120 protein-coding genes, 1 tRNA gene and 2 pseudogenes (1 of these 123 running past the window's edge) are annotated in these 112,013 nt (G+C 65.8%); 48 read left to right on the top strand and 75 right to left on the bottom strand.

Annotation, left to right across the window (positions count from 1 at the left end):
* The 3 genes in view from A5752_RS11865 to A5752_RS11855 are tightly spaced (at most 1 nt apart) and all read right to left on the bottom strand, a layout consistent with a single transcriptional unit that may run on beyond the window.
* On the bottom strand, positions 1-1,090 hold the start of the coding sequence (locus A5752_RS11865; protein ID WP_067085314.1) for a multicopper oxidase domain-containing protein. 1,490 nt of this gene lie to the left of the window's left edge; only the first 1,090 of its 2,580 coding nucleotides appear in the window; the start codon lies at positions 1,088-1,090; the stop codon falls past the left edge of the window.
* On the bottom strand, positions 1,087-2,175 hold the full coding sequence (locus tag A5752_RS11860; RefSeq protein WP_067085312.1) for a DUF8744 domain-containing protein: 1,089 nt from the start codon (positions 2,173-2,175) through the stop codon (positions 1,087-1,089). Before A5752_RS11860 ends, A5752_RS11865 begins: the two co-directional genes overlap by 4 nt.
* A gap of 1 nt (position 2,176) precedes the next feature.
* On the bottom strand, positions 2,177-2,881 hold the full coding sequence (locus A5752_RS11855) for a helix-turn-helix transcriptional regulator (protein ID WP_067085310.1): 705 nt from the start codon (positions 2,879-2,881) through the stop codon (positions 2,177-2,179).
* Positions 2,882-2,940: 59 nt separating this feature from the next.
* On the opposite strand from A5752_RS11855, the gene A5752_RS11850 reads away from it, so the two are divergent.
* Together A5752_RS11850 and A5752_RS11845 are read left to right on the top strand one after the other, a co-directional pair.
* The gene (locus A5752_RS11850; protein ID WP_067085308.1) at positions 2,941-3,708 is read left to right on the top strand and encodes a DUF2249 domain-containing protein; all 768 of its coding nucleotides are present in this window, start codon (positions 2,941-2,943) and stop codon (positions 3,706-3,708) included.
* 29 nt (positions 3,709-3,737) lie between these two features.
* Positions 3,738-4,808, top strand: a complete 1,071-nt coding sequence (locus tag A5752_RS11845; protein WP_067085306.1) for a phosphotransferase family protein — start codon at positions 3,738-3,740, stop codon at positions 4,806-4,808.
* Here the strand turns inward: A5752_RS11845 and A5752_RS11840 are convergent.
* Genes A5752_RS11840 through dprE2 form a run of 4 tightly spaced genes read right to left on the bottom strand, consistent with a single transcriptional unit; the run spans position 4,792 to position 8,290 of the window.
* Positions 4,792-5,517 (bottom strand): cobalt-precorrin-6A reductase, encoded by a 726-nt coding sequence (locus tag A5752_RS11840; RefSeq protein WP_067085304.1) that lies wholly within the window; start codon positions 5,515-5,517, stop codon positions 4,792-4,794. The two genes, A5752_RS11845 and A5752_RS11840, sit on opposite strands and share 17 nt — an antisense overlap.
* Positions 5,517-6,272 (bottom strand): precorrin-4 C(11)-methyltransferase, encoded by a 756-nt coding sequence (gene cobM / locus A5752_RS11835; protein WP_067085302.1) that lies wholly within the window; start codon positions 6,270-6,272, stop codon positions 5,517-5,519. The genes A5752_RS11840 and cobM overlap by 1 nt, the downstream gene beginning before the upstream one ends.
* Positions 6,269-7,471: a precorrin-6y C5,15-methyltransferase (decarboxylating) subunit CbiE gene (gene cbiE / locus A5752_RS11830; RefSeq protein ID WP_082963846.1), complete on the bottom strand. Its 1,203-nt coding sequence runs from the start codon at positions 7,469-7,471 to the stop codon at positions 6,269-6,271. Before cbiE ends, cobM begins: the two co-directional genes overlap by 4 nt.
* A 60-nt stretch (positions 7,472-7,531) precedes the next feature.
* A complete protein-coding gene (dprE2, locus tag A5752_RS11825) occupies positions 7,532-8,290 on the bottom strand; it encodes a decaprenylphospho-beta-D-erythro-pentofuranosid-2-ulose 2-reductase (RefSeq protein WP_067085300.1) in 759 nt (252 codons plus the stop codon).
* A gap of 35 nt (positions 8,291-8,325) precedes the next feature.
* Between dprE2 and A5752_RS11820 the strand changes: the two genes are divergently transcribed.
* On the top strand, positions 8,326-8,751 hold the full coding sequence (locus A5752_RS11820) for a F420-dependent biliverdin reductase (protein WP_067085298.1): 426 nt from the start codon (positions 8,326-8,328) through the stop codon (positions 8,749-8,751).
* Positions 8,752-8,758: 7 nt separating this feature from the next.
* Here A5752_RS11820 and A5752_RS11815 read toward each other — a convergent pair whose 3' ends face one another.
* Positions 8,759-9,901, bottom strand: coding sequence for a M24 family metallopeptidase (locus tag A5752_RS11815; RefSeq protein ID WP_067085296.1), 1,143 nt, complete (start codon positions 9,899-9,901; stop codon positions 8,759-8,761).
* 69 nt (positions 9,902-9,970) lie between these two features.
* On the opposite strand from A5752_RS11815, the gene A5752_RS11810 reads away from it, so the two are divergent.
* Positions 9,971-10,927, top strand: a complete 957-nt coding sequence (locus A5752_RS11810) for a 5'-3' exonuclease (protein WP_067085436.1) — start codon at positions 9,971-9,973, stop codon at positions 10,925-10,927.
* Between the two features lie 10 nt (positions 10,928-10,937).
* Here A5752_RS11810 and A5752_RS11805 read toward each other — a convergent pair whose 3' ends face one another.
* The 8 genes from A5752_RS11805 to pafA form a co-directional block, all read right to left on the bottom strand.
* Complete coding sequence (locus A5752_RS11805) at positions 10,938-11,732, bottom strand: DUF4333 domain-containing protein (protein WP_067085294.1); 795 nt, start codon at positions 11,730-11,732, stop codon at positions 10,938-10,940.
* A gap of 60 nt (positions 11,733-11,792) precedes the next feature.
* Entirely contained in the window at positions 11,793-14,555 is a 2,763-nt protein-coding gene (locus tag A5752_RS11800; RefSeq protein WP_502686720.1) for a DEAD/DEAH box helicase, read from the bottom strand.
* Positions 14,545-15,495 carry a twin-arginine translocase subunit TatC gene (tatC, locus tag A5752_RS11795; RefSeq protein WP_067085290.1) on the bottom strand — a complete coding sequence of 317 codons (951 nt, stop codon included), beginning with the start codon at positions 15,493-15,495 and terminating at the stop codon, positions 14,545-14,547. Before tatC ends, A5752_RS11800 begins: the two co-directional genes overlap by 11 nt.
* A 51-nt stretch (positions 15,496-15,546) precedes the next feature.
* Positions 15,547-15,810, bottom strand: coding sequence for a Sec-independent protein translocase subunit TatA (gene tatA, locus A5752_RS11790; protein WP_067085288.1), 264 nt, complete (start codon positions 15,808-15,810; stop codon positions 15,547-15,549).
* Between the two features lie 35 nt (positions 15,811-15,845).
* On the bottom strand, positions 15,846-16,805 hold the full coding sequence (locus A5752_RS11785; protein ID WP_067085286.1) for a helix-turn-helix transcriptional regulator: 960 nt from the start codon (positions 16,803-16,805) through the stop codon (positions 15,846-15,848).
* Positions 16,802-17,797 carry a helix-turn-helix transcriptional regulator gene (locus A5752_RS11780; RefSeq protein ID WP_067085284.1) on the bottom strand — a complete coding sequence of 332 codons (996 nt, stop codon included), beginning with the start codon at positions 17,795-17,797 and terminating at the stop codon, positions 16,802-16,804. The genes A5752_RS11785 and A5752_RS11780 overlap by 4 nt, the downstream gene beginning before the upstream one ends.
* A gap of 86 nt (positions 17,798-17,883) precedes the next feature.
* Positions 17,884-18,771, bottom strand: a complete 888-nt coding sequence (locus A5752_RS11775) for a type IV toxin-antitoxin system AbiEi family antitoxin (protein ID WP_067085282.1) — start codon at positions 18,769-18,771, stop codon at positions 17,884-17,886.
* Positions 18,772-18,891: 120 nt separating this feature from the next.
* Positions 18,892-20,250, bottom strand: coding sequence for a Pup--protein ligase (gene pafA, locus A5752_RS11770; protein WP_156613781.1), 1,359 nt, complete (start codon positions 20,248-20,250; stop codon positions 18,892-18,894).
* Positions 20,251-20,404: 154 nt separating this feature from the next.
* On the opposite strand from pafA, the gene A5752_RS11765 reads away from it, so the two are divergent.
* Genes A5752_RS11765 through A5752_RS11755 form a run of 3 tightly spaced genes read left to right on the top strand, consistent with a single transcriptional unit; the run spans position 20,405 to position 23,156 of the window.
* A complete protein-coding gene (locus A5752_RS11765; protein WP_067085278.1) occupies positions 20,405-20,680 on the top strand; it encodes a DUF7162 family protein in 276 nt (91 codons plus the stop codon).
* Positions 20,677-22,248 carry an alpha/beta hydrolase gene (locus A5752_RS11760; RefSeq protein WP_067085276.1) on the top strand — a complete coding sequence of 524 codons (1,572 nt, stop codon included), beginning with the start codon at positions 20,677-20,679 and terminating at the stop codon, positions 22,246-22,248. Before A5752_RS11765 ends, A5752_RS11760 begins: the two co-directional genes overlap by 4 nt.
* A 20-nt stretch (positions 22,249-22,268) precedes the next feature.
* Positions 22,269-23,156, top strand: a complete 888-nt coding sequence (locus tag A5752_RS11755) for an alpha/beta fold hydrolase (RefSeq protein ID WP_067085275.1) — start codon at positions 22,269-22,271, stop codon at positions 23,154-23,156.
* Here the strand turns inward: A5752_RS11755 and prcA are convergent, their stop codons facing one another.
* The 4 genes from prcA to dop all read right to left on the bottom strand — a co-directional run bounded on the left by prcA (position 23,157) and on the right by dop (position 26,583).
* Complete coding sequence (gene prcA, locus A5752_RS11750) at positions 23,157-23,900, bottom strand: proteasome subunit alpha (RefSeq protein WP_067085273.1); 744 nt, start codon at positions 23,898-23,900, stop codon at positions 23,157-23,159.
* Positions 23,897-24,802: a proteasome subunit beta gene (gene prcB / locus A5752_RS11745; protein WP_067085271.1), complete on the bottom strand. Its 906-nt coding sequence runs from the start codon at positions 24,800-24,802 to the stop codon at positions 23,897-23,899. The genes prcA and prcB overlap by 4 nt, the downstream gene beginning before the upstream one ends.
* The gene (locus A5752_RS11740) at positions 24,799-24,993 is read right to left on the bottom strand and encodes a ubiquitin-like protein Pup (RefSeq protein WP_003887572.1); all 195 of its coding nucleotides are present in this window, start codon (positions 24,991-24,993) and stop codon (positions 24,799-24,801) included. The genes prcB and A5752_RS11740 overlap by 4 nt, the downstream gene beginning before the upstream one ends.
* Positions 24,994-25,086: 93 nt before the next feature.
* Positions 25,087-26,583 (bottom strand): pup deamidase/depupylase, encoded by a 1,497-nt coding sequence (gene dop / locus A5752_RS11735; protein ID WP_067085269.1) that lies wholly within the window; start codon positions 26,581-26,583, stop codon positions 25,087-25,089.
* Between the two features lie 40 nt (positions 26,584-26,623).
* Here dop and A5752_RS11730 point away from each other — a divergent pair, with 40 nt between their 5' ends.
* Positions 26,624-27,793 carry a hypothetical protein gene (locus tag A5752_RS11730; RefSeq protein WP_067085267.1) on the top strand — a complete coding sequence of 390 codons (1,170 nt, stop codon included), beginning with the start codon at positions 26,624-26,626 and terminating at the stop codon, positions 27,791-27,793.
* A 105-nt stretch (positions 27,794-27,898) separates the two neighbouring features.
* On the opposite strand, the gene A5752_RS11725 is transcribed toward A5752_RS11730, so the two are convergent.
* Together A5752_RS11725 and arc are read right to left on the bottom strand one after the other, a co-directional pair.
* Entirely contained in the window at positions 27,899-28,525 is a 627-nt protein-coding gene (locus tag A5752_RS11725; RefSeq protein ID WP_067085265.1) for a hypothetical protein, read from the bottom strand.
* A gap of 12 nt (positions 28,526-28,537) precedes the next feature.
* Positions 28,538-30,376, bottom strand: coding sequence for a proteasome ATPase (arc, locus tag A5752_RS11720; RefSeq protein ID WP_067085263.1), 1,839 nt, complete (start codon positions 30,374-30,376; stop codon positions 28,538-28,540).
* 145 nt (positions 30,377-30,521) lie between these two features.
* Here arc and A5752_RS11715 point away from each other — a divergent pair, with 145 nt between their 5' ends.
* From A5752_RS11715 to A5752_RS11705, 3 genes are read left to right on the top strand one after another with little or no spacing between them, the layout of a single operon-like run.
* Positions 30,522-31,013 (top strand): MTB12 family secreted protein, encoded by a 492-nt coding sequence (locus tag A5752_RS11715; protein ID WP_067085261.1) that lies wholly within the window; start codon positions 30,522-30,524, stop codon positions 31,011-31,013.
* A 7-nt stretch (positions 31,014-31,020) separates the two neighbouring features.
* Positions 31,021-31,566, top strand: coding sequence for a lipoprotein LppK (gene lppK, locus A5752_RS11710; RefSeq protein WP_067085259.1), 546 nt, complete (start codon positions 31,021-31,023; stop codon positions 31,564-31,566).
* A 7-nt stretch (positions 31,567-31,573) separates the two neighbouring features.
* Complete coding sequence (locus tag A5752_RS11705) at positions 31,574-31,870, top strand: DUF503 domain-containing protein (RefSeq protein ID WP_067085258.1); 297 nt, start codon at positions 31,574-31,576, stop codon at positions 31,868-31,870.
* Positions 31,871-31,880: 10 nt separating this feature from the next.
* Here the strand turns inward: A5752_RS11705 and A5752_RS11700 are convergent, their stop codons facing one another.
* The gene (locus A5752_RS11700) at positions 31,881-32,714 is read right to left on the bottom strand and encodes a tRNA (adenine-N1)-methyltransferase (protein WP_067085256.1); all 834 of its coding nucleotides are present in this window, start codon (positions 32,712-32,714) and stop codon (positions 31,881-31,883) included.
* A 74-nt stretch (positions 32,715-32,788) separates the two neighbouring features.
* On the opposite strand from A5752_RS11700, the gene A5752_RS11695 reads away from it, so the two are divergent.
* The 3 genes from A5752_RS11695 (at position 32,789) to A5752_RS11685 (ending at position 35,137) form a co-directional block, all read left to right on the top strand.
* Positions 32,789-33,676, top strand: coding sequence for a RecB family exonuclease (locus A5752_RS11695; protein WP_067085254.1), 888 nt, complete (start codon positions 32,789-32,791; stop codon positions 33,674-33,676).
* Positions 33,677-33,743: 67 nt separating this feature from the next.
* A complete protein-coding gene (locus A5752_RS11690) occupies positions 33,744-34,541 on the top strand; it encodes a thioesterase family protein (RefSeq protein ID WP_067085252.1) in 798 nt (265 codons plus the stop codon).
* A gap of 92 nt (positions 34,542-34,633) precedes the next feature.
* Positions 34,634-35,137, top strand: a complete 504-nt coding sequence (locus tag A5752_RS11685; RefSeq protein WP_156613789.1) for a DinB family protein — start codon at positions 34,634-34,636, stop codon at positions 35,135-35,137.
* Between the two features lie 13 nt (positions 35,138-35,150).
* Here the strand turns inward: A5752_RS11685 and A5752_RS11680 are convergent, their stop codons facing one another.
* On the bottom strand, positions 35,151-36,662 hold the full coding sequence (locus A5752_RS11680) for an HNH endonuclease signature motif containing protein (protein WP_067085250.1): 1,512 nt from the start codon (positions 36,660-36,662) through the stop codon (positions 35,151-35,153).
* A 158-nt stretch (positions 36,663-36,820) separates the two neighbouring features.
* Between A5752_RS11680 and A5752_RS11675 the strand changes: the two genes are divergently transcribed.
* From A5752_RS11675 to A5752_RS11660, 4 genes are read left to right on the top strand one after another with little or no spacing between them, the layout of a single operon-like run.
* Positions 36,821-37,105, top strand: a complete 285-nt coding sequence (locus tag A5752_RS11675) for a YiaA/YiaB family inner membrane protein (protein WP_067085248.1) — start codon at positions 36,821-36,823, stop codon at positions 37,103-37,105.
* Positions 37,106-37,151: 46 nt separating this feature from the next.
* A complete protein-coding gene (locus A5752_RS11670; RefSeq protein ID WP_067085246.1) occupies positions 37,152-37,472 on the top strand; it encodes an ArsR/SmtB family transcription factor in 321 nt (106 codons plus the stop codon).
* Entirely contained in the window at positions 37,465-37,965 is a 501-nt protein-coding gene (locus A5752_RS11665) for an SRPBCC family protein (protein WP_067085244.1), read from the top strand. The genes A5752_RS11670 and A5752_RS11665 overlap by 8 nt, the downstream gene beginning before the upstream one ends.
* 1 nt (position 37,966) lies before the next feature.
* The gene (locus A5752_RS11660) at positions 37,967-38,599 is read left to right on the top strand and encodes a flavodoxin family protein (RefSeq protein WP_067085241.1); all 633 of its coding nucleotides are present in this window, start codon (positions 37,967-37,969) and stop codon (positions 38,597-38,599) included.
* On the opposite strand, the gene A5752_RS11655 is transcribed toward A5752_RS11660, so the two are convergent.
* From A5752_RS11655 to metH, 8 genes are all read right to left on the bottom strand, one after another.
* Positions 38,565-39,935: an FAD-containing oxidoreductase gene (locus A5752_RS11655; protein WP_197500596.1), complete on the bottom strand. Its 1,371-nt coding sequence runs from the start codon at positions 39,933-39,935 to the stop codon at positions 38,565-38,567. The two genes, A5752_RS11660 and A5752_RS11655, sit on opposite strands and share 35 nt — an antisense overlap.
* A 25-nt stretch (positions 39,936-39,960) precedes the next feature.
* Complete coding sequence (locus A5752_RS11650) at positions 39,961-40,443, bottom strand: DUF4126 family protein (RefSeq protein WP_067085237.1); 483 nt, start codon at positions 40,441-40,443, stop codon at positions 39,961-39,963.
* Positions 40,444-40,510: 67 nt separating this feature from the next.
* Complete coding sequence (gene hisG / locus A5752_RS11645) at positions 40,511-41,362, bottom strand: ATP phosphoribosyltransferase (RefSeq protein WP_067085235.1); 852 nt, start codon at positions 41,360-41,362, stop codon at positions 40,511-40,513.
* Positions 41,363-41,644: a phosphoribosyl-ATP diphosphatase gene (locus A5752_RS11640; RefSeq protein WP_067085432.1), complete on the bottom strand. Its 282-nt coding sequence runs from the start codon at positions 41,642-41,644 to the stop codon at positions 41,363-41,365.
* A 39-nt stretch (positions 41,645-41,683) separates the two neighbouring features.
* Entirely contained in the window at positions 41,684-43,219 is a 1,536-nt protein-coding gene (locus tag A5752_RS11635) for an FAD-binding protein (RefSeq protein WP_067085233.1), read from the bottom strand.
* Positions 43,216-44,673, bottom strand: coding sequence for a sugar porter family MFS transporter (locus A5752_RS11630; protein ID WP_067085231.1), 1,458 nt, complete (start codon positions 44,671-44,673; stop codon positions 43,216-43,218). The genes A5752_RS11635 and A5752_RS11630 overlap by 4 nt, the downstream gene beginning before the upstream one ends.
* Before the next feature lie 57 nt (positions 44,674-44,730).
* Positions 44,731-45,414 carry an HAD family hydrolase gene (locus tag A5752_RS11625; protein WP_067085229.1) on the bottom strand — a complete coding sequence of 228 codons (684 nt, stop codon included), beginning with the start codon at positions 45,412-45,414 and terminating at the stop codon, positions 44,731-44,733.
* Between the two features lie 7 nt (positions 45,415-45,421).
* On the bottom strand, positions 45,422-49,171 hold the full coding sequence (gene metH, locus A5752_RS11620) for a methionine synthase (RefSeq protein ID WP_067085227.1): 3,750 nt from the start codon (positions 49,169-49,171) through the stop codon (positions 45,422-45,424).
* A 135-nt stretch (positions 49,172-49,306) separates the two neighbouring features.
* Between metH and A5752_RS27485 the strand changes: the two genes are divergently transcribed.
* Both A5752_RS27485 and A5752_RS11615 read left to right on the top strand, forming a co-directional pair.
* Complete coding sequence (locus tag A5752_RS27485; RefSeq protein ID WP_156613779.1) at positions 49,307-49,447, top strand: hypothetical protein; 141 nt, start codon at positions 49,307-49,309, stop codon at positions 49,445-49,447.
* Positions 49,448-49,682: 235 nt separating this feature from the next.
* On the top strand, positions 49,683-50,573 hold the full coding sequence (locus tag A5752_RS11615; protein ID WP_067085225.1) for a PAC2 family protein: 891 nt from the start codon (positions 49,683-49,685) through the stop codon (positions 50,571-50,573).
* Between the two features lie 17 nt (positions 50,574-50,590).
* Here A5752_RS11615 and A5752_RS11610 read toward each other — a convergent pair whose 3' ends face one another.
* The 8 genes from A5752_RS11610 to A5752_RS11575 all read right to left on the bottom strand — a co-directional run bounded on the left by A5752_RS11610 (position 50,591) and on the right by A5752_RS11575 (position 57,014).
* Positions 50,591-51,469 carry an SDR family oxidoreductase gene (locus tag A5752_RS11610; protein ID WP_067085223.1) on the bottom strand — a complete coding sequence of 293 codons (879 nt, stop codon included), beginning with the start codon at positions 51,467-51,469 and terminating at the stop codon, positions 50,591-50,593.
* Positions 51,470-51,518: 49 nt separating this feature from the next.
* On the bottom strand, positions 51,519-52,757 hold the full coding sequence (mshC, locus tag A5752_RS11605) for a cysteine--1-D-myo-inosityl 2-amino-2-deoxy-alpha-D-glucopyranoside ligase (RefSeq protein WP_067085221.1): 1,239 nt from the start codon (positions 52,755-52,757) through the stop codon (positions 51,519-51,521).
* 58 nt (positions 52,758-52,815) lie between these two features.
* Positions 52,816-53,595, bottom strand: coding sequence for a 3'(2'),5'-bisphosphate nucleotidase CysQ (locus A5752_RS11600; protein WP_067085219.1), 780 nt, complete (start codon positions 53,593-53,595; stop codon positions 52,816-52,818).
* Positions 53,596-53,643: 48 nt separating this feature from the next.
* Complete coding sequence (locus tag A5752_RS11595; RefSeq protein ID WP_067085217.1) at positions 53,644-54,480, bottom strand: SCO1664 family protein; 837 nt, start codon at positions 54,478-54,480, stop codon at positions 53,644-53,646.
* Positions 54,464-55,051, bottom strand: coding sequence for a DUF3090 domain-containing protein (locus tag A5752_RS11590; RefSeq protein ID WP_067085215.1), 588 nt, complete (start codon positions 55,049-55,051; stop codon positions 54,464-54,466). The genes A5752_RS11595 and A5752_RS11590 overlap by 17 nt, the downstream gene beginning before the upstream one ends.
* Before the next feature lie 63 nt (positions 55,052-55,114).
* Positions 55,115-55,831 carry a histidine phosphatase family protein gene (locus A5752_RS11585; RefSeq protein ID WP_067085213.1) on the bottom strand — a complete coding sequence of 239 codons (717 nt, stop codon included), beginning with the start codon at positions 55,829-55,831 and terminating at the stop codon, positions 55,115-55,117.
* Positions 55,828-56,658 carry an undecaprenyl-diphosphate phosphatase gene (locus A5752_RS11580; RefSeq protein WP_067085430.1) on the bottom strand — a complete coding sequence of 277 codons (831 nt, stop codon included), beginning with the start codon at positions 56,656-56,658 and terminating at the stop codon, positions 55,828-55,830. Before A5752_RS11580 ends, A5752_RS11585 begins: the two co-directional genes overlap by 4 nt.
* Before the next feature lie 44 nt (positions 56,659-56,702).
* Positions 56,703-57,014: a hypothetical protein gene (locus A5752_RS11575; protein WP_067085212.1), complete on the bottom strand. Its 312-nt coding sequence runs from the start codon at positions 57,012-57,014 to the stop codon at positions 56,703-56,705.
* Between the two features lie 171 nt (positions 57,015-57,185).
* Between A5752_RS11575 and A5752_RS11570 the strand changes: the two genes are divergently transcribed.
* Genes A5752_RS11570 through A5752_RS11560 form a run of 3 tightly spaced genes read left to right on the top strand, consistent with a single transcriptional unit; the run spans position 57,186 to position 59,525 of the window.
* Entirely contained in the window at positions 57,186-58,193 is a 1,008-nt protein-coding gene (locus A5752_RS11570; RefSeq protein ID WP_502686719.1) for a YncE family protein, read from the top strand.
* Complete coding sequence (locus A5752_RS11565; RefSeq protein ID WP_067085208.1) at positions 58,190-58,459, top strand: DUF5703 family protein; 270 nt, start codon at positions 58,190-58,192, stop codon at positions 58,457-58,459. Before A5752_RS11570 ends, A5752_RS11565 begins: the two co-directional genes overlap by 4 nt.
* A gap of 7 nt (positions 58,460-58,466) precedes the next feature.
* A complete protein-coding gene (locus A5752_RS11560) occupies positions 58,467-59,525 on the top strand; it encodes a quinone-dependent dihydroorotate dehydrogenase (RefSeq protein WP_197500599.1) in 1,059 nt (352 codons plus the stop codon).
* On the opposite strand, the gene A5752_RS28175 is transcribed toward A5752_RS11560, so the two are convergent.
* The 3 genes from A5752_RS28175 to A5752_RS11550 all read right to left on the bottom strand — a co-directional run bounded on the left by A5752_RS28175 (position 59,522) and on the right by A5752_RS11550 (position 61,647).
* Positions 59,522-59,650, bottom strand: a complete 129-nt coding sequence (locus A5752_RS28175) for a hypothetical protein (RefSeq protein ID WP_286144517.1) — start codon at positions 59,648-59,650, stop codon at positions 59,522-59,524. The genes A5752_RS11560 and A5752_RS28175 overlap by 4 nt on opposite strands.
* Positions 59,651-59,753: 103 nt before the next feature.
* Positions 59,754-60,284: a YbhB/YbcL family Raf kinase inhibitor-like protein gene (locus A5752_RS11555; RefSeq protein WP_067085205.1), complete on the bottom strand. Its 531-nt coding sequence runs from the start codon at positions 60,282-60,284 to the stop codon at positions 59,754-59,756.
* A 19-nt stretch (positions 60,285-60,303) separates the two neighbouring features.
* On the bottom strand, positions 60,304-61,647 hold the full coding sequence (locus tag A5752_RS11550) for a M20/M25/M40 family metallo-hydrolase (protein WP_067085203.1): 1,344 nt from the start codon (positions 61,645-61,647) through the stop codon (positions 60,304-60,306).
* Positions 61,648-61,719: 72 nt separating this feature from the next.
* Between A5752_RS11550 and A5752_RS11545 the strand changes: the two genes are divergently transcribed.
* A tRNA-Leu gene (locus tag A5752_RS11545) sits at positions 61,720-61,805 on the top strand.
* A 26-nt stretch (positions 61,806-61,831) separates the two neighbouring features.
* On the opposite strand, the gene A5752_RS11540 is transcribed toward A5752_RS11545, so the two are convergent.
* Both A5752_RS11540 and A5752_RS11535 read right to left on the bottom strand, forming a co-directional pair.
* Complete coding sequence (locus tag A5752_RS11540; protein ID WP_067085201.1) at positions 61,832-62,980, bottom strand: site-specific integrase; 1,149 nt, start codon at positions 62,978-62,980, stop codon at positions 61,832-61,834.
* On the bottom strand, positions 62,967-63,494 hold the full coding sequence (locus A5752_RS11535) for a hypothetical protein (protein ID WP_067085199.1): 528 nt from the start codon (positions 63,492-63,494) through the stop codon (positions 62,967-62,969). Before A5752_RS11535 ends, A5752_RS11540 begins: the two co-directional genes overlap by 14 nt.
* 126 nt (positions 63,495-63,620) lie before the next feature.
* Between A5752_RS11535 and A5752_RS11530 the strand changes: the two genes are divergently transcribed.
* The 7 genes from A5752_RS11530 to A5752_RS11505 all read left to right on the top strand — a co-directional run bounded on the left by A5752_RS11530 (position 63,621) and on the right by A5752_RS11505 (position 66,767).
* Positions 63,621-63,836, top strand: coding sequence for a helix-turn-helix transcriptional regulator (locus A5752_RS11530; protein WP_082963844.1), 216 nt, complete (start codon positions 63,621-63,623; stop codon positions 63,834-63,836).
* A gap of 104 nt (positions 63,837-63,940) precedes the next feature.
* Entirely contained in the window at positions 63,941-64,141 is a 201-nt protein-coding gene (locus A5752_RS11525; protein WP_067085198.1) for a hypothetical protein, read from the top strand.
* Positions 64,138-64,410: a hypothetical protein gene (locus A5752_RS11520; protein ID WP_067085196.1), complete on the top strand. Its 273-nt coding sequence runs from the start codon at positions 64,138-64,140 to the stop codon at positions 64,408-64,410. The genes A5752_RS11525 and A5752_RS11520 overlap by 4 nt, the downstream gene beginning before the upstream one ends.
* Complete coding sequence (locus A5752_RS11515) at positions 64,407-65,798, top strand: hypothetical protein (RefSeq protein ID WP_156613777.1); 1,392 nt, start codon at positions 64,407-64,409, stop codon at positions 65,796-65,798. The genes A5752_RS11520 and A5752_RS11515 overlap by 4 nt, the downstream gene beginning before the upstream one ends.
* On the top strand, positions 65,795-66,001 hold the full coding sequence (locus tag A5752_RS27480; protein WP_156613775.1) for a hypothetical protein: 207 nt from the start codon (positions 65,795-65,797) through the stop codon (positions 65,999-66,001). The genes A5752_RS11515 and A5752_RS27480 overlap by 4 nt, the downstream gene beginning before the upstream one ends.
* Entirely contained in the window at positions 65,998-66,279 is a 282-nt protein-coding gene (locus tag A5752_RS11510; protein ID WP_067085192.1) for a hypothetical protein, read from the top strand. The genes A5752_RS27480 and A5752_RS11510 overlap by 4 nt, the downstream gene beginning before the upstream one ends.
* Positions 66,276-66,767, top strand: a complete 492-nt coding sequence (locus A5752_RS11505; RefSeq protein WP_067085191.1) for an HNH endonuclease signature motif containing protein — start codon at positions 66,276-66,278, stop codon at positions 66,765-66,767. The genes A5752_RS11510 and A5752_RS11505 overlap by 4 nt, the downstream gene beginning before the upstream one ends.
* A gap of 2 nt (positions 66,768-66,769) precedes the next feature.
* On the opposite strand, the gene A5752_RS11500 is transcribed toward A5752_RS11505, so the two are convergent.
* Positions 66,770-67,003, bottom strand: coding sequence for a hypothetical protein (locus tag A5752_RS11500; RefSeq protein ID WP_067085189.1), 234 nt, complete (start codon positions 67,001-67,003; stop codon positions 66,770-66,772).
* Positions 67,004-67,017: 14 nt separating this feature from the next.
* On the opposite strand from A5752_RS11500, the gene A5752_RS11495 reads away from it, so the two are divergent.
* Genes A5752_RS11495 through A5752_RS11465 form a run of 7 tightly spaced genes read left to right on the top strand, consistent with a single transcriptional unit; the run spans position 67,018 to position 72,421 of the window.
* Positions 67,018-68,481 carry a terminase large subunit domain-containing protein gene (locus tag A5752_RS11495; RefSeq protein WP_067085188.1) on the top strand — a complete coding sequence of 488 codons (1,464 nt, stop codon included), beginning with the start codon at positions 67,018-67,020 and terminating at the stop codon, positions 68,479-68,481.
* Positions 68,478-69,800, top strand: a complete 1,323-nt coding sequence (locus tag A5752_RS11490) for a phage portal protein (protein WP_067085186.1) — start codon at positions 68,478-68,480, stop codon at positions 69,798-69,800. The genes A5752_RS11495 and A5752_RS11490 overlap by 4 nt, the downstream gene beginning before the upstream one ends.
* Entirely contained in the window at positions 69,800-70,387 is a 588-nt protein-coding gene (locus tag A5752_RS11485; RefSeq protein ID WP_067085184.1) for a putative phage head morphogenesis protein, read from the top strand. Before A5752_RS11490 ends, A5752_RS11485 begins: the two co-directional genes overlap by 1 nt.
* Complete coding sequence (locus A5752_RS11480) at positions 70,371-70,802, top strand: hypothetical protein (protein WP_067085183.1); 432 nt, start codon at positions 70,371-70,373, stop codon at positions 70,800-70,802. The genes A5752_RS11485 and A5752_RS11480 overlap by 17 nt, the downstream gene beginning before the upstream one ends.
* A 43-nt stretch (positions 70,803-70,845) precedes the next feature.
* Positions 70,846-71,739: a phage major capsid protein gene (locus tag A5752_RS11475; protein ID WP_353612397.1), complete on the top strand. Its 894-nt coding sequence runs from the start codon at positions 70,846-70,848 to the stop codon at positions 71,737-71,739.
* A gap of 2 nt (positions 71,740-71,741) precedes the next feature.
* Positions 71,742-72,053 (top strand): hypothetical protein, encoded by a 312-nt coding sequence (locus tag A5752_RS11470; protein WP_067085179.1) that lies wholly within the window; start codon positions 71,742-71,744, stop codon positions 72,051-72,053.
* Entirely contained in the window at positions 72,050-72,421 is a 372-nt protein-coding gene (locus A5752_RS11465) for a hypothetical protein (protein WP_067085177.1), read from the top strand. The genes A5752_RS11470 and A5752_RS11465 overlap by 4 nt, the downstream gene beginning before the upstream one ends.
* 213 nt (positions 72,422-72,634) lie before the next feature.
* Here the strand turns inward: A5752_RS11465 and A5752_RS11460 are convergent, their stop codons facing one another.
* From A5752_RS11460 to A5752_RS11445, 4 genes are all read right to left on the bottom strand, one after another.
* Entirely contained in the window at positions 72,635-74,281 is a 1,647-nt protein-coding gene (locus A5752_RS11460) for a recombinase family protein (protein ID WP_012394803.1), read from the bottom strand.
* 186 nt (positions 74,282-74,467) lie between these two features.
* Entirely contained in the window at positions 74,468-75,973 is a 1,506-nt protein-coding gene (locus tag A5752_RS11455; protein WP_012394804.1) for a replication initiator, read from the bottom strand.
* Positions 75,970-77,403 carry an FtsK/SpoIIIE domain-containing protein gene (locus tag A5752_RS11450; protein ID WP_012394805.1) on the bottom strand — a complete coding sequence of 478 codons (1,434 nt, stop codon included), beginning with the start codon at positions 77,401-77,403 and terminating at the stop codon, positions 75,970-75,972. Before A5752_RS11450 ends, A5752_RS11455 begins: the two co-directional genes overlap by 4 nt.
* Before the next feature lie 89 nt (positions 77,404-77,492).
* Positions 77,493-77,837 (bottom strand): SCO3933 family regulatory protein, encoded by a 345-nt coding sequence (locus A5752_RS11445; RefSeq protein WP_011893911.1) that lies wholly within the window; start codon positions 77,835-77,837, stop codon positions 77,493-77,495.
* A gap of 239 nt (positions 77,838-78,076) precedes the next feature.
* Here A5752_RS11445 and A5752_RS11440 point away from each other — a divergent pair, with 239 nt between their 5' ends.
* Both A5752_RS11440 and A5752_RS11435 read left to right on the top strand, forming a co-directional pair.
* Positions 78,077-78,895: a hypothetical protein gene (locus tag A5752_RS11440; protein WP_012394806.1), complete on the top strand. Its 819-nt coding sequence runs from the start codon at positions 78,077-78,079 to the stop codon at positions 78,893-78,895.
* A 5-nt stretch (positions 78,896-78,900) separates the two neighbouring features.
* Positions 78,901-79,368 carry an NUDIX hydrolase gene (locus A5752_RS11435; RefSeq protein ID WP_012394807.1) on the top strand — a complete coding sequence of 156 codons (468 nt, stop codon included), beginning with the start codon at positions 78,901-78,903 and terminating at the stop codon, positions 79,366-79,368.
* A gap of 10 nt (positions 79,369-79,378) precedes the next feature.
* On the opposite strand, the gene A5752_RS11430 is transcribed toward A5752_RS11435, so the two are convergent.
* Positions 79,379-79,915, bottom strand: coding sequence for an HD domain-containing protein (locus A5752_RS11430; RefSeq protein ID WP_012394808.1), 537 nt, complete (start codon positions 79,913-79,915; stop codon positions 79,379-79,381).
* A 356-nt stretch (positions 79,916-80,271) separates the two neighbouring features.
* Here A5752_RS11430 and A5752_RS27990 point away from each other — a divergent pair, with 356 nt between their 5' ends.
* Positions 80,272-80,751: a transposase gene (locus A5752_RS27990; RefSeq protein ID WP_078321963.1), complete on the top strand. Its 480-nt coding sequence runs from the start codon at positions 80,272-80,274 to the stop codon at positions 80,749-80,751.
* 136 nt (positions 80,752-80,887) lie between these two features.
* Here the strand turns inward: A5752_RS27990 and A5752_RS11420 are convergent, their stop codons facing one another.
* The 10 genes from A5752_RS11420 to A5752_RS11375 form a co-directional block, all read right to left on the bottom strand.
* The gene (locus A5752_RS11420; RefSeq protein ID WP_016889182.1) at positions 80,888-82,009 is read right to left on the bottom strand and encodes an acyl-CoA dehydrogenase family protein; all 1,122 of its coding nucleotides are present in this window, start codon (positions 82,007-82,009) and stop codon (positions 80,888-80,890) included.
* Positions 82,010-82,075: 66 nt separating this feature from the next.
* Entirely contained in the window at positions 82,076-83,701 is a 1,626-nt protein-coding gene (locus A5752_RS11415) for a fatty acid--CoA ligase (RefSeq protein WP_016889183.1), read from the bottom strand.
* 14 nt (positions 83,702-83,715) lie between these two features.
* The gene (locus tag A5752_RS11410; protein ID WP_012394811.1) at positions 83,716-84,369 is read right to left on the bottom strand and encodes a transglutaminase-like domain-containing protein; all 654 of its coding nucleotides are present in this window, start codon (positions 84,367-84,369) and stop codon (positions 83,716-83,718) included.
* Complete coding sequence (locus A5752_RS11405; RefSeq protein ID WP_012394812.1) at positions 84,366-85,823, bottom strand: cytochrome P450; 1,458 nt, start codon at positions 85,821-85,823, stop codon at positions 84,366-84,368. The genes A5752_RS11410 and A5752_RS11405 overlap by 4 nt, the downstream gene beginning before the upstream one ends.
* A 115-nt stretch (positions 85,824-85,938) precedes the next feature.
* Complete coding sequence (locus A5752_RS11400; RefSeq protein ID WP_012394813.1) at positions 85,939-87,474, bottom strand: flavin-containing monooxygenase; 1,536 nt, start codon at positions 87,472-87,474, stop codon at positions 85,939-85,941.
* 61 nt (positions 87,475-87,535) lie between these two features.
* Complete coding sequence (locus A5752_RS11395) at positions 87,536-88,501, bottom strand: alpha/beta hydrolase (RefSeq protein WP_012394814.1); 966 nt, start codon at positions 88,499-88,501, stop codon at positions 87,536-87,538.
* A complete protein-coding gene (locus tag A5752_RS11390; RefSeq protein ID WP_012394815.1) occupies positions 88,498-90,015 on the bottom strand; it encodes a flavin-containing monooxygenase in 1,518 nt (505 codons plus the stop codon). Before A5752_RS11390 ends, A5752_RS11395 begins: the two co-directional genes overlap by 4 nt.
* A 47-nt stretch (positions 90,016-90,062) precedes the next feature.
* Entirely contained in the window at positions 90,063-91,562 is a 1,500-nt protein-coding gene (locus A5752_RS11385) for a flavin-containing monooxygenase (RefSeq protein WP_012394816.1), read from the bottom strand.
* Positions 91,559-92,482 carry a hypothetical protein gene (locus A5752_RS11380; protein WP_012394817.1) on the bottom strand — a complete coding sequence of 308 codons (924 nt, stop codon included), beginning with the start codon at positions 92,480-92,482 and terminating at the stop codon, positions 91,559-91,561. Before A5752_RS11380 ends, A5752_RS11385 begins: the two co-directional genes overlap by 4 nt.
* 1 nt (position 92,483) lies before the next feature.
* Positions 92,484-93,350: an SDR family NAD(P)-dependent oxidoreductase gene (locus A5752_RS11375; RefSeq protein WP_012394818.1), complete on the bottom strand. Its 867-nt coding sequence runs from the start codon at positions 93,348-93,350 to the stop codon at positions 92,484-92,486.
* A gap of 129 nt (positions 93,351-93,479) precedes the next feature.
* On the opposite strand from A5752_RS11375, the gene A5752_RS11370 reads away from it, so the two are divergent.
* Positions 93,480-94,112 carry a TetR/AcrR family transcriptional regulator gene (locus A5752_RS11370; protein ID WP_074319847.1) on the top strand — a complete coding sequence of 211 codons (633 nt, stop codon included), beginning with the start codon at positions 93,480-93,482 and terminating at the stop codon, positions 94,110-94,112.
* 166 nt (positions 94,113-94,278) lie between these two features.
* On the opposite strand, the gene A5752_RS11365 is transcribed toward A5752_RS11370, so the two are convergent.
* Positions 94,279-95,148 (bottom strand): metal-dependent hydrolase, encoded by an 870-nt coding sequence (locus A5752_RS11365; RefSeq protein WP_012394820.1) that lies wholly within the window; start codon positions 95,146-95,148, stop codon positions 94,279-94,281.
* 73 nt (positions 95,149-95,221) lie between these two features.
* On the opposite strand from A5752_RS11365, the gene A5752_RS11360 reads away from it, so the two are divergent.
* Positions 95,222-95,911 (top strand): TetR/AcrR family transcriptional regulator, encoded by a 690-nt coding sequence (locus A5752_RS11360; RefSeq protein WP_012394821.1) that lies wholly within the window; start codon positions 95,222-95,224, stop codon positions 95,909-95,911.
* Positions 95,912-96,073: 162 nt separating this feature from the next.
* On the opposite strand, the gene A5752_RS28170 is transcribed toward A5752_RS11360, so the two are convergent.
* Positions 96,074-96,451: a PaaI family thioesterase gene (locus A5752_RS28170; protein ID WP_016889187.1), complete on the bottom strand. Its 378-nt coding sequence runs from the start codon at positions 96,449-96,451 to the stop codon at positions 96,074-96,076.
* Here A5752_RS28170 and A5752_RS28210 point away from each other — a divergent pair.
* Positions 96,419-96,703, top strand: a complete 285-nt coding sequence (locus A5752_RS28210; RefSeq protein ID WP_012394823.1) for a hypothetical protein — start codon at positions 96,419-96,421, stop codon at positions 96,701-96,703. The genes A5752_RS28170 and A5752_RS28210 overlap by 33 nt on opposite strands.
* A 335-nt stretch (positions 96,704-97,038) precedes the next feature.
* On the opposite strand, the gene A5752_RS11340 is transcribed toward A5752_RS28210, so the two are convergent.
* The 7 genes from A5752_RS11340 to A5752_RS11310 all read right to left on the bottom strand — a co-directional run bounded on the left by A5752_RS11340 (position 97,039) and on the right by A5752_RS11310 (position 104,838).
* The gene (locus tag A5752_RS11340) at positions 97,039-98,139 is read right to left on the bottom strand and encodes a BtrH N-terminal domain-containing protein (RefSeq protein WP_042789224.1); all 1,101 of its coding nucleotides are present in this window, start codon (positions 98,137-98,139) and stop codon (positions 97,039-97,041) included.
* Between the two features lie 277 nt (positions 98,140-98,416).
* A complete protein-coding gene (locus A5752_RS11335; protein WP_012394825.1) occupies positions 98,417-99,523 on the bottom strand; it encodes an NDMA-dependent alcohol dehydrogenase in 1,107 nt (368 codons plus the stop codon).
* 46 nt (positions 99,524-99,569) lie between these two features.
* Positions 99,570-101,186, bottom strand: coding sequence for a fatty acid--CoA ligase (locus tag A5752_RS11330; protein WP_082963843.1), 1,617 nt, complete (start codon positions 101,184-101,186; stop codon positions 99,570-99,572).
* A gap of 48 nt (positions 101,187-101,234) precedes the next feature.
* Positions 101,235-101,645 carry an SCP2 sterol-binding domain-containing protein gene (locus A5752_RS11325; protein WP_016889191.1) on the bottom strand — a complete coding sequence of 137 codons (411 nt, stop codon included), beginning with the start codon at positions 101,643-101,645 and terminating at the stop codon, positions 101,235-101,237.
* Positions 101,646-101,906: 261 nt separating this feature from the next.
* Positions 101,907-103,109, bottom strand: coding sequence for an NAD(P)/FAD-dependent oxidoreductase (locus A5752_RS11320; protein WP_012394828.1), 1,203 nt, complete (start codon positions 103,107-103,109; stop codon positions 101,907-101,909).
* A complete protein-coding gene (locus A5752_RS11315) occupies positions 103,106-104,446 on the bottom strand; it encodes a cytochrome P450 (protein WP_046188902.1) in 1,341 nt (446 codons plus the stop codon). The genes A5752_RS11320 and A5752_RS11315 overlap by 4 nt, the downstream gene beginning before the upstream one ends.
* Before the next feature lie 71 nt (positions 104,447-104,517).
* Positions 104,518-104,838, bottom strand: a complete 321-nt coding sequence (locus A5752_RS11310; RefSeq protein ID WP_012394830.1) for a 2Fe-2S iron-sulfur cluster-binding protein — start codon at positions 104,836-104,838, stop codon at positions 104,518-104,520.
* Positions 104,839-105,000: 162 nt separating this feature from the next.
* On the opposite strand from A5752_RS11310, the gene A5752_RS11305 reads away from it, so the two are divergent.
* Positions 105,001-105,966 (top strand): helix-turn-helix transcriptional regulator, encoded by a 966-nt coding sequence (locus A5752_RS11305; protein ID WP_046188922.1) that lies wholly within the window; start codon positions 105,001-105,003, stop codon positions 105,964-105,966.
* 69 nt (positions 105,967-106,035) lie between these two features.
* Here A5752_RS11305 and A5752_RS27975 read toward each other — a convergent pair.
* The 5 genes and pseudogenes from A5752_RS27975 to A5752_RS11285 all read right to left on the bottom strand — a co-directional run.
* Positions 106,036-106,461 (bottom strand): annotated as a pseudogene (locus tag A5752_RS27975) (IS1380 family transposase); the annotation flags it as partial.
* Positions 106,462-106,608: 147 nt separating this feature from the next.
* Positions 106,609-107,187, bottom strand: coding sequence for a TetR/AcrR family transcriptional regulator (locus A5752_RS11300; RefSeq protein WP_172827193.1), 579 nt, complete (start codon positions 107,185-107,187; stop codon positions 106,609-106,611).
* 92 nt (positions 107,188-107,279) lie between these two features.
* On the bottom strand, positions 107,280-108,191 hold the full coding sequence (locus A5752_RS11295) for an alpha/beta fold hydrolase (RefSeq protein ID WP_012394833.1): 912 nt from the start codon (positions 108,189-108,191) through the stop codon (positions 107,280-107,282).
* Positions 108,191-108,628 carry a PaaI family thioesterase gene (locus A5752_RS11290; RefSeq protein WP_041325313.1) on the bottom strand — a complete coding sequence of 146 codons (438 nt, stop codon included), beginning with the start codon at positions 108,626-108,628 and terminating at the stop codon, positions 108,191-108,193. The genes A5752_RS11295 and A5752_RS11290 overlap by 1 nt, the downstream gene beginning before the upstream one ends.
* A 53-nt stretch (positions 108,629-108,681) precedes the next feature.
* On the bottom strand, positions 108,682-109,206 hold the full coding sequence (locus tag A5752_RS11285) for a TetR/AcrR family transcriptional regulator (protein ID WP_008256180.1): 525 nt from the start codon (positions 109,204-109,206) through the stop codon (positions 108,682-108,684).
* Positions 109,207-109,481: 275 nt separating this feature from the next.
* Between A5752_RS11285 and A5752_RS11280 the strand changes: the two are divergent.
* The 3 genes and pseudogenes from A5752_RS11280 to A5752_RS11270 all read left to right on the top strand — a co-directional run.
* Positions 109,482-109,850 (top strand): annotated as a pseudogene (locus A5752_RS11280) (TLP1 C-terminal extension domain-containing protein); the annotation flags it as partial.
* On the top strand, positions 109,847-111,019 hold the full coding sequence (locus tag A5752_RS11275) for a zinc-dependent alcohol dehydrogenase (protein ID WP_012394837.1): 1,173 nt from the start codon (positions 109,847-109,849) through the stop codon (positions 111,017-111,019). The pseudogene A5752_RS11280 and the gene A5752_RS11275, both read left to right, overlap by 4 nt.
* The gene (locus tag A5752_RS11270; protein WP_012394838.1) at positions 110,982-111,560 is read left to right on the top strand and encodes a carboxymuconolactone decarboxylase family protein; all 579 of its coding nucleotides are present in this window, start codon (positions 110,982-110,984) and stop codon (positions 111,558-111,560) included. Before A5752_RS11275 ends, A5752_RS11270 begins: the two co-directional genes overlap by 38 nt.
* Positions 111,561-112,013 lie beyond the last annotated feature (453 nt).

Raw genomic sequence — 112,013 nt, 5'->3', positions numbered from 1 at the left:
GTGCCGGCAGCACACACAACAACAGCGCGAAGTTGGCGACCGCCAGCCGCCAAGGCGCACCGCGCTCCAGTTCGGCAGCGGCCACGATCGCGGCGGCGCGGCCGCCGGCCACAATGGTCGTCAGGTAGGTCAGCGCTCCCAGCAGCACCTGCACCAGGAAGCCGGCGAGCACCGTCACGGTCAGCGGGGCGGCCCTGTCGAGCAGCGCGGGCCACGTGGGCGCGGTGGCGAAGGCAACCACGGTGTACACCAGCGAGCCCAGCAGCCACCCCACGCCGGCGAGCACGGACAGCGTCGCGAAGGCTCCCGGAAGCTTGCGGCGTATCTCATCGAGGTGGGGCCACAGGACGTAACCGGCCGCAGCGAGGTAACCGAACGCCCCGGCCGCCGTCACCGCCGGCGAACCCACTACCGCTCCGAACACCGTCAGACCCAACCCGCCTACGAGCGCGGGCAATCCGCGGCGAGCGGCGACCTCGACGCCGTCGGCCATCCGGGTGCGCAGCATGGTCGGCCACAGCGTCACCAAGGTGCCGAGCACGGAGAGACCGACCCAACCGAACAGGTTCACCGCCGCGTGCGCGATGAGCAACCGCTCATGCAGGGCGCCGGACAGGTTCGGGTTGGCCATCGCGATGCCGAGCCCGGCCCCAACCGAAAGCAGTGCTGCCGCAGCGACGTAATAGCGCACGGTGTGGCCGAAGCGTGAGGGCAGCGCGCTGCGCAACTGCCGCACCAGCGTCACGACGTGGGCCAGCGCCACGACGGCGACCGCGATGCCACCGGCCAGTACCACCGCCCACATGCCAGCGGGCATACCAACGACCACCGCGACCGCACCGACGTTGAACGCCGCGATGCGCCACGCCTGCCCGGCCCGCGACGAATCGGGTGGACGGCGCAGCAGCGCGTCGGTGAAGTGGCGACTCCAGATGAGGATTGCGTTACCCGCCGCGCCAAGGCCGAGCAGATGAATCAGCAGCCAGCCGGATAGCGGCAGCGACCGGTGGATGAGCGACACCACGAAAATTGCTGCCAGCCAGGCGAATACGATCGACCCGACGCGCAGATGCCATGGACCCCTGTTCATACCGGCACCCTGATTCTCCGACGCGAGGCGGCGTGGGCGGCAATCCCGACGAACGCAAGCACCGCCACGATGTTGAGCGCGCCCCCGGCCTGCACCGCCCACTCGACACCACGCACGTCACCGATCGCCACCCGCAACAGCAACGACGCGTGCAGCAACGCGACCGGCCCGTACATCAGCGGGGTGTACGGCAGCGCGCGGCGCATCACCGCGGGCAGGATGACCGGTGCGTGCGCCATGATCATCGACAGCACGAACCCGAGCATGACCGCGTGTACGACCGCGTCGTACCCGGCACCGGACTTCACCCGGCCGACCAGCAGCCAGGCCAGCCCGGGCACCAGCAGCCACACGTAGCCCGCCAGCAGGCACACCGCCATGTAACGCGTCAGCCCGGTCGTGTGGATGGTGCGCCTGGTCACGTCAAAACGAAAGAGCCAGAGAGTGATCCCCAGCACCGCGGCACCCAGTAACGCGAAAGCGGCTGTCGGCCAGAGGAATTGCGCGAGCGCACCGAGGACCAACGCCGCCGCCACCGTGCCGAGCAGGAGTTCGGCGCGGGTGCCGAACAGTGCCACCCGCGCCAATTCGAGTCGCTCCCCCGCGATGGTCAGGATGAGGAAGCCGGCCAGCCACCCCAGCAGGTCGGGCGTCGGCAGACCCGCCGCCGACAGCAAGGCCGCTCCGGTGGCCAGCACCGCGCCCGCGGCCTGCACCAACACCGCCGTGTCCCAGCTTCGCCGCCATAGCGGTACGTACACCGCCACCAGCAGCGCGGCTCCGGCCAGCAAGGCGGAGTCGGCGAGGTGTCGCGGGGCCGGGCTTACCAGTAGAACCGCGCCCAGCCCGAGGAAGGCAGGGGCGAGATAGCACCAACGCCGCCCCGCCGCGACGGCACGTTCCACCGCGATCACGGTGCCGACGAACCCCAGCACCAGCACGATGCCGTGCACCTCGGACAACCGGGCGCTCTCGACCGGCGCGGGTAGCCCGAGTCGCAACAGCCCCGCGTCCAGACCGGCCACCAGCGCGAATCCGCCGGGCACCAGCAGCAGGGCCCGAAGCGGAATCGGACCACCGGTCATCTCAGTCGCCCTGTTCCACGAGAAGGTCCGGTAGGAACAACCGGCAAGCACCTGGCTCGGCGAACGGGATCAGTTCGAGGCCCGGCCCGGTGGGCGCGTCCATGCTCTGCAGCAAGCCCTCGACGATGCCGAGATGCACCTGGCAGACCACGCTCGGGTAACGCCGGGCCGCCTCGAGCAGCGGACAACGGCGCAGCGCCACGCCGCGCCGGGCGCCGTCGTCGTCGTCGTCCGGGGCGAAGCCCAGCCGGGCCAGCGCGTCGAGCACCGCCTGTCGCCGGTCGTCATCGGTGTCGGCGGTCTCCCCGGCCAGTTCGCGCCCCCACTCGACGCCTGCGCTGCGGGCCACCCGCTCCGGGTCGGCGCTGGTGCGGGCGATGTGTCCGGCAAGGGCGGTGGCCAGCCCCGCGTAGTCGCGGGCCACCACGCCAGGGTCGGCGGCGAACGGCCGATACAGCGCGGCAGGCCGGCCACGGCCCGCGGCGGGTTCCGTGCTGCGCTCGACGAGACCGTGGTCGACCAGCGCATCGAGGTGCTCGCGCACGGTGTTCCGATGCAGCCCGAGACTCTCGGCCGCATCGACCGTACGGGCCGGGGCATTTGCCCGAACGTACTCGAGCACCCGCAGCCGCTGACCCGACAGCGGTACGTCTCCGGCGGCCGTGGGCGCGGGCGCGGGTCCGAGAGACGAGCCTCTATTTAACACGGAAATTATTGTAGTAAATTGTTGGGTGTCCGACCAGAACAGCCGAAGGGAGCCCGACCATGACAGTCAACGAGGTGATCGTCGCGTCCACGTCGGCCGACGCAGAGGCGGCGGAAACCGTCAAGAACCATCACGCCGAACTGGCGGGACATCTGCGGGCACTCACCGACGCGATGTTGTCAGCGGCCGAGCGCGGCGCCGATTTCGAGGCCGCGCGGGCCGCCGCCACCGAGTTCCTGACCGGTGAACTGCTGCCCCACGCCGCGGCCGAAGAGGCCCGCCTGTACCCCGCCGCCGCCCGTACGGAGCGGGCCAGGCCGCTGATCGAGTCGATGATCGCCGTGCACCGTGTCATCGGTGGCCTGATCGACCGGATCCGCACCGAGAAGTCACCGGTCCGCGCCGCAGCGGCGGCTCAGGCGCTGCAAGTGGTATTCGACGCTCACCTGATCGACGAGAACGATCGGATCCTGCCGATCGTGGCCGCCGACCCGGAATGCTCTCTGGCCGAGGCCGTCGGCGGGATGCACGAACTGCTGGGCGGCCACGACCATGCCGAGGCGGGTGATCAGCATCAGTGCGGTTGCGGCGAGTCCGATGCCGACGATCCGGTGCTCGACGTGCGTGAGGTGCCGCATTCGATCCGCCATGCGACGGTGTTCGGAGCGTTCGATGCGGTACCTGTCGGTGGCGCCCTGGTGCTGGTCGCTCATCACGATCCGGTGCCGCTACTGGGGCAACTGCACGACCGCACGTCGGGCAGGATCTCGGTCGAGTACCTCGAACGCGGGCCGGTGGCCTGGCGATTGCGCCTCAGACGGCTCTGACCCCGCCGGGGAGTGTTAATGTCCGGCGCGTGACATCCGTTCTCGCCATTCCACGCGGCCCCGAAGACGTAACGGCGGCGTGGCTGGGATCAGTGCTGCGGACAGACGTCGACACGGTCGAGGTGACGCCCATCGGGACGGGTCAGACCGGAGCGACGTACCGCGTCGCGGCGACGTACGGCGGGACCACCGACCTGCCCCGGTCGTTCGCGATCAAGTTGTCCGCCCAGGACGACGCGGTGCGGGAGCGGGTGGCGCTCGGCTACCGGTCCGAGGTCGAGTTCTACTCGCTGATCGCCGGTCGGATGCGAATCCCGGTGCCGCGCAGCTACTACCAGAACATCTCCGATGACGGTGCCGACGTCGTGCTGCTGCTCGCCGATATGGCCCCCGCGGTGCAGGGCGACCAGATCGCCGGCTGCAGTCCGACCGAGGCCCGGTTGGCCGTCGAAGCGCTGGCCGGGCTGCACGGCCCGAGCTGGTGTGCGCCCGAGTGGGTGGACCTGTCCGCGATCGTGATGCCCAAACCGGGCGACGTCGAGGCCGCCAAGGGCATGGGCGACGTGTGCAAGATGGCCGCCGACATCGTCATCGACCGGCTCGGTTCCCAAATCACGCCCGCGGATCAGGAAACTCTCTCGGCCGCAATGGCTTCGGTGACGAACTGGTTGATGGCCGAACCCGGCCGCTACGCCCTGATGCACGGCGACTACCGGCTGGACAACATGCTGTTCGACCCGGATCGCACCCGCATCACCGTGGTCGACTGGCAGACCATCGGCATCGGCCTGCCGGGACGGGACCTCGCGTACTTCACCGCGACGAGCCTCGACCCCGCGGTGCGCGCCGAGATCGAGCGGGACCTCGTCGAGCACTACCACCGCGCGCTGATCGGTTACGGCGTCGAGGATTATGACCTCGAGACCTGTTGGAACGACTACCGACTCGGGCTGGTGCAGGCGCCGCTGCTCGTCGCGCTGGGCACGGCCTTCGCGTCGACGACCGAGCGCGGCGACGAGATGATGCTCGTCATGCTGAGCCGCGGCTGCCAGGCCATCCGCGAACTGGGGACGCTGGAGTTGATCAACTCCTACTGGTGACCCAGTCGACCGCCTCGTCCACCGATGCGACGATCGCCGCCCCGGCCGGCAGCGGCGGGCGGTCCACCATCACCACCGCGACCCCCAGGTCCCCCGCGGCGTCGAGCTTCGGCCGCGTCATCGACCCGCCGCTGTTCTTCGTGACCAGCGCGTCGACGCGGTGCTCACGCAGCAGTGCCAGTTCGCCGTCGTAGCAGTACGGTCCGCGAGACAGCACGACCTGATGCCGCGACGGCAGGTCCGCCGCGTCGGGCGGGGTGACGGCGCGGATCAGAAACCACGCGTCGACGTCCTTGAACGCCGCGGCACCGGAGCGCCCGGTGGTCAGGAACACGCGCTGATAACCCTGAGCCGCAACGACTTTGGCCGCCTGGACATCATCGGCGACGACCGTCGCGTCGCCGGGCGGCCAGGCCGGCCTGGCCAGCACCAGATGCGGCACCTCGAGTTCGGCGCACACCGCGGCCGCGTGAGCGGTCATCGTCGCCGCGTACGGGTGCGTGGCGTCGACGACGGCGTCGACGCGCTCGTCGCGCAACCAGCGCCGCAGGCCGTCGACGCCACCGAATCCGCCGATGCGCACCTCGCCGACCGGTAGCGCGGGGTCGGGCACCCGGCCCGCGAGCGAGCTGATCACCTCGACCTCGGGATGTAGCCGCGCGGCGAGCTCACGGCCCTCCGATGTGCCACCCAACAACAGGATTCGCATCAGTGCCGTCCCCGGCGGACCCGTCCCGACGAGTACAGATAGCTGTCGGCGAAGCCCTCGGCACCCAGTACATCGCCCACCACGATGACCGCGGTGCGGGTGATGCCCGCCGCCTTCGTCTGCTCGGCGAGATCGGCCAGCGTGCAGCGCACCACCTGCTGCTGCGGCCACGACGCGAACGCGACCACCGCGCAGGGCGTTTCCGGCCGATAGCCGCCGGCGAGCAGCTCGGGGACGATCGCGTCGATCTGCGCGGCCGCCAGGTGCAGCACCAGCGTGGCGCCCGGCGCCGACAGCGTACGCAGATCCTCGCCCGGGGGCATCGCGGTCGACAGCGTCGCCACTCGCGTCAGCGTGACTGTCTGCGCGACACCGGGAACCGTCAGCTCGCGGCCCAGCGCGGCGGCGGCCGCGGCGAACGCCGGGACACCGGGCACGATTTCGTAGTCCACACCGAGATCGTCGAGGCGGCGGCACTGTTCGGCCAGCGCGCTGTAGATCGACGGGTCGCCGGAATGCAGGCGCGCCACGTCAAGCCCTGCGGCGTGCGCGGCGGCGAGCTCGTCGACGATCTGGTCGAGCGTCAACGGGCCGGTGTCGATGACGCGGGCGCCCGGCGGGCACAGCGCGAGCAGATCGCCGGGCATGATCGAACCGGCGTACAGGCACACCGGGCAGCGCTGCAGCAGCCGTTGCCCGCGAACGGTGATCAGGTCGGCCGCGCCGGGGCCCGCGCCGATGAAGTAGACGGTCATGGTTTGGTCACCACCCACTGCGTCACCGGCATCGCGGGCCGCCAGCCGGTGAACCCGCCGAGCGCCTCCCCGCGGTAGTGCGCGAACCGCTGTAGCTCGCCGCCGTATCGGGAATACCACTGGGCGACAAGCCCCTCGGACTCGACGGTGACGGCGTTGGCGACGAGCCGACCGCCGGACACCAACCGGTCGAAGCACGCCTCCAGCAGTCCCGGTTGAGTGATACCGCCCCCGACGAAGATCGTGTCCGGCGGGGGCACGAAGTCGAACGACTCCGGCGCGTCGAACTGCACCTCCACCCGGGCGCCCAACGCCAGCGCGTTGTCGACGATGCGTTTGCGGCGCTCCTCGTCGCGTTCGAACGCCACGGCCCGACAACCGGTTCCGCTGCGGCACCATTCGATCGCGATACTGCCCGACCCCGCACCGACGTCCCAGAGCATCTGCCCCGGGCGCGGCGCGAGCGCCGCCAGCGTGATCGCGCGCACCGGCTGCTTGGTGATCTGACCGTCGTTGGCGTACACGTCGTCGGGCAGCACCCCGAGCCGTCGCTCGTCGGGCAGGTAGCGCACCGTGATCACGTTGAGGTCGTCGACGTCGCCCGGCGGATGGGCGGCCAACTCGCGGGCGGTGGCCGTGCGGCGGCGCTCCGCGGGGCCGCCGAGTTGTTCGAGCACGGTGAGTTCGGAGTCGCCGCGGCCGGTGTCGGTCAACAGACGTGCCAGCGCGGCGGGAGTCGAGCCGTCGCGCGACATCACCACCGCCTGACCGCCGCGGCGCACCGCGGTGTCCGGTTCGCTCCCTACCAGGCTGATCACCTCGGTGTCCTGCACCGGCCAGCCCATCCGCGAGCACGCCAACGTCACCGACGACACGTGCGGCAGCACCGTCACCCGCTCGGGACCGTAGATCCGGATCAGCGAGCTGCCGACGCCGTGCAGCAACGGGTCGCCGCTGGCCACGACGTGCACGTCGCCGTCGGCATCGGCATCGGCATCGGCATCGTCATCGTCGAGCAGCGTGCGCAGCGCGGGCAGCATCGGGGACGGCCACTCCCGACGCGACGCGGTGACGCTGTCGTCGAGCAGATCGAGTTGGCGCTGCGATCCGTAAACCACGGTGGCCCTGGCGAGTTCGGCGCGGGAGGCAGGCGACAAGCCGGCCATACCGTCGGCGCCGATACCGACGACGATGATCATCACAACCCTCTGCTCTTCGCGCAAGCGCTCATCGCAACCCTCTGCTCTTCGCGCGAGCGCTCATCGCGGCAACCTTCGCCAGACGACCCGCGGCGTCATCCGGAACGCCGACGCGAGCAGGGCCAGCGGCGCGGGCACCCACACCGTGCGGCGGCGACGGCGCAGCGCACGGACGGTCGCGTCGGCCACCTGCGCCGGCGTGCTCGACAGCGGCGCGGGCTTCATCCCCTCGGTCATGCGGCCGATCACGAACCCCGGCCGGACCACCAGCAGGTGGACCCCCGAGCCGTGCAGCGCGTCGGCGAGCCCGCTGCAGAACCCGTCGAGCCCCGCCTTGGCGGAGCCGTACACGTAGTTGGCGCGCCGCACCCGCACACCGGCCACCGACGAGAACGCAATGAGGGCTCCGGAACCCGCGGCGCGCATCGTCTCCGCCAGCACGGTCAACAGGCTGACCTGGGCGACGAAATCGGTGTGCACGATCGCCGCGGCGTGCGCGGGATCCTTCTCCGCGCGGGCCTGGTCGCCGAGGATGCCGAACGCCAGCACCGCGGTGGCGATCGGGCCGTGCTCGGCGACGATCGACTCGACGAGCGGTCCGTGCGAGTCGAGGTCGTCGGCGTCGAACTCACACGGGTGCACCGCGGCGGCGCCTGCCGCACGGACCGCGGCCACCTCGGCGATCAGGTCGTCTGAGCGGCGCGCCGCCAGCAGCACCGCCGCCCCCGGCGCCAGGCGCGTGGCCACCTCGAGGCCGATTTCGCTGCGACCGCCGAAAATCACGACCAATGGCGGACGCGCGTCAGCCGTGTCTGTCATGGCAGCGATTATGTCCTGCGCTACCGTGAAGGCCGATGGCCCAGTCCAGCCGCCGGGCGACCACCCGGCTCACCAACGACGCGCTCGCGTTCCTGTCCGAGCGTCATCTCGCGATGCTGACGACCCTGCGCTCGGACAACTCCCCGCACGTCGTCGCCGTCGGGTTCACGTTCGACCCGGCGACCCACATCGCGCGCGTGATCACCAGCGGTGGGTCCCAGAAGGCGGTGAACGCCGAGCGTCAAGGCGTCGCGGTGCTCAGCCAGGTCGACGGTGCGCGGTGGTTGTCGCTGGAGGGCAAGGCCACGGTCAACACCGATGCGGACGCCGTGCGCGACGCCGAACTGCGCTACGCGCAGCGGTATCGCACGCCAAGGGTGAACCCGAAACGCGTCGTGATAGAGGTCCGCATCGAGCGGGTGCTGGGCTCCTCGGACCTGTTGGACCGGGTCGCCGACTGACCGCGGGTCAGGCCGTCGCGGCAGGGCCTGCGGGAACCACCACCAGATCGTGCGGCCGGTTGTTCACCGCCTCGACCCCGTCGGCGGTGACGATCACGATGTCCTCGATCCGCGCGCCCCACTCGCCGGGAAAGTAGATCCCCGGCTCGACCGAGAACGCCATCCCCGCCTCGAGGGTCAGCGCGTTGCCGGCGACGATGTAGGGCTCCTCGTGCACCGACAGCCCGATGCCGTGTCCGGTGCGGTGCACGAACGCGTCGGCCAGTCCCTCGGCGGCCAGCACGTCACGCGCGGCCGCGTCGACCTGCTCGGCGGTGACGCCCGGCTTCACGGCCTCGACCGCCGCCCGCTGGGCGCGCTGCAGCACCGCGTACCGGCGCGCGACGTCGGCGTCCGGTTCGCCGATGCTGTAGGTGCGGGTCGAATCGGAGTTGTAGCCGGGCTCGTAGGGTCCGCCGATGTCGACGACCACGATGTCACCGACGCGCAGTTCGCGGTCGGAGCACTCGTGGTGCGGGTCGGCGCCGTGCGGCCCCGAGCCGACGATGATGAACGCGACCTCCGAATGTCCCTCGGCGACAATGGCTTCCGCGATATCGGCGGCGACGTCGGCTTCCGTCCGGCCGGGCACCAGGAATTCGGGGACCCGCGCGTGGACCCGGTCGATCGCGGCCCCGGCCTTGCGCAGCGCGTCGATTTCGGCCGGATCCTTGATCATCCGCAGCCGGCGCAGCACGTCGGTGGCCAACACCGGCACGGCGCCGAGCACGTCGGCGAGCGGCAGCAGATGCAGGGCGGGCATCGAGTCCGTGACGGCGGTCGTCAGCGTTCCACCACCGAGCGCATCACCGACCAACGCGTAGGGGTCGTCACCGTCGACCCAGTCGCGCACCGTCAGCCCGAGTTCGGGGACCGCGGACTCCTTGAGCGCGGCCAATTCCAACCGGGGCACCACGACGGTCGGGTCGCCGTCGGCAGGCAGCACCAGGGCCGTGAGCCGCTCGAACGTCTGCGCCCGTGAACCGATCAGATAGCGCAGGTCGTAGCCCGGCGTGATGACCAGCCCCGCGAGACCTGCATCGGCGGCCGCTGAAGCGGCGGCCCGCAGCCGGGAGGCGTAGACATCGGTGCTGAATCGGTTGGCCGTCATGGGATTCAGGCTAATCCGCGCCCGAATAGGTGGCGAGCTCGCTCGACCTTCGCGCTACTGTCAGTGACCGTGGCCGCTCCCCTCGTCCTGCTCGACGGCGCCAGCATGTGGTTTCGCTCCTACTTCGGGGTGCCCAACTCGATCACCGCGCCCGACGGCCGCCCCGTCAACGCGCTGCGCGGCTTCCTCGACGCCATGGCGACGGTGATCACCCGGGAGCGTCCCGGGCGGCTGGTGGTGTGCCGCGACGACGACTGGCGGCCGCAGTGGCGCGTCGACCTCATCCCGTCCTACAAGGCGCACCGCGTCCTCGAGGAGCACCCCGACGGCGAACCCGACGTCGAGGAGGTGCCCGACGAACTCACCCCGCAGGTCGACATGATCTTCGAGATCCTCGACGCGTTCGGCATCCCCACCGCCGGCGCCGCGGAGCACGAGGCCGACGACGTTCTCGGCACCCTGGCCGCGCGCGAGGAACGCGACCCCGTCGTCGTGGTCAGCGGCGATCGGGACCTGCTGCAGCTGGTGCGCGACGAGCCGGTGCCGGTGCGAGTGCTCTACCTCGGCAGCGGGCTGGCCAAGGCGACGAAGTGGGGTCCGGTCGAGGTGGCCGAGAAGTACGGCGTTCCCGTCGACCGGGCGGGCCCCGCCTACGCCGAGCTCGCCCTTTTGCGCGGTGATCCGAGCGACGGCCTACCCGGCGTGCCCGGCATCGGCGAGAAGACGGCGGCGACGCTGCTGGCCCAGCACAAGTCGCTGGAGAACATCCTCGCCGCGGCCAACGACCCGAAGTCGAAGATGAGCAAGGCGTACCGGACCAAGCTGTTGAAGGCGGCCGACTACATCGAGGCGGCCGCCCCGGTGGTCAAGGTGGCCACCGACGCCGAACTGGACTGGTCGACGCCGAACGACACGCTGCCGCTGGCCGCCGAGCATCCACGCAAGGTGGTCAAGCTCGCCGAGACGTACGGCGTCACGTCCTCGATCGGACGGTTACAGAAGGCCCTCGACGGGCTCGACGGCTAGCGGTTACCGCTTACTTGGGCCTGCCGACCTCGTAGGTGCCCTTGTCGTCCTGGAACGTGACCGTCACCTGGCGCTTGGTGCCGTCGATGCTGACCTCGCAGTCGAACGTGCCGCCCTTTTGAACGGTCGGGTTCTGGCCGTCGTTGCACTTGACGTCCTTGACGTTCTTGGCGCCGTATCCGTTGGCCTCGTCGGTGAGGATCTGCTGCACCCCGCTCTGCGCGGCGTCGATGTCGAGCTTGGTCGTGACGAAGAAGCCCGGCTTCCAGAAGCCCAGCACCAGCACCACCGCGACGATGACCGCCGCCAGCAGGCCGATCACGCCGCCGATCACGGCCAGTGAGCGCTTGGAACCGTCCTCGGAGCCGGGTGTGCCGTACTGCGGGTACTGGCCGTACTGCCCCGGCTGCTGGCCGTACTGGCCGGGCTGCTGACCGAACTGGCCGGACTGATCGCCGTACTGGCCGGGCTGATAACCGGTCTGTCCGGGTTGCGCGTAGGGCTGGCCGTAGTGCGGCTGCGCGTACTGGCCGGGCTGCTGGAATCCGGGCTGGCCGTACTGCTCGCCACCCGGGTACTGCTGCGGGGGCTGATACGCCGGCTGCTGGTACTGCGGATACTGCTGAGCCTGCTGCGAGGGGTCGTAGGCGGGCGGCTGCCAATTCGGCGCCGCCTGGGTCGCGTCACCACCCTGCGGCTGCCACTGCTGGTTGGCCGATGGATCGCTGGACGGCTGGTCCGTAGGCTGGTCCGGCTGCTGGCCCGGCCACGACTGCGTCGGATCAGATCCTTGCGGTCCGCTCATATCACTCCTTGTTCACCCGCGGCCGAGCCGCGAATATCTGGGCGTCTTGCTCCCGACACATTACCCCGCATCAACAGCGACGACGCCGCGTCGAACGTCGTTTATCGCGCGTTTCGCGGTGGCCCGCAAGGCGGCGCTGGGTGCGGCGTTGCGCACCTGGTCGAGCAGGTCGAGCACCTGTCGGCACCACCGGACGAAATCACCCGCCGACAGCGGCGATCCGCTGCCTGTGGCATCCGACGCGGCCAGGGCGCTGGTCAGGTCGCCGGTGGTGGCCCAGCGGAAAATCGCCGCGACGAATCCGTCGTCGGGTTCGCGGCTGCCCGTGATCCGGTGGCGTTGTTCGTCGGCGCGCAGCTCGCTCCACAGCCGCCGCGTCTGGTTGAGCGCGCGGCGCAGCTTGCCGGTCGGGATGTCGAAGCCGTCGCGCCCGCCCGGCGTGTCGCCGCGCGCCTCGTAGAGCACCGCCGACACCACGCCCGACAGTTCGGCCGCGTCGAGCCCGTCCCAGATGCCGGTGCGCAGGGCCTCCGCCACCAGCAGGTCGCTCTCGCTGTAGATCCGGGCCAGCAGGCGCCCGTCGTCGGTCACCTTCGGATCGTCGGCGGCCCCGGCGATGAATCCCCGTTCGGTCAGCAGCGCCACGATCCGGTCGAACGTGCGCGCCAGGGAGTTCGTCGCGGCCGCCACCTTCTGCCGGATCTGCTCGTTGTCTTTCTCGATGCGCAGGTACCGCTCGGCCAGCCGTGCCTTCTCCTCGCGGTCGGGCCGGTGGTGCACGGGGTGGGCGCGCAATTGCTCCCTCAGAACGGCGAGTTCGGGGTCGATGTCGCGCTCGGGGTTCGCGTGGCCGCTGCGTTTGCCCTTCTTCGGAGGGAAATCGAGGCGTTCGGCCGCGGAGTTCAGCGCCGACGCCAGGTCGCGCCGGGCGCGCGGGTTGCGGTGCTCGACGCGTTTGGGCAGCGGCATGGACCCCAGCGGGGCCGACGTGCCCGAGTAGTCGGCCGACGAGATCCGCCCGGCCCAGCGGTGTTCGGTCAGCACCAGCGGGCGAGGATCCTCGTCGTCGCGGGCCGGTTCGAGCACGACGGCCAATCCCCCGCGCCTGCCGTGGGTGATCGTGATGATGTCGCCGCGACGCAGTGATGCCAACGCTTCGTTGGCGGCCCTGCGGCGCTGCAACCGCGACGCTCGCGACTGGGCGCGTTCGCGTTCGGAGATCTGCATCCGAAGCCGGACGTAGTCGAGGATTGCGTCATCGCCCAGTTCGGCGCTGATCTCTTCGAGCATCCGCTCGCCGCGCTCGATGCCGCGGCGCAACCCGACCACCGACCGGTCGGCCTGATACTGCGCGAACGAGGCCTCCAGCAGTTTGTGCGCCTGGGCCGGGCCCATCTGCCGGACGAGGTTGATCGTCATGTTGTACGACGGCGCAAAGGAACTGCGCAGCGGGAACGTCCGGGTGGACGCCAGCCCCGCCACCTCGGCGGGTTCGACGTCGGGGGTCCACAACACCACCGCATGGCCCTCGACGTCGATGCCGCGACGGCCGGCCCGCCCGGTCAGCTGGGTGTACTCGCCGGGCGTCAACGGAACGTGTTGCTCGCCGTTGAACTTCACCAACCGCTCCAGAACCACCGTGCGGGCGGGCATGTTGATGCCCAAAGCCAGTGTCTCCGTGGCGAATACGGCCTTCACCAAGCCCGCGGAGAACAGCTCCTCCACGGTGTGACGGAACACCGGCAGCATGCCTGCGTGGTGGGCGGCCAGGCCGCGCAGCAACCCCTCGCGCCATTCGTGGTAGTCCAGGACGATCAGGTCGGACTCGGGCAGATCGCCGCAGCGACGGTCGACGACCTCGGCGATGCGGGCCCGTTCCTCGTTGGTGGTCAGCCGCAGCGACGACCGCAGGCACTGCTTGACCGCCGCGTCGCAGCCCGCGCGCGAGAAGATGAATGTGATTGCGGGCAGCAGCTCTTCGCGGTCCAGGGTGGCGATCACGTCCGGCCGCGACGGCGGGCGGTACATGGTCGGCCGGCCCCTGTTGCGGCCCCGGCCCCGCGGCTGCCAGTCGGTGAGCCGGTCGGCTTCGCGCCGATGTGCGATGTGGCGCAACAACTCCGGGTCGACCACCAGCTCCCGGTTCTGCCTCTTGGGAGCGCGGTCGGCGCGGGTGGCGCGGTAGTCGAACAGGTCGAACAGTCGCTTGCCGACCAAGACGTGCTGCCACAGCGGAACCGGGCGATGCTCGTCAACGATGACCGCCGTGTCGCCGCGCACGGTCTGGATCCAGCCGCCGAACTCCTCGGCATTGCTCACCGTGGCCGACAGGCTGACCAGTCGCACCTCGTCGGGCAGGTGCAGGATGACCTCTTCCCACACCGCACCGCGCATCCGGTCGGCCAGGAAGTGCACCTCGTCCATCACGACATACGAAAGCCCGTGCAGTGAGGACGAATTCGCGTAGAGCATGTTGCGCAGCACCTCGGTGGTCATCACAACCACGTCGGCGTCGCCGTTGATCGACTGGTCCCCCGTCAGCAGGCCGATCTTCTCCGGGCCGTACCGGCACACCAGATCGGTGTGCTTCTGGTTGCTCAGCGCCTTGATCGGCGTGGTGTAGAAGCATTTCCCGCCCGCCGCCAGCGCGAGGTGCACCGCGAACTCCCCCACGACGGTCTTGCCCGCACCCGTCGGGGCGCACACCAGCACTCCGTGCCCGTTCTCCAGCGCTTCGCACGAGCGGCGCTGGAAGTCGTCGAGCGTGAATGACAACTGCTCGCTGAATATGGCCAGCTCGCAGCCCAATTCACTAGGTGGCATCGTCATCGATCACATGCCGCGCGGACGTCGGCACGGTGCTGGACGCGTCGACGGGTTCGACCGGTCCGATCGGCGCCGCCGCGTCGTCGGGGATGTCCTCGAGCGCGGCGCGTTTGGCCTTGCGCCGGTCGTGCAGCCGCGCGAGTTGGATCGCGAACTCCAGGAGCACAGTCAGGGCCGCCGCCAGCGCCAGCATCGAGAACGGATCCGAGCCGGGGGTGAACAGCGCGGCGAAGACGAACATCGCGAAGATCAGGCCGCGGCGCCACGCCTTGAGCCGCTCGTAGGTCAGCACGCCGACCGCGTTGAGCATCACGATCACCAGCGGGAACTCGAAGCTGAAACCGAACACCAGCAGCAGGTTGATCAGGAAGCCGAAGTACTGGTCGCCGGACAGCGCGGTGATCTGCACGTCGCTGCCGACAGTGAGCAGGAAGCCCAGCGCGGTGGCCAGCACCAGGTAGGCCAGCACCGCGCCCGCGACGAACAGTCCCGCGCCGACCGTGACGAACGCGATCGCGAACCGGCGCTCCTTCTTGTACAGCCCCGGGGTGATGAACGCCCAGATCTGGTAGAGCCACACCGGGCAGGCCAGCACGATGCCCGCCGTCAGCGCGACCTTCAACCGCAGCATGAACTGGTCGAACGGGGCGGTGGCGAGCAGTCGGCACTCGTCGCCGGGCGCGATGGTCGCCCGGGACGACGGGGGCAGGGCGCAGTACGGGCCGCGGAGCCAGTCGCCGAGGCTGGGCAGTCCGAAGACACCGTGGGTGTACCAGAGGAAGCCCAGGATCGTGGTGAGGACGACCGCGGCGGCCGAAATCAGGAGTCGGGTGCGTAGTTCGTGCAGGTGCTCGACCAGCGACATCGTGCCATCGGGGTTGACCCGGGAGCGCCGTCGGCGAGGATCGAGTTTTCGGAAGAGTCCTGGGGTCTGCACGACATGCCTACTGACGCGGCACCGTGGCCGCGGTTAGTCGATTCTCGACGGTCAGGCCGGACGTTTGTCCGACGGCTGCTCGGTCGTCGGGGCCGTTGCGTTGTCTCCAGCGGCGTTGTCGACCCGCTCCGAGGCGATCGGAGTCGCCGGCGGCGTTTCCGGCTTGGAATCGGACTGCATCTCCTTGATCTCCGATTTGAAGATCCGCATCGACTTGCCGAGCGAGCGCGCCGCGTCCGGGAGCTTCTTGGCACCGAAGAGCAGCACGAATACAGCGATAACGATCACCCAGTGCCAGGGTTGTAGACCGCCCATTTAGGTCACCTCCAGACGTCCGGGCCAGTCTACCGTCACTCGGTCTTCTCGCCGTAGGCGCGCAACGCGGCATGCGCCGACTCGCGAACCCGATCGGCGAGGTCGGCGGGTTCGAGCACCCGCACGGCGGAGCCGAACCCGAGCAAGAACCGGGCCATCCAGTCGTCGGAGGCGTAGGTCATCGCGGCCTCCCACCCCCCGTTCGGAAGCTCCCGGCTCACCCGCAGCGGGTAGTAGTCGAACATCCACGCCGCCGAACGGTCGATCAGCAGCGTCGCCGACGGCAGCGCCGGGTCGGCGTCGAACAGCGAGGTGTCCGGTTCGGCTTGCACCGCCGGTGGCGGTGGCGCCGCGGGCTCGTCGAGCACCTGCGCGTCGACGATGCGGTCGAACCGGAACAGCCGCACCCCCTCGGCGGTGCGGCACCACGCCTCCAGGTAGCTGTGGTCGCCGACCAGCACGACGCGGATCGGGTCGACGATGCGGCTGGTCAGCATGTCGTGCGAAGCCGAGTAGTACTCGATCGACAACGCCCGCCCGTCACGGACGGCCGCCCGCACCGCCGCGGCCGCGTCACTCTCGATCGGCGCCGGTTCTTCGACCGCCGCGCCGTCGCTGCCGACGGTGCCCGCGGCGTTCTCGATCTTGGCGATTGCGCTGCGCGCCGCCTCCGGATCGACCATGCCCGGCACGTCGGCCAGCGCGCGCAGGGCCACCAGCACGCCGGTCGCCTCCGGCGACGTCAGCCGCAGCGGGTGGTCGATGCCCGCGGTGAACGTGACTTCGATTGTGTCGCCGGAGAATTCGAAGTCGATTAGGTCGCCGGGCCCGTAGCCAGGCAGCCCGCACATCCACAGCTGGTTGAGGTCCTCGCGCAGCTGCTTGACGCTGACGCCGAGATCCGAGGCCGCCTCGGCGTAGGTGATCTTCGGGTTGGCCTGGAAGTACGGCACCATGTTGAGCAACCGGACCAGCCGGGTCGACACGGCCGTCATGCGCGATCCGCCTTCGCCTGCGCCCGCAGCCTGGCCAGCACGTCCTCCCGCAGCGACTCCGGTTCGAGCGCGACCGCGTCCGGGCCGTAGCTGGCGATCTCGCGGGCCAGCCGGTCGAACATCCCGATGTCGAGGGTGATCACCTCGCCCGCGCGGCCGTTGAGCGTTTCCGGGGCCGTCGCCGCGGCCCGTCGTCGCAGCGCCGTGCCCCTGCCCTCGGCGATCCACACGCGGGCCTGGCCACCGGAGGGCCACTCGCTCACGGCGCGTTCGACGATCTCGCGCAGGTCGACGTCGCGCGGCCGCTTGACCGCACCCGGCGGCCCGACCGTCGCCACCTCGGCGCCGATGCGGGAGAGCCGGAACGTGCGGGTGGCGTCGCGGTCACGGTCGTGCCCCACCAGATACCAGCGGCCGCGGTGGGTGATGACGCCCCAGGGCTCCACCGTGCGGGTGGTGTACGGGTCGCTGCGCGACGGCCGGTGCGGGAACTGCACCGCCTGTCCGGAGTCGATGGCGGACAACAGGATTCCCAGCACCTCTTCCGACCCGCGCAGGCCGGGCAACGCCGCGGTCGACGTGATCGCCGGAGCGGCCTCGACCGCGTCGATGTCGATGCCCGCCGCGCGCAGCTTCAGCAGGGCGCCCTGAGTGGCGGTGATGAGTTCCGGCGACTCCCACAGCTGGGTGGCCACCGCGACGGCGGCGGCCTCGTCAGGGGTCAGCTCGACCGCCGGCAGCGCGTAGGCGTCGCGGTTGATCCGGTAGCCCTCGGTCGGGTCGAACTGCGAGACCCGTCCGGTCTCCAGCGGTATGCCCAAGTCGCGCAGCTCGTTCTTGTCGCGCTCGAACATGCGGGAGAATGCCTCGTCGCTGGCGCTGTCCGAGTAGCCGGAAACCGTCTGCCGGATCCGCTCGGCAGTGATGAAATTCCGTGTCGACAGCAGCGCGATCACGAGGTTCATCAGCCGCTCGACTTTGGAGATCGCCACTCGACCCAGCTTAGGGTGTCCGGTCTGCCCGGCGAGCGCTCAGCCTTGTACGAGTTTTCGCGTCGAAACCGTACATAGGTGAGCGCTCACGCAGCGGCCGTGCGGGTGAGATGGGCGTCGATGCGACGCAGCATCACCTCGGGGCGGCGACGCACGTCGTCACTGACGATCGACAGGACCCGCCATCCAACCTCCTCAAGGGCCGCTCGCTTATGGCGATCTCTGCGCAACGCGTCGGGCGAACTGTGCCAGTTGAATCCGTCGTACTCGACGGCGAGGCGTTGGTTGGGCCATGCGAAGTCGACGCGCCACAACAGGCCGTCGCGGTCGAGAATCTCGTATTGGAGAAGGGGATCCGGCAAGCCTCCGTCGACCATCACCAGTCGGGCTTCGCTTTCCATCGGCGATTCCGCCTCCGGCCGAGCCAACGCGATCAGTTCGCGCACCGCGACGATTCCGCGCCTGCCACATTGGGCTTTCGCAGCGAGTCGCAATTGGTGCCGGTCGCACGTGCCGCTGCGCAATGCCGCGTCGAGCGTCGCCAGAGCACGCGGACGCCGGAGGCTGCGGGCCACCTCGACCGCCGTCCATGCCGGAGCGGTGAGCCGACGGCCGGCGAAACTGGTCAGCTGCGCGCCATCCCGTCGGTGCACCTTCAGGCCGTCGTGGTCGCGCAGCAGATGGCCGGTGGGATTGAGGACGTGGAGGTCGTTGACGCCCTCGGTATCGAAACCGAACATCGCCGCCGCGGTGCCCAGACACACAATCACCGATTCACCACACCGGAGGTCCAACCCCCGCAGGCGTGTCTGCACGTCGGGCGTACCGAGGCTGTAGATGCCGGGGTAGATCCGCACCAACTCGCCCGACCGCAGTCGGCGCTGCATAGCGCGACGGGTCAGGTGCCGCAGGATTTGCGCAGAGGTCGCAACCGCTCCCTGTGCGGCGAACACGGCGCGAAGTTCTGGCGGCATTCACGAATTGTTGGATTCCGGGAGCCGTGAGCGCCAATAGCCCCTGTGGATAGTTGCCGAGCGCTCATCCTTGTACAGAATCCGAGCCCCGAACCGTACAAGAGTGAGCGCTCGCGAGACTTACATCGAGGCGATCAGCCGCTTCACCCGCTCGTCGACCGACCGGAACGGGTCCTTGCACAGCACCGTGCGCTGCGCCTGATCGTTGAGCTTGAGATGCACCCAGTCGACGGTGAAGTCCCGGCCCGCCTCCTGCGCGGCGCTGATGAACTCGCCGCGCAGCTTGGCCCTCGTGGTCTGCGGCGGGGTGTTGACGGCCGCCTCGATGTCCTCGTCGGTGGTGATCCGCGCGGCCAGGCCCTTGCGCTGCAGCAGGTCGAACACGCCGCGACCGCGCTTGATGTCGTGATACGCGAGGTCGAGCTGGCTGATCTTCGGATCGGACAGCTCCATGTTGTAGCGGTCCTGATAGCGCTGGAACAGCTTGCGCTTGATCACCCAGTCGATCTCGGTGTCGACCTTGGCGAAGTCCTGGCTCTCCACGGCGTCGAGCTGGCGCCCCCACAGGTCGACGACCTGCTGGATCTGCGTGTTGGGCTCGCGGCTCTGCAGGTACTCGACGGCGCGGGAGTAGTACTCGCGCTGGATGTCGAGCGCGCTGGCCTGCCTGCCGCCTGCGAGGCGCACCGGACGGCGGCCGGTCAGGTCGTGGCTGACCTCGCGGATCGCGCGGATCGGGTTGTCCAGCGAGAAGTCGCGGAACGCGACCCCGGCCTCGATCATCTCGAGCACCAGCGACGCGGTGCCGACCTTGAGCATCGTCGTGGCCTCGCACATGTTCGAGTCGCCGACGATGACGTGCAGCCTGCGGTACTTCTCGGCGTCGGCGTGCGGCTCGTCGCGGGTGTTGATGATCGGGCGCGACCGAGTGGTCGCCGACGAGACACCCTCCCAGATGTGCTCGGCACGCTGGCTCAGGCAGAACGTCGCGGCCTTCGGGGTCTGCAGCACCTTGCCCGCACCGCAGATCAGCTGGCGGGTCACCAGGAACGGCAGCAGCACGTCGGAGATCCGCGAGAACTCGCCGGCCCGCACGATCAGGTAGTTCTCGTGGCAGCCGTAGGAGTTGCCCGCCGAGTCGGTGTTGTTCTTGAACAGGTAGATGTCACCGCCGATGCCCTCGTCGGCCAGCCGCTGTTCGGCGTCGATCAGCAGGTCCTCGAGCACCCGCTCACCCGCCCGGTCATGCGTGACCAACTGCGTCAGGCTGTCGCATTCGGCGGTGGCGTACTCGGGGTGACTGCCCACGTCGAGGTAGAGCCGGGCGCCGTTTCGGAGGAAGACGTTCGAACTGCGGCCCCACGACACGACTCGCCGGAAGAGGTAGCGAGCCACCTCGTCGGGGCTGAGCCGACGGTGGCCGTGGAACGTGCAGGTGACACCGAATTCGGTCTCGATGCCCATGATTCGTCGCTGCACCTCATCGAGACTACTTGTTGCTCGCCGGTCACGGAGGGCAAGCCGCGCCGAAGAAGGCGGCGGACCTTCGGTTGACATCCTCGCGGCGGTCCGTAAGGGCGCGGGCCTGTGGATAACTTCAGCGGCGTGGCCGCCGGTTCTGTCAGCATGAGCCATGGGGGAAATCGTTGAAGTCGACGTGTCGCAACTGCGCACCGTCGCCGACCGGGTCATGACCGCCGCCGACCGGATCGCCGAGATGCGTTGGCCCGAATTGAATCCGGACGACCTTCGCGGCACGGCCGTCGCCGGCGTCGCCGAACCGGCGCCCGTCGCGCCCGGACTCGCCGAAGTCGTCGCCATCATGCGCGGTTGGGCGCTCGCGGCCCGAATCTCGGCGGACGCGTTCGAACGCGCCGAACAACGCACCGGCGACCGCATCGGACGGTGACGCGGCCGACCATCGGCCAGGTCGAAGCGTGGCAGCCTGCCGCGCTGAACCGGCTGGCCGACGGGTGGGACGGCAATGCCCGGTTCCTGTCCGCGCACGCCGACACCCTGCCCGCCGATCTCAGCTTCTGGACCGGTACGGCCGCCGACGCCGCCGGCATGAAGGCGAAAAGCATTGTCGCGACGGCGGATACGCTCGCGCGGGCCCTGGTCTTGGCGGCCGCTGCCGCCCGCGACGGTGCCGCCCAGCTCGGCGCGGCCCGGGCCGGCGTGCTGACGCTGGTGGACACCGCGCGCTCGGAGGGCTTCACCGTCGACGACACCGGGTCGGTCGCGGTGCATGCCCCGCCGTCGTCGCTGCTGGTCACGCTGTCGGGCGGTGCGCCGTCCGTCGCCGCGGAGATGCTCACCGTGCGCGCCGACGAGCTGACCGACCGACTCACTGCGGCGCTGGATCGGCTGGACGCCGCGGACGCCGACGCCGCCGCCGACATCGCCGAGGCACTCGCGATCCCCCTGCCGGCCGGTGCGCAGACCGCCGACGCCGACGTCGTCGCCGCGTGGCCGACGACGAGCCAGGACGGGATCGCTGCCCAGATCGCGGCGCTGACGCCCGAGCAGCGCCAGCGGTTGGTCCACGAGTTTCCCGAGCAGGTCGGCAACACCGACGGCGTGCCGTGGGAGATGCGGGTTCAGGCCAACCGCACCAACGTCGCGCAGGCCGTGCTGCGCGAACCCGACCCCGAACGCCTTGCGGTGTACCAGGAGCTGCTCGGTGAGATCGACGACCCCGCAGGCAAACACGGCCGCCTCGACCGTCAGCTCCTCGGCTTCGATCCCGCACGGGGATCTCTGATCGAACTGCACGGCGACGTCGCGTCGGCGTCCAGCGTCGCGGTGCTGGTGCCCGGGCTGAACACGACAATCACCGGATCGGCCGCCAACGCCACGACCGCCCGCCGCTTCGTCTCGGCGACCCGCGGTGACGTCGCCGCGATCACCTACCTCGGCGGACCATTCCCGCGCGGCGACAGCATCGTGAGCGGCCTCGCGAACGCGGCCGACCCGCGATACGCGCTGAACATGGCGCCCCGACTGGTCGCGTTCAGCGAGGACGTCGACCGCACGGTGGACTCGACCCGGCGACGCATCCCGGTCACCGTGATCGGCCACTCCTACGGCGGGTCCATCGTTGGCACCGCCGAGGCGCTGGGCATGACCTCGGACCGCACGCTGTACGTGGCGGCCGCGGGCGCGGGCGTCGGAGTCCACGACCCCGAGGACTGGCACAACCGCAACCCGCACGTGCTGCGCTTCTCGATGACGCCGCCGGGCGACTTCATCACCGCGGTGCAGGGCATTCCGGGCGGCCCGCACGGCGCCGACCCCGACGAGATGCCGGGCGTGATCCGGTTGCCCGCCGGCCGCTACGACGACGGGAGGCCGATGGCAGGCCCGGGCGCCCACTCCGACGTGCTCAACGCCCCGTCAGACGCGTGGCGGTCGATCCTCGGGGTGATCACCGGCGATATCCGCAGGGATCGCGCAACCTCACGACAACCGGGTTGAGATCTGGCCAGAATAAGCCGGTGTGGTCCCGCAGCTCCCCCGTCGACGGGTTCCGGCTGGCCTACGACCGGTTCGGCACCAAGGGCGCGCCGCCCGTGGTTCTGCTGCACGGCTGGCCGGGCAACCGGCAGGACTATCGCCGCGTGGTGCCGCTGCTCGGGGACGCCGCCGATGTCATCGTGCCGGACCTGCGCGGGTTCGGTGGTTCGGACAAGCACGCCGTCGCGATCCGGCACTTCTACAGCGCCACGGCGCAGGCCGGCAGCGTCATCGGCCTGATCAGGGAGCTGGAGCTGACCGAGGTGGTGCTCGCCGGCTACGACGTCGGCAGCCGCGTCGCGCAGAGCGTCGCCCGCATGCAGCCGGACCTAGTGCGGTCGCTGGTGCTGTCCCCGCCGCTACCCGGCGCCGGCGACCGCGTCCTGACCGCCAAGGCGCAAAGCGAGTTCTGGTATCAGGCGTTTCACCAACTGCCGCTGGCCGGACAGCTGCTCGACGGAAATCCCGATCTGGTCCGCGACTACCTGCGACACTTCTGGACGCATTGGTCCGGGCCGAATTTCGCCGTCTCCGACGACGATATGGAGCGGCTGGTGTCCGACTACGCGCTGCCCGGGGCGTTCACGGCGTCGATCGCGTGGTACCGGGCGGGCGCCGGGATGATCGCGCAATCGCTGACCGAACTACCGCCCGAGCGGGCCATCAAGATCCACGTGCCCACCGACGTGGTGTGGCCGCACCACGATCCGCTGTTCCCCGCCGAGTGGTCGGACCGGCTGGGGCACTACTTCAGCGACGTGCACCTGCACTTCGCTTATGACGCCGGGCATTTCACCCCGCTGGAGTGCCCCGAGCAGTTCGCCGAGCTCATCCTCATCCGGGCCCGACCGGCGCCGGCCGCGGGCTGACTACTCCCCGTCGGTGTCGGAGTTCTCGGCGGGCGTCTCCGCTTCCGGCAGCAGCGCTTCGAGAGCCGAGCCGGTGATCCGACGGAACGCCCGTCGTGGCCGGTTGGCGTCCAGGATTGCCACCTCGAGCGTCGACGGCCCCAGCACGCGCTGTTCGGAGCCGCCGTTACCCGCGGCGTGCAGCGCGTCGACGGCGATCTTCACCGCGTCCTGCAGGCCGGCGTTCTCGGTGTACGAGTCGTTCAGCGCGGTCGTGATGGGTTCGGTCGTTCCGCCCATGACCACGAAGTGCGGCTCGTCGGCGATCGACCCGTCGTAGGTGATGCGGTACATCTCCGGGGGTTTCGTCTCGCCGTAGTGGGCTACCTCGGCGACGCACAACTCGACCTCGTAGGGCTTGGCCTGCTCGGTGAAGATCGTGCCCAGCGTCTGGGCGTAGATGTTGGCCAGCTGACGGCCGGTGACGTCGCGGCGGGCGTAGGCGTAGCCCCTGGTGTCGGCGTACTGGATGCCGCCGCGTCGCAGGTTGTCGAACTCGTTGAACCGTCCGACGGCGGCGAAGCCGACCCTGTCGTAGAGCTCGCTCACCTTCTGCAACGAGCGGGACGGGTTCTCGGCGACGAACAGCACGCCGTCGGCATACGCCAGCGCCACGACGCTGCGTCCCCTGGCGATACCTTTGCGCGCAAGCTCGGAACGCTCACGCATCGCCTGCTCGGGCGAGATGAAATAGGGAAAGCTCACGAATCTCCCCGCGCGTCGGTCGAACGGTGGACGGCGTCCGGGCCGAACGTGTCAGCGCGCGAACGGTTTTCGATGACCTGACGGGCGAACTCGGCGATGCGTTGCTCGGAGACCTCTTCCGCGCCGTCGGCGTCGATGATCACCGCGGTCGGGTAGATACCCCGCACCAGGTCGGGGCCGCCGGTCGCGGAATCGTCGTCGGCGGCGTCGTAGAGCGCCTCGATCGCCACCCGCAGCGCCGAATCCCCGTCGCTCACTTGCGAATACAGCTTCTTCATCGACGACTTGGCGAAGATCGAACCCGAGCCCACCGACTGGTAGCCCTCTTCCTCGAAGTTCCAGCCCCCGGCCGCGTCGAAGGACACGATGCGGCCCGCCGCTTCCGGGTTCGGGTCGTCGACGTCGTAGCCGGCGAGCAGCGGCAGAGCTACGAAGCCCTGCAAAGCCGCGCCGAGGTTGCCGCGCACCATGGTCGCTAGCCGGTTCACCTTGCCGGGGAAGGTCAGCGCGACGCCCTCGAGCTTCTCGTAGTGCTCGAGTTCGACGGCGTAGAGCCGGGCGAATTCGACGGCGATGGCCGCCGTTCCGGCGATGCCGGTCGCCGTGTAGTCGTCGGTGATGTACACCTTCTGCACGTCGCGGCTGGCGATCATGTGGCCCTGGGTGGCGCGGCGGTCACCGGCCATGACGACGCCACCGGGGAACTTCAACGCGACGATCGTGGTGCCGTGCGGCGCGAAGTCGGAATGGGCGTCGCCGGACTGGGCGGCGCGGTGGGCGGGTAGGAGTTCGGGCGCCTGGCGGCGTAGCAGTTCAGAGAAAGACGACAGGTCCACGGGGACGGAAGGTGCTCCGGGGAGGGGTGACGGGAAGGCCAGCTGATCGCGTTGCGGCCAGGTCACTGTCCACCCTTCTGTACGTATGCGCGAACGAAGTCTTCGGCATTCTCCTCGAGAACGTCGTCGATCTCGTCGAGCAGGTCGTCGGTCTCCTCGGCCAGCTTCTCGCGACGCTCCTGCCCGGCGGCCGTGCTGCCGGTGAGGTCGTCGTCCTCGCCGCCACCACCGCCACGCTTGGTCTGCTCCTGAGCCATCGCTGCCTCCTGCGTAAGTTGTCGGCGGGCTCACTGCTGCCCGCCGTGACTCCACATTACCGGTCGTCGCGCGGATTGCCTGCGATAGCGCGCTTAGTTCGTAAGCTGTTCTACCAGTTCCACTGCGCTGTCCACCGAGTCCAGCAGGGCTCCGACGTGCGCCTTACTGCCGCGCAGGGGTTCCAGGGTGGGAATCCGGACGAGCGAATCGCCGCCCAGATCGAAGATCACCGAGTCCCAGCTGGCGGCCGCGATATCGGCGCCGAAGCGGCGCAGGCACTCGCCGCGGAAGTAGGCGCGCGTGTCGGTCGGGGGGTTGTCGACCGCGTCCAGCACCTGCTGTTCGGTCACCAATCGCTTCATCGACCCGCGGGCCACCAGGCGGTTGTACAGGCCCTTGTCCAGGCGGACGTCGGAGTACTGCAGGTCGACCAGGTGCAGCCGCGGCGCCGACCACCCCAGGTTCTCGCGGTGCCGGAATCCCTCGAGCAGCCGCAGCTTGGCGGGCCAGTCCAGGATCTCCGCGCACTCCATGGGATCGCGTTCCAGCAGGTCGAGCACCTCAGCCCAGGTCTTGACGATGTCGGCGGCGCGCGGGTCCGGGTCGCGGCTGTCGACGAGCTTGGCCACCCGGTCGAGGTACATCCGTTGCAGCGCAAGGCCGGTCACCTCACGGCCGTCGGCCAGCGCGACGGTGGCGCGCAGCGACGGGTCGCGGCTGATCACGTGGACCGCGTGCACGGGCCGGGCCAGGGCGAGATCGCTGAGGTCCATACCCTCTTCGATCAGGTCGAGGACCAGCGCCGTCGTGCCGAGCTTGAGGTACGTCGAGGTCTCCGACAGGTTCGCGTCGCCGATGATGACGTGCAGCCTGCGGTACTTGTCGGCGTCGGCGTGCGGCTCGTCGCGGGTGTTGATGATGCCGCGCTTGAGCGTCGTCTCCAGGCCGACCTCGACCTCGATGTAGTCGGAGCGCTGCGACAGCTGGAACCCGGGCTCGTCGCCGGAGGGTCCGATGCCCACACGTCCGGAACCGGTGACGACCTGGCGCGACACCAGGAACGGGGTCAGTCCGGCGATCACCGCGGAGAACGGCGTCTGCCGGCTCATCAGGTAGTTTTCGTGCGAGCCGTAGGAGGCGCCCTTGCCGTCGACGTTGTTCTTGTAGAGCTGCAGCTTGACCGCGCCCGGGACGCTGGCGACGTGGCGCGCGGCGGCCTCCATCACCCGCTCGCCGGCCTTGTCCCAGATCACCGCGTCCAACGGGTCGGTGCACTCGGGTGCGGAGTACTCGGGATGGGCGTGGTCGACATACAGGCGCGCGCCGTTGGTGAGGATCATGTTCGCCGCGCCGACCTCGTCGGCGTCGACGACCGGCGGCGGGCCGGCCGAGCGGCTCAGATCGAATCCGCGGGCGTCGCGCAGCGGCGATTCCACCTCATAGTCCCAGCGCGTGCGCTTGGCCCGCTGGATCCCGGCCGCCGCGGCGTACGCGAGTACCGCCTGGGTGGAGGTCAGGATCGGATTCGCGGTCGGGTCGGACGGCGACGAGATGCCGTACTCGACCTCGGTTCCGATAATCCGTTGCATGTCGTCAAGCCTAGGTGACGGCGGAAAGTAGCCTGCGACCGTGCCATCCGATCCAGCGGATCTCCCCCGCCTCGACGCGGCCCAACGCCAGGCCGCCGAACGCTGGTTCCTCACCCACGGCCTGCCCGCGGTGTTGCGGCCCAGCCGGTCGGTCCGCCAGCTGTGGTCGCGCTCGGCGCCCGCCCTGGCCGGATTCGCGGTGCTGATGGCCAACACCATCGCGGTGGTGTCGTTGACGGGTCAGCACGCGATCGACATCGACGGCCGGCCGACGCGCGGCGAATGGTTCGTCCTAGCACTGCTGGTCTTGGTGCTGCCGGCGGCGGTCACCGTCGGCTGGTGGGTGTCCCGGGTCGCGACGCAGCGCGGTCGGCTGGCGGCCGCGGCGATCGCCGTCGCCGTCGCGCTGCTGGGCGGGGTGTTCGGCGGCCCGGGCCCGTATGTGTCCCGAAACCTTGTGTGGGTTGCGGTTTCCATCGTCGCGATCCTGGCGCTCACCGCGTCTGGCGTCGGCTCGATTCTGGGCTGGGCCGCGCGGGTGACGATGGCGCATCTGAGCGCGGCGGGCTCGCTGCTGCTGCGCGCGCTGCCTGTGCTGCTGTTGACGTTCCTGGTGTTCTTCAACTCGCCGGTGTGGCTGATGGCGGCGACGATCTCGCGCGCCCGGCTGTGGCTGGCGCTGTGGTTCCTCACCGCGATCGCGGCGGCGTTCGTGGTGTCGGTGATCGTGGATCGGTTGCGCCCCATGGTGAATGCCGCCGAACCCGACCCGGGGCACGCCGCCAGGCTGGACGACACACCGTTCGCGGCCATGCCGGATCCCGCGGACGTGAAGCCGCTCAGCCGCGCCGAGCGATTCAACGTGTACTTCGTGCTCGCCGCATCGCAACTGGCTCACATCATGGTCGTCGCGGCGGTCACGGCGCTGCTGTTCCTCGTGCTGGGGATGATCCTGCTCTCCCCCGAAGTGCTTGCGGCGTGGACGCGCAACGGCTCCAGCGACGGGCAGTTCCTCGGCATGACGATCCCGGTTCCCGATGCCCTCATCCAGGTGACGCTGTTTCTCGGCGCGTTGACGTTCATGTACGTCAGCGCGCGGGCGGTCGGCGACGACGCCTATCACGACCGCTTCATCGCCCCTCTGGTCGACGATCTGCGCCTCACGCTGACCGCCCGTAACCGCTACCGGGCCGCCGTTGCGGCGCGGTGAGCGGGTTTGGCAGCCCGTTTCGACCCGCTGATCGCCGACGTCGCGGTCAGCCTGGCCGGTCGCGACGCGTACCTGACGATGGAGCCCGCCCGCTGACCGACGTGGCTACGTCTGCAGCGAGTAACTGTTCGCCAGGTCGTCCTGTGTCACGCAGGCGTCCTCGGTGGCGGTGTCGACGACGAGCGGCGCACTCGGCGTACGCGCTTGGTAGCTCCAGCCGTCGGGCAGTGACAACCTGGCGGCGAGACCGGGAAGGTCGCTCAGCGACAGCGACGGGTCGACCGTCTGGCTGTAGGTCTGCATGACCCAGCGCCGACCGTCCGGATCGACCAACTCGTAGATCTCCCGCCCGGCGTCAAAGGTGAAGACGGCCTTCCGGTCCACGCGGTTCAGCTGATACGGGGCCGGGTTCATCGATGCGAGCTTGACGGTGGCTTGGCGCAGCATCTCGATACCGCCGAAGCTCTTGCGCGCCAACGTCTCCCGGCCTCGCTTGCCGATGCTGCTCATCAGCCAGTAGCGCGGCCCGTTGAGCAGTGCGGCGACCGCACCGTTCTCTTCGGCGATGGCCTTCGCGTCGAGCGCGTTCCACAGCTCGGGCGGGCAGTCGTTGAGCGGAAACGTGTTGTACACCGTGGCTTCCGCGCCGGACGGCGTAGTCTTGACGAGCAACACCTCGCCGTACCGCTTGCCGAACACATCGCCCGTGGTCGACAGGTCGTCGTCTGACATGACGCGACAGGGCTAGAGGTACTGGCCCAGGTTCGACTCGGTATCAATAGCCCTGCTGGCGCTCGACGACTTGCCGGTGACCAGCGTGCGGATGTAGACGATCCGCTCGCCCTTCTTGCCCGAGATGCGTGCCCAGTCATCGGGATTGGTGGTGTTGGGCAGGTCCTCGTTCTCGGCGAACTCGTCGACGATCGAGTCGAGAAGATGCTGGATCCGCAGACCCTTCTTACCGGTCTCGAGCACCGACTTGATCGCGTACTTCTTCGCCCGGTCGACGACGTTCTGGATCATCGCACCGGAGTTGAAGTCCTTGAAGTACATGACCTCTTTGTCGCCGTTGGCGTAGGTCACCTCGAGGAAGCGGTTGTCGTCGATCTCGGCGTACATCCGGTCGACGACCTTCTCGATCATCGCCTTGATCGTCAGCGACCGGTCGCCGCCGAACTCGGCGAGATCGTCCTCGTTGACCGGCAGGTCCTCGGTGAGGTACTTGCTGAAGATGTCCTGCGCCGCTTCGGCATCCGGACGCTCGATCTTGATCTTCACGTCCAGGCGGCCCGGGCGCAGGATCGCCGGATCGATCATGTCCTCGCGGTTGGAGGCGCCGATGACGATGACGTTCTCCAGCCCCTCGACACCGTCGATCTCCGAAAGCAGCTGCGGCACAACCGTCGTCTCCACATCGGAGCTCACACCGGTGCCGCGGGTGCGGAAGATCGAGTCCATCTCGTCGAAGAACACGATCACCGGGGTGCCCTCGGAGGCCTTCTCCCGTGCGCGCTGGAAGATCAGCCGGATGTGACGCTCGGTCTCGCCGACGAATTTGTTCAGCAGCTCCGGACCCTTGATGTTGAGGAAGTAGCTCTTCGCCTCGCGGGCGTCGTCACCACGCACCTCGGCCATCTTCTTGGCCAGCGAGTTGGCGACCGCCTTGGCGATCAGCGTCTTACCGCAGCCGGGCGGACCGTAGAGCAGCACACCCTTGGGCGGGCGCAGCGAGTACTCCCGGTACAGCTCCTTGTGCAGGAACGGCAGCTCGACGGCGTCGCGGATCTGCTCGATCTGCCTGCCGAGGCCGCCGATGTCGTTGTAGCTGACGTCGGGCACCTCTTCGAGCACGAGGTCCTCGACCTCGGCCTTGGGGATCCGCTCGAAGGCGTATCCGGCCTTGGTGTCGACCAGCAGCGAGTCACCCGGGCGCAGCTTGCGGGGCCGGCTGTCGTCGGTCGCGTCCTCGTAGCCGTCGGGTAGGTCGCTGGCGGCCACCAGCGGCTCGGCCAGCCAGACGATGCGCTCCTCGTCGGCGTGGCCGACCACGAGCGCGCGGTGTCCGTCGGACAGGATCTCGCGCAGCGTACTGATCTCGCCGACCGCCTCGAAGTTGCCGGCCTCGACGACCGTCAGCGCCTCGTTCAGGCGGACGGTCTGGCCCTGCTTCAGCAACTTGGTGTCGATGTTCGGCGAGCACGTCAGGCGCATCTTGCGCCCGGACGTGAACACGTCGACGGTGTCGTCGTCCTGCACGCCCAGCAGCACGCCGTAACCACTCGGCGGCTGCCCCAGGCGATCAACCTCTTCGCGCAATGCGAGCAGCTGCTGACGGGCCTCCTTGAGGGTCTCCATCAGCTTGGCGTTGCGGGCGGCGAGTGAGTCGATGCGTGCCTCGAGCTGATGTACGTCTCGGGCACTGCGTAAACCACTCTGGGGGCCGACCGCGTTCTCCAACTGCTCTCGCAGGATCGCGGCCTCACGGCGGAGCTCCTCGAGCTCTGCCGCGTCCTCACTGGACAAGCCGGATCCACGGGCGTCAAAACCCTCTGGGAAAGCGTCAGAACGCTCTGATTCACTCATGTTGCGCCCCTCCCCGCACCGAGAGTTGGTGCAGTAACAACTTCAACGCTACCGGCGATTCAGGCTTTGTGTGCGGTGTAGCAATTTGACACACCTGCACCACTGTTAACCTCTCTGATGTGTTGGGCCGATCGAAAGGAAAATCGTGACCCTGAAAGCCCTCGTTACCGGCGTCGCAGCGGTTGCTGTCGTCGGAGGTGCCGCGGCGGGTGTGACTTCCATTGCATCCTCGAACGTGGCCTCCGCACCGACCGTCGCCCCGGTCGTCTGGGACGTCCCGATGCCGCAGGCTCCGGCCCCTGACCTCGAAGGTCCGCTGCTGCAGACGCTGCAGGCGCTGGGTACGTCCGGCACGGCCGCGAGCAAGGCGCCCTACATCCAGGGCGGCATCGGGCGCATCGAGAGCCGTGTCGCCGACACCAAGCTTCGTGAGGCGGCCGCCGAAGGCAAGTTCCCGTTGAGCTTCGAGGTGGCCAACATCGACCAGAACGGCCCCGTCGTGTCGGCCGACGTCACCGCGACCGCCGCGACCGGCGCGTCGGCCAGCCAGAACATCCAGTTCGTGCCGGGCCCGAGCCCGACCGGCTGGCAGATGGCCAAGCAGTCGCTCATGGCGCTGCTGTCCGCCGTCGGCTAGGAGCCCGGTGCGTCGCACCAAACGTTTCGCAGTCCTGAGCGCCGTCGCGTTTGCGGCGGCGCTCGGGCTATGCGGATGTGGCGCCGACGAGCACCCCGCCGCGAACGAGCCACCACCACAGCCGCCGGCCACCACGTCGCCGACGGTGCAGCCGCCGGACCCGGCGTCGACGCTGGCCCCCCTGCCGCCGCCCGAGGCGCTCACCGACGTGCTGGGCCGTATCGCCGACGCGAACATCCCCGGCCCCGAGAAGCTCAACCTGATCGAGAACGCCACACCCGCCGACGGCGAGTCGATGGACAAGTTCGCGATCGCCCTGCGCGACGGCGGCTACTCCCCCGCCCCCTTCGAGGCCAGGGACCTCACCTGGGCCGACGGCGCCAAGGGCGTCGTGCAGGCGATCGTCACCGTGAAGACCGCCAATCCGCAGGCGGGCGAGTTCACCTTCCCGATGCAGTTCCGCTTCGCCGACGACCACTGGCAACTGACCCGGTCGACCACCGACCAGCTGCTGCAGCTCGGTCCGGTCCCCACACCGACGCCGACGCCGTGAGCCGTCGATGTGGATCGGTTGGCTCGAATTCGATCTGCTGCTCGGCGACGTGCGCTCGCTCAAGGAGAAACGCTCCGCGATCCGGCCGGTGATCGCCGAACTGCATCGCCGCTTCTCCGTCTCGGCGGCCGAGACCGGCGCTCAGGAGTTGTACCGACGGGCCAATGTCGGCGTGGCGCTGGTGTCTGCGGACCGCGGGCACGTGGTCGAGGTGCTCGACGCCGCCGAGCGTCTGGTGGCCGCGCGCCCGGAGTTCGAGCTGCTGTCGGCACGGCGCGGGCTGCACCGCAGCACCGACGAATAGCGACCGGCCCTCAAGTGCCGAGCTGACGCTTGCGCCGGGCCGGCAGGGGCGCGACGGCGCCCGGCGCCAGCTTGCGCGCGCTGACCAGAAACGCTGTGTGGCCGCGCATCGTGTGTTGCGGACGGACGGCCAGACCGACGACGTGCCAGTTGCGCTGCATGCTCTCCCAAGCCCGCGGCTCGGTCCAGCACTGCTGCTCGCGCAGCGCCTCCACCACCCGCGACAGCTGGGTCACCGTCGCGACGTAGATCATCAGCACGCCCCCGGCGATGAGGGCGTCGGCGACGGTGCCCAGAACCTCCCACGGCGCGAGCATGTCGAGGACGACGCGGTCCACCTCCGGACCGGCGTAGGTGGTGAGGTCGGCGATCACCAGCTCCCAGTTCGCCGGGGCCTCACCGAAAAACGTCGCGACGTTGCGCTCGGCATGGTGTGCGTGGTCGTCGCGGACCTCGTAAGAGATCACCCGCCCCTCGGGCCCGACGGCCCGCAGCAGCGAACACGTCAGCGCGCCGGAGCCGGCACCGGCCTCCAAAACTCGGGCGCCGGGGAAGATGTCGCCCTCGTGGACGATCTGCGCGGCGTCCTTGGGGTAGACCACCTGCGCGCCGCGCGGCATCGACATCACGTAGTCGACGAGCAGCGGCCGCAGCACGAGGAACTGGTCGCCGCTGGTCGATTTGACGACGCTGCCCTCGGGCAGCCCGATCACGGTGTCGAGCGCGATGACGCCGCGATGGGTATGGAACTCCCCGCCGGGCGTCAACACCATCGTGTAGTGACGACCCTTGGCGTCGGTGAGCTGCACCCGATCGCCGACGGCGAACGGACCGGTTCTTGGCACAGCACTTCAGCCTGCCAGTAGACGCGCCGCCGTGGGTGGCCGGGGTTGTCGGACACCGGTCTTAGGCTGACGTCATGACCGACCGGGGCGAGCAGAAGATGCGACGCCCCGCGCTGTCCCCGTCGCGGGCCGCGGACTTCAAGCAGTGCCCGCTGCTGTACCGGTTCCGCGCGATCGACCGGCTTCCCGAGCCGTCGTCGGTTGCCCAGGTTCGCGGTTCGGTCGTACACGCCGCGCTCGAGCAGCTGTATGCGCTGCCTGCCGCACAGCGCGGGCGCGCGACCGCGCTGACGCTTGTCGAGCCGGCGTGGGAGCGGATCGTGGCCGAGCAGCCGGGCATCGCCGACGAGTTCGCGCCCGAGGTGCGGGCAACGCTGCTGACGGAGGCGCGCGACCTGCTGGCCGGCTATTACCGGCTCGAGGACCCCACGCGTTTCGATCCGCAGGGCTGTGAACAGCGCGTCGAGGTCGAGTTGGAGGACGGAACGCTGCTGCGCGGCTTCGTCGACCGCATCGACGTCGCCCCGACCGGCGAGATGCGGGTGGTCGACTACAAGACCGGTAAGGCGCCGCCCGAGGCGCGGGCGCTGGCCGAGTTCAAGGCCATGTTCCAGATGAAGTTCTATGCGGTGGCACTGCTGCGGTCGCGTGGTGTGCTGCCGACGCGGCTGCGACTGCTGTACCTGGCCGACGGACAGATCCTCGACTACACGCCCGACCACGAGGAGCTGCTGCGGTTCGAAAAGACGCTGACGGCCATCTGGCGGGCCATCCAGAACGCCGGAGCCACAGGCGATTTCCGTCCGCAGCCATCGGCGATGTGCGACTGGTGTGCCCACCATGCGCACTGCCCGGTGTTCGGCGGTACGCCGCCGCCGTATCCGGGATGGCCCGAGGTGCCCGACGAGGGATCACCGACGGCCGAGGACATCGTGATGCGGGCGGCGGAGTCCGCGGCGTGATCGCCCGAAGTCGACCGCGAGCGAGGATCGCAGCGCAGCGAGGACCGGAGGGAGCGGGAGCCGAGGCATGATCGAATGCCTGTACCGGCGTGTCGGGGTCGACGGCGATTACCAGGTCTTCGACTCCACCGACGGCACCCGCAGCAACTGGGATCCCGAAATCCAGCACGGCTCACCGCCGTTGGCGTTGATGACGCGGCTGATCGAAGAGCTGGCCGGCGATTCGGGGTTACGCGTCGGCCGGTTGACCTTGGACATCCTGGGCGCGATACCGGTCGCGCAAGTCAGGGTGCGGGCGTGGGTGGAACGGCCGGGTAAGCGAATCTCGATGATGGCCGCCGAGATGTCGGAGACGCGGCCCGACGGCGGGCAACGGGTGGTCGCGCGCGTCACGGCGTGGTTGCTGGCGACCAGTGACACCGCCGACGCCGCGACCGATCGCTATCCCCCGCTCGTCGAGGGCGAGGCCGCCGAGGTTCCGCACGGCTGGGTGGGCGCCAAGGGCTACCTGGAGACGGTGAGCTGGCGGCGCCAGCCGGAGACGGGTGAGACCGGCAACGTGGTATGGATGAGTCCGCTTGTCCCGCTTGTTGATTCGGAGCCGACGACGGCATTGCAGCGGCTGGCGATGGTCGTCGACAGCGCGAACGGTGCCGGCGCAGCGTTGGATCCGGAAGCATTCGTGTTCATGAACACCGACACCGCGGTGCATTTGCATCGGCTGCCCGCGGGCGACGACTTCGCGGTGCGGGCACGCGGTTCGATCGGCCCGGACGGTATCGGGGCGACCACCGCGGAACTCTTCGACCGGCAGGGGTTCATCGGCACCTCGGCGCAGACGCTCCTGGTGCAACGCCGCCCGTGACCGCCGTCCCTCGGCCCACGGCTTGAGGGGTCGATTGCCGGCACCGGGTGCGTGCGTTCGACCCGTCAGAGGGCACCATGGGTGTGATGACTATGGATCGGGCGATGCCGCCGATGAACGCGGATGAGCGCACGACGTTGGAGGGTTGGCTGGACTTCTACCGCGGGACCCTTGCCGCCAAGTGCGAGGGCCTCGACGAGGTGCAATTGCACACCGCGTCGGTGGAGCCATCGCAGATGACACTGCTGGGCCTGGTGCAGCATGCCGCCGAGGTGGAACGCAACTGGTTCCGCCGGGTGCTGGCCGGAGAGGATGCGCCGCCGATCTTCGCCGCGACGCCGCACCCCCAGGGTCATGACGGCGGTTTCGAACTGTCACAGCAATCTTCATATCGCGAGGCTGTCGAGCTGTGGCAGAACGAGATTCGCCATGCACGTGTCAATTGTGCGGCACGCTCCCTCGACGACACCAGTGCGTTCATGGGCGGCGAAGTCAGCCTGCGGTGGATCTTCGCGCACATGATCACGGAGTACGCACGTCACTGCGGGCACGCCGATTTGATCCGGGAACGCATCGACGGCCGCACCGGCGTCTGACGGTCTGCCGTCACTACCCCGACGGCGATGGCCGTTCGCGATCGGCGAGTTCAGCCTCGTTGAGTGCCCGTTCGGCGGCGATGTGGCGCGCTTGCTCGGCCGCACGAGTGCGTCGACGCCGCGGCATCTTCCCCGATTTGTCCGCGCTGGGTGGCGACGACGTAGCGGGTGGCGGCAACGCGGCGGTCGCGGTGTCCCACAGCGGGAAGAGCGTCCTGCTCGCCGGGAACGTGGTGTAGGTGCGCCCTGACGGACTTGTCCACACCACAGCGCCATCGGCTAACTGCTGATCCGACCAACCCCGCCAGAACGTCTTGAGCAGATGGTGAATTCGACACAGGCACTTGATATTTGACGGATGGGTTGCACCCGCCGGCCACGGTGTTGTGTGGTCGACATCGCAGAATTCGGCGGGGCGATCGCATCCTGGGAACCGACAGGTCATATCCCGCATGCGGACAAACCTCTCCACCACCGCCGGTGGCCGGTACGCATCTGAGGGATCTCCCTCTGGCCTAGTCAAATTGGTGACCTTCGCCCCGTCGGCGATCAATTGCGCGACCATCGGCGCCGGCAGCACTCCCCCGCCGACGACCACCGCGCCCCCACGACCCGGCCGCAGCGCCGCGGGCCGCGCGGGTACCGCCGGCTCCAGTTTCGGATCGGGTTCGAAAAGCGGCAGCGGATTCGACTCCTCGTCCCCATCGAGGAACTTGTCCACCGCGCCTACCGCCGCTTCCGGTTCGGCGATCACATAGATCGTCGTGCTCGCGGCGCGCCAATCCACGCCTGCAGCCGGACATTTCGCATCGCCGCACCGGCACGCCAGGCGCTCTCCATTGTGCCCGATCACGCCCAGTGCGTCCGAGCGTCGCTGTCCCGGCGTGCGTGGGTCGTCGGAGCAGACCTCGTCCGATATCACCGTTACCCGATTCTTGAGCGCCACGGCATCGGCGTTGGTCAACCGTGCGAACACCGTCGTCGTCCCCGTCTCGTCATCGGGATGACCGAACCGCACGTCGCGTCCACGCGCCGCTGTCCGCGTCCGCCGGACCGCCGCCGGGTCGACACTGTCGACGACCTTGTCGACCGTCCTCTCCAGCTGGGTCGCTGTCATCGCTCCGAATTCGGCGACGTGGGAAGCCAACTGAGCATCGACAATCGCCAGTGTCTGCTCGTCTTCGATCAGATGAGTGCGCCACGTCAGCGTCGCCACCACCGACGCGCTCACCGCCCCTTCGGCGAACAAGGCCGCCACAGAAGGCAACCTGTCCCACAACTGCACAGCGATGCGCATTTGCTTGGACGCCGCTCGTTGCCCCACATGCAACGCGGCCGCCACCTCGCACGCCGCAGCCGCCCACGGATCACAGACCCAGTGCTGTTGATCCTCGACAGCGGCATCCTCGCGGCGGCGCACCAGCTCGGCGATCAGCGCCAGCTTGTGCGCCGCCGCCGAGGCCTCTGCGCGCCCGGCGCCCTCGATCTCGGCCACCAAGGCGGCGTCGTCGACGCTGTCGAACATAGTTTCGATCCTGTCACCTCTTAGTCGCGTCCAACAGCGCGTCCACCCAATCTGTGGATGAACTCGACGTTGGGGATAAGAGCCCGAAACCGGCGACGGACACCGAATCGCGTAGTTCTCCCTACCCCCCGAGCGAACCGTGACTGCACGCTGGCGACATGGACACACCGACCACCGCGCGGACCACCGCCGCCTACTTCCTCCAAGCCGCCATCGCCTTCGGCGTGAGCCTGCTCGGCATGCTCGGCGGCATTCTCTTTCTGCCGCTTGACCCGTGGCAACGACTGTTTCTCGCCATGACCGCGCTCTTCCTGGTCACCAGTTCGTTCACACTGGCCAAGGTGATCCGCGACCAACAGGAAGCCGCCACCATCCGGGTTCGGCTCGACGAGGCGCGGATCGAGAAGCTCATCGCCGAACACAATCCGTTCACCGCAACCTGAGATATATGTGCTTGCGTCTATATAGACGTAGTGCAATACTAACCGCATGGACGTCTTCGAAGCGGTCGCTGAGCCGAGCCGCCGCGCGCTGCTCGACCAGCTCGTCGACGGCGAACGCACCGCGGGCGAACTGGTCGCCAGCTTGCCGGAACTGACTCAGCCGACGGTGTCTCGCCATCTGCGGGTTCTTCGCGAGGTCGGCCTGGTCGAGGTTCGCCCCGACGCGCAGCGCCGCATCTACGCGTTACGCGCCGACGGACTCATGGCGATCGACGACTGGATCGCGCGCTACCGACGCATCTGGACCGACCACCTCGACGCCCTCGAGCGTCACCTGGAAGCCAAGCACGGGAGTTCCGATGAGTGACCGCAACGGACGACTGACCATCGACGGCGACCGCGCCGTCCTGACCTTCGAGCGGCGGCTGCCCTTCCCGATCGAGGCGGTGTGGTCGGCCATCGCCGACCCCGAGGAGCGCCGAGAATGGCTCGGCACGACGACGATTGAACCGCGCGAGGGCGGCACGATCGAAATGGTGCCCACCGGCCCACCGTTGCCGCCCGACCGGATGCGCGTTACCGGGCGCATCCTCGTCTGGGATCCCCCACACGTCCTCGAACACGAATGGCACCAACCGATCGTTGAGGACAGCACGGTCCGCTACGAGCTGACGCCCGACGGCAGCGGCACGCTGTTGCGGTTCACTCACCGTGGGCTCGGTGTGCGCAACGCCGGCGGCTTCCTCGGCGGCACCCACGCCTATCTCGATCGCCTGCAGGCCTATCTGCAGCATGAACCGCTACCGGACTGGCTGGCCAGGCGCGCGGAGATCAACAACGCACAGACAGGAGCGAATTGAGATGGTACACAACGGATCTGATATCGCCGCTCCCGCAGTGGCCGTCGCCTACCACTCCGGATTCGGACACACCGCCACGCTGGCCGAAGCTGTCGTCGCAGGGGCACGCGATGCGGGTGCGGCCGTCACGCCGATCGCCGTCGACCGCATCACCGACGCCGACTGGGACGTCCTGGACTCGGCCGACGGCATCATCTTCGGCACCGCTACCTACATGGGCAACGTGTCCGCGGCGTTCCAGGCTTTCACCGAGAAGACCGGGCGGCGCTGTGTCACCGGCGCATGGCGCGACAAGGTGGCCGCCGGGTTCACCAACTCCGGCGGTAAAAGCGGCGACAAGCTGAACACCCTTGTCTCGCTGGCGGTGTTCGCTGCGCAGCATCACATGCACTGGGTCAGCCTCGGGCTACCCCCGGGCTGGAATCATTCGAACGCAAGCGAGAACGACCTCAACCGGCTGGGCTTCTTCCTCGGCGCCGGCGCACAGACCGACGTCGACGCGAACCCCGATCAGGTCCACCCCGCCGACGTCGCCACCCACCGCCACCTCGGCCACCGATTCGCCTTGGTGACACGGCAATTCATCGTCGGCCGGTCGGTCACTGCAGCGGCGTCATCTCCTGCAGCATCGTAGGCACCAACTCGCTGACCGTCGGGTGAATGTGCATCGTGCGTGAGATCGCGGTGTAGGGCTTCTTGGCGGTCATGATGTCGAGGATCGAGTGGATCACCTCGTCGCCGCCGACCCCGAGGATCGCCGCGCCGAGGATCTGCTCGGTCTCCGCGTCGACGACGACCTTCATGAAGCCCTGCGTCTCCCCCTTCTCCACCGCACGCCCGACGCGGGTCATCGGGCGCTTGCCGACCAACGCCTTTCGGCCCGAGTTACGCACCTGGTCTTCCGTCAGCCCGGCGCGGCCCAGCGGCGGGTCGATGTAGAGCGCGTAGGTGGTGATGCGGTCGCTGACGCGGCGCGGGTCGTCATCGAGCAGGTTCGCCGCGACGATCTCGAAGTCGTTGTACGACGTGTGCGTGAACGCACCCTTGCCGTTGCAGTCCCCCATCGCCCAGATGTGCTCGACACTGGTGCGCAACTGGTCGTCGACGACGATGTAACCGCGCGCGTCGGTTTCGACACCGGCGTTCTCGAGGCCCAGATCGTCGGTGTTCGGGGCTCGGCCTACCGCGACGAGCAGATGAGTGCCCGCAATCGGCGCCGCACCTTCGCTCGGGACAACCTCGAAACCGTTGTCAGTTCTGACGAATCGGATCGCATCGGCGTTCACGACGACATCGATGCCCTCGGCCTCGAGAATGTCTTTGACCGCGGCCGAGACGTCCTCATCCTCGCGTGAGGTCAGCCGCGGCCCCTTCTCGATCACGGTGACGGCCGCCCCGAATCGCCGGTACATCTGCGCGAACTCCAGCGCGATGTAGCTGCCGCCGATGATGACGAGATGTTCGGGGACGGTGTCCAGTTCGAGGATGCCGACGTTGGTGAGATAGTCGATGTCCGACAGCCCCGGCATGTCGGGCGCCACCGCTCGACCACCCAAGTTGAGGAAGATCTTGTCGCCGTGCAGCACACGGTCGTCGACGCGGATCGTGTGCGGGTCCTCGAACCGTGCGTGGCCGCGGATGAACGTGCATCCGTCCATGCCCTCGAGCCAGGACTCGACGCCCTCGCGGTCGCCGTGCACGATCTTGTCCTTGCGCGCCTTGACCTTCGCCATGTCGACGCTGATCTCGCCTGTGCTGACCCCGTATTCGGCGCCGCGGCGGGCGAGATGGGCGGCGTGCGCGCTGGCGACCAGGGTCTTGGTCGGGATGCACCCGTAGTTGACGCACGTTCCGCCGACGAGCTTGCGTTCGATGACCGCGACCGTCTGCCCCGCCTCGGTGAGCCGCCCCGCCAGCGGTGGGCCGGCCTGACCGGCGCCGACGATGATCGCGTCGAATCGTTCTGTCACTTCAGCCAGTTCAAACGGCATCTGTTCACACCAGGCTGACCAGGAACGCGATCAGGAAGCCGCCGCCCACCGCGACGATGTCCTCGAGGATGGCGCCGGGACGGTCCTGACCGCTGCGCAGGTCGGCGAAACGCTGGCGTGCCGCGGCACCGGCCATCGTGCCGAGCACCGCGCCGATCATGCCGGCGCCGAGAGCGCTGAAGGTGTGGAAGTACGCGCTGCCGATCACCGCTCCCGCGAAGGCGCCCATGATGAGCCGCGTGATGAACTGCGGCGCCGACTTGCGGCTCGGTGTGCTCGGCAGCTGATCGGTGACCAACTCGACCAGCAGGAAGATGGTCAACACCGTGACCGTGATCGGATGTGCCATCCACTCCGACCATTTCCCGTCGAGATCGATCCACCCCAGCAGCGCGCCCCAGGAGACCACCGCGGGTGCCGTGAGCGCGCGCAGACCGGCGATGACGCCGATCAGAAGAGCGAGAACCAGAATCAGGACGTGCGTCATAGCGACCTCCGGCCGGTGTTATCGACCTCCGGACGCTAACACGCAGGCCGAACCGTTTCGCGTCGAATCAGAAGCGGCAGAATCGGATGTCGGAGGCCAGGATCGCCTTCGCGCCGATGGCGGCGAGTTCATCCATGATCGCGTTGACGTCGCGGCGCGGCACCAGAGCGCGCACGGCCACCCATGCCGGGTCGGCCAGCGGGGCGATGGTCGGGGATTCCAAACCGGGCGTCACCGCGGTCGCGCTCTCGAGCACGCTACGGGGGCAGTCGTAGTCGAGCATCAGGTACTGCTGCCCGAACACCACGCCTTGCACACGCGCGACCAACTGGGCGCCCGTCGGGCTGTCCGGTGCACCTTCGCGCTCGATCAGGATCGCCTCGGAGTCGCAAAGGGACTCGCCGAACGCCACGAGATTGTGCAGTCCGAGCGTGCGGCCGGAGCCGACCACGTCGGCGATCGCGTCGGCCACGCCGAGTTGGACCGAGATCTCCACCGCGCCGTCGAGCCGGATCACCGTCGCCTCGATGCCGTGCGCCGCCAGGTCCTTACGAACCAGATTGGGGAATGCGGTGGCGATCCGTTTGCCCGCGAGATCCTCGACCCGCCAGTCACGTCCGGCTGGAGCGGCGTACCGGAAGGTGGACGACCCGAAGCCGAGCGCCAGCCGCTCGTGCACCGGCGCATCCGATTCGGCCGCCAGGTCGCGTCCGGTGATGCCGAAATCGAGCTGCCCCGAACCGACGTAGATCGCAATGTCCTTGGGCCGCAGGAAGAAGAACTCGACATTGTTGGCGGGGTCGACGACCGTGAGGTCCTTGGTGTCGGTGCGCCGCCGGTATCCGGCCTCGGAGAGGATCTCGCTCGCGGGCTCGGAAAGGGTGCCTTTGTTGGGGACGGCGACCCGAAGGGCGGGCATTCAGAGCTTCCTGTAGACGTCGTCGAGGGTGAGGCCGCGAGAGAGCATCAGCACCTGGGTCCAGTACAGGAGCTGGCTGATCTCCTCGGCGAGCGACTCATCGCTTTCGTGTTCGGCCGCGAGCCACACCTCACCGGCCTCTTCGAGGATCTTCTTCCCGATGCCGTGCACGCCTCCGTCGAGCGCGGCGACGGTTCCGCTACCGGCGGGGCGGGTACGGGCGCGTTCGCTGAGCTCAGCGAACAGGGCATCGAAGGTCTTCACGGCACGCGATTGTTTCACGGTCACACCCGCCGGGTCACGCCGGTTTGCCCGCCGCCCTCATCTGCGTGCCATGTGCAGCGCAGCGCGGTGGCTGAACAACAGCGACGCCCCGATCGGATTGCCCCCTCCCGGGTAGGTCTCCCCGGAGGCGGCCGCCATCGTGTTGCCTGCCGCGTACAGACCGGGAATCGGCCGTCCGGAGGTATCGAGGACGCGGGCGTCGGTGTCGGTGCGCAGCCCGCCCTTGGTGCCGAGGTCGGAGACGCCGAACGCTGCCGCACGGTAGGGCGGGGTGTCGATCGGCACCAGCGGGGACGCGCCACCGGTGAAGGTTCGGTCGAACGATTCGCCGCCACGGCCGAAGTCGTCGTCGACGCCGCGTGCCGCGAACTCGTTGAAGCGGCGGACCGTTTCCTCCAAATGCGTTGCCGGAACGCCGATCTGCTCGGCGAGCACCGCCAGCGTGTCGGCCTGCACCCACAGGCCCTTCGACACGTACTGCTCCGTCGGCGAAAACGACACGTTGGTGGCCATGACGGGCGGCTGCTCACCCGCCCGGCTGTCGTAGACCATCCAGTACGGCGAGGCGACCGTCCCGTCCCGCATGGCGCGCAGGATCGCTCGGCCCAGGCGGTCGTAGGCCGCCGACTCGTTGACGAACCGCCGACCCGACCGGTCGACGAAGATTCCGCCGGTGAAGCACAGCGCGAACGCGGCGCGGCCGTCGGGATGGATCAACCCGGGCGACCACCACGCCTGGTCCATCAGGTCGGTATCGGCCCCCACGGCGATCGCCGCCCGGTGCGCCAAGCCGAGGTTGGCCGGGGCGCCCATGGTGTCGCGGGCATACCCGGGGACGCCGAATTCGGCCCGCATCTCGGCGTCCTGTTCGAAGCCGCCCGTGGCGAGCAGCACGCCACGTCGTGCCCCGATCGTGCGGCGCACACCGTCGCGCTCCACCACCGCACCGACGACGCGACCACCGTCGACGACGAGCTCGACCAGGCTGGTGGACGTGTGCGCGGTGACGGCGGGGTTGTCGGCCATCGCCCAGAGGAACCGTCCCACCAGCGCACGGCCGCCGGTGAGCAGATCGGGCTGCGGCGCCCCGAGACGCTCGTGGTCGAGCGGCCCACGCACCAGGCCCGCGAACCGGCCGAGGCGTTCGTCGGGCACCGCCTTGGAGACGATGTGGCGCATGCCGTCGGTGCGGGCCCCGGCGACCGAACCGTAGTAGTCCGGCCACGGCAGAATCTTGAACGCGAAGTGCTCGTCGCGTTCGAGGTATTCGATCAGCTCCGCGCCGCCGCGGACGTAAGTCTCTTGAAGCGACGCTGGTGTGCGGTCGCCGACGACCTCGCGGTAGTAGCACAGCGCGTCCTCAATGCTGTCGTCGCATCCGGCCCTTTGCAGCACGGGATTGCACGGATACCACATGCCGCCGCCGCCGGAGTAGGCGAACGTGCCGCCGAACCGGTCGGTCGCCTCCACGATGGCAACCGAAAGTCCCTCGCGCGCAGCGGTATAGGCCCCGGCCAGCGCCCCAGCGGAGCCGGCGACCAGAACGTCGACCGACTCGTCGATGCCGGTCAGACGCTCTCCTCCTGTTGCGTGCTCTCGTTGCCCATGTCCTCGAGGTGTTTGCCCTTGGTCTCGGCGACGAACTTCCAGACGAAGAAGAAGGACAGCACCGCGCAGAGCGCGTAGAAGCCGTAAGCGACACCGAGCGAGAAGTCACCGAGGGCGGGGAACGACGCCGTGATCGCGCAGTTCGCCAGCCACTGCGCCGCGGCGGCCAGTCCGAGAGCGGCGCCGCGAATCCGGTTGGGGAACATCTCGCCGAGCAGCACCCAGACCACCGGTCCCCACGACATGCCGAACGAGACCACGAACAGGTTCGCGGCCACCAGCGCGATCGGACCGGCGACGCCGCTCAGGTCGGGTTGACCGTCGACCACGGGCGCCGTGCCGAAGATGATCGCCATCGTGCCGAGGGTGACCGCCATACCCGTCGACCCGACCAACAGCAACGGCTTGCGTCCGACCTTGTCGATCAGCGCGATCGCGATCAGCGTGGTGACGATGTTGGTCACCGAAGTGATCACGGTGATGACGAACGCCTGCCCCTCGCCGAATCCGACGGCCTCCCACAGCACATTCGAGTAGTAGAAGATCACGTTGATGCCGACGAATTGCTGGAACACCGACAGCAACACACCCACCCAGACGATGCCGTATAGCCCACCGGTGGGTTTGCGGAGGTCGCGCCACGACGGGGGCTTCTCCGATTTCACCGATTCCTTGATGCGCGAGATCGTGAGCTCGAGGTTCTTCTCCCCCAGCAACTTTGTCAGCACTCGTCGGGCTTCCGGAATCCGGTATGTGGCAACGAGATAACGGGGCGACTCGGGGATTGTGAACGCCAGCCCGCCGTACAGGACCGCGGGCACCGCCATCACGAGGAACATCCAGCGCCAGGCCGGCAACCCCACCCACAGTTCCTCGCGCGACCCGCCCGCGATGTGGGCCAGCAGGGCGTCGACGGCCAGCGACACGAAGATGCCGGTGACGATCGCGAGCTGTTGCAGCGAGCCCAACCGCCCGCGGATCCGCGGCGGCGAGGTCTCGGCGATGTAGGCCGGTGCGATGACCGATGCCACGCCCACGCCGAGACCACCGACCACGCGGAACAGCCCGAACATCCACACGTTCGCCGCCAGGCCGGTGCCGAAGGCGCTGATGAGGAACAGCAGCGCGGCGATCTTCATCACCGACAGCCGGCCGATCTTGTCGGCGAGTCGGCCCGCGACGACCGCACCCAGCGCCGCACCGATCAGCGCCGCCGCGACGGCGGCACCTGTCACCGCCTTGGTGGTCTGGAAGTGGTCCTCGACGGCGGACACCGCACCGTTGATGACCGCGCTGTCGTAACCGAACAGCAGGCCACCCAATGCCGCAACGGACGCGATGAGGACGACGCGCCCGCTGTGCTCGGATTCCTCGTAGTCCACGCCTGTCGAAGGATCACCGACGGGTCCGTGCGTCATGTGAGACCTTTCCTCAGCGTCGCGTGATGGACGTCACATTCAATCACAGACCGGTGGTCAGGCGGTGCGTTCCCCGGGGGTCGTCATCAGTTCGGAATGGACGCGCCGCAAGTCCGCGGCGCGCAATCCGGCGAGCGAGGAAATCTGTCGCCGCCGCGGGCCGGTGGGCACCGCTACGTCGTTGGGTACCACCAGCACCGGGCATCCGGCGCCCTCGGCGGCGGCGGTGCCGGTGACCGAGTCCTCGATGGCCAGGCACGCACCCGGATCGAGGCCCAGTAGCGCCGCCGCGCGCTCGTAGACGTCGGGCGCGGGCTTGCCGCGGGCTACCTCGTCACCGCATACCGTCACCGAGAAGTAATGTGCGCCAATGCTGTTCAAGGCGCGATCGGTCAATGCACGCAGGGTGTTGGTCACCAGAGCCATCGGGACTTGCTGTGCGGCAAGCTCATTCAGCAACTCCTGCGCCCCGACGCACCATGGCAGGCCCTCGTCGAACAACTCGGCGGTGTAATCGTGCAGCCACCGGCTCGATTCGGCCATGGCGCGCGGATCCGGATCGAGGCCGAGGTCGGTGTACACGGTGGCGATGGTGTCCTCGGCCGAACCGCCCACCATCGATTCGCGCACCTGCGGAGTCAGCTCACCGCCCAGCTCGGTGTACAGCGCCGCAAGCGAGATGTCCCAGAGCTTTTCGGAATCGACAAGGGTGCCGTCCATATCGAACAGAACGGCTCTCATTGTGCTCTCAATCCTCGGGGTTGTAGCCGAGGTTGGAGGACAGCCAGCGCTCGGCTTCCTTCAATGTCCAGCCCTTGCGCTTCGCGTAGTCGGCGACCTGATCCTGCGCCAGCCGGCCGACCACGAAGTACTGCGACTGCGGATGCGAGAAGTACAGGCCGCTGACGGCGGCGCCGGGCCACATCGCCATCGACTCGGTCAGCTCGATCCCGGTGCGCTCCTTGACATCCATCAGCTCCCAGATCGTCACCTTCTCGGTGTGCTCCGGGCACGCCGGATAGCCGGGGGCGGGACGGATTCCGACGTACTTCTCTTCGATGAGCGCGTCGTTGTCGAGTTGCTCGTCCGGCTGGTAGCCCCAGAACTCCGTGCGGACCCGCTGATGCAGCCGCTCGGCGAACGCCTCGGCAAGCCGGTCGGCGAGCGACTCCAGCAGGATTGCGCTGTAGTCGTCGTGTGCCGCCTTGAACTCGGCGATCCTCTCGGCGCTGCCGAGCCCCGCTGTGACGGCGAATGTGCCGATGTAGTCCGCCAACCCCGTGTCCTTGGGCGCGATGAAATCGCCGAGGGACCGGTTCGGGATGCCCTCGCGGTGCTCGCCCTGCTGACGCAGGTTGTGCAACGTCGTGAGCACCTCGCTACGCGTGTCGTCGGTGTAGACCTCGACGTCGTCGCCGACCGCGTTGGCCGGGTAGAAGCCGATCACCCCGTTGGCCGTCAGCCACTTCTCCTTGATGACGGTGTCGAGCATCTCTTGGGCGTCGTCGAACAGCTTGCGCGCGGCCTCACCCGAAGCCGGGTTGTTGAGGATGTCCGGGAAGCGGCCCTTCATCTCCCAGGCATTGAAAAACGGCTGCCAGTCGATGAATTCGCGCAACTCCGCGAGGTCGTAATCGAGGAACTCCCGCACGCCGAGGCCCTGGGCGGGCACGGGCGGCGTGTATCCGTCCCAGTCGATCGGGGTGCGGTTCGCGCGGGCCTTCTCGAGCGTCACCGTGGGCCGCTCGTTCTTCTGGGCGTGCCGTTCCCGCAGCGATGCGTAGTCCTTCTCGGTCGCCTCCAGCAGCGCCGGGCGCTGCTTGTCGTCGAGCAGCGCGGCCGCGACCGGCACCGAACGCGATGCGTCCTTGACCCAGACCACCGGACCACTGCGGCGCGGCGCCACCTTGACCGCGGTGTGCGCGCGCGACGTGGTCGCGCCGCCGATCAGCAGCGGGATCTCGAGCCCTTCGCGTTCCATCTCGGCGGCGAAGTTGACCATCTCGTCCAGCGACGGGGTGATCAGGCCGGACAGCCCGATGATGTCGGCGTCGTGCTCCCTGGCCGCGTCCAGGATCTTCTGGGCCGGCACCATCACACCGAGGTCGATCACTTCGAAGTTGTTGCACTGCAACACGACTCCGACGATGTTCTTACCGATGTCGTGGACGTCGCCCTTGACGGTCGCCATCACGATCGTGCCGTTGGTGTCCTTGGAGTCGGTTGTCCCGGCCTCCACCTTCTCCGCCTCGATGTAGGGCAACAGGTAGGCGACGGCCTTCTTCATCACGCGCGCCGACTTCACGACCTGGGGTAGGAACATTTTGCCCGAGCCGAACAGGTCGCCGACGACGTTCATGCCGTCCATCAGCGGTCCCTCGATCACCTCGATCGGACGCCCACCCGCGGCGGCGATCTCGGCCCGCAATTCCTCGGTGTCGTCGTCGACGTGCGCGTCGATGCCCTTCACCAGGGCGTGCGTGATCCGCTCGCGCACCGGCAGGCTGCGCCACTCGGCCTCCGCGGGGTCCTCACCCTTCTCCGTGGTGTTGAACCGCTCGGCGATCTCGAGCAGCCGTTCGGCCGCGTCCTCACGGCGGTTCAGCACGACGTCCTCGATGCGATCCCGCAACTCCGGGTCGATCGAGTCGTAGGGCACAAGGGCGCCCGCGTTGACGATGCCCATGTCCAGGCCGGCCTTGATGGCGTGGAACAAGAACACCGCGTGGATCGCCTCGCGCACAGGGTTGTTGCCGCGGAACGAGAACGACACGTTCGAGATGCCGCCGGAGAGGTGCACCCCGGGGAGGTTCTCCTTGATCCAGGCGCAGGCCTCGATGAAGTCGATGCCGTAGGTCGCGTGCTCTTCGATGCCGGTGGCCAGCGCGAAGCAGTTCGGGTCGAAGATGATGTCCTCGGCGGGGAACCCGACCTCCTCGGTCAGGATCCGGTAGGCGCGCCCGCAGATCTGCTTGCGGCGCTCCAGGTTGTCGGCCTGGCCCTGCTCGTCGAACGCCATCACGACGACGGCGGCGCCGTACTTGCGGCACAGCCGCGCCTCGCGGACGAACTTCTCCTCGCCCTCCTTCAGGGAGATCGAGTTGACGATCGGCTTGCCCTGAACGTTCTTCAGACCCGCCTCGATGACCTCCCACTTGGAGGAGTCGATCATCACCGGCACGCGGCTGATGTCGGGTTCGGACGCGATCAGCCGGGTGAACCGGTCCATCGCGGCGACGCCGTCGATCATGCCCTCGTCCATGTTGATGTCGATGACCTGCGCACCGACCTCGACCTGCTGCAGGGCCACCGACAGCGCGGTGTCGTAATCCTCGGCCTTGATCAGGTTGCGGAACCGGGCCGAGCCGGTGATGTTGGTGCGCTCACCGATGTTCACGAACAGGGAGTTGTCGTCGATGTTCAGCGGCTCCAGGCCCGCCAGCCGGGTGGCCACCGGGATGTCCGGCACCTGGCGCGGCGCCTTGCCCTCGACGGCCTTGGCGATCTTGGCGATGTGCGCCGGCGTGGTACCGCAGCACCCACCGACCATGTTGACGAAGCCCGCGTCGGCGAAGTCGGCGACATACCCGGCCTGGCTGTCAGGGGTTTCGTCGTACTCGGCGAACGCGTTCGGCAGGCCGGCGTTCGGGTAGCAGGAGACGAATGTGTCGGCGATGCGCGAGATCTCGGCGATGTACGGCCTCATCTCGGGTGCGCCCAACGCGCAGTTCAGGCCGACCGCCAGCGGCTTGGCGTGCCGGATCGAGTTCCAGAACGCCTCGGTGACCTGGCCGGACAGTGTGCGTCCCGACGCGTCGGTGATGGTGCCCGAGATGATCACCGGCCAGCGGCGTCCGCGCTCCTCGAACAGCGTCTCGATCGCGAACACCGCGGCCTTGGCGTTCAGCGTGTCGAAGATCGTCTCCACCAGGATGATGTCGGCGCCGCCGTCGACCAGGCCGTTTGCGGCCTCGAGGTAGGCCGCTACCAGCTGGTCGTAGGTGACGTTGCGCGCGCCGGGGTTGTTGACGTCCGGCGAGATCGACGCGGTCCGTGTCGTCGGCCCGAGCGCGCCGGCGACGTAGCGCGGCTTGTCGGCGGTGCCGACCTCGTCGCAGGCCGCGCGGGCCAGGGCTGCGCCCGCGTGATTCAGCTCGTAGGCGAACTCCTCCATGCCGTAATCGGAGAGCGAGATCGCGTTCGCATTGAACGTGTTGGTCTCGATGATGTCGGCGCCTGCGTCGAGGTACTCACGGTGGATCGCCTCAATGATCTGCGGCTGGGTGAGGTTGAGCAGGTCGTTGTTGCCCTGGACGTCGCTCGGCCAGTCCTTGAAGCGCTCGCCGCGGTACCCGGCCTCGTCGGGCCGGTCGCGCTGGATCGCCGTGCCCATCGCGCCGTCGATCACCAGGATGCGCTGCCGCAGTGCCGCCGTCAGTTCGTCGGTGCAGTCTGGGCGGAGGTTCTGCGCGAAGGTGTTCGGCGTGGCGGCGTTCATGTGCGCTCCTTCCGGTTAGGAAGGCGTCCTTGCTTTCTGCCGAGCGTGGCGGCCACCGAGTGGGAACCGAGTTCCTCGGGTAACCGTTGCAACGCCTCTCGACCAGGAAAGTCTACGTTGTCATCCGATCGACGTGTGGACGCCCATCTCGTCGCGGCGATCGGCTTGACCCGGCCGGCGAAACGCGACATTGAGTCAGCGCTGGCGGATCCTGTCGGCAAAGTCGTCGACACCCTGGTCAACCAACTTGCAGCCGAACGTATTTCGCCCCGGTGACGCCGGAACATGCGTCGTTCGGCGACTCGACGGCGTCGACGACGCAACCGGCTGCCGCAGGCCGGGTACGCATCGCGCCGGCACCGACCATTACCCGCGCCGGGAAGGCGTCGAGCAAAGCGGTGTCGCGCACGAGAGCGTCTACATCAGCCACGGATCCAGGGTAGTCGGCGGATCAAATCAGCTCGTGTGGCGATGGCGCTCCTACCCGCCTCGAAGGGCTTACGCTGGCTGCGTGACCTTGTCGGATGCGAGCGGTTTCAAACCGCCCGACCTGCCCGAACTGACCGACACCATCGTCGTCGCGGCCTTCGAAGGCTGGAACGACGCAGGTGATGCGGCCAGTGATGCGGTGGAGCACCTCGACGCCATCTGGGAGGCCGAGACCATCGTCGAGATCGACGACGAGGCCTACTACGACTACCAGGTGAACCGGCCCGTGATCAGGCAGGTCGACGGGGTCACGCGGGAACTGGTGTGGCCGTCGATGCGGATTTCGCACTGCCGCCCGCCCGGATCGGACCGCGACATCGTGCTGATGCACGGTGTCGAGCCCAACATGCGCTGGCGAACCTTCTGCTCGGAACTGTTGGCCATCGCCGACAAGCTCAACGTGCAGACCGTCGTCATCCTGGGCGCCCTGCTGGCCGACACGCCGCATACACGGCCGGTTCCGGTGTCGGGTGCGGCCTACTCGTCGGACTCCGCGAAGGTCTTCGGGCTGGAGGAGACGAGATACGAGGGCCCGACCGGCATCGCCGGCGTGTTCCAGGACGCGTGTGTGCAGGCCGGCATCCCCGCGGTGACGTTCTGGGCCGCGGTCCCTCACTACGTCTCCCAGCCGCCGAATCCGAAGGCGACGGTGGCGCTGCTGCGGCGCGTCGAGGACGTGCTCGACATCGAGGTGCCGCTGGCCGACCTGCCGACCGCCGCCGAGGAGTGGGAGCAGGCGGTGTCGGAGATGACCGCCGAAGACGACGAGATCGCCGAGTACGTGCAGTCGCTCGAGGAACGCGGCGACGCCGAGGTCGACATGACCGAGGCGCTCGGCAAGATCGACGGCGACGCGCTGGCCGCCGAGTTCGAGCGCTACCTGCGCCGCCGCGGCCCCGGCTTCCGCGGCTGAACTCCCGTCAGCGCGGGTTAACGGCTTTCCAGCGCTTCGGTGCGCGCGCTCATCGATCGGCCCAGCGCCGCGACCTCGGCGTCCATCTTCGGCAGCAGTTCGGGTACCGACTTGAGCGAGGCGCGCTCCCCCAGCCGCGACGACAACAGCGGCTTCAGCCAGCGCATGAGGCCGACGAAGCGGGGGCAGTTGATCTGCCGCTTGCGCTCCTCGATGCCCTTGACGAACAACTCCCCGCACTCGCGCACCGACGTGGTCTTGCCCAGCGGACCCGGCAGGGCGTCGAGCATCGCGCGGGCGCTCGGCAGGTCCGACCGGCTCTCCTGCACCAGCGGGGTGTCGATCCAGAGCATGTGCGCCGACCCGACGTCGACACCGCGGTGTGCCACCTCGAGGCGTAACGCGTTGGCGAAGTGCTCCACCGCGGCCTTGGACGCGTCGTAGGGGGCCATCCCGGCCGAAGCCGCATAGGCGGCCGCCGAGGACACGATCAGCACATAACCGCGGCGCTCGATCACCGACGGCAGCGCCGCACGGACGGTATGGAAGACACCCACGACGTTGACGTCGATCAGCGTGCGGAACGCCACCGGGTCGACCTGCAGTACCGACCCGTACGTCGCGATGCCCGCGTTGGCCATCACAATGTCGATGCCGCCGAACCGCTCGACACCCTTGGCGACGGCGGACTCCATCGCGGCCAGATCCCGCACGTCGGCGACGGCGGTGACCACACCCTCGTTGCCGAACCGCGCGGCGACCTCATCCAGACGTTTCCCGTCCAGGTCGGTCAGCACCAACTTCGCGCCCTTGGCGTGCAGGCGGCGGGCGACCTCTTCGCCGATGCCGTTCGCCCCACCGGTGATGAGGACGACTTTGCCGTTCACAGAAACCATGGGCGAAAACGTACCCCGCGCGAAGGGAGCGCGGGCGGGTCTGGCCGTTCTACAGCCGAATGCCCAGCAGCGCGTCGACGGCGGTGCCCACCGTGTGCCCGGCCGAGGCGTCGTGCCCGCCGTAGGTCAACGCGTCGGTGACCCAACCATCCAGCGCGGCAAGTGCTTTCGGGGTGTCCAGATCGTCGGCCAGGTACCGGCGAACCCGGTTCACCACGTCGGTCGCGTCCGGCGCCGCGGGCAGCGCCACCGCCGTACGCCACCGGCCGAGCCGCTCGACCGCCTCGGCCAGCACATCGTCGCTCCAGTACCGGTCTTCGCGGTAGTGCCCGGCGAACAGCCCGAGGCGGATCGCCGCGGGGTCGACACCCTCGGCGCGCAGCCGCGAGACCAGCACCAGGTTGCCGCGGCTCTTGCTCATCTTGTGGCCGTCCCAGCCGATCATCCCGGCGTGCACGTAGTGACGCGCGAATCTCCGCTCGCCGGTGACGGATTCGGCGTGGGCCGCGGAGAACTCGTGGTGCGGGAAGATCAGGTCGCTGCCGCCGCCCTGGATGTCGAGGTCGGTGCCGATGCGGCTCAACGCGATCGCAGCGCATTCCACGTGCCATCCGGGCCTCCCCGGCCCGAACGGCGAGGGCCAGCTCGGCTCCCCCGGCCGCTGCGCACGCCACAACAGGGCGTCGAGTTCGTCACCCTTACCGGGCCGGTCGGGGTCGCCGCCGCGTTCGGCGAACAGCCGGCGCATGGTGTCGCGGTCGTATCCGGACTCGTACCCGAACTGGGTGGTGGCGTCGGCGCGGAAGTACACGTCGGGATACTCGGCGTCCTCGACGACGTAGGCCGCACCCGATGCCAGCAGCTTCTCGACGATCTCGATGACCTCGGCGATGGCCTCGGTCGCGGCGACGTAGTCGTGCGGCGGCAGCACCCGCAGCGCCGCCATGTCCTCGCGGAACAGCTCGGTCTCGCGGTCGGCGAGTTCGCGCCAGTCGACGCCGTCGCGTTGCGCGCGTTCGAACAGCGGGTCGTCGACGTCGGTGATGTTCTGCACGTAGCGCACCTGGTGGCCCGCATCCAGCCAGACGCGATGCACGAGGTCGAACGTGAGGTAGGTCGCGGCGTGGCCGAGGTGCGTCGCGTCGTAGGGGGTGATTCCGCAGACGTACATCGTGGCGGTCTCGCCCGCGCCGACGGGCCGGACCTGTCGGTCGGCGCTGTCGTAGAGACGTAGCTGGGGTCCGCGGCCCGGCAGCGCCGGGACGACGGGAGCCGGCCACGAATTCATAGTCTCGACTTTAGGCATCGACTCCACCGACATCGCGGGCGGCCATTTCATTCCCGATTCAGTGACGCCAGCGGTTCTGGTACGCCGCCAGGATCTCCTCCAGCAGCGCTCCGCTGAGCTCCGGCCGGCACATCAGCAGGTCGGGCAGGTAGGGATCGCGCCGGTTGTAGATCAACTCTGAACCATCGAGGCGCGAGGCGTGCAGGCCCGCCGCCTGAACCACGCCGGCGGGTGCGGCGGAATCCCACTCCCACTGACCGCCGGCGTGCAGGTAGGCGTCGACGTCGCCGCGCACCACTGCCATCGCCTTGGCGCCGGCAGACCCGATCCGCACCAGTTGGATGTCCATCCGGTCGCGCAGCCACCACAGCACCGGCGGCGGCCGGTTCGCGCTCGCCGTGATGAGGATCGGACCCTCGGTGCGCGGCGGCGGCGGGGTGACGGTGTCGGTGCGGTAGACCTCGTTGCGGGCGGGCAGTGCGACCGCGGCGTCGGTGATGCGCCCGTTGGGGCCGCCGTCGCGGCGCCACAGCGCGATGTGGACGGCCCAGTCCGTGCGTCGTGGCATGGAGAACTCGTGGGTACCGTCGACCGGATCGACGATCCAGCACCGGTCGGCGTCGACGCGCGAGAGGTCGTCGACGGCCTCTTCGGAGAGCACGTGGTCGTCGGGCCTCGCCGCGCGGAGCCGGTCGAGGATGAGCTTGTTGGCGAGCTTGTCCCCGGTGTCGCCGAGGTCGTAGGGGTCGTAGTAACCCACCTGCTCGCGAACCTTCAGCAGCATCTCGCCCGCCTCGGCGGCCACCTCGGCGGCCAGCGCCGCATCGGTCAGGCTCATCAGGTCAGTATCACCAACGTGTCCCTCACCGGCGCGACAGGCTCGGCGTCAGAACGCCGGCCACGGGATCGGGCGGCGACGATCGGGGCCGGGCATCACCGGATCGGAGAGCAGCGCAACGGTTCTGGCGAGCAGCGCGGCGACCTCCCACTCGGTGATGAGCGTGCACAGCTCGTCGGCGAGCCCGTCTCGCAGCCGGTCGCGCAATGCGGCCACCGATTCGAGCGTCTGGTCGTCGACGGGTTTACCGGCCCAGCCCCACAGCACCGTGCGCAGCTTGTCCTCGACGTGCAGCGTCACCCCGTGGTCGACGCCGTACACGCGCCCGTCCACCCCGGACAGGATGTGGCCGCCCTTGCGGTCGGCGTTGTTGACCAGCACGTCGAACACCGCCATCCGGCGCAACCGGTCGTCGTCGGCGTGCACCAGCGTGACCTCGTCGCCCGCGTAGTCGTAGGCCTGCAGGATCGGCAGAAAGCCGGGCGGGATGCGCCCCGCCGGAAGCAGATCCACCAGGTCCGGACCCGCCGGACGTTCGTCGTCGACCTCGTCGCCCGGCTGGTCGACCCACAGCTGCACCATGCCCTCGCCCGCGGGCCCCTCGCGAATGATGGTGTAGGGCACGATGTTCCAACCCAACGCGGCTGACACCACATACGCGCCGCGCTCACGACCGGCCAGCGTGCCGTCGGGGAAGTCCCACAGCGGCGCCTCACCCGCGACCGGCTTGTAGACGCAATGCACTTGCTGCTCGCCGAGATTCGCCTCACACAGGAACGTCGCGTTGCTGGCCGAGCGGATGCGTCCGATGACGGTCAGCTCGCCGCTGCGCAACACCTCTTCCCGGACGGCGTCGTCGGACCCGCCGTCAGATGTCGATGTCATCGTCGGACTCGGCGAAGGCGCCGCGCCGATAGCCGTTGGTGCGCACGCAGATGTGGCCCTCCGGGTCCAGCGGCTCGTCACACAGAGGACAGGGCGGTCGGCCTGCCGAGATGACCCGGTTGGAGCGCGTCGCGAACTCGCGCGCGGACTCCGGGGTGAGGAACACGCGCACCGCGTCGGGGCCCTCCTCCGCGTCGTCGAGCACCACCGATGCGTCGAATTCGGTCTCCGTCACCGCGAGGAGTTCGACGACCACCGTCTGCGCTTCGGAGTCCCAGCCGAGCCCCATCGTGCCGACCCGGAATTCCGCGTCGACCGGAGTGATCAGCGGGCTGAGGTCTTCGACCTCACCGGTGTCGGGTGGGATCGGCGTGCCGAACCGGCGATTGATCTCGAGCAGCAGCGCGGCAATCCGTTCGGCGAGAACGGCAACCTGTTGCTTCTCGAGAATCACCGAGACGACGCGCTTGTCGTGTACGGCTTGGAGGTAGAAGGTGCGGTTGCCGGGCTGACCGACGGTCCCGGCCACGAAGCGGTCGGGTGTGCGGAAGACGTGGATTGCGCGGGGCATAGCACTTCCAAAATACCGGGCACCTTCCAAAATACCGGTTCGGGCTTGCAGCCGTGCTTGCGACTAGCCGGTCGATCCGCCGACGACGGCGTCCTCCGGCGGCACCTCGCCGTCACCGGAGTCGGCCTGACCGTCGCTCTTTGGCGGTTTCGGCACCAGGCCGGACGTCAGTTGGTCGCCGGTGTGGTTGACGTGGATCACGAACGGGCGGACCGACGTGTAACGGATCACGCTCATCGACGCCGGGTCGGCGGTGATCCGCTGAAAGCTGTCGAGGTGGGTCCCGAGCGCATCGGCGACGATGGCCTTGATCACATCGCCATGCGTGCAGGCGACCCAGAGCACGTCGCCCTCGTGCTCCTCGGCGAGTCGACGGTCGTGCTCGCGCACCGCCGTCACCGCGCGGGACTGCACGTGGGCGAGGCCTTCGCCGTCGGGGAACACCGCGGCGCTCGGCTGCTGCTGCACCACCGACCACAGCGGTTCTTTGACCAGATCGGCGATCTTGCGGCCCGTCCACGCGCCGTAGTCGACCTCCGAGATCCGTTCGTCGACGACCGGGGTCAGGCCCAGCGCCGCGGCCAGCGGTTCCACGGTCCGCTCGCAGCGCAGAAGCGGCGAACGCACGATGGCGCGAATCGGCAGCGATCCGATGCGGGTCGCCACCGCCTGCGCCTGTTCTCGCCCCTTGTCGTCGAGGTCGACGCCCTCGGACCGGCCCGCGAGCGTGTGCGCGGTGTTGGAGGTCGAGCGCCCGTGGCGCAACAGGATCACCGTCATGTCGCCGCCACCACACCCGTCCCCAACAAGATCAAGACCACGATGCCCAGCATGACGCGATATCCGACGAACCAGTACATGCTGTGCCTGACCAGGAACCGCAGGAACCACGCCACCGCGGCGAAGCCGACCACGAACGCGATGACGGTGGCCACGAGCAGTTGCGGGCCGCTGGCGCTCATTCCCTCACCCACCGGGTGGAAGGCGTCGGGCAGCGAGAACAATCCGGACGCGAACACCGCGGGGATGGCCAGCAGGAAACCGAATCGGGCGGCCACCTCACGGTTGAGGCCACAGAAGAGGCCGGCGCTGATCGTCGCTCCGGAGCGGGATACGCCCGGCAGCAGCGCCAGGCACTGCGCGAAGCCGACGATGATGCTGTCCTTGAACGTCAGCTTCTCCACCGTGCGGGTCTGGCGGCCGAAGTACTCCGCGGCGGCGATGACGGCCGAGAACACGATCAGCGCGATCGCAATGGCCCACAGATTGCGCGCCCCGGTGCGGATCTGGTCTTTGAACAGCAACCCGAGCACGCCGATCGGGATGGTGCCGACGATCACGTACCAGCCCAGCCGGTAGTCGGCGTTGCGGTGCGCGGTGACGAACAGTCCGTTGAACCAGGCCTTGACGATGCGCCCGATGTCCTTGGCGAAGTACAAAAGGACCGCGAACTCGGTGCCGAGCTGCGTGACGGCGGTGAAGGATGCGCCCGCGTCGTCGGCGAAGAAGACCCGCGAGGTGATCGCCAGATGTCCCGAGGACGAGACGGGCAGAAACTCGGTGAGGCCCTGCACGATTGCGAGGACGACAACCTGCACCCAAGACATTGCCGGCACGTCCGTCATGGCGACGACCGTACCGTGGGCGGGTGTTAGCGGCCGGTCCGCGCCACGGGCTCGGCGACGGCGACCAGATCACGCACCGCGGCGCCCACGCTGCGCCGGTCGGTGAGGTCGATGTCGGTCAGCTTGCGACTGGACGCCGCGACCACGTCCTCCTCATGCGGGACCGGGCCGGTCAACCGCGGGCGGTAGATCTCGACGACCAGCATCTGGCGCTCGACGTGGAACGAGAAACTGCGGCCGTCGCCCACCTGGCCGAACCCGCTGGCGTGCAGACCAGTGGTCATGTCCTCGATCACAAATTCCCGGGCATCCAGTGCGCGGTCCGCGGCGAGGGTCATGATCGCACCATACCGTTGACGCGGCCGCTGATTATGGGGCCACGGCGAGCGGATGAAAGCTCACGTGCAGCGGTCTGCCTAAACTGGCCATTCAGTCGATTTCCCGTACGCACGACCGAGAGCTACCCCTTGCCGCCATTCGTAAACACCCGGAATCAGCCGATTCGCCGGATTGTGGCGGCACTGGCAATCTTCCCGGCGTTTGTCCTGGTCGGCGGCTGCTCCTCCGAGTCCTCGGACGCACCGCCGACTATCGCTCCCGCGCAGGCAGCGCGGTCGCCCGAAGGCACCGGCCGTCCGGACGGCGTGGTGCGCCCGCTGGCCGGGAACGCGCAGGCGGCGATCGTCGACGCAGCGAGCGGTGCGCTCGCGGTGCTGGTGCCCGGCCCGGCCGGCAATGCGCAGGTCACGGTGTTCGCCAGGGACAGTAACGACGCGACGACGGTGTCGCTGCCCAGTGCGGCGACCGCCCTGACCGGCGACGGCGACGGGCACGCCTACGCCGCCACACGCGGTGGATACCACCGGATCGACCTCGCCGCCCACACCGCGACCAAGGTCGACGTCGAGGGTCAAGCGGACACCGACTTCACCGCGATCGCGCGCCGCGCCGACGGGCGGATGGTGCTCGGCAGCGCCGACGGCGCGGTCTACACCCTGGGCTCCGACACCGCCGTCGCGGCTCGGCTTAAGATCTTCGCGCGCGTCGATGCGCTTGTCACGCAAGGCAATACGGCCGTGGTGTTGGACCGCGGACAGACGTCGGTGACGGCACTCACCGAGGACGGCGCCCAGCAGGCGCAGGCGTTGCGCGCCGGTGAGGGTGCGACGACGATGGCCGCCGATCCGGCCGGCCGGGTGCTGGTCGCCGACACGCGGGGCGACGGGCTGCTGGTGTTCGGCACCGACCCGCTGATCCTGCGCCAGCGCTATCCGGTTCCCGACTCCCCCTACGGCCTCGCGGGGTCGTCGACGCTGGCCTGGGTGTCGCAGACAGCGGCGAACGCCGTCGTTGGCTACGATCTGGCCACCGGCATCCCCGTCGAGAAGGTGCGATATCGAACCGTGCGGCAACCCGACTCCCTGGCATACGACGAATCCTCTGGCACGCTGTATGTGGTGTCCGGAACGGGAGCGGGTGTGCAGGTGATCGTCGACGCGGCGAAAGCGCACGCATGAGCGCGATCCACCGCGGACGGATGCCACCGGGCTGGGAGGACGTCGTCAAGTCCGACCCCTCGGACGATTACGAATGGATCCCCCTGCGGCTGCCGCCGGACGTGACGCGCGTCAGCGCCTCGACCCGGTTGTCGATCGAGGCCGAGTACCGCGGCTGGGAACTCACCCGCGTCCGCCTTTACACCGACGGTTCGCGCCGGGTGCTGCTGCGCCGCAAGAAGACGGCGGCCGGCCGGACGGGCATCCCCGAGCAGCCCGCACAGTGATCGGATGATGTATCGCGCGCTGCGGCGGGCCCTGTTTCTGGTTGCGCCCGAACGGATTCACACCTGGGTATTCGCCGTGCTGCGGGCCGCCACCTACTTCTCGTGGCCGCGGCGTGCCCTGAACCGGTGGTTGGGCCCCCGCGATCCGATCCTTGGGAGCACCGTCTTCGGCGTCCGGTTCCCGGGTCCCCTCGGCCTGGCGGCGGGCTTCGACAAGAACGGCAGCGGTCTGCACACCTGGGGTGCCCTGGGTTTCGGCTACGCCGAGGTGGGCACGGTGACCGCGCAGGCCCAGCCCGGCAATCCGAAGCCGCGGATGTTTCGCCTCGCCGAGGACCACGCGCTGCTCAACCGGATGGGCTTCAACAATCACGGCGCGGGTGAACTCGCGGTGCGTCTGGCCCGGCACGTTCCCGACGTCCCGATCGGGGTGAACATCGGCAAGACGAAGGTCACGCCTGCGGAGGCGGCGGTCGAGGATTACGCGTCGTCGGCGCGGCTGTTGGGGCCGCTCGCGTCCTTCGTCGTCGTCAACGTCAGCTCTCCCAACACGCCGGGGCTGCGCGATTTGCAGGCGGTCGAGTCGTTGCGTCCGATCCTGGCCGCGGTGCGGGCCGAGACTTCGACACCGGTGCTGGTGAAGATCGCACCCGACCTCTCCGACGAGGATGTCGATGAAATCGCCGACCTGGCAGTCGAACTCGGTCTGGCAGGCATCGTCGCCACCAACACGACGGTGTCACGCGACGGGTTGGCGACGCCGGGCGTCGACGAGCTGGGACCGGGCGGGATCTCCGGACGGCCGGTGGCCGAGCGTTCGGCGGAGGTGCTACGCAGGCTGTATCGCCGCGTCGGGGACCGGCTGGTGTTGATCAGCGTCGGCGGCATCGAGACCGCCGACGACGCCTGGGACCGGATCACCTCCGGCGCTTCGCTTTTACAGGCTTACACCGGGTTCGTGTACGGCGGCGGGCTGTGGGCCAAGCGTATTCACGACGGCATTGCCCGCCGCCTTCACGAGGGGGGCTTCGCGTCCTTGGCGGACGCAGTGGGGTCGGCCAATTAACTGGCCCGCTTGCGCTTGCGGATGAACTCACCCGCCTCGGCTTCGCGCTGCCGCTTCTCGGCGCGGCGCTCCTTGAGGGATCGTTCGGCCTTCTTCAGGCTCCTACCCGGTTTCTTGTCAGCCATTGTCGCTCCTTAACAGAAGTGGCAATCACTCAACCGCGACCATACGTCAGTTCCCGAGAAAAGCCAGCCGTGCAGGTAATCGAAGCGCGCAGAGCGGATTTCGCTACTTCTGCTCGTAGGTCGCGTGGATCAGCGCCCTCGCGATCGCGTGCTGGAACAGATTGAAGCCGAGGTATGCGGGAGTCGCGTCCTCGGGCAGATCCAGCTTCTCGGCGTCGACCGCGTGCACGGCGACGATGTAGCGGTGCGGGCCGTGTCCGGGCGGCGGTGCGGCGCCGATGAAGCGCTTGATGCCGGCGTCGTTGCGCAGCGTGAGCGCATCGCCGGGCAGTCCGCTGCCGTCGCCCGCGCCTGCGGGGAGTTCGGTCACGGTGGCGGGCAGGTTCGCCACGGCCCAGTGCCAGAATCCGGACGCGGTCGGGGCGTCGGGGTCGTAGACCGTGACGGCGAAGCTACGGGTCTCCTCGGGGAAGCCTGACCAGGTCAGGTGGGGCGATACGTCGTTCCCGCCGGCGCCCATGATGCCGCTGACCTGGTCGTTACCCAGCGCGTCACCGTCGTTGAACGTGTTCGAGGACAGCTTGAACGTCGGTAGCTTCGGGAGGAACTCGTACGGGTTGTAGTCAAACGCCATGACTCGTCCTTTCGTCGATTCAGCAGTGCAGCAGGAAGTGTTCGAGAACCTGGGTACCGAACTTCAACGCGTCAACGGGTACCCGTTCGTCGACGCCGTGGAACAGCGCGGTGAAATCGAGGTCGGGCGGCAACTGCAGCGGGGCGAACCCGAAGCAGCGAATGCCCAACTGCGCGAAGGCTTTTGCGTCGGTTCCGCCGGAGAGCATGTACGGCACGATGCGGGCGTCGGGGTCCACGGACAGGATTGCGCCGTTCATCGCGTCGACCAGGTCGCCGTCGAACGTGGTCTCGTAGGACGGCAGCTCGGTCACCCACTCGCGGGTCACGTTCGGCCCGATCAGCTCGTCGACCTCGCGTTCGAAGGCTGCCTGGCGCCCGGGCAGGATGCGGCAGTCCACCACCGCCTCGGCCGACGCCGGGATGACGTTGGCCTTGTAACCGGCCTTGAGCATCGTCGGGTTGGCGGTGTCGCGCAGCGTGGCCCCGACGACGCGGGCGATCGGCCCGAGCTTGGCGATCGCGCCGGCCAGGTCCGGTGAGTCGATGTCGAACGAGTAGCCGGTCTCCTCGGTGACGGCCTGCAGGAACTGGCCGACCGCGTCCGTCATGACCAGCGGGAACTCGTGGCGGCCCAGCTTGGCCACCGCCTCGGCGACCGCGGTGACGGCGTTGCTGTCGTGGATCATCGAGCCGTGGCCGGCGTGGCTGCGCGCGGTCAGCTTCATCCAGTTCATCGACTTCTCGGCCGTCTCGACCAGGTAGAGGCGTCGCTCCCCGCCGTCCTTGCGCGGCACGGTCAGCGAGAAACCGCCGACCTCACCCACCGCTTCGCTGACGCCGGCGAACAGGTCCGGCCGGTGCTTGACCAGCCAGTGCGACCCGAACTTGCCGCCGGCCTCCTCGTCGGACAGGAACGCGAAGATCAGGTCGCGCGGCGGGGTGATGCCCGCCCGTTTGAAGTGCCGCGCGATCGCGATCAGCATGCCGCACATGTCCTTCATGTCGACCGCGCCGCGGCCCCACACGTAACCGTCCTCAACGGCGCCCGAGAAGGGGTGCACGCTCCAGTCGGAGGCCTCGGCGGGCACGACGTCGAGGTGGCCGTGCAGCAGCAGCGACCCGCGTGAGCTGTCGGCGCCCTCGAGCCGGGCGAAAACATTGCCCCGGCCGGGCGCGCCCGCCTCGACGTATTCGGTCGCGTACCCGACTTCTTCGAGCTGTTCGGCCACCCAGCGCGCGCATTCCGCCTCGCCCTTGGTGGTGGCCGGGTCGCCCGTGTTGGACGTGTCGAACCGGATGAGCGTGCTGACGAGGTCGACGACCTCCGCTTCGGCGTTGACGGGACCAGTCACAGTCACCATTCGTACCATTGACGTGCCAGCTGGGTTTGGGTCCGGCCTCGGTGATCCGATAGCCTTAGCTGCCCACAACGAGTCCGAGTGGCGGAATGGCAGACGCGCTAGCTTGAGGTGCTAGTGCCCTATTAACGGGCGTGGGGGTTCAAGTCCCCCCTCGGACACAAAATCCTTTGTCGTATCTTCGCAGCTAGACAGCTGTTTTCTTGCGCGGTCGGCGACGGTCGGCAGGTGCTTTGGACACACTTTGGACACACTTCTCGATCTTCGCGTCGAGATTGACCGCTACCGCGTCGAGGTCGGAGTCGAACAAATCGCTGTAGACCCGCAACGTCACGGACGGGTCTTTGTGGCCGAGCATCCGCGACACCGCAAGCACATTCGCGCCCGCCGACACCGCAAGCGACGCTGCCGCGTGTCGCAGATCGTGAGGCGTGATCGTCTGCACCTGCGCCCGCTCGACCGCCCGGTTGAACCAACCCGTCGAGTCATAACTCGGACGTTTCAAATAGCCGCCGTTGCGCGCCGGGAAAAGTAAGTCGTCGGGAGCCTTGCCCTCGCACCGTACCGCCAGCCGAGCCAGCACCGACGCGGCGACCGGCACCGTGCGATTCTCCTTGCCTTTGGTCTGCCCGACCTCGAATTCCTGCCCGACCTGGACGGCATTGCGATGCACCGAGATACGACGTTTCAAGAACTCCACATCGGCGACGGTCAGCGCGATCGCCTCACCCCACCGCAACCCGGTGAATGCCAGTGTCAGCACGAGATCGGCGTGACGACCGGACTCCTCGGCCAACCGGCACACATCCTCCTCGGTGAGGTACACATGTCGCTTCGGTGATTTCTTCGGCTTCTCCCCCCGCTTGAACCGACGCGCTGGATTGAACGCCAGTGCCCGGTGCTCGATCGCGTCGTCGAGGATGCCCGCCAGGATGCCGACCGCCCTATTGACCACAGTCGCGCTCGATCCGTCGCGGGTCATGGCCGCCGCCCACGCCTTCACATCCAGAATGTCGACCTTGTTCACGGGCACGGCGGCCCACTTGGGTCCGACATGCTTGCCGTACGCGTACTTAATCGTGCGGTAATAGGACGGCGCAAGTGTCTGTTCCTGTCGTGACAGCCATCCGACTGACAGATCGCCGACTGTCACCCGGCCCCGCGCCGGTGATACGTAGGCACCCTCGGTCTTGGAGGTCTCGACCTTCGATGCCCACGCCGATGCGTCGCGCTTGGTAGTGAATCCGCGCTTACGAGAAGTGTTCCCATTGGGCTGGCGGTAACGGACTTCCCACCGCTCCCCAGCTACGGTCGGGTACCGCCTAATCGTCGCCATCGGACAGCAGCTCCTGTTCTCGACGCTCTGCCCGACGAGCCTTCAGCCACGCCGCCTGCGTTTTCCTGTCCTGCTGAACCTGGTCGGTGAGCCGCCAGCCGGGCCATGCCGCCGCCCTAAATACGAGGGTCAGCCGGTCATCGCCCGGAAGCGGATAGCTACCGCGTAGCCAGTCCCACAACTGCTGCGCGGTCAGTTCCTCGTCGGCACCCGTTGTGCCTACCATTTCGCCGGCATCGTGAGTTTCGGGCATCAGCAGCGTAACCGGTGAAACACCAAGGGCAACAGCAAGTCCGATCAGATCATCTGCGTCGACTCGACGCGTCCGTCTGACGATTTTTCGCAACCCAAGTGGTGGTATCGTGCGGCCGATCTTCGCGAGGCGATCCGACAGAGCCGCAAACGTCAGGTTCTGTTCCTTCAGTAGGCGCTCGACGTTGGCGGCGACCGCCTCACCGCTCGGCCCCAGTGGGTTTTTCGTTAGTGCCTTCTCAGGCTCTTGGTCTGCTGCCATGAAGACATCTTAATCGATCTTTTGGATCGCACAAGCGATTCACTTGACAGAGTGAGGAATCGTGATGCACGATTAGCCTCAGAGCGATCGTTTGGATCTCTCACGAGATAGAAAGGATACAGTCACGTGGCTGACCTCCCGCCTCGACCGCTGGCAACCCCGGCAGAGGTCGCGGTGTACCGCCGCACATCAGAAGCGGCACTAGCGCAAGAGCGCTATCGCGGAACCGGTCCCAAGTTCAAGAAGCTCGGCAAGAGGGTCTTCTACGACTGGGACGACGTGCATCAGTGGATCGCGTCAAACACCTTGCAGCGAACCGACGATCGGCCGGGGGCTGCATGACCAACACCCCCAATACGTCAACGCCCCCCGTTTATCCCGACGTTGCCGCGTCGGGCGGGAGGCGCTGCACCCAACCCTCACTAGATCAGATTGGAAGTTCAATCATGACACAGACAGCCTGCGACGTCGACCAGGCCGCGAAGCATGCCATCGACTCAGCCCGCGACCACATCGACACATCGGCCTACTACTTGCACGACGCGATCGGCCACCTCGACGGTGCCCGACGCACCCGCGCCCAACAGATCCACGACAACATCACCAGCACCCTGGCTGCCCTCGACCGCCTGCGGGAGACGCTATGAATGCCGCAGCCGCCGAGTACATCACAGGTATCCACCGCCGCCGCAGCGCCTCCCGGCGCATCGAGGACGGCGATCCCTGGCACTACGACGACCCCGACGAGATCACCGAACGGTACGTAGACGGGTACCGGGACGCGGTTGAACATCTCCTTATCCAAGGGCTCGCTCCAGCTCCGAACTTGCGGGCGCTGCGGGTGATGTGGCGGCGAGGTGGAGAAGATCAGCGCCTCGCAATCCGCGTCGCCGAAATGTGGGAGGTGGCAGCTTGACAGCCACGTTCTGGAATGCCCGGCCGGTCCTGCAGCACGCGCTTACAGTGGCGCGTGCCCGCAGGGTCGGCCCTTGGGCCGTTGTCGGCAACGCGATGGCCCGCGCGGTCGCCACGATCCCCCCGAACATCACCATTCCCGGGCTGGTCGGTGGACGCACGTCGTTGAACCTGTTCATCGGTTCGGTTGGCCCGTCCGGTACCGGTAAGGGGGCTGCTGACGCTGCATCCGTAGAAGGCATTCAGTTCGACGGCCCCCGTATCGAGCAAGTGCCGATCGGCACCGGAGAGGGCGTCGCCCGCACCTTCCGGCCGATCGGCACTAAACCCGACGACCCCAATCCGGTGACCAACGTGATCTTCACCTGCCCGGAGATCGACACCTGGGCCGCGCTTGCCGCCCGCTCCGGTGCCACCCTCTCAGCGGAGACCCGCAAGCTGTACTCCGGGGAACAACTCGGATTCGGCAACGCCGGCAAGGACACCCGCGTCATCGTCGAGGCCCACTCCTACCGGGCCTGCCTGATCGCAGGCGTCCAGCCTCTACGGTCACAGACCCTACTCGGTGCCGCCGATGGTGGATTGCCGCAGCGGTTCGTGTGGCTTCCCGTTACCGATCCCGACGCACCCGACGACCCACCAGAAGATCCCGGCGTGTGGAAGGTCCAGACCCCGTCGTGGGGGCGCGACGTAGGACACCTCCGTGTCGTCGGCGGCAACGCTGATCTCAAGGTGCCAGAGTCGGCCCGCACCGCGATTGACAACTATCGCCTCGCAGTACTCCGCGAGGACCACAACGTCGATCCGCTGGACGGACACAGACTGTTGTGCCAGTTGAAGGTCGCAGTCGCGTTGATGGCACTCGACGGCCGCACGATCGTCGACGACACCGACTGGAAACTGTCGGGCTACGTGATGGACGTCAGCGCCCACACGCGCGAACGTTGCCGCCGCGCACTCGTCGAGCAGTCCCGCAACCAGAACACCGCCCGCGCACTCGCCACAGCCGAACGTGAGGAGATCATCTCCGATCGGAAGCTCCAGCGGTGTAAAGAGGGCATCCTGCGGACCGTCTCACGGCTCCCCGATCAGCAGCTGATCCCCCACAACCAGCTAAGGCGCAGCCTCAAATCCGACGTGCGCGACTACTTCGACGCCGCCATCAATGAGCTGATCACCGAACGCCGCATAACCGCAGCTAGAACCGCTAAAGGGCCAACGGGAACGCTGTACGGAGGTCCACCCGTGGACCACCCGTCCACCCTGTCTGAACAGCGGAAACAAGAGGTGGACCACAGGTCCACGGTGGACCCCAACCGGCCACAACATCGACGCCGTGAACGGAACAAGTACCGCAACGCCCAGCAAACAGGAGAACAGACCGCATGACCGTACGGTTCCTACGCGTCCTAGGCGCCCGCTCCCGCGACGCCACAGTCCTCGCCACCGTCGACAACTACCTCGTTCGCTGGCGTCCCCGCGACGGCTGGACATGCACCTGCGACGAACTCGAGTTCGTCGACTGCCCGCACATGGGCCGCGTCGAAGAACTTCTCGACCACCGAGTCCTCAACAAAGGAGAAACACCATGACTACCAACTTCCACGACCCGGCCGCCGTCGACTTCCCGCAGGGCACCGTCGTCCTCGCACCACACGATCTCGAAGGCCGCCTCTTCGCCGCACCCAACGCCACGTTGGGCATCGGCGTCCAATTCCGCGACCAGATCCTCGGCCACTTCCTCCTCGCCCTCGCCCCGAGTCAGGTCGAGGGACTGCACCGGTTCCTCGGCGAACTCATGCAACTCAGCGCAGAAGAACTCGCCGCCCTCCGCGACCGCGCCCACCAAATCAACCAGGACACCGAGTGATCGCCCGCCCATGCCTCGCATGCGGGGAGCCGATCACGGCCGGCAGCTATTGCCGCGACTGCACACCGGCTGACAAGCCACGGCCCGAGGGCCACGTCCACACCAACACCACGAAGTGGAAGAAGCTGTCACAGCGCCTACGCAAGCTGCAGAACTACTGCGATATGTGTGGGTCCACAGAGCGCCTGACCGTCGACCACATCCTCCCGGTCAGCGACTACGAGGAACTCGCCTACGCCGTCGAGAACCTCCGCGTGCTCTGCCACACGGACAACAGCAGGCGCGGCGACAGGTACACCCAAGCCGAAGCCGATGCCGTGATCGCACGACTCGAGGAGGCTTACAAACGACGCCCAACTCGTAAAGGCCGCGAACGGATCGAGGCAGCACGCCGAGCCTCTGACCAGGGCCTATGCGGTCAAGGGGCCGAATCGCCGCCGGATGGCAAGCCGCAGGGGGCGTTACACACCAGTAGGCGGTCTACGTGAAGTCAGTCGAACACCGCAATTGGCCTCGGTTCCAACGTCTGATGCTGCAACACGAACTTCCACGTGTGAGGCGCGCAGGTAATTGCCGACCCGCTGGCGGTATCCGTGATCTGCAGAACGCCGGCCTCGGTGACTTGGAGCTTCGTCTCGTCTGTGATCTGTTCCTTGAGTCCCGGCGGGCCTCCGTATGCCCAGACAATCTCGAAGTCGACGTATGGACCCTTCATGCTTGCCATACCTGGAGCCTGCCATGAGAGCCGGACCGAAGGCAGCTGTCGATGACAGTGTGTTGCCTTGGCGGCCGCGGTCGACAGGTTCGGCGCGTTTCGATTCGTTTTGCCAGAAGTTCGTGAAGGTGCCGAAAGGCACGGGCGCGAGGTCGCCGCTGCGGCTGAGGGATTGGCAGCGCGACCTCGTAGGGTCGGTGCTGGACGCAAATCCTCGGCCGCGCACGGCGGGCTGGATGCTGCCGCGTGGGTCCGGGAAAAGCTCGCTGATGTCCGCGTGGGGCGTCTACGAACTGTTCACGGGTGGTGAGGGTTCGGTGGTGTGCGTCGTCGCTGTTGACGAACGCCAGGCCGGGATCGTATTCAACATCGCGCGCCGCATGGTGGAACTCGACGAGGACCTTTCTTCCCGCTGTCAGGTGTTCAAGGAACGGTTGTATATCCCGAACACGGACAGTTCGTTTCACTGCCTACCGGCTGAGCCGAAACGTTTGGAGGGTTTGGACTACACGTTGGCGATCCTCGACGAGGCCGGTGTAGCCAACCGCGACTCGTACGAGGTGCTGACGCTGGCGCAGGGGAAACGCGAGCATTCCACTCTGGTCTGCATAGGGACGCCGGGGCCGAACCTTAACGATCAAGTGCTGCTGGATCTTCGGAACTACGCCGCCGACAATCCCGACGACACGTCAATGGTGTGGCGCGAGTTCTCGGCGGCCGGCTTCGAGGATCACCCCGTCGACTGCGCTCATTGCTGGGAGCTGGCCAACCCCGCCCTCGACGATTTCTTGCACCGCGACGCACTGCACGCCTTGTTGCCGCCGAAGACGCGGGAGGCGACGTTTCGTCGGGCGCGGCTGTGCCAGCTGCCCATCGACAACGACGACGCCTTCTTGCCGCCCGGTGTTTGGGAATCCCTCTCGACCGGTGAGCCCGTACCGGAGGGGACCGACGTTGTTCTAAGCCTCGATGGCTCCTACAACTCGGACGCAACCGCCATCCTGGTCGGGACTGTCTCGACTGAGCCACATTTCGACGTGGTGCGCGTGTGGGACCCGAAAGGCGACCCCGACTATCGCGTGCCCGTCGCAGAGGTAGAACAGACGATCCGCGAAGCGTGCAAGCGGTGGCGGGTGCAGGAGATCTGTGCAGACCCGTTCCGCTTCACTCGCACCCTTCAGGCATTGGAGGCCGAACGGCTGCCAGTCGTCGAGTTCCCCCACAGCCCGAGCCGTTTGACCGCCGCCACCACGGATCTTTACAAGGCGTGCGTCAACGGCGCGCTGACGCACTCAGGGCACCCTGTGCTAGCCGCCCACGTAGCCGCAGCGGTGATCCGAGAAGACCCGCGTGGTATGCGACTCGACAAGGCGTCGAGGTCGCGCCAAGCCCGCAAGATCGACTGCGCCGCTTGCCTTGTCATGGCGCATTCACGCGCCACCTGGCGCGCCACCAAGAAACGAAAGAAGACACGGAGTTTCGCATGACACAAGATGATTTGGTTATCGAGCTGATGCAACGGCTCAACGAGCCCGCCGGCCGCTACGGCGAATTGGAGCGTTACTACCAGGGTCGCCAGGCGCTGGCGTTCCTGTCCCCGGAGGCGAAGACCGCTTTGGGCAGCCGGTTTGGGCGGATCGCGTCGAACATTCCGCGCCTGACGGTGACAGCATTGGCCGAGCGGCTACGGATCACCGGGTTCAGCGACCCGTCGCTGTGGCCGGAATGGGTTCGGCTGAACATGGATCAACAGTCGGGTATCGCGCACCGCGAATCGCTGCTGTTGGGCGACTCGTATGTGTGGGTGTGGGCCGACGCAGCGGGCCGCCCAAAGGTGACGATTGAATCGGCCAAGCAGGTTGCGGTGCAGATCGATCCGGGAAGCCGTGAAATCACCGCCGCTGTGAAGCGCTGGGAGACGAAAACCACGACTGAGGGTGTGCTGCTGCTGCCCGATCGGATCGTGCGCCTGCGGGCCGAGCAGACCGGCGCAACCGTGCACGGCTACAACGTCGTTGACGAGATCCGCAACCCGCTTCGTACGGTTCCGGTCGTTGCGCTACGCAACTCTGATCGGATCTTGGACGACTACGGCTGCTCGGAGATCGATGATCTGATGCCGTTGGTGGACGGGCTGAACAAGTCACTTGCAGACATGCTTGTCGCGTCGGAGTACACCGCCAGGCCACGCAGGTGGGCGACAGGCATCGAGTTGACCGAGATACCGGTGCTCGACGAGAACGGCGACGAGACAGGCGAAACCGAAGAGGCCAACCCTATCCCCGAGGGCAACCGGGCGATGATCTCCGAAAACGACAACGCAAAGTTCGGCCAGTTGGCGGGCGCCGATCTCACCGGCTACGAGACCGCGGTGAACGTGCTACTCGGCCAGATCATGGCGGTGTCCGCGTTGCCTGCCCACTACATCGGAGTCATGCACGATCAGCCGACAAGCGCCGACTCGCTGCGGGCCGCTGAGGCATCGTTGGCAGCGCGGGCAGAGAACCGGCAACAGATCTTCGGCCGATCCTGGGAACAGGTAGCCAAACTGATGATCGCGATCCGCGACGGCCGCACACCGGACCAGATCGACGACATCGGCGTGCAATGGGCCGACGCCGCAACCCGATCAGTCGCTCAAGAGGCCGACGCGGTGGTGAAGCTGCACCAGGCCGGCATTCTGCCGACCTCCTACGCGCTGGCGAAACTCGGCTACTCCGACGATGAAATCGTCAAGATACGGGCCGCCCGCCGCACCGAAAGCCTTGACGCCCAAGGCGTCGACCTATCGCGGCTGGTGAGCTAGTGACGCCATATCAGGAAACCCTGCTGGCGTTAGCGGCTGAGAGTGAGGCGGCCGCTATCGCCCTCTGGGCAAATGTATCTGTTCTCGGCGATGGCCTATTCGTCGGTGCGCTGGCCGCGATCATCGCGGGCTACAACGCCCAAGCCGCTGCACTGGCCGAGGTTGCGTTCGCCGCCGAGGCAACCGTCGCCTTCCAGAAAGCGATACCGGTGATCGGGCTGGCACCAGTGGATGACGTAGAACGGCTCACCAAAGCCGCTACAACGCTGTTGGACACCGCCAGGGCATCCGAGGTGCCCGAGAAGATCGTCGGCCGCCTCGGGCGCGCTGAGCCACTAAACACCGCCGCCCGCACCTACTCCGACTCGATCCGCGAATCAGGACTGACTAAGGGCTGGACACGGCACATGGATAGCGATCCGTGCCAGCTCTGCCGGTGGTGGTGGCGCGAAGGCCGAATCTGGCCCGCCGAACACCCATTCCAAACCCACCCCGGCTGCGCTTGCGTGCCCCGCCCGGTGTGGGCCGAAAACATCCAATCAACCCAATACACACGGAGGTTAGAACGATATGCAAGAGCAAGTTGATGAAACACAACCCGAAACCAATTCGTCGGAGACGACCGAGGTGGCCGCAGATCCGACCGCTCCCGATGTGGATAGCCCCGACGAGGCAGAACCGACACCGGAGGACATGTATCCCCGCCGGATCGTCGAGGAGTTACGCCAGGAGAACGGGAAGTACCGTCAGCGGGCTAGCGGCTACGCCCAACGGCTACACGTCGAACTCGTCCGCGCTACCGGTCGGTTGGCTGATCCGACAGATCTGCCGTACGACGCCGCGCACCTCGACGATCCGGAGACGTTGACAGCGGCGATCGATGCGCTGCTAGAAGCGAAACCGCACCTTGAGTCCCGCCGCCCGGTCGGCGATATCGGGCAGGGCCATAAAGGTGAGAAGACCGCAGAGTTCAGCCTTATGGACCGTCTGCGTTCACTGTAGTAAACTCAGGGGGTAGGGCCTGGTCGCCCTACCCCCCTATCTTTTGGCCTGGTCGCCGAAGCATCTCCCAATCCTGTTGAAAGGCGGCCAAATAATGGCTATTGAAGTTACCAGTGGGAATACCACTCTCCTCCAGTCCGAGGTTGCATCGCTTCTGGTGCAGCCCCTTGAACAGCAGTCCACGTTCCTGTCGGCCGGCCCGACGATCCTGAACTCGGCTTCGCCGGTTCGGGTTCCGCGCATCGCGTCCGGTGTCACCGCAGGGTTCGTCTCGGAGGGCTCCCAGATCACTGATGGCTCAGTGGATTTCGACGAGGTAGAGCTCTTGCCGTCGTCGTTGAAATCGCTGAAAGTCTTGGTTCGGGTGAGCAATGAAATGATCCGCCAGTCCGTGATCGGGCTGGAAGCGGTGCTGCGGCAGCGCCTCGTCACCGACGTGTCCCATGCGCTCGACGCGGCCCTGTGGAACGGATTCGGCGCCAACGAGATCACCGGCATTCTGCAGGCTGACGGCATCGCCGAGGGATCCATCGACCTCGAGGACATCGATTCCCTGATCGACGGGATCGCCACCGCGCAGGCCAACCACGTCACCCCCACCCATTGGGCGATGAACTCGGCCACGTTCAACGCGTTCCGCAAGATCAAGGTCGGCGATACGGACGCCCGCTATGTGTTCGATCCCTCGACGGTGCAGAACGGCACCGCGTTCCAGCTGCTGGGTCTGCCGGTCATCATCACCGACAATGTCCCCGCGGTCACCGCCGCCCTGGTGGACTTCTCCAAGGTGGTTGTTGCCCGCGACGTCGACGCCGAGGTGAAGATCCTCGACCAGACCTGGGGCGACTACGACTCAGTTGGAATCCGTGTCGTGACGCGCTACGACGTGGCCCTGTTGCAGGACAAGGCCGTTACCCTGCTCACCGCCGGTACGTAAGCGTGGCGGTCGACGGCCAGACGGTCGCAGACTTCCTCGGCCAGGGCGGCGACACCACGCTTGTCGCCCTGGCGGAGGAGGTTGTGCCCGTCGTGACGGTCATGGTCAAGGCATACGTGCGGAGCAACGGGTTCACCGGCAACGTCCCGAATGATGAACTCTCGGCGGTCATCACCACCGCCTCGGCCCGCCTCGTTGCCAACCCCGAACAGCTCGATACCACCGTGGGCAATGTCGGTATCCGTGGCTGCTGGCAAGGCTGGAATCTCGCCGAAACGTACGTGTTGAACCGGTACAGAAAGCGGGCGATGTGATCCTCCACGACCGCGTTGACGTGTGGATGCAGGTCGACACCGGAGAGACGGACACACGCGGCAATCCGATCCTGGAATGGCAGAAAACCGCCGCCGCCCCGGCCGCGATCATCGCGCTCAATACCGATGCCGTGCTGACCTCCGGCCGTGATCTGGTCATCTCCCGCTACCGGGTCATCCTGGCCCCCGTGGCGAACATCCCCCCAGACATCGGCGACAAGCTGCGGCTGTCGTGGCCTAAGGGTGGACACATCGTCACCGACCCCTCGGTCAGCGGCCCCGGCCTGTACGTGGACGGCACTGTGGAGCGGCACATGCTCCGCGGCCGGCTGCACCACTACGAACTCATCACACAAAACGTGATGTAGACGGGCCGTGGCCGGGTGCCCGGTATGTCCGGTATCTCCCCCCGGCTGCGCGCCAGTGGCCCCACCCGTTGAGTGGCACGGGTGGGGCCACCCTCTTGGACACGTTTTGGACACAAACTTGCCTGAAAATCAGATAGCCAGAGTGAACTACCGTGATGTATTTCAGCAGTTCAACGCGGTTTTTACGCCCTGACCAGGTAGCTCTGTGGGGGTTCAAGTCCCCCCTCGGACACGTCCGGCGACACGACTTAAGTCGGCAGTCGCCGTGACTCGCTGAAGATGCGGGTCGTAGTCGAGGCGCAGGCCCAGGCTTGCGTATACCTGAGCGCGTTCCGCCCCGGTTGCCTCACCAAGCACTGCTGACAGCCCGCCCAATTCCTCAACCAACTCGCTGATTTGTGCGGCAGTCATGACGCGAGGTCGCTCCGCTTGCTCAAGACGGACCTTCAGCTCGTCGCGCTCGGCGGTGCGGCGGCGCAATGCAACAGTCAAATCCTCAACGGCCACACCAGACTCCACGGCGGTAACCAGAGCAGCAACCTTCGCATTCGCCTCGCTGAGCTGGCGCCGCAAGGCCGCGTAGCCAGCCCCTGCTACCGGGTCCGCGTCTTGCCCGCGTGCCAAGTCGGCCGGATCGGCCAGGGTGGCGATCCATTCGTCAAGTCGCGCAGTCACCTCATCTTCACGGAGGTAGACGGTGCGCGGGTGATCACTCAGGTCCGCGGGTACCGAACGCGACTTACCGAGCTCACAACGGTAGAGGATGCGTGTTGTTCGCTTCCCGGCGCGGGCAGCGCCCTGCATCCGCCGTCCACATGCGGCACAGAACAGCAGCCCACGCAGTGCATATGGCACTGTTGACTCTCTGCTGCAAACAAGACCGGGACCCCGCCGCGCCTGCATCCGAAGACGAACAGCCTGCGCTAGTTCGTCACGGATCAGCGCTTCATGCGTGCGGCGTTCTGGTGCGATCCAGTCGGCCTCATCACGCCACCGCATACGAGTCTCATACCCCGCAGCGACATCATCGGGGTTGACCAGAACCTCGTATTTCTCCTGCTTGCCCCAAACACGGATACCGCGGTACGCCGGGTTGTCGAGTATCGCGCGGATCGCCGAATGGGACCATCCTCGTGGGTCACGATGCCGATTCCGTGCCGGGTCGTACTGGCTCGGTGACGGTACACCATCGTCGGTGAGCCGTTGCGCGATATAGCGCAGGCCCGCTCCGTCGGCGTACATGCGGTAGATCCGCTCGACGACCGAAGATGTCGCGGGGTCGGGTTCGAGGCGGTGAAGCCGCTGCCCAAGATTGGCCTTGGCAGGGTTTGGATGCGGGCCGGCATCGACGAGCCGGTAACCGTAGGGTGGTCGACCACCGAGATATCTGGCGGTGTCGTGCGCGAGTGCTGACATCGCCGTACGGACGCGCATCTGGATTCGAGCGCGCTCTCCCTTGCTCATGCCGCCGAACAGAGTCATCACCAGGTCGTGTGCCTCGGAGCCGGGATCGACCGCTCCGCCGACCTCGGGTACCCACAGGCCAACTCCGTAGTGCGTGAGGACAGGGAAGGTGAGCGCGAACTGCGGCCCGTAGAACGCACGGGCGGGTTCCCCAATCACTACGGCATCAAAGCTACGGTCCCGACAAGCGACATCAGCAAGCAGACGTGACGCCTCTGGCCTGCGCTTCCACGGCAGTGAACGGCTCTGTCCCACATCGAAGTAGTCGGCGGCGATGAATCCGCCGTGCGGAGTGATCAGGTCCATGGCACGCCGCTTCTGCCAGCTGCGGCTCGCCTCCGGGTCTTGAGCGTCCTCCGTGCTCACTCGGCCATAGAAGGCGAACCTCAGGCTCACGCCACTCCCCTCCCTGATCCAAGCATCCGGTCCCGCACAGCCATTATCACGTGTACCAGCGCGCGGTTGGCCTCGGACGGAAGTCGATATTGGTTGGGCACAACAATTTCAACACCCCCCTCTGACACCGTCGGCGCATCGGGACGAGCGTCACACCCGGAGCGAGCACGTGCTGCTCGGGACCTGTCAGCCATCGCTTCCCCCTGGCGGATCCCATTGTTGATTGCGGGCTTGGCCACGGACTTCGATCAGTCCGATGCGGCGGGTGTGGATGTGTTGGACGGCCGCGGAGTAGATGAGGGTCCGGTCGCCGAGGCTGGTGGGGCCGGCACGATCGAATTCCCATGCCACCAGATCATCGCCATCGGTGGAGTCGAGGCCGAGATCATGTTGGTGCGCAGTGCTTTTTAAACGTTGTTCACGGGTCCAGGCCGCGCGACGTTCGCGCAGCGCGGTCATCGTGGTGGAATAGCGGCGGGATTTGCTGGTGATGTGGCCCCGGTAGCCCAGGGTGTGCAGCCACCGACCGACACCGGCCAGTCCCTTATCGGCGAGTTGGCTGATGGCGGTCAGGATCGCCCGAACGTGGTCGCAGACATCGAGGTCAGCGATGGCCTCGGTGGAGATGCGTCGCGCGCTGATCCCGACGTCAGCTAAGGATTTGGTGACGTATTTCGCGAGGTAGCGAGCTACGCGGCGGCCTGGAAGAACCCCGCCGTGTGGTGAATCCTCCTGCACAGCAGAGCCGTCCGTGCCGGCGTGCCGGTTGTCGATGGGTTGGGTGTCGACTTGTGTGCCGAACCTGATCACCCGTGTCGCTGTATTTGAGGATGAGTCGGTGACCGTCACGGCCACGGTTCGAACGGCCTGTTGGATGATGGTGGCCAGTTCGGTTGCCGCAAGGGGCGCATGCCAGTCATGACCGCCAGAGTCATCGCTGTCGGGCGGGTCGAGGCGGATCAGGGCATGAATGTGCGGGATGAGCCGGGCTTGCAGTTCGACGACTTTGATGAAGCTGACCTGCACCGCATCCGGGTCGGCGCCCGAAGCACGTAGCTCTCGGCGCAGTGTGCGTCGCAGGGTGATGGTGAAGCGTCGCCACAGTTCGGGCAGGTGCCATGTGAACAGGACATGCCCGGTGTAGTCGTAGCAGTCCGCGCAGATCGGCTGTCCCGCATAGATATCACCTTCGCCGTGGGTTGTGCTGCACCACAGTGGTTTTCCATGCGGGCATCGGCGGTAGCCGCCAGTGTGGTGGTGGTCGCGACACACACGCTGCTTCTTGTCGCCTGCACGCGCGGCGGCGTGAACAGGCCCGTAGCTAGGTGCGGTGAGGGTGACGAACACCTGCGGACGATCGGCCACTGCTGCGGGGATGTTGTGGTGGCCGCCGGCGGTGCCAGCGTGCACGAGCTGCCACGTGTCGCGGGCGTACAGGTCTGAGCACGATGGGCATACCTGTGCGCGGCGGTTGTTGCACCGTGTCCACACCACCCGATCGCGGCCTATCTCGTCGGTACCTCTGAGTTGGATGGGGTGGGCGCAGAAGCCAACAGATTCCGCGCGCCGCCACCACGATTCGAACCCCGTCGAGGACGCGCGGCGCACCATCTGATCCACCACCGCATTGGTGTCGATCGAGCCGGGAACCCCGGGCAACACCAGCGTGGGGGCTGTCGTTGCAGTAGTCACCGTTGACCCCGGGCGGTGTCGGTGCGCCCGCTGTTGGACTGGTTGGTTCGGGTCGCGGCACGAGGTGGCCGGAATCGTGCTGCCAGAGTGGCGATGTCGTGGTCGGCGACGTGAAATGCCCGTACCCGCACCGGTTGGGCCGTGCCATCGATCATCATGTAGCCCACACCGGGAGTGGTGTCGGGGATGTGATCGCAGTCGGCCCCCGCGTCGCGGGCGCCCTGGCCCAAAACCATGGTGGTTTGGGTGGCTTCGGTCAACCGCAACCCGATTCGCACGGTAAACAGCTGCCGCACCGGCAGGGTGTCTTTGGCCGGATCTTGCACCGCTGCCACCACCGAAATGCCGACGGCCCGGCCTTGGGAGAGCAGCAGGCCCAACAGCTGTTCAATTTCGCTGCGCACCTTGCGGTCGGTCACATACGCAGTCAGCGCGGCGATCTCATCGATCACCACCACGAATAACGGCTCAGTCGGAGTCGGGGTGTGCATGCGCGTCTTGCCCCGTAACCGATTGGCGCGGGCGTGCATCACCTCCACTAGTTGCCGCAGCAGGTACAGGGTGGTGCCAGTGGCGTCGTGGGTGAACACCGTGAACATGGGTGCTCCGGCGCCCAGTTCCATGCCGCCTTTCGGGTCGATGACGCAGAGCCGCACTTGTCCGGTTTTCACGGCGGGGGCGAGGCCAGCGATCAGTGACCACAACACTGAACCTTTCCCCGCGCCGGTCGCGCCAGCCACGAGCAGGTGGTGGCCAAGCAGAGGTAGGTGCCACCAGTGGCGGGTTTCGGTGATCCCGACCCGCACCGACCCCACATCCACCGCAGTCGCCGTCGTGGGCATGGGCAGGGCAATCGGGTCGGCCAGCACGTCGCCGCGCATCAGGGTGATGCGTAGCTCTCCGGGCGCGGTCGCGCGGATGGCGATCCGGTCGGCACGCCAGGCGGCGGCTAGCGCCTCGGATTGCTTGTGCCAATCAGCCAGGGAGTGGCCGGTGACCACTCGCAGCGCCAGGACGTCGGTCGTCTTGCCGATGCGCACCGACTGCAAGGTCGGCACCAAGGTGCGTTCGCCAAGTGTGGCGGTCAGGCCGTGCAGGGTGCACACCGATTGCCAGGTGCGGGTGTAGCGCGACCAGGTCAACCAGCGCCGCCGCACCGGCTCGGTGACCCATCCGTGAAACGATCGCGGGTCCAGCCACGCCCAGCCCGCATACGCGGCAGCGAAAGCAATACCGATGATCAGACCCGCGCGTGAGCCATGGGTAATGGCCATCGCCACGCTGGCGATGATCGGGATGCTGATGGCCGGGAACAGGACCGCCCACCACAGCAGATACCCGGCCGCTTTGAACAGTGAGAGGATGAGGTCGGTGATCCAGTCGTCGTCGTTGGATTGAGAGTTCTTGCTGTTTTTGTAGTTTGATGCCATGACAGGCGTCCCTCTGGTGAGTGAATGGTCGATAGCAGCTCACGTGCTGGGGCGCGACACCCACGAGCGCCGCGCCCCAGCAAATGGGGTTATTTCTGCGCGCGGGACGCTTGATCGCTCGGCGCAGCCGCGGGGTTGGTGGGGGTGATGGCGTCGGCACGGAACGCCACGCCGCTGCGATCACCTTGAGCCCAAGGGATAGCAACCAGACCCGCGACTGAAACAGGTTGGGTGACTGTCACTTTCGGATCCCCGGCGACGGTGACGTTGAGCACTTCACCACCGGTGTCATCCAACGCCAACAGCTGCGCGGCATACAGTGGCACGCCGGTGGCGGTGTCCACTTTTGGGCTGCCGGTCTCGAAGTTCAGCCGCGGCTCGGCCGCTCGGGTGACGATGAACCGTGTGCCTGATGTGTCGATTCTTAAACGCATTGTCCCGCTGTTCCTTTCGTGATCTGTTTGCGCCCGTTGCGGCGCTGGGCTCAGTTCACGTGGACATCGCGGACGTAGCGAGGGACGTTGGCAGGCATTGCCGACACTGCCGCAGACATTTCGGACACGACAGGGACATGCCCGTGGGCATCGGACGGGCATCACCGCCGCGGGGCGGCGGCAGTCGCATGGCAAACTAGGAACCACGCGCTGAGGATGGACAGGGATGACACGGAAAGATGTGCGCTGAGACGACGGGCGATCAGGACGGCGACGCCGAGGCCGCCACGATCCCCAACGATCGCCTCACCCAACGGCTGCACGCCAAGGGACTCTCCCCACAGAGGTTCGCCACTGCGGTGGGCGTGGATATCAAGACGGTGCGCCGCTGGCTGGCCAACATCGACTACAACGTCCGCGAGGACAACGCCCGCCGCGCCGCTAAGCTGCTTGGCTGCACACCGCACAACCTGTGGCCCAACCAGTATCCTGCCCCTACCGCGAGCGCGCTGGCGACGACGTCGCTGGGTGGTCCGTTCACCGCGACGCTGTATGCCAGCCGCACCCAGCTGCCGATCACGACGTGGCAGCAGCATTTCGGCGACGCCACCACCGGCATCGACATCCTCGTCCTGGCGGCCACGTTCCTGTTTGACACCCTCGACGGCTTCCTCGACATTCTGCTCGACGCCGCCGCCCGCGGTGTGGCGGTGCGGTTTCTCGTCGGGGATCCTGACACTGCCACCACGATCCTGCGCGGCAAGGAGGAAGGCATCGGCGAGGCCGTCATCGCCCGCTGCCGCACGTCCGTGGAGTTGCTCGCCCCGCATGCCGATACCCCGGGGCTGGATATCCGCACCCACGACACCACGCTCTACACGTCGATCTTCCGGGTCGACGACGCCATGATCGTCAACTTCCACATCTACGGCTCACCCGGGCGCAACAACCCCGTGCTTGTGCTGTCGCGCCACCACGAACCACGGCTCTGGGCCACCCTCGAAGACGCTTTCACCCAGGTCTGGGATCGCGCCAGACCGCTCAGCGCGAAAGGCTGAACCCTATGCGAACCGACTACTACAACGACCCCAACGCCCCGCTGCCCAACAGCGTCGTTCCGTCAGCCTCGGCCATCGTCACCGACGAACAGGGTCGTATCCTGCTGATCAAACGCCGCGACAACACCCTGTGGGCGCTACCCGGCGGCGGACACGACATCGGCGAAACGATTGCCGACACCGCCGTCCGGGAAGTCAAAGAGGAAACCGGGCTCGACATTGAAGTCACCGGCCTTGTCGGTGTCTACACCAACCCGCAGCATGTCGTCGCGTTCACCGATGGCGAAGTCCGCCAACAGTTCTCTCTGTCCTTCACCACCAAGGTTCTCGGCGGTACCCTGGCCATCGATCACGAAAGCACCGACATCGCCTGGACCGATCCCGACGACATCCCCAATCTGGACATGCACCCGTCGATGCGACTGCGCATCGAGCACTACCTGCAACACCGCGACAGCCCCTACCTCGGCTAACCGGCTGGGTTTACAGCCAATCGCGTACCCGTCGGACCGCCGCCAACAGTTCGTCGCGCCCCGCGTCGACCGCGCGGTGCACCGGGTCCTCGGGTCCATAGCGGCCCAACACCTCGATCAATCGATCTCGCGGTGATACCGGCGCCCCGTCCGGCCCGGTCGTCAGATCGCAAAAGGTCAACACATCCAGAACATCGCTGGGCGGATCGCTGAACGCCGCTAAACCTGACAAGCCGCGCTCGGCAGCTTCCGCGTGCGCCCCAGTATGGAACGCCACCAGGGAGGCGACCAGCTCCCGAAAACCCGCCGCCCGGGCAAACTCTGCGCCATCGAGCGGATGAAACCCGGTCCGGCGCAACGACGGTGCGTAGCCGATATCGTGCAGCCACGCCGCTGCCACCAAAGAGTCCGCTGTCTGGGCATCGAACCGCCGACTCAGCCGCTCGGCAGTCGTCGCGACACCCCGCACATGCGCCAACCGCCGCAGCTGCCCCACCAGTCGCGTCTCGGCCTCTCGCCGTGCACGCTGCGCCAGCATCCCGCTCACAACCGCCATCCTACGAGTCCCATCGCCATGGCGCAGACCCGCAACTGATGCTCAGCGGAGCCCGGGCCGCCATAGCCCGCGAGGAACCGGCGGCTACCTGCGGGCTTCGCTACACTCCCTCTGCTCCCGTCCGCTGGCGCTCCCGTCCGCGCCGCTCGCTACGCTTCGCCCTCCGTCCGCCGCCACACAAGCTTGCACACGACGACGAGCGCTGTACATCTCAACGGCCACGGCATCCTGGCACCACGACAAGCCAGGACTGTCCTCGCTCCTCGCCGCATCGAGACGCCGCGGGCAGCAGGCGCGACCAACGCCCGCCTGACCGCCGCTGGCCTGCGATGTGAGAACTTTCTTTACTGCTATCAAGTCGATGGCGGCACGTTGCCACCAGCTCGACACCGCAGCCGCCCGACTCGAACGCCACGTCGACACCATCACCGCCACCGCCGCACCCGAGCTACAGCGTCGGGCCCGACACCGCTGCCACGCTGCTGACCGCCCTCGGCGACAACCCCGCTCGGATCGGCAGCGACGCCGCTTTCGCCAAACTCTGCGGGGTCAGCCCACTGGAAGCCTCCAGCGGCAAAACGATCCGCCACCGGCTCAATTGGGGAGGCAATCGCGACGCCAACCGTGCCCTGCACGTCATCCTGGTGGTGCGCATGCGCCGTCACCAGCCCACCCGCGACTACTTCGTTCACCGCCTGGCCGAAGGCAAAACCAAGAACGAGATCATGCGCTGCATCAAGCGTACATCGCCCGCGAGATCTACCACGCCCTCCGCCAACCCAGCAGAAGAACCAACGAACTCATTGCCTGAAGAACTCATTGCCTGAAGATAGGAGCATCTGGTATCAACTCCCGAAGGGCACCCGATCCGCAATGTCCACCCATTTCGTGGCGATATGGCACCTCTGTAGATGCCATCAATCCTCCCAGGTGAGTAATGTGCAGGTGGCTAATCGTTCAGGGTCATAGGGAACGCGAGATGATTTCCTTCATCACCTCATTTGTGCCGGCGTAGATTTTCTGCACGCGCTGGTCCACCCACAATCTCGAGATGGGGTACTCGGTCATGTACCCATATCCGCCGTGGAGCTGCAAACAGTCATCGAGCACCTTCATCGCTCGCTCAGTGGTCCACCATTTCGCCATGGCGACGGTCTGGACGTCGAGTTGGCCCGCGAGGTGTAGGTCGATGCAGTAGTCCAAAAATACTCGTGCGATGCGCGTTTCGGTTGCAGCTTCGGCCAAGATGAATTTCGTGTTCTGGAAGCCGAAGACGGGCCGTCCGAACGCTTCCCGCTCACGGGTGTATTTGAGTGTCTGCTCCACGGCAAGTTCCATCGCCGCGACCGCCCCAACCGCGACGATGAGCCGCTCTTGAGGTAGCTGCGTCATCAGCTGAATGAAACCCTGACCCTCGGTCTCGCCCAGGAGGTGCGAGCGGGGCACTCTTACGTCGTCGAAGAACAACTCGGAGGTGTCTTGTCCGCGTTGGCCGATTTTGTCGAGGACCTTGCCGCGCCGGAATCCGGGTCGATCGGCTTCGGCGACGATCAGCGAGATGCCGGCGGCGCCCTGACTTGGATCTGTCTTGGCGACGACGATGATCAGGTCGGCTTGCTGACCGTTGGTGATGAAGGTCTTTGCGCCGGTGATCACGTACTCGTCACCGTCAAGAATTGCTTTGGTCTTGACACTCTGCAGATCAGAACCGGTCCCTGGCTCCGTCATGGCGATAGCACCGATCATTTCGCCTGAGGCCATCTTGGGCAGCCACTGCCTCCGTAGTTCTTCGGCCGCATACTGGAGGATGTAGTGCGCGACGATTCCGCTGTGCAGCCCTGCGCCCCATGAGCTGTCCCCGACTCGGGCTTGCTCTTCGAGTACGACGGCTTCGTGCGCGAATGTGCCGCCTCCCCCGCCGTATTCTTCGGGTATGGACATGCAGAGCAGGCCTAGTTCGCCGGCTTTGTGCCACAATTCTCGGTCAACTTGGTGCTGGTCTGCGAAACGTTGCGCATGTGGGGCCAATTCGGTCGAGAAGAACTTCGCGGCAAGGTCACGAAGCTCGAGCAATTCGGCGCTCATCCAGGGAGAAATTGATGCTGTCACAGGATTCCCTCTCGGCTGTTCAATATCAATGGGTTTGATTTCTTAGGACGTTTCGATCTGATACTCGCCGGCGGAGTGACGCGCGCGTATGGCCTTCTTGTCGTATTTCCCGACGCTTGTTCGGGGAATCTCAGACACGAAGCTCCACCGCTCCGGGATCCACCACTTGGCGACCTTGTCCAACAGAAACGCGCGCAGTCGGTCGATGTCGACCTCGGCTCCACGGTGAACCACGACCAGGGCGAGCGGTCTTTCCTGCCATTTGTCGTCGGGAACTGCCACCACCGCAGCCTCGTAGATCGCCGGGTGACCAATCAGCGTGTTTTCCAGCTCGACTGAGGAGATCCATTCTCCACCTGACTTGATGACGTCCTTCGCACGATCGGTCAGCGTGAGATACCCGTCCGGGTCGATCCGGCCGACGTCGCCGGTGCGCAGCCACCCTCCGTCGAACTTGTCCGGATCATCGTCGCCGAAGTAGGCGCCGGTGATCCACGGGCCTCGCGCCTGTATTTCACCCGCTGATCGACCGTCCCACGGCACTGTCTTCTTGTGGTCGTCACGCAACCGGATCTCGACACCGCACATCGGCCGACCCTGGCTTTCGCGCATCTCCCACGCACGGGTCTCGCCTACTCCGTGCGCTGCGCGTGCGACGGTAGCCAGCGGCGAGGTTTCGGTCATGCCCCATGCCTGCACGATAGGCACGTTGTACTTGTCTTCGAATGCCCGCATCAGCGAGACGGGGACTGCCGATCCCCCGCAGGCAACCAGCCGAAGTGAGGAGATGTCCCGGGCGGGATTCGATTCCAGGTATCGATCGACATCGTTCCAGATCGTCGGCACTGCACCGGCGATAGTCGGCTGAGTCTCTTCGATGATCGACACCAGCGGCGCGGCTTGCAGATGGCGATCGGGTAATACCAAGTCCGCACCAGACATCAACGCCGCGTAGATCAGTCCCCACGCATTGGCGTGAAACATCGGGACAATGGCCAGGATACGGTCGGCCTCGCTCACTGCCAGGGCGTTCGACGTGCAGGCGGTCAGTGCATGTAGGTAGGTCGAACGGTGGCTGTAGACAACACCTTTGGGATTTCCAGTAGTCCCGCTGGTGTAGCACATGGCCGCGGCGGAACGCTCATCGATCTCGGGCCAATCGAAAGTCTCCGGTTGCTGCGCCAGGATCTCCTCGTAACGCAACACCGTCTTCCCGCATCGCTGCAGCGGAGCGAGGTCGCCGCCCCCGGTGGCGATGACCGTATGCACCGACTCCATCGCTGGTAGCGCACTAGCCAACAATGGCGCAACCGACGCATCCACCAGGATGATCTGATCGCTGGCATGGTTGGCGATGTACGCGAGTTGCTCTGGAGCCAAACGAATGTTGAGGGTGTGCAGCACCGCGCCCATGGAGGGAACCGCGCAGTAGGCCTCGAGATGTTCTTGGTTACTCCACTGAAAAGTGGCCACCCGTTGATCTGCCGTTATTCCGAGCCCGCGCAACGCATTGGCAAGTCGGCCCGCTCGCCCCAGGACGCTACGGTAGGACATACTTCGGTATCCAATTCCGTCGGGGGTGATCACCTCGCTGTTTCCGTGAATGGAGGCGGCATGGCGGACAATTGCCGAGATTGTGAGCTGGACGTCTTGCATCGTGCTGTGCATTACGCATCGGCCCTTCAGGCGAACAGGTCTGGATGGCGACTCGCATCGCCTATGAGCGTCCCGTAGTGGGTTCTGAGCGCTTGCAGGATCTCTGCCAGCGGTAGATCGTCGAAGGCGCCTCGATCCCTCAGATATTCCATGTGTTGTGTGCCGTCACCGGCGAACCCGTGCAGCAGGGCGTCTGTGCGCCCGTCGAAATCAATTGGCGGGACGCCGAACCGTGCGCATAGCTCGCGATTGAACGCCGGAGTTGCCTTGACCCAGACACCGCAGAGATGCATGAGGCTGTATCCGTGGTAGACGAAGACGTCGGTACCGCCCATCCGCTCACGCAATGTCTCGGTCTGAAGGTGGTTTCGGACATCGGCGAACCCCAGCCGCGCTGGGATGCCTGCTGCTCGGCAGGCCGCCGTCAAGAGCACCGCCTTCGGGACGCAGTAAGCGCGGTCTGCAGTTGCGATGGTGCTGGCGCGATACGCATGCGGGTCATCGGTCACGGTGTAGGGGTCATACCAAATCGAGTCGCGGACCGCAGTGAAGATGGCTATGGCCTTCGTGGTGTCGTCGACCGCGCCGCGGGTCGCCGATGCAACGAAGTCGCGTACCGATTCATGTTGCCAATCGAGGAACTCCGTGGGCTCCAGGTAAGGCGAGTTCTCACCGCTCATCGGTGCCGCAACGTCACAGGCAGTCCGTCCACGGGAATGGGCAGCGAGGTGTTGTCCCAACGCACGTGATAGTCGTTTGGGACCGTCCAAGTGTAGGTACGCAACATCTGGTGCAGGATTGCCTTCACCTCGAGTGTGCCGAACTGCATCCCAATGCATTTGTGCGCCCCCCCGCCGAACGGCACCCAGGCGAATCGGTGCTGTTGGTCCTCGCGCCGGGGCTCATCGAAGCGCGACGGATCGAAACGGTCCGGGTCGCTCCATATTCTGCGGTCGAAGTGATTTACGGCGGGTGTGATTGCGCACAAGGTTTCACGGGGGATGTGATAGCCGTCGATGGCGACATCGCGGACGGTCTTGCGCATCACCAGCGGAACGGGCGCCAGCAGACGCAGAGCTTCTTTGAGGATCAGATCGAGGACCGTCATCCGCTCCAGTTCGTCGATATCTGGCGAATCGTGACCGAAGGACCGCGCCTCCGCCGCTGCCTTCTCCTGCCACTCAGGATGTTTAGCGAGGAAGTAGGTGACAGCAGTGGTGGTGATCGTGGAGGTGTCATGGGCGGCCATCATGAGAAAGATCATGTGGTTGATCACATCCTCGTCGGAGAACCGTTCACCGTCTTCTGTGGTCGCCTGGCAGAGGGCGGCGAATAGATCGTCGGTCTCGCCTGCACGCGCGGCCGGCAGGTGTCGGGAGAAGTAGTCCTCCAACACGCGCCGCCCATGCACGCCGGCGCGGAACCTGGTGCCCGGGAGTGGAACTCGCACAAAGGAACTCGCCGCGCGAACAGTGGACACGAACGCCTCGTTGACAGCAGCGCTCTCGTCCTTGCCGCGGCCACCCATGAAGACATCCGTGGCAATATCGAGGGTGAGATTCTTCAACAACGGGTAGATCCGGACCGACGGACCGGTCGGCCACGCGGGCACGGCTGCGCGAACGCACGGGGCCACCTGCCCGACATATCCGGTCAGGCGAGGACGCGTGAACGCCTCCTGCATGATGCGCCGGTGCATCAAATGTTCGTCGAAGCTCATGAGCATCAACCCGCGATGGAAGAAAGCATCGATCAGGAAGGACCAGCCATCTTGAGAAAAGGCCTTGGCTTCGCTTGTGAACGCCTCACGCGTTGCGTCTGGACCGGCGATGACCACCATTTTGGTACCGAATGCGCCCATCCACGACACCGAGCCCAAACGTTCGTAACGCTCCCGACTGAATTCTGAACCAAATCGGATGTAGTCGACAGTGTGCCCCAGCAACGGGAGTCCAGCGTCCCCTAGGACGGCTCTCAGCCCAGATCCGGCGGGGGCCGGCGCAAGTTCCCGGACTCTCCAGTCCCGACTCCACTGTCGCCATTTGTCATCGACGACGCGGGGGGCGGGCGCCAACAGGACAGACGTCAACCGCTCCTTGGGGTGACGCGTGATTGCGAGAAGCTGATTAGCCACGATGCCTCCTGGGCGCTCTGCTGCACGGGTATCTGGTAATAGTTTACATAGATGTGCTGAATGTCAATATTCGAACAGTTAACAGTGAAATGTTAGACACCGCCTGCGACCCGGATCATCTGCGCAGCCTCGCGCGGTTCTCACTCGGGCCGTCTAACTGAAGGCGTTCAACGTGCCTGAATAGATAATCGTGACTGCGTGGTTTGCGGGTGAGGATCCGGTAGGCAAATGTAGGCCCAGGCCAGTTCGTCGGGATCGCGCCACTCGAGGTCGTGTACCAGCTCGCGCAAAGCGCCCACACCGACCTTCGCAGCCGCCGGCTCAATCGTGTGTTGTAGCTTTGCTCGATGTCTGGCCTGACGTCGACCGTACGCCCTGGGTCACTCGCCAAAATCTTGATGAGGGCACCGACATAGCGGACCTGAGACTCGATCATGTAAATGATCGACCCGGAACCGACATTCGTGTTCGGGCCATAGAGGAGAAAGAGATTCGGGAACATCGGGACTGTAATGCCCAGGTATGCGTGCGCCTGCGTCCCCCACACCTCGTCCAGAGTCACTCCGCCCCAGCCGCGAACACGCATCGGGGCGAGGAAGTCGGTAGCGCGGAAACCTGTTCCGTAAATGACGACATCCGCGCGATGGAGTACGCCATCGTCGGTCACGACTCCCTTGTCGCAAAGCTTCGCAACCGCGTTGGTCACCAACGAGACTTCACCGTTGGCAATCGCGGGGTAGTAATCATTCGAGAACAACACCCGCTTGCACCCCGGCGCATCTGATGGCGTGAGTTGCCGGCGCAGCATTGGATCGGCAACCTGCCGATGGAGGTGGTAGCGGGCGACCGCGCCGAGAATGCGTGACAAGGGCTTCGCGTCGACCAACGTCACTGCGAGCACTTCAAAAATCAGCCATACCGCGAAACGCTCAAGACGCAGCCACAGCGGCAGAACCTTAATCAGCTGTTGGTGAAGACGTCCGTACCTGCTGTCCCACTTCGGCAAAATCCAAGGCGCCGTGCGCTGATACAGCGTTACGCGCTGTGCCTCGTGTGCGATCCGTGGCACAAACTGTATCGCGCTTGCGCCTGTCCCGATGACGGCTACTTCCTTGCCGCGCAGCGATACCGAATGGTCCCAACGCGCCGAATGAAAACGCGGCCCCTCGAAGGTGTCTTCGCCGGCAATATTCGGCGTATGAGGTCGCGAGAGCTGCCCCACGGCCGAAATCACGACATCGCACCAGATCGTCTCGCTGGATCCGGTCACCAAACGCCAACGGCCGGCCTGTTCATCGAAGGTCATCTCGACGACTTCGGTCCGCGTGCGCAAATGCAGGTCCATTCCGTCGGCCAGGACGAGTCGGCGAAGATATTGGAGTATCTCGGGCTGTTCTGCATAACGTCTCGACCAACGAGTGTTGGGCTTGTCCGAGAGTGAGTACAACGCTGACGGCACGTCGCAAGCCGCTCCTGGATAGGTGTTGTCGCGCCAGACGCCGCCGATGTCTGCAGCCTTTTCCACCATGGTGAAGTTGGTGAATCCGTCCCTCTTCAGCTGATGGGCCATGGCGATACCCGCGACGCCGGCCCCGATGATCACTATCGACGGATCGTGTCCTCGAGGATCCCTCGCAAAGCCGCCTGTCATGAGACAGCTAAGAAGCAGTTGATGGCGCGGTGGCAGTGGAGCATCCACGGTCCCAACACTTTCACCGGTGGGCCGAAGCTTTCAGGAAGTTTCCAGCGCGGTGGATCGCCTCACGAGCCTCGGGCAGGATTCGGAACATGGCTTGGAACACGTGGATCTGTCCCCGGTACACCTGTATCTCAACGCTTGATCCGGCCGATCGGAGGCGGTCGGCAAGATGCCTCGAGTCATCGATCAACATTTCTCTTCCGCCTACCTGAATCAGGATCGGTGGCATGGACCTGAGGTCTGCGTCGAGCACGCTGATTCGCTCATTGCGGTGATCTGCACCAGCCACGTACAGGTCAAGAGCGCGGGCCGCGGACCGAGCAGAGGCGAAAGGATCACGGCGGCGAAGTTCGCGTGCCCTCGCGAGTTCACATGTCAGATCCAGGACCGGAGACATGAGAAGCATCGAATCCGGCAGCGGCAGTCCGTCACTACGTGCGCCAAGGGCGGTGGCCATCGTGAGCTGGCCGCCCGCCGAGTCCCCGGCCACCGCAACACCGCGTTCGCCGGAAGCCGAAGGCTGCCCTGTGACGAGCCAGCGGTATGCGTTCAGTGCATCGTCGGCGGCAGCGGGAAAGGGATAGCGTGGAGCTAGCCGATACCTCACCGCAAAGATGGGCCGACCGCTCGCGGAGGCAAGTTCACCGAGCAGGCCGCGGTGGGTAGCCGGTGAGCACATGGAGTAGGCGCCGCCATGAATGTAGAGCAACGGAACCGCGTGTGGATCGACTGCAGGAGAAGTGATCCAATCCCCGCGTATCTGATTCCCGGCGAACTCGGTATCTATTGTGCGAACCGCCACGCTTCGGCGGGGCCGCGATCCCACAAGCGCCATCCGGAGTACGCGATCCATCACCGCGAGGCCGTGGGCGCTCGACGGGATGAGTTGCGACAGCGGACGCAGTGTGTTTCGCGAAGTCATTGCCACGAAATGACTTGCAAGACTGGGGCGCCGGTCCGCCGCATCAGTGTTGGTCACCGTGCGCCAACGGATTCTGCGCGACGTTCAAATCGGTAATCGGAGAGCCGGAAGGTGCGGCTACGCCAGTAAGTCTCCAGGGTAGTTGACGGACGCAACGGAACATCGCCGTGTTTGTCGAAATAGTAACTGTTGGCATTGGAACAGCTCGGCTGCCAGAAAACCTGTCGATGTCGGCGGCTAACCATGTCACCGAAGTAGCGATCGTTCGCCTGCTGTCTGACCTCTACGTAATCAGCCTTCAGCGTGCGCGCACGACGAAGACAGCGGACGATATGCCGACTTTGCGCCTCGATGAGTGTGAAGTACGAGGAGCCGTTGTAACCATAGGGACCGAAGATATTGAAGTGATTCGGGAACCCTGGGACGCTCACACCCTCGAAGGCTTGGAGGCGGTGCTCATCCCACCAGGCAGACTGCTCCACTCCACCGCGTCCCTTCAGCACATAAGTCGGCATATTGCCCGACTCCATCACTTTGAACCCGGTGGCCAAGACCATGACATCGATCGGATAACTCTTGCCATCTTCAGTGTGAACCGAGGCATGGTCGACATGGGTGATGCCGCTGGTCTCGAGCGAAACATTGCGACGGTTGTACGTTGCGAGATAGGAATTGTGGAAACTCGGTCGCTTACAACCCAACGAATAGCGAGGAATGAGTTGGTCTCGAGTCACCGGATCGTCGACCGCCCGACGCATATAGCGTTTCGCCGCCTCTTCCATGAGGTCCGACACAGGGATCAACGAGTGAAAATGAGCTGCGATGGGAAATGTGAACTCGACGAACGCCTGACTCGCAGTGCGCGTCATCAGTTGTGCCCCTGGCACCAACCGCATCACTGTCGCGGCCCAGCTCGGTATGGAGAAATCCGGCTTCGGCAAGCAGTAAATCGGCGTTCGCTGGAAGACCGTCAGACTTGATGCGATCTTCGCGACTTCGGGAATCAGCTGCACCGCAGATGCCCCAGTCCCGATCACCGCCACCCGCTTACCGGTGAGATCTTTCGTATGGTCCCATCTGGCCGTATGCAGCGTCACGCCGGCGAAGTCGCGCACTCCTGGAATATCAGGCCACTTCGGCCGACTGAGAACGCCAGAGCAATTTATCACAAAACGCGCGGTCAGATTCTGACCAGAGGAGCAGCTCAGCCGCCATAGTGCGGCGCCTTCGTCGAAACAGGCTTCGTCCACAGTCGTGTTGAACCGGATGTAATTTTGGAGTCCGTATTTTTCTACACACCGCTCTGCATAAGCCTTCAACTCATCCCCGTGAGCGTAAGTACGTGACCAGGATGTTCGCATCTCATAAGAGAACTGGTAACTATAGGACGGAATATCGACCGCTATTCCCGGATACGTATTCCAGTGCCATGTACCGCCGACGCCATCGGCGTCATCGACTATAAGAAAGTCCGCAAATCCGGCCTTCAACAGGCTGATCGCTGTACCAATCCCAGAAAACCCGGCTCCGACTATTACAATTTCGTAGTGCTGCCCAGACTCAGAACCCATTACTTCCTCACGTGCGCTTTGATGTTTACCCTATCCGCTGCTGCAGTTCAGCGTGTTTGTGTCAACTTCAGGTCAGCATCGTCACGCCGAGTGATATCGTAATCCCGCATATCCAGACGGGACAGTTCCCTGGTGAACTGAGTCGCAAAGCCCGGATACATCGTGCCGTTATAGCCATCCTCTGTTAAATACCAGCTGCTGCAACCCGAGTTCCATGTCGTGCGTCGTAACCGCCGCTGAATATTGGAGTGGTACGCGTTTTGGCTATTCTCTTTCACATCCAGGGTATGGACTCCGTTACCTTGGTCGCGCAAGAGCTCGATCGCTTTTACGATGTAATCGATTGCCGCCTCCATATATAGAAGAGCGGAGTTGTGGCCAGGACCGGAATTAGGCCCGAAAGTGAAGAACAAATTCGGATACCCGGCCACACTCACGCTCTTGTAGGCAAATCTCCCCTCAGACCACGCGTCTTCGAGTTTTCGCCCGTCGCGCCCCAGGATCGGAAATGGCGTACCGCGTTTACACACATCGAAGCCTGTCGCGAATACTATGCAGTCCACCTCATGCTCGATGCCGTCGGCGGTTCGAATTCCGTTCGGAGCCAGTGTGGCGATCGGCCAGCTGACGAGTTTGCAGTTATCGGCCTGGAGAGCAGGGTAATAGTCGTTAGTCATAAGCATGCGTTTGCACCCAGGTCTGAACTGCGGTGTTAGCTGACGTCTCAACCAGGTATCCTTCACCTGCCGACGCAGATTCGCCTTCGCGGCCGCTTGGATGACAGATGTGGCAGCGGTATCCCAAACCATGCCCACGGCCATGACCTCATGCGCCCAAAACCACGCACCTCGTAGGGCCTGTTCGGTTGCCGGCATGCGCTTGAAAGTCGAACGCGCCCAGGCCGGATGCCGGAAATTCACCCTCGGTAGGACCCAGCCGGGCGTCCTCTGAAACACCTTGACCGACGCCGCCAACTGGACCAATTCGGGAACGATCTGCACAGCGCTCGCCCCGGTCCCGATAACCGCCACCCTCTTACCGCTCATGTCATAGGAGTGGTCCCACCGAGCACTGTGAATCTTTTTCCCCTCGTACGACTCGATGCCACGAATATCCGGGAAACTGGCGTCAGCAAGTGGTCCGCTAGCCATCACGACTGAACGGCCCCGATACCGCCTGCCGCCGGTCGTGTCGACAACCCACTCTCCGGCATCCTCGTCGAATTCCAGTGCACTCACGTCCGCACCGAAATGAATGAACCTCCCAAGATCGTATTTCGCGACAATCGCGTCGATATAGGCGAGGATCTCTGCGCTCCCCGAGTATGCGCGAGTCCAGCCTGGGTTCGGCTCGAACGAGTAGGAGTACAGCAATGACGGAATGTCGCAGGCGGCGCCGGGGTAAGTGTTGTCACGCCAGGTGCCCCCGACGCGATGTGATCGCTCCAAGATGACAAAGTCGTTAACGCCCGCTTGAAGCATTCTCATCGCCGTACCGATACCCGCGAAGCCGGCGCCGACGATCAAAGTCGTTACCGTGTCCGTCATTTAGCGACCGGTTCATAGGTCAGTTCATCCGTCCATGAAGGCGGTCGCCCGAGTACTTGCACGGGGAAGATGTCGATCGCATTGCCTAAGCGCTGGGAAACGAAGTGAAGGGGTTGGGACCGCTTGATCGAGGAGGACATGTGGGCCTTCAAGATGTGATATCCAGGCACCCTCCGCGTGTGCTCACTGCGGTCCCCGACATTGCCATATCGCGTCACCGCGTTGTACAGCTTCTCTTCGGATAGCCCCATCGCGTTGAGATTCATCAACATGCGCGTGAGAAGCGGTATATACAGCAACGCGCCAGTGAGAATACGGGGGTCCATCACAGCGCCGACCGTTTGGATTGCATGGATTCGCATGGGACTGGCGCCGAGGTCATTCAGGACTTGAAAACCTACTGCAAGGTGCCGCGATTCGTCGCTGTTGACCTTATTGAATACTTCCCCGCAAATTGGGTCGTCGACCTCATCAAGGAGAAATTTCAGCAGGGCCCCGTCCAGCGCGGTCTCCAGTGCGGGAATCGCGGCGCCGATGACAGTCAGAGGAAGAGCCTCAGCGTACCGATCTAGCCACTCGATCACGAGACGGATGTTCTTATTCGGTACAGGCTTTTCGCCTTCCTCGATCATGCCCCAGCGACGCATCAGAGCAAGTTCGGCGTTGGCGTGACGCTGCTCCTCGGCGTGAAAGTAACGGTAAATGTCTCCGAGCGCTTCGAAGGGCGCCTTCGGGGCCATCGCAGCAAAGGCGCGCGCTCCGACATGCTCAATCCACACCACGTCGGACATGAATTGCTTGAGTTTGGGACGCTGTTCGTCGGTGATCAACTCCGCACCAGGGGCGCCCCAATCGATATCGGCGAGAGCCCATTGCTTGTTCTTGATCGTCTCGAGCATGTCGCTATATGCGAACGCCATTTCACTGCTCCCTCTGTTCGGCTGGATCGTTCCATGAGGCCACGCGCTCCACCAGCCCCAACGCCCGCGTAAACTGACCGGGTAAAGCTCTTTTCAGTTGCCACAAAATTTTCGCGTCCAGTTGGGGCACTACATAGATTTGTCCGCGATCGTGCGCGTTCAAGGTCGTTCGAGCCACTTGATCCGGCGAAATGCCGGTCCACCTCATCAGGTTGGTCGCGAGTTTCGCCGCCGACTCCTCAATCTGAGGATTTTTGGCGATGTTCGTCTTGACGAAGGTGGGGCAAAGCACTGTGACATTGACGTTAGTACCGCTCAGTTCGGCCGCCAAGGTCTCGGACAGAGCGAGCACTCCGGCCTTACTCACGTTGTATGCCCCCATTCGGGGCGCCGAGCCGAAACTCGCGGCGGACGCCACATTGATCACTCCGCCACGGCCGTTGCTCCGGAGCCGGGGAACGAAAGTCTCGCACCCGTAGATAACACCCCAAAGGTTGACAGAAATCGCAGCGTTCCAGTCCTCGACCGACGTAGCGCCGATGCGATTGCCGCCCGCACCGATTCCGGCGTTGTTGATCACCAGGCTCGCCGCCTTGCCAAACCAGTCTTCACTGGCATCAGCGAGGTTACGGACCTGCTCAAGGTCGGTGACGTCGCATACGACGTCGAAACCCTCGCCGCCGGCCTGCCTCACCAACTCGGCCGACTCTTTCGCAGTGATGGGGTCTTTGTCCGCACACACAACACGTCCACCTCGGCGTGCAAGCTCAACGGCGAACGCGCGGCCGATACCGCTCCCTGCGCCTGTGACTACTGCGTGGGCGCGGTGGGTTCTACCTGGTGAACTACCGAACGGCAAGAACCTCATCTGCTTGCCTTTCGGATCGCGACACTGATTTCCGGTGCGGGAGACCATTGATTTGGGGGCATCAGCCACCATTGGTGTCGCATGCCACCAGTTTGGTCGTGAGCCCGACGTTTTGTCAAGATGTTTGATGTGCGGTCGAGAAACACGCGCTGGGGTGGTCGGACCGGTGCTGAGCGTCGAGCAGAGCGACGGCAGCAATTGATCGAGGCTGCGACCGAGATTTGGAGTGAGAGCGGTTGGGCCGCAGTGACTATGCGCGGCGTGTGCGCCCGGACAGGGCTCAACGATCGATACTTCTACGAGGACTTCAAGACGCGCGAGGATCTTCTCGTCGCAGCGTGGGATGGCGTTCGCAATGACATGCTCGGCGAGGTTTCCGCGCTCTTCGACGAGCGTGTGGATCGGCCGCCGATCGAAACCATCACCGCGGCGATCGCCATCGTGGTCGACCGGATCGCACGCGATCCTGGCCGGGCGCACATCCTCCTCGCTCAGCATGTAGGTAGCTCACCGCTGCAAGATCGCCGCGCTGTGGCGCTGCAGGAGGCAACGCAGTTGGTCGTCGAGGCAAGCCGGCCACATCTCAGAGAAGACGCCGACGAGACGGCCCTTCGTATGGACACTTTGGTTGCGGTGGGGGGGTTCGTCGAAGTCATCACGGCCTGGCACTCCGGTTTGCTCGCGGTGACCGAAAAGGAAGTGGTCGCGCACACGAGCCGACTGGCTGAAACCTTGGCTCAACGCTACGTCGTCAGCGGCTGAGGCTTAACCTTTCCGTGAGTTTCGAGGCCGACTGCACTTGTCTGTATGACTGTCGCCTTGACCCGCCACCGGGCATCCAATCCGTGACGACAGGCGCGCTGTCGATTGTTTGGAGGAACGACGCAGAAACAGTGTCTTTCTGCGTCGCCCTCCTCACGCACTTTTGCTACCCCGGCTGAGCGATGACCTTCTGTGAGCCGTCTTGGTCGAACAGTTCCTTGCTCCATCGCTCCAGGACCGCGGTGCTGTCCCAATCATCAGGGTGGAAGCCGGGGCGGTTGTACGAACGGAATCGCTGCAGCGCATCGGCGGTGAACATCGGGGTGCGACTGAAGCGACGTAGGCTACGCACCAACGTGACCGGGTTATACGAGGCCTTGTCAGAGGCCATCGACAGCGCAGTCTGCAGAATGAGTTCGCCGAACAGAATTGCAGAGGCGATCCGCATGCCCCGTACGCGGGTGCGCTCGGTGCCTCCAATCAGCCGATAGGCGTCGAAGGCGACGGCTTTGTGCTCCGACTCCTCGAACGCATGCCACAGCAGAATCGGTCGAACCTCTGTCTGTCCGATGAGCTTCTGCGCGTCATCGCTGGTGAGAATGATTTCAGCGAGCGTCGCGGTGTAGTGCTCCAATGCAGAGGTCATCGACAGCCGCATTTCTGGCGAAAAGCGCCGCTCCAATCGCTTGATCAGGCGTGCGACGTGGCGGTCGATCCGCGCGGTCGGATAACCCATGGCCTGGAGCCGTTCGTTGAGGAGCCGATGCTGGTGTCGGTGTGTGGCCTCTTGCCCGATGAAACCCTTGACCGCTGTCAGCAATTGGGGATCGTCGATGGAACTCTGGAAATACTTGACCGAGCGGATGAAGAAGTCTTCCCCTTCCGGGAAGGTCGCAGAAAGCACCGAGATGAAATGGCTCATCACCAGGTCGCCATCCACGAAGTGTCGCCGCTTCGTGGAGGTGGGCATGGGGAAACGAACGCGCCGGGGTTTTGGCAATACACGGCTCTTGGTCGAGGCTCGATCTTCCGGCATCTTGACGGGGTCCTTCCTCCGTTGCGTGATCTGACTTTAGGCCTTGTCACATGAGACTGCCAGAATGTAGGGCATGAGTCCAGCACGTGTTTATGGCGGGCTGTCCGCAACTCAACGCGATGCGCAGCGCCGCGCACTGCTGATTGACGCCGCGGTCGCGCTCATGGGCAAGCAGGGAGCCGCCGCGTGCACCGTGACCGCTGTGTGTACGGAGTCAGGAGTGACGAGCCGGTACTTCTACCAGCAGTTTCGCGACAGAGACGCGCTCCTGCGTGCGATGTTCACCAAGATCTCCACCACCTTCCAAGCCGTGATCACCAAGGCGATACCGGATGACACCGTTGCTCCTCAAGAACTCGCTTACGCTCCGATAAAGGCCCTGGTTCAGATGATCGAGAACGATCCCAGCATGGCCCGCATATTGTTTGTCGAATCGGGCGCTGAACCCCTGCTTCGGCAGCTGCGAAGCGAACTGATGTCCGAATTTGCGGAGCTCGTCCTCAGAGAGGCCCGCCTGCATCTCGATATACCCAGCGAGGTGATTCAGGTCGCAGATCTCGCCGCTACCTACGGTGTCGGGGGCCTGTTCGAGATTCTCCGTCGCTGGATAGACGGACAACTAAACCTATCGACCGAAGTGCTTATCGAGCATTGTGCGGGTTTTCTCGGCAGTCTTGGCCTGTATACCCTCGGCCAGAAACCTGACCCGGCCGCTTCGCACATCCAGGTCGATATCAACTCCCCGGCGGGCCACAACAGATGAGACCGGCGGTATTTTCGCCGACACGCTGCGGCGTCACGCTACCGAAGGCTGGTACACCACGATGTGGTCGAGTACGCGTTTGCTTAGCAAACCCCCTGTCGGCCCCGGTTCAATCCTGAGCAGCCTGCGCCGGTTGAAAAATGAGCAGATTTACGGGTTGAGTCATCCTTCCCAGGGTGGTCGCGCAGTGCAGCGTATTGACGACGCCTTCTGTATGGAGCTAGTGAAGTGATCCAGCGTGACGACGACGAATAACCCGGACGCGGACGCGACCAGCTGGCCGGTGGCTTCCTCGCGCAATTCTGTCCGCACTTCGAGTTTCCGGCCGGTTCTGGACACGAGCTCCGCGCTGACCTCGTAGGGAACCCCCAGCAATACCGGCGCGAAGAACTCGGTGTCGAGCTTACGGGTGACGGCCATCTCACCGACGACGTAGAGCAGCATGCCCACCGTGTCGTCAAGAACCGTCATGACTGCGCCGCCATGTGCGATCCCGGGTGCGCCGCGATGTCGGCCGTCGAAGATATGCCTGGCGCCCACCCCGTCGCCACGCCGACGCGCTCGCAGGCGATGACCGTGCGGATTGTCTGTGCCGCAACCAAGGCACCACGGATGGTGCGCATCGAGGTAGTCGCCGTCGGCGGCGATAACACGATTCTGAAAGTTATGCCACCACGCGATGGCCGAATCTTCTTCCGCTTGCTCGTCGATGACGAAATCCTCCTAAATAGGACCACGCAGTGCATGGACCACCATGCGACTGAAGAACTGCGCCGACGTCGGCTGGGCTGATCGCCCGAAGACAGTATGTAAAGGACTCGTTAGCCCGCCGAGATCATCGCTGCGGTACACCTTCCAGTTCCGTCACTATCAGCCATTTGGTCCTGCCCCGCAATACGCCCTCGACGCTGTCGCCGCATAGCTCGCCCGATAATGCTCGGGGTCGTCGTCGGTGCTATAGGGGTCATACCAAATCCTGTCCCCCACAGCGGTGACGGTCAACCTCGCCTTCTGCACAAGGGTCACGAACGTCACCGACCGCGTTCTGGGCGAAGCGCTGAACATCGTCATGCTGCCAATCGAGAAACCAGTAGTCTTCAGGAAACTCGATTGATTTGAAGTGCCACTCACAGATAGCCTTTCAGATGAGCTTCGATGCCGGTATCGACAGTGCCAACGGATCGACTGGCCGTTTCGAGGGCTTCGACGAGGCGCGTTTCGGCGTCCGGGATCGTCGCGGCGACTTTGGCCGCAGCTAGACTACGACTCCGTAGCGATGTGCCGGCATCCGTGGCTGCGGCCGCAAGCGTAGACCACGCTTTGGAAGCATGTCGGGCCGCGGCAGCCGCTTCGGCAGTGGCGGCGTCATCTAGGAGATCGGCGATGTTCTGGCAACCGTCTGCCTGCAGCGTACGAAAGAGCCCGCCGCCGGTACCGGCTTTCTCGATGAACGCCCCGAGCCCGAACAATGCCGCGGTCAGGGCATCGTCATCGAACAGCGTTGGCCAATGCCCTACGTCATCGGCGAAGTCCTGCACACCCTTCAAACCGGAAGATTCGACTTCAGCTGCCTCGATGCGCAGTAGCGGCGCACCTACGGCACCGCCGCGCATGAACGCTGCGCTCGCGGCGAGTGCAGCGGCCGCGATCGGCCCAAGGTCTGGCACTCGCTCTGGCCAGTCGACGTGATATGTGGTGTGCCGGGTAGGTGTGGGAAACCCGACCGAGGACCGCGCCCGGCGTAGGTCGTCGTAGGCCACCGTCTGGGTTGTCTCGCGGTCATTATCGACCACATAGGCGACCCGTTGTTCGTCATCGTATCCGGTGATGACAATGTCGTGACGGCTCATGTGCAATCGGACGCGCAGGTAAGGAAGTTCGCCGATGTCAGCCCAGACCATGACGGGTCGACCTTTGTCGATTTCGTCGGTCACAAATGCCCATCCCACGTCCGGGTCATCGGTCGATCGCACGACGAACTTTGCGCCAACCCGGGAGAGGTAATCCTGTTCCAGGTCGCTTCCTCGTCCTACCAGGTACACCTGGGGGAACAACTGCGTAGAGCGGACGTACGAGAAGTCCAAGACTCCGCCGAGGGTGAAGACCAATCCTTCACTGAGTGCTTCTGTCCCCCATCCGAGTTGGGCCCATTCAGTAAGGTCACGAAGCGCACCGGAACCACAGTGCCCTCCCCTCCTATGGGGATAGGGAACTTGAATCCTCGTCATCGCCGCTTCCTTCCTTGTCAGTAGCACTGTTGAGACTCGTCAAAAGCTACGTTTCATCACGGCTTCCCGGCTGACAGTAGGTGCCAACACCAACACGCGTGACCGCAGCCAACCTCAGCCGCGCATCTCGACAGCCTATGGCGATGGGGCACATTGACTTTCGATCGCTAGTCCTGCATCAACACGTCAACGGTAAGAGCCACAGACGCGCAGCACTCAACCGTTGTACTCAGCTCGCTTGCTCCCGTGGTCGCGCTCCCGCGCTTCGGCTGCTTTATCAGAATCGGATGAGTCCTCGGATGTTGCGGCCCGATCGCATATCCGCGTAGCCTTCGTTGATCTGATCGAGGGTGTACTCACGGGTGATCAGCTCATCCAGCTTGAGGTGTCCGGCGTTGTAGAGCTCGACGAGCCGCGGGATGTCGTGGGCGGCGTTCGAAGAACCGTACAGAGCGCCGCGGATCTGCTTTTCATACAGCGTCAATTCCAGCAGTGAACCCGACATCGAGGTGTCTTCGGGGTGCCCGATCGCGGTAACGACCACACGGCCGCGTTTACCGACCAAGGACAGCGCCTCGCCGATGTAGGACCCTTCGGCGACATCGGTGGTCAAGACGCAGACATCGGCGAGTTTGCCGCGGGTGATGTCACTGATCAGTGACCAGGCCTCGTCGATCGTGGCAACGGCATGCGTCGCACCGAAACCGCCGGCTTGTTCACGCTTGAACGCCACCGGATCGACAGCCACGATGTTCAACGCGCCCGCGATGCGGGCACCCTGAATCGCATTCATGCCGATGCCACCGGCTCCGATCACCGCCACGGTATCCCCGGCACGCACCTCACCGGTGCGCACCGCCGACCCGTACCCGGTCGTCACACCACACCCGATCAACGCCGCCTTGTCCAGCGGTGTCCCCTGGTCGATTTTGACCAGAGACGCCTTGGGGACCACGGTGTATTCCGAGAACGTGCCCAGCAGGCACATCTGGCCGACGTCCTCACCCCTGGCATGGAAACGGTAAGTGCCGTCGATCTGGGGTCCCATCATGAGCGCGGCACCCAAGTCGCACATGTTCCCCATCCCCCGCGCGCAATAGGAACAGTGCCCGCACGACGGCAGGAACGTCAGGATCACCGAATCGCCCTCGGCGACGTTCTCGACACCCGCACCCACTTCGACCACGGTGCCGGCACCCTCGTGGCCACCGACGACGGGCAGCGGAATGGGCAGGTCGCCGGTCACGAGGTGTTCGTCGGAATGGCACAACCCGGTCGCGGTCAGCTGGACGAGCACTTCATCGGGGCCGGGAGGATCCAACTCGATGTCCTCGACTTCCCACTTTTCTCCTAGGCCCCACAGCACTGCAGCACGTGTCTTCATGTGTGTCTCCTTAACGTCAGTGTTTCGGTCGCAGTGGATTGATGATTCACGCCAGCGTCTCGATGATGAGGTCACCGTCGGCGAACTGGCGGCGCAGCTTCTTCTTGTCGAACTTGCCAGTGGAAGTCAGCGGAATGTCGGTGACGAACGCCCACCGTTCCGGTAGCCACCACTTGGCCACCCGCGCACGCAGAAATTCGGTCAGCTCCGCCGCGGTGGCGGTGCGGTCGGCAGCCAGGACGACCACCGCCAGCGGCCGTTCCTGCCACTTGTCGTCGGGCACTCCAATCACCGTGGCGGTGCGCACCGCAGGGTGAGCGGCCAACTCGTTCTCCAATTCCACCGAGGAGATCCATTCGCCCCCGGACTTGATGACATCCTTGGAGCGGTCGGTCAGCGCGATGAGCGCGTCCGCGCTGATCGTCCCGACGTCCCCGGTACGCAACCACCCGTCCGGCGACGCCGCCGGACTGTCATTCTCGTAATACGACTGAGTGATCCACGGGCCGCGGACTTGAATCTCCCCCACCGATTTTCCGTCCCACGGTTGTTCTGCACCGCTGTCATCGACGATGCGGGCCTGCACACCGGCCACCACCCGGCCTTGGGTTGCGCGCAGGTGAAGCGACCTCTCCGGGGTATCAGAACTCCGCGGCAGAGCGACCGAGGCCAGCGGGGAAGTCTCAGTCATCCCCCAAGCCTGCACAATGCGGATGCCCAGCTCGTCATAGGCGGTCATCAACGACCGCGGAACCGCCGAACCACCGCAGGCCACCATCTTCAGCGAACTCACGTCATGGCCAGGATTGTCGCGCAAGTAATGCAGAACATCGGTCCAGATTGTCGGCACCGCCCCCGCCATCGTCGGCCGCACCGCCTCGATCATCTCCACCAAAGGCCCCGCCTGCACGAAACGGTCAGGCAGCAGAAGCTGCGCGCCGGCCATCATCGCCGCATACGGCAACCCCCACGCGTTGGCGTGGAACATCGGAACGATCGCCAACACCGTGTCGTCATGACCGATGCCCAAGGCATTCGAGGTGCACGCCGCCTGAGAGTGCAACCACGTCGAACGATGGCTGTAGACAACACCTTTCGGGTGCCCGGTGGTACCGCTCGTATAGCACATCGCTGCAGCCGACCGCTCATCGACATCGGGCCACTCGAACGTACTCGACTGGGCGGCCACCACATCGTCGTACCGTAGGACGTCCTTTCCGCACCCCTCGACCGCGGCAAGATCGCCGGTTCCGGTCACTAGCACCGTGCGCACCGAGGTCATCGACGGCAACGCCGCCGCCAAAAGGGCAAGCACCGTACTGTCGACGATGATCACCCGATCCTCGGCATGATTGGCGATCCACGTCAGCTGTTCCGGCGGCAGCCGCAGGTTCAACGTATGCAGCACCGCGCCCATCGACGGCACCGCCGCGTAACAGTCCAGATGCTCCTGGTTGCTCCATTGCAGCGTCGCGACACGCTCATCTCCACGGATGCCGATCTGGCGCAAAGCATTTGCCAACCGTGCCGCACGCTCACCCACCTCGCGATAGGACACCCCAGAGATCTGCCGGGGTCCGCGCGCAGTCAGCACCTCGCGATCGCCATGGACTGCCGAAGCATGGGCCACGATCGCGGGCACAGTCAACGCAACGTCCTGCATCGTGCTCCTCATCGCACACCCGCCCTACAGCCCGCGGTGAGGCGAGGGTCACGCATCGATGAGGTCCTGCCGATTCTGGCTCTCCAGCATCAACCGGTACTCGGGGAACAGGTTCTTGGCCTGCGGGATCAACTTGATCAACTTCGGCACCGGACCTTTCGCACGTACCGTTCCCTTGGCCATCGCCATCGTCAAGTTCACCTTCCCCAACCAGAACTTGTTCCCCGTGTCTGCCGACATGAACAACTCCACGTTGGGCACCGCGGTACTGGCCGCTCCGGTCTCCACCACCTTGTTCGGCATGTCCACCGTCACAACCGCATCCGGATCTGTGTAATGCACCCGCAACACCACACCCGAATTCGCGAGCTTGTCCGCCAGACCCTCCTTCTCCAAACCCCGCCGAAAGATCCCGCCCAGGAAGGCATAGACCTCGTCCTCGTCCCTAAATACCGCCACCGTCAACCTCAACTAACCTCATTGTCAGAACAGAACAGAACAGAACAGGCACCGACTTCTGACGCTGCTCCTCCGGAAAGAATCGTCATGCTCGTTGGGAAACCCCACTAGGTCCTGATGCGCTGCGCCAAGGCGACCGCCGGGCAGCCGCTAGCGTTCCTTTGCCAGCGGGGCTGGATGGCAATTGTCACTGAAGTACCTCTCCAAGACACGCGTCGCATCCGCCGTCGTCGTTCCCACCGCCTACGCACCGCCGGCACCTCAGTCCGAGCCGGCGAGCACCAGTTCGGCCCGTTCGACGGCGACTTGCTGCGTGATGACCCGCTTGCTGAACATGAAGTCGCGGGGACGGTTGATGCAGTCGGCGGCAAGAAGCTCGCCGGCACGGAGGTAGAAGCAGGTGAAGTCGCGCTCCCGGGTCGGGTCGCCGCTGAGGACGACCTCGTCGTACCCGGTGTTGAGACCGGCGATCTGGAGCTTGAGGTCGTATTGATCTGACCAGAACCATGGAAGGGCCGCTATCTTCTTGGACTTCCCACAGACGGTCGCGGCGGCGACCTTGGCCTGCTCGGCCGCGCTCGGCACGGACTCCAGGCGGATGCGACGGCCGTAACGGGCCATGTCGTGGCTGGCGCAGTCCCCGGCGGCCACGATGTCGGGGTCGCTAGTCCGGGCCTGATCGTCGATCACGACGCCGTTGTCGACGACCAGGCCCGCGGTGGCGGCGAGCTCGGTGTTCGGCTCCACGCCGATGCCGACAATGACGAGGTCGGCGGGAATTGATTCGCCACCGGCCAGGATTACTTCGCGGACCCTGCCGTCGCCGGACAGAGCCTCGACCAGCGTGCCCGTCCGGATGTTGACGCCCTCCTCCCGGTGGATCCGGTCGAAGAACTCCGATACCTCCGGGGCGGTGACCCGTTCAAGGACGCGCCCGGTCGCCTCGAGCAGGGTGACCTCCAGACCCAGTGCACGCAACGAGGCGGCTGTCTCCAGTCCGATGTAGCCGCCGCCGACGATCACCGCCCGACGCCCGGGGCCGGCGGCCTCTCGGATCATCTCGCCGTCCGCGGCGGTGCGTAGGTAGAAGACTCCGGCCAGGTCCGCTCCCGGGGTGGGGAGCCGACGAGGCCGGGCGCCAGTGCACAGCGCGAGCTTGTCGTAGGGCAGTGCGTCGCCGGTACTCAGCACGACATGACCAGCCGAGCGGTCGACCGCCGCCACCGTCGCATCCAGGAGTCGGATCCGCTGCTTGGCGTAGAAATCCGAGTTGCGGATCGCGAGTTCGGCCAGTTCGCATTTGTCGGCCAGGTACGACTTGGACAGCGGGGGCCGCTGGTAGGGCAACGCCGACTCATCGCCGACGAGGACGATTTCGCCGTCCCACCCTTCTCGGCGAAGACTGGCGGCGAGCTGGGTGCCCGCGTGGCTGGCCCCCGCGATGACCGCTCGCTGCACGGTCATGCGCCACCTTTCGGGGTGAGGCGGACCATCAGCTTACTGATCCCCCTCACGAAGTTGGACTGCACGTACTCGGGCTCACCGACGACCTCGATGTTCTCGAACCGCGGAAGCAGCTCCTCCCACAGGATCCGCAACTGCATCTCGGCCAGCCGGTTACCCATACAGCGGTGCACGCCGAAACCGAAGGAGATGTGGTTACGGGCGTTGGCCCGATCGATAATCAGGTCATCGGGCCGATCGAACACGCGCTCGTCGCGGTTGCCCGAGGCGTACCACATCAGGACCTTGTCGCCCTTGCGGATGAACTGCCCGTTGAGCACAGTGTCGGCCTTGGCGATCCGGCGCATATGCGCGAGCGGGGTTTGCCACCGGATGATCTCCGAGACCATGTTGGGGATCAGCTCGGGGTTCGCCTTCAGCTTCTCAAACTGGTCAGGGAACTCGTTCAGCGCCAGAACACCACCGCTCATGGAATTGCGGGTCGTATCGTTGCCACCCACGATCAGCAATACCAAGTTGCCCAAGAACTCCATCGGGCGATCGATCAGGTCCTTGGTGCTCTCGTCGCTCTGCAACATGGTGATCAGATCGAAGCCGGGCAGCTCTCCGGCAGCTGTCCGGGCTGCCTTGTCCCGCCAGTGAGCGCTGAGACCTCTAGCCATATCGACCATGCCGCGAAATATCTCGTCGTTGTCCGAGGGCCCACCGTTGGCTTGCTCCATGGAGGTGGCGAGATCGGACCATTGGACGAGCTTGCGCCGCTGCTCGAACGGGAAGTCCAGCAGCGTGGCCAGCATGCGCGCGGTTAGCTCGATCGAGACGTGCTGCACCCAGTTGAACGGTTCGCCAAGCGGCAGAGCGTCGAGCACGTCTACCACCCGCTCGCGGATGAGGCCCTCCATCTCACGCAGGTTCTTCGGTGCGACCACACCCTGGACAGCCTGCCGTTGCCGGTCGTGTTTTGGGGGGTCCATCGCGATGAACATCGCAATGTCGAGGAAGCGCGGCGGGCTCCCGATGACGATGAACGGCTCGGAGGAGAAGACCTCGTGGTTCTTGTCGACGGCCACGATGTCGGCATGCCGCGTCACCGACCAGAACGGGCCGAACGCGCTGTGGGCCTGATAGTGCACGGGAGCCTCGTTGCGTAGGCGCTCGTAATAGGACTTCCAGCGACCCTGACGATAGAGGAAAGGATTGCTAAGGTCGATGTCGGTCAGTTCAACCTCGTCAGCCGGCGGGATCGGTCGCTCGATGAAGATTTTTTCACCGTTGGTGCCGGTGACCCAGCGCCGCGTTCTGTCGTAGAGGTGGGCGCCCTGGATTATTCGGTCCATCGGAATTGTTGCCTGAGCCTTGGCAGTGACTGCCTCGCGAATATTGCTCACGTCTCACCTCTCTTTCGTCATCACAGTTGGAACTCGGGCAGATGGACGATCAAACCGTCCCACGCCTCAGAGACCTGCATCTGGCAGGACAGCCGGGAGGTCGGCTGACGCTCGGGGTTCATCGCGAGCATCTCCTCTTCATTGGCCCCGGAGAGGCCGACCCGATCGGACCATTGCGGATCGACGATCACATGGCAGGTGCCGCACGCGGCTTCGCCTCCGCAGTCGCCGTCGATGCCGGGCACCGCATTGTTGGTCGCGACCCGCATCAGTGACTGACCTTCCTCGAGAGGCGCCTCATACTTCTCGCCGCCGTGGGAGACAAATGTGACAACTGCCATAGCCAGGCTCCTTGCGTGTCCTCAGTTACTTGACACAAGTCTTGCGCCAGATGAGCGCTGCGGCTATGTTCGCCGGAGTCAGAAACTTGTGATTTCGGCTCAAAGGGGCCATGGTCAGTGAACCCCAATGACGCGGGTGTGCCCCCACTCGCATTCGTGCAAATGCTCGAGAGCCCGGCGTTTGACCCAGACGCCGTCGCGCGGCTTCGCAACATCATGGCTCGCGAAGGAACCGACGAGGCGACGCTGATTCAGCGTGATATCCAGGCCCCGTTACGGTGGTTTCGTGAGGCGTACCCCGGTCTAGACATCGATCAGGCAACGCTGCTCGGATTTGCGTTAGCCGAACAGGCACAGTTGACGTCCTTCGGCCCGCTGAGTGTTCCGCTGGTCAGCGCGGGCTCAGTGGCCGAGATCGTAGAGCTGCTGACTTATCTGCCGTTGATCACGACGGCTGTCAAAGCACAGTTTCATCCAGATGACCAAGGCCTCACCGTCGGGCTCTGGGGACACACCAGCGATCGTGCCCTGGACTGCCTCGCCGTCACGTACGCCGGGTTGGCGTTGTTGCGACTGCTGGACATGCTCGTCCGTGCGGCGCCGACCCTCACACTCCACTTGAGTTGGCCAGCGCCCGCCGCCTTGAAAGATCGCGAGGACGACCTTACCGCCGGGCGCCTGTTCTTCGACGCTCCGATGTCCTTCCTCCATGTTCCCGCGGACACGCTCAACGAGGTGTGCCGGTTCTCCGATCCCGTCGCATACCGACTCGCCATCGTCGATCTGCAGCGAACTCTCGACCAGCGGAGCGAAACCACGTCGTTCTCGGAGAAGGTGAGACGGCTGCTGCAGAAGGAGCCCGGACGCCGAAGTAAACATTGGTTCGCACATGAGCTGTCGATGTCCACCAGCACACTCAAGCGGCGCCTCTCCGAAGAGGAGACCACCTTTCGCGAGTTGCGCCAAGCATTCCTGCGCGAGCGCGCGATGCTGCAGCTACTCGACCGATCCCTATCGGTGAGTGAGATCGCCACGGATCTCGGATACAGCGACCTCGCCAACTTCTCACACGCCTTCAAGCGATGGACCGGCCGCTCTCCGAGCGAGTTTCGGCTCTCACCACATTGAGCTGTCCCGGCGGGTCCGGAGATCCCGACCTTTGCGGCGTCTTTCTGCAGCGTCGCCTCTCCCCGGGTGTTCGATGAAGGCCCGAGCCTGCGCGCCGGGCAGCAGATTCACCCGGTCACACAAGCCGGCCAGATGCTCGGCCAGCACCGAATCCAATTGGCGGGCATAACCGAAAGTGAACTCCCGCAACAGCGTTCCCATCGTTGACGGGGGATACACCCGGCGGAAAAAGGGTTTTTATGCCGCCAGCGCGGACCAGGTCGACATCATCGATGTAATCCGCGCCCGCGTACATGCTCGCGATCAGGGTGGCCAGTTTCGGAGCCGGATTGGCCGACCTCGACTTGACCCTGGGAGCTGCGATGTGAATCTTGTTGGCCAACAACTCCGATAGGCCTGCCTGCTCAGCCAGCGCCATCACCGGCACCAGGCCCGCGCACGACACCAGATGTCCTCATCGAACACATCGGACCGCGGGGTGAACGTGTGGGACACTCGCGCCGGAAGTGCCGTTCTCGAACTGGACCGATTGTTGCCTGAACAATATCAATCTTCCCAGCTCAGAACGCACTTTCCTTATCCCGACACCCCGACAAACAGTCCATTGTCAGTGGATCGAGGCTAAGACCGCTCAAGTCACAGCTATCTATAGCCAACGCCGAGGTAGCGGAGCGCCACCCGCGAGATCCGCGCACCCGTGGTGGCGATGTCCGCGGAGGGAAGGACGACGTGACTCACGGTGAGCCGCACCAGAACGTCTGCGACCTCCTCGACGTCTTCGGAGTCGAGATCGGCGAAGTGGTCGTGAAACCACGCGACCAAAGCCGCGGAGGAGAGCTGGAGCAGGGACGCCGATGTCGGCAGGAGAGGAAGAACGCCCGTCGTCGGCGCACCGGCGCGATCATCCCCTGAGTGGCTGGACGTCAGCACCGACTTCAGGAGCGGACTGGCTTCTGCTTCACGCAGGGTGAACCGCACCGCTGCGGTGATGCCGCCCTGAACGTCGCCGGTGTGTTCGGCGAGGATGGCGTGGATACCCTCCAGGAAGCGCTGACCCTCGGCCACCACGAGCGCGTCACCAAGTCCCTGCTTATCGCCGAACTCCTTGTATAGCGTCGGTCGGGAGACGCCGACAAGTTCGGCGACCTCACTCACTCGGACTTGTTCCCAGCCCTTCTCAATGGTGAGTTCCCGTGTCGCCCTCAAGACCTGCTCGCGGATATGTCGGCGAAACGACATCCGCGCCGAATCAGTTGGCATACGAGCAGAATAGGTGGCGAACTGGGATCTCCCGCGCAGCCCGACGACTGGCGTCAAACGGTACGGTCGAGAAAGTCGACGACCGCCGTCGAGAATGCGTCGTTGTTGTCGCCAGCAACCATGTGGCCCGCGCCCGACACGTCAACGGTTTGCGCGTGGGGAACCAAGGTGAGGAAATCCTTCACTGTCTCTTCGGAGACTATGTCCGACAGCAGGCCGCGGACCAGCAGCGCCGGCGCGGACACCTGTCGCGCGCCATCGACAAGGAATGCGCTCATCATCTCGAACTCCTCTGCGCCGTCGTCTGAATCACTCTGCAGGAACTGAAAATTCGACGTCGCAAACGCCGGATCCCATCGCCAGGCCCAGCGACCGTCTCCACGTCGGCGGAGGACTTTTTGAAGGCCGTCGACGTTTTCGGGGCGAGGGCGGTGCGGGTTGTAGGCGGCGATCACGTCAGCGGCCGACTCTAGGCTGTCGAAACCTTCGGGATGGGCCGACATGAACGATAGGACTCGGCGGGCGCCGTGCATCTGCATTCGCGGAGTGATGTCAACCAGGACGACGGCCTGCCATAGCTCCGATGGGGCGAGCAAGTGCGTGCCGAGGATGGTCAAACCGCCCAACGATGCCCCGATCGCGGCAACTGGGCGGGCGGAGCCGGCGTACGCGCGCACGGCCAACAGGTCGGACCCCAGCCGTTCGATGTCATAGCGTCCGTCTGGATCCCAGTCGCTGTCACCATGTCCCCTTGCGTCGTAGGCGGCAACGGTGTAGCCCCGCTGATGCAATCGTTGGGCGGTGACATCCCAGGCGTGCCGGCTCTGACCACCGCCGTGAAGGAGCAACACGACCGCCCGCGGTCCGTCACAGCGGTAGAAGTCGACCGCCAGCGAGAGCCCATCCACCGTGGGCACGCGCTCGACGACAGGAGCGGACGAATCATGTGCTCTGTTTGCAGACATCAAGAGATGGCCTTCGGTGCGACGACGGTGACGGTGCCCTGCGCCGCACACACCGCTCTGCCGTCGTTGCAGATGTCGATACGTGCCACACCGCTGGTTCTGCCCAGCGAGATGATCTCAGCCGTGGCTACACAGGTTCCGCTGGAGACTGGACGAAGCAAATTCAGTTTGAACTCCGTCGTCGCGACCCAGGATCCCATCGGAATCACGGGATAAAACACCACTCCAAGGCAATGGTCGACCATGGCCGACAAGCAGCCGCCATGCAAGTTGCCGAAAGGCGTCTTCAGGTCGTCGCGTGCGTCCATCTCCGCGACGAGCCGTCCAGCAGTGAATTCAGTGTGCCGGAAGCCGAGGTAACCGGCCAGCCCGCCCGTGGTTTCTGCTGCGCTCTGCAGTTGTTCAGCGACCTGCTGGTTGAACGCGGTGAACTGCACAGACATGTCCGGCCTCCTACCTCAGCTGTGGTTGAGACATTACGCCTTGTCTGTCACATCGGTCGACAATGGTCGCTCGCCAGGATTGCGGGAAGGAGAAACCTTGAAAGAAATGTCCGGAGCCCGTCACGACTGCGCTCCCGCGGTCCTCGAACAGTCAGCAGGCTCAGTATCGTGCGGAGAACCCACTCGGCGGCGTCGTCGACGGAGACGCCCGGTTCTACGTAACTCCAGTGTCTCCTGAAGATGGGACGGAGAAACTCGGTGACGAGTTCGAAGAGTGACGTCGAGGTCCCCGCCGCGAGGCCAACGCCGGCGAGTTCCTCGTCGCTGCCGAACAACAATCCGATGATCTCTTCGCGGCGCGCGGCCTCAACTGTGTATTCCACGAAATCGACGAGAGCGGAGCCCAGATCGGTGTGCTCCGCGATCCGGGGGTTGATGCGATCGAGATAGCGCTCGGCGGCGCGAATGATGACGCCCGACATCACCGCCTCCCGATTAGGGAAGTAGCGATACACCGTTGCCCTGGAGACACCCGCTGTTCTGCCGATGTCCTCCATGGTCGTGCCTACCACGCCGCAACTCTCTAGGCACCGCTCGGCAGCATCTAGCAATCGGTCGCGAGCGGAATCACGATCTGACGGCGCGGCGGCACCCCATCGCACCAACTTCGTCGACACAACAGCCAGTATGCCGCGGGCGCACACCATTGTGGCTTGACTGCAGATATGACACCATCGCATTCGTGTCTCACAACAGCCCGTGGCCCTGAGCGAGTGATCGATTGTCGGTAGAAGCGCGTACTCCGGTGGCGGTCGGCGTAGGCGAAGTCACCCATCGCGGGGACGACGTCGTCACCGGCCTCGGTTGGTATTCGACGAAACATTCGGTCGGTGTGTGGTCGGCCACCCCTCCACCAACCGGGTGGCGACTGATCGACACGGCAGACGAACAAACTCCGATCGATTCATCGCGGCTGGCCGTCGCAGGCGTCGACGAGGCGACCGGTCGCGCGACAGTGGACGGGTACACGGTCGAATACGACCGAGACGGGCGACCTCGATGGACACCGACCATCGCGCACCTGTCCGACGGGCGAAGAGTCGTCGCACGCAGCGACGATCCGCAGATTGCCGAGGCGATGGCGGGCGAGATGTACGTTGGCAGAACGGTTTGCCTCCGAAACACAGGGTCGTCCACGGGATTCGAGCTTCCATGATCGCCGAGGCCATGGTGTTGACCGGACCGCGGAATCTGGAGCGGCGCCAGATGACCATCCCCGACGTCGGTGACCGCGGTGCGATCCTGCGAGTTGAAGCATGTGGTCTATGCGGTACAGATCACGAACAATTCACCGGACACCTGCCTGCCGGCTTCTCATTCGTTCCAGGTCACGAAATCGTCGGCATCGTCGAACATGTCGGCAATGCGGCCAGCGAACGCTGGTGCGTCCGGGCCGGCCAGCGCGTGGCCGTCGAGGTGTTCCGGTCCTGCCGAGACTGCCCGGAGTGTCGCCGCGGCGAATACCGGCGATGTGCGGTGAACGGCATCGCCACCATGTTCGGGTTCGTCGACGTGGAGATCGGCGCCGGGTTATGGGGCGGATACGCCACCCATGTGGAGCTTCCGTGGGACGCGATGCTACTCCCGATTGCCGAAGACATGGACCCCGTTCTCGCCACGTTGTTCAACCCTCTCGGGGCCGGTATCCAATGGGGGAAAACTCTTCCCGACACCAAGGCGGGGGGTATCGTAGCGATACTGGGACCGGGCATCCGCGGGATCTGCGCGGCGGTGGCGGCGAAAGAGGCGGGAGCCGCTTTCGTCGCGATGACCGGCATCGGTCCACGCGACGATCAGCGACTGGCCATAGCCAGATCATTCGGTGTCGACCTGCCCATCGACGTATCGCAGGACGATGCAGTGACAGCGCTCCAGCGTGAGACAGGCGGACAGCTTGCCGACGTGGTCATCGATGTCACCGCCAAAGCACCCTCCGCGTTCGCCGACGCCGTCGCCCTTGCCAGGCCTGGCGGCAGGGTCGTGGTTGCTGGCACCCGCGGCGGAGGCGGCGCGCCCGGCTTTGAACCAGACACGCTGGTGTATAAGGAATTACACATCGCCGGTGCACTCGGCGTGGAGTATCCCGCCTACCGGGCAGCCCTCGAGATTCTGGCCACGCGCCGCTGGCCGTTCGACCGGATCACAAGAGAATCAACCGGATTCGCTGGTCTCGCGCCGCTGCTCAGTTCGCTTGCAGATGAAAATGCCAAATCGAGTGCGGCCCTGCACAACGTCTTCGTGCCCACGCCCTCACAGCATGCGGAGCTTCAACAGAGGAAGGTCACACGTGACGAGAACGGAACGCGTACCGATGCTCGACCTTGAGCAGGCCCGGCTGCGGGCTGCCGAGTGTGGGCTGCCCGCAGAGATGGCAGAACTGTCAGTATTTCGCGTGGCACTTCACCAGCCGAGCCTCGCAGTGGCCCTGTACGGAATGCTTGAGGCGCTGCTATTTAACGGTGTGCTCGACGCCCGGCTACGCGAATTGATCATCATGCGCATCGGCTGGGTAACGGGGTCGGTATATGAGTGGACACAGCATTGGCGAATCGCGACGCTGCTCGGTGTGGCTTCGGATGACCTTCTGGCGGTGCGTGACTGGCAGAGTTCCAATCGTCTGGGCCATGCCGAGCGTGCGGTCCTGGCGGCGACCGATGATGTGGTACGTGACGGGGTCATTGCCGAGGAAAACTGGGCCGCGTGCCACAAGGCATTCAATGGCGATCACGCGGTTTTGGTCGAACTTGTCGGAGCGATCGCCAATTGGCGGCTCTTTTCGATCCTGCTTCGATCCTTGAATATTCCGCTTGAGTCGGGTACCGACTCCTGGCCGCCCGATGGGCGAGCCCCTCGACGTGACGATTGAGTAAAAACGGTTGTTCAGCAATCGCACCCAAGTTGAAGCTCGGTTACCCCTTATGTTCCTAGTCAGTTGTGGGCTATTGAATTTCAAACGGGTAGTTGTGATTTCGGTCTCTTAGCCACGGTCTCGGGGTAATGCCACCAACTGGACATGTGGAGCCAACTGTTCTGGGACGCCTACACCAGCTTGAAGCACGCTCCGTCATACGAATACGATCCAAGGGATGTCGAGGTTCTTCGCGACTCAGGCCAACTGTTACTACTGGGAGAGTCGTTCAATCGGGTCGCTGGCAACAGAACGCCAATGAAGGCGATCGTCGGCAGTCACCGCACACAGCACCTCACGCAGAGAATTCAAGAGCCCGCTGCTGCAAGCTAGATGTTCTGACCACGGACGTTAGGTACGGCGTGGCGTGGTGACATGACGAAGACCTCCGAGTGAAGTGCGAGCTGTCAA

Source organism: Mycobacterium sp. 852002-51961_SCH5331710, assembly GCF_001665535.1.
Lineage (GTDB): Bacteria > Actinomycetota > Actinomycetes > Mycobacteriales > Mycobacteriaceae > Mycobacterium.
The sequence above is the reverse complement of the archived record's forward strand: the minus strand, read 5'-3'. Positions and strand labels throughout refer to the sequence as shown.

Bases quoted from the DNA above. Each gene is read 5' to 3' on its own strand.
- A5752_RS11410 (WP_012394811.1), bottom strand. From the start codon at position 84,369: ATGAGCGGTGAGAACTCGCCTTACCTGGAGCCCACGGAGTTCCTCGAT.
- A5752_RS28210 (WP_012394823.1), top strand. From the start codon at position 96,419: ATGTCGGCCGTCGAAGATATGCCTGGCGCCCACCCCGTCGCCACGCCG.
- A5752_RS11305 (WP_046188922.1), top strand. From the start codon at position 105,001: ATGCTCGAGAGCCCGGCGTTTGACCCAGACGCCGTCGCGCGGCTTCGC.
- A5752_RS11540 (WP_067085201.1), bottom strand. From the start codon at position 62,980: ATGGCGACGATTAGGCGGTACCCGACCGTAGCTGGGGAGCGGTGGGAA.
- A5752_RS11595 (WP_067085217.1), bottom strand. From the start codon at position 54,480: ATGACATCGACATCTGACGGCGGGTCCGACGACGCCGTCCGGGAAGAG.
- A5752_RS11850 (WP_067085308.1), top strand. From the start codon at position 2,941: ATGACAGTCAACGAGGTGATCGTCGCGTCCACGTCGGCCGACGCAGAG.
- A5752_RS11435 (WP_012394807.1), top strand. From the start codon at position 78,901: ATGCGAACCGACTACTACAACGACCCCAACGCCCCGCTGCCCAACAGC.
- A5752_RS11815 (WP_067085296.1), bottom strand. From the start codon at position 9,901: ATGACGGCCAACCGATTCAGCACCGATGTCTACGCCTCCCGGCTGCGG.
- A5752_RS11495 (WP_067085188.1), top strand. From the start codon at position 67,018: ATGAGAGCCGGACCGAAGGCAGCTGTCGATGACAGTGTGTTGCCTTGG.
- A5752_RS11400 (WP_012394813.1), bottom strand. From the start codon at position 87,474: ATGACAGGCGGCTTTGCGAGGGATCCTCGAGGACACGATCCGTCGATA.
- A5752_RS11360 (WP_012394821.1), top strand. From the start codon at position 95,222: ATGAGTCCAGCACGTGTTTATGGCGGGCTGTCCGCAACTCAACGCGAT.
- A5752_RS11510 (WP_067085192.1), top strand. From the start codon at position 65,998: ATGACTACCAACTTCCACGACCCGGCCGCCGTCGACTTCCCGCAGGGC.
- A5752_RS11775 (WP_067085282.1), bottom strand. From the start codon at position 18,771: ATGCCGCCAGAACTTCGCGCCGTGTTCGCCGCACAGGGAGCGGTTGCG.
- A5752_RS11445 (WP_011893911.1), bottom strand. From the start codon at position 77,837: ATGCGTTTAAGAATCGACACATCAGGCACACGGTTCATCGTCACCCGA.
- A5752_RS11560 (WP_197500599.1), top strand. From the start codon at position 58,467: ATGTATCGCGCGCTGCGGCGGGCCCTGTTTCTGGTTGCGCCCGAACGG.
- mshC (WP_067085221.1), bottom strand. From the start codon at position 52,757: ATGAATTCGTGGCCGGCTCCCGTCGTCCCGGCGCTGCCGGGCCGCGGA.
- A5752_RS11575 (WP_067085212.1), bottom strand. From the start codon at position 57,014: ATGACCCTCGCCGCGGACCGCGCACTGGATGCCCGGGAATTTGTGATC.
- A5752_RS11535 (WP_067085199.1), bottom strand. From the start codon at position 63,494: ATGGCAGCAGACCAAGAGCCTGAGAAGGCACTAACGAAAAACCCACTG.
- A5752_RS11375 (WP_012394818.1), bottom strand. From the start codon at position 93,350: ATGAGGTTCTTGCCGTTCGGTAGTTCACCAGGTAGAACCCACCGCGCC.
- A5752_RS11420 (WP_016889182.1), bottom strand. From the start codon at position 82,009: ATGAGCGCCGAATTGCTCGAGCTTCGTGACCTTGCCGCGAAGTTCTTC.
- cobM (WP_067085302.1), bottom strand. From the start codon at position 6,272: ATGACCGTCTACTTCATCGGCGCGGGCCCCGGCGCGGCCGACCTGATC.
- A5752_RS11585 (WP_067085213.1), bottom strand. From the start codon at position 55,831: ATGACGGTGATCCTGTTGCGCCACGGGCGCTCGACCTCCAACACCGCG.
- cbiE (WP_082963846.1), bottom strand. From the start codon at position 7,471: ATGATCATCGTCGTCGGTATCGGCGCCGACGGTATGGCCGGCTTGTCG.
- A5752_RS11650 (WP_067085237.1), bottom strand. From the start codon at position 40,443: ATGACGCACGTCCTGATTCTGGTTCTCGCTCTTCTGATCGGCGTCATC.
- A5752_RS11525 (WP_067085198.1), top strand. From the start codon at position 63,941: ATGACACAGACAGCCTGCGACGTCGACCAGGCCGCGAAGCATGCCATC.
- A5752_RS11500 (WP_067085189.1), bottom strand. From the start codon at position 67,003: ATGGCAAGCATGAAGGGTCCATACGTCGACTTCGAGATTGTCTGGGCA.
- hisG (WP_067085235.1), bottom strand. From the start codon at position 41,362: ATGCCCGCCCTTCGGGTCGCCGTCCCCAACAAAGGCACCCTTTCCGAG.
- A5752_RS11385 (WP_012394816.1), bottom strand. From the start codon at position 91,562: ATGACGGACACGGTAACGACTTTGATCGTCGGCGCCGGCTTCGCGGGT.
- A5752_RS11330 (WP_082963843.1), bottom strand. From the start codon at position 101,186: ATGCAGGACGTTGCGTTGACTGTGCCCGCGATCGTGGCCCATGCTTCG.
- A5752_RS11550 (WP_067085203.1), bottom strand. From the start codon at position 61,647: ATGGTGACTGTGACTGGTCCCGTCAACGCCGAAGCGGAGGTCGTCGAC.
- A5752_RS11705 (WP_067085258.1), top strand. From the start codon at position 31,574: ATGTGGATCGGTTGGCTCGAATTCGATCTGCTGCTCGGCGACGTGCGC.
- A5752_RS28175 (WP_286144517.1), bottom strand. From the start codon at position 59,650: ATGGCTGACAAGAAACCGGGTAGGAGCCTGAAGAAGGCCGAACGATCC.
- A5752_RS11580 (WP_067085430.1), bottom strand. From the start codon at position 56,658: ATGTCTTGGGTGCAGGTTGTCGTCCTCGCAATCGTGCAGGGCCTCACC.
- dprE2 (WP_067085300.1), bottom strand. From the start codon at position 8,290: ATGACAGACACGGCTGACGCGCGTCCGCCATTGGTCGTGATTTTCGGC.
- A5752_RS11310 (WP_012394830.1), bottom strand. From the start codon at position 104,838: ATGGCAGTTGTCACATTTGTCTCCCACGGCGGCGAGAAGTATGAGGCG.
- A5752_RS27480 (WP_156613775.1), top strand. From the start codon at position 65,795: ATGACCGTACGGTTCCTACGCGTCCTAGGCGCCCGCTCCCGCGACGCC.
- A5752_RS11660 (WP_067085241.1), top strand. From the start codon at position 37,967: ATGGTACACAACGGATCTGATATCGCCGCTCCCGCAGTGGCCGTCGCC.
- A5752_RS11315 (WP_046188902.1), bottom strand. From the start codon at position 104,446: ATGGACCGAATAATCCAGGGCGCCCACCTCTACGACAGAACGCGGCGC.
- A5752_RS11390 (WP_012394815.1), bottom strand. From the start codon at position 90,015: ATGGGTTCTGAGTCTGGGCAGCACTACGAAATTGTAATAGTCGGAGCC.
- A5752_RS11610 (WP_067085223.1), bottom strand. From the start codon at position 51,469: ATGGTTTCTGTGAACGGCAAAGTCGTCCTCATCACCGGTGGGGCGAAC.
- A5752_RS11365 (WP_012394820.1), bottom strand. From the start codon at position 95,148: ATGCCGGAAGATCGAGCCTCGACCAAGAGCCGTGTATTGCCAAAACCC.
- A5752_RS11295 (WP_012394833.1), bottom strand. From the start codon at position 108,191: ATGTCTGCAAACAGAGCACATGATTCGTCCGCTCCTGTCGTCGAGCGC.
- A5752_RS11555 (WP_067085205.1), bottom strand. From the start codon at position 60,284: ATGGCGTTTGACTACAACCCGTACGAGTTCCTCCCGAAGCTACCGACG.
- A5752_RS11380 (WP_012394817.1), bottom strand. From the start codon at position 92,482: ATGGCGTTCGCATATAGCGACATGCTCGAGACGATCAAGAACAAGCAA.
- A5752_RS11690 (WP_067085252.1), top strand. From the start codon at position 33,744: ATGATCGAATGCCTGTACCGGCGTGTCGGGGTCGACGGCGATTACCAG.
- A5752_RS11520 (WP_067085196.1), top strand. From the start codon at position 64,138: ATGAATGCCGCAGCCGCCGAGTACATCACAGGTATCCACCGCCGCCGC.
- A5752_RS11680 (WP_067085250.1), bottom strand. From the start codon at position 36,662: ATGTTCGACAGCGTCGACGACGCCGCCTTGGTGGCCGAGATCGAGGGC.
- A5752_RS11670 (WP_067085246.1), top strand. From the start codon at position 37,152: ATGGACGTCTTCGAAGCGGTCGCTGAGCCGAGCCGCCGCGCGCTGCTC.
- A5752_RS11415 (WP_016889183.1), bottom strand. From the start codon at position 83,701: ATGCACAGCACGATGCAAGACGTCCAGCTCACAATCTCGGCAATTGTC.
- A5752_RS11480 (WP_067085183.1), top strand. From the start codon at position 70,371: ATGCAAGAGCAAGTTGATGAAACACAACCCGAAACCAATTCGTCGGAG.
- tatA (WP_067085288.1), bottom strand. From the start codon at position 15,810: ATGGGCGGTCTACAACCCTGGCACTGGGTGATCGTTATCGCTGTATTC.
- A5752_RS11860 (WP_067085312.1), bottom strand. From the start codon at position 2,175: ATGACCGGTGGTCCGATTCCGCTTCGGGCCCTGCTGCTGGTGCCCGGC.
- A5752_RS11625 (WP_067085229.1), bottom strand. From the start codon at position 45,414: ATGAGAGCCGTTCTGTTCGATATGGACGGCACCCTTGTCGATTCCGAA.
- A5752_RS11675 (WP_067085248.1), top strand. From the start codon at position 36,821: ATGGACACACCGACCACCGCGCGGACCACCGCCGCCTACTTCCTCCAA.
- A5752_RS11275 (WP_012394837.1), top strand. From the start codon at position 109,847: ATGATCGCCGAGGCCATGGTGTTGACCGGACCGCGGAATCTGGAGCGG.
- A5752_RS11820 (WP_067085298.1), top strand. From the start codon at position 8,326: ATGGCCCAGTCCAGCCGCCGGGCGACCACCCGGCTCACCAACGACGCG.
- A5752_RS11335 (WP_012394825.1), bottom strand. From the start codon at position 99,523: ATGAAGACACGTGCTGCAGTGCTGTGGGGCCTAGGAGAAAAGTGGGAA.
- A5752_RS11450 (WP_012394805.1), bottom strand. From the start codon at position 77,403: ATGGCATCAAACTACAAAAACAGCAAGAACTCTCAATCCAACGACGAC.
- arc (WP_067085263.1), bottom strand. From the start codon at position 30,376: ATGAGTGAATCAGAGCGTTCTGACGCTTTCCCAGAGGGTTTTGACGCC.
- A5752_RS11725 (WP_067085265.1), bottom strand. From the start codon at position 28,525: ATGTCAGACGACGACCTGTCGACCACGGGCGATGTGTTCGGCAAGCGG.
- A5752_RS11320 (WP_012394828.1), bottom strand. From the start codon at position 103,109: ATGACCGTGCAGCGAGCGGTCATCGCGGGGGCCAGCCACGCGGGCACC.
- A5752_RS11440 (WP_012394806.1), top strand. From the start codon at position 78,077: ATGTGCGCTGAGACGACGGGCGATCAGGACGGCGACGCCGAGGCCGCC.
- A5752_RS11630 (WP_067085231.1), bottom strand. From the start codon at position 44,673: ATGACGCACGGACCCGTCGGTGATCCTTCGACAGGCGTGGACTACGAG.
- A5752_RS11590 (WP_067085215.1), bottom strand. From the start codon at position 55,051: ATGCCCCGCGCAATCCACGTCTTCCGCACACCCGACCGCTTCGTGGCC.
- A5752_RS11740 (WP_003887572.1), bottom strand. From the start codon at position 24,993: ATGGCTCAGGAGCAGACCAAGCGTGGCGGTGGTGGCGGCGAGGACGAC.
- A5752_RS11340 (WP_042789224.1), bottom strand. From the start codon at position 98,139: ATGACGAGGATTCAAGTTCCCTATCCCCATAGGAGGGGAGGGCACTGT.
- A5752_RS11840 (WP_067085304.1), bottom strand. From the start codon at position 5,517: ATGCGAATCCTGTTGTTGGGTGGCACATCGGAGGGCCGTGAGCTCGCC.
- dop (WP_067085269.1), bottom strand. From the start codon at position 26,583: ATGCAACGGATTATCGGAACCGAGGTCGAGTACGGCATCTCGTCGCCG.
- metH (WP_067085227.1), bottom strand. From the start codon at position 49,171: ATGAACGCCGCCACGCCGAACACCTTCGCGCAGAACCTCCGCCCAGAC.
- A5752_RS11785 (WP_067085286.1), bottom strand. From the start codon at position 16,805: ATGACGGCCGTGTCGACCCGGCTGGTCCGGTTGCTCAACATGGTGCCG.
- A5752_RS11565 (WP_067085208.1), top strand. From the start codon at position 58,190: ATGAGCGCGATCCACCGCGGACGGATGCCACCGGGCTGGGAGGACGTC.
- A5752_RS11665 (WP_067085244.1), top strand. From the start codon at position 37,465: ATGAGTGACCGCAACGGACGACTGACCATCGACGGCGACCGCGCCGTC.
- A5752_RS11695 (WP_067085254.1), top strand. From the start codon at position 32,789: ATGACCGACCGGGGCGAGCAGAAGATGCGACGCCCCGCGCTGTCCCCG.
- A5752_RS11685 (WP_156613789.1), top strand. From the start codon at position 34,634: ATGGATCGGGCGATGCCGCCGATGAACGCGGATGAGCGCACGACGTTG.
- A5752_RS11805 (WP_067085294.1), bottom strand. From the start codon at position 11,732: ATGAGCGGACCGCAAGGATCTGATCCGACGCAGTCGTGGCCGGGCCAG.
- A5752_RS11490 (WP_067085186.1), top strand. From the start codon at position 68,478: ATGACACAAGATGATTTGGTTATCGAGCTGATGCAACGGCTCAACGAG.
- A5752_RS11800 (WP_502686720.1), bottom strand. From the start codon at position 14,555: ATGCCACCTAGTGAATTGGGCTGCGAGCTGGCCATATTCAGCGAGCAG.
- A5752_RS11600 (WP_067085219.1), bottom strand. From the start codon at position 53,595: ATGAGCCTGACCGATGCGGCGCTGGCCGCCGAGGTGGCCGCCGAGGCG.
- A5752_RS11765 (WP_067085278.1), top strand. From the start codon at position 20,405: ATGGGGGAAATCGTTGAAGTCGACGTGTCGCAACTGCGCACCGTCGCC.